General features: G+C 72.7%; 77 protein-coding genes, 2 tRNA genes and 3 pseudogenes. 35 read left to right on the forward strand and 47 right to left on the reverse strand.

Annotated features, from left to right (window positions below; translation table 11 throughout):
• From ACFVHI_RS14660 to ACFVHI_RS14675, 4 genes and pseudogenes are all read right to left on the reverse strand, one after another.
• On the reverse strand, positions 1-1,089 hold a 1,089-nt coding region (locus tag ACFVHI_RS14660; RefSeq protein WP_380339076.1), incomplete at its 3' end, for an imelysin family protein.
• A gap of 125 nt (positions 1,090-1,214) precedes the next feature.
• Positions 1,215-2,252, reverse strand: a complete 1,038-nt coding sequence (locus ACFVHI_RS14665; protein ID WP_380339079.1) for a Yip1 family protein — start codon at positions 2,250-2,252, stop codon at positions 1,215-1,217.
• A gap of 203 nt (positions 2,253-2,455) precedes the next feature.
• A pseudogene (locus ACFVHI_RS14670) lies at positions 2,456-3,529 on the reverse strand (sugar phosphate nucleotidyltransferase); the annotation flags it as partial.
• A 308-nt stretch (positions 3,530-3,837) separates the two neighbouring features.
• Entirely contained in the window at positions 3,838-6,060 is a 2,223-nt protein-coding gene (locus ACFVHI_RS14675; protein ID WP_380339082.1) for a (Fe-S)-binding protein, read from the reverse strand.
• A 339-nt stretch (positions 6,061-6,399) separates the two neighbouring features.
• On the opposite strand from ACFVHI_RS14675, the gene dnaK reads away from it, so the two are divergent.
• From dnaK to ACFVHI_RS14705, 6 genes are all read left to right on the forward strand, one after another.
• Positions 6,400-8,232: a molecular chaperone DnaK gene (gene dnaK / locus ACFVHI_RS14680; RefSeq protein WP_063348543.1), complete on the forward strand. Its 1,833-nt coding sequence runs from the start codon at positions 6,400-6,402 to the stop codon at positions 8,230-8,232.
• Positions 8,229-8,864: a nucleotide exchange factor GrpE gene (gene grpE / locus ACFVHI_RS14685; protein WP_063348542.1), complete on the forward strand. Its 636-nt coding sequence runs from the start codon at positions 8,229-8,231 to the stop codon at positions 8,862-8,864. Before dnaK ends, grpE begins: the two co-directional genes overlap by 4 nt.
• A gap of 223 nt (positions 8,865-9,087) precedes the next feature.
• On the forward strand, positions 9,088-10,245 hold the full coding sequence (gene dnaJ / locus ACFVHI_RS14690) for a molecular chaperone DnaJ (RefSeq protein WP_363368337.1): 1,158 nt from the start codon (positions 9,088-9,090) through the stop codon (positions 10,243-10,245).
• A gap of 7 nt (positions 10,246-10,252) precedes the next feature.
• A complete protein-coding gene (locus ACFVHI_RS14695) occupies positions 10,253-10,798 on the forward strand; it encodes a heat shock protein transcriptional repressor HspR (protein ID WP_380339086.1) in 546 nt (181 codons plus the stop codon).
• A 194-nt stretch (positions 10,799-10,992) separates the two neighbouring features.
• On the forward strand, positions 10,993-12,000 hold the full coding sequence (locus ACFVHI_RS14700; protein WP_380339089.1) for a hypothetical protein: 1,008 nt from the start codon (positions 10,993-10,995) through the stop codon (positions 11,998-12,000).
• A 547-nt stretch (positions 12,001-12,547) separates the two neighbouring features.
• Positions 12,548-13,174, forward strand: coding sequence for a hypothetical protein (locus tag ACFVHI_RS14705; protein ID WP_063348539.1), 627 nt, complete (start codon positions 12,548-12,550; stop codon positions 13,172-13,174).
• A gap of 7 nt (positions 13,175-13,181) precedes the next feature.
• On the opposite strand, the gene ACFVHI_RS14710 is transcribed toward ACFVHI_RS14705, so the two are convergent.
• The 5 genes from ACFVHI_RS14710 to ACFVHI_RS14730 all read right to left on the reverse strand — a co-directional run bounded on the left by ACFVHI_RS14710 (position 13,182) and on the right by ACFVHI_RS14730 (position 17,985).
• A complete protein-coding gene (locus ACFVHI_RS14710) occupies positions 13,182-14,159 on the reverse strand; it encodes a LuxR C-terminal-related transcriptional regulator (protein ID WP_063348538.1) in 978 nt (325 codons plus the stop codon).
• Positions 14,159-15,163: a LuxR C-terminal-related transcriptional regulator gene (locus ACFVHI_RS14715; protein WP_063348537.1), complete on the reverse strand. Its 1,005-nt coding sequence runs from the start codon at positions 15,161-15,163 to the stop codon at positions 14,159-14,161. The genes ACFVHI_RS14710 and ACFVHI_RS14715 overlap by 1 nt, the downstream gene beginning before the upstream one ends.
• On the reverse strand, positions 15,160-15,306 hold the full coding sequence (locus ACFVHI_RS14720; RefSeq protein WP_159398471.1) for a hypothetical protein: 147 nt from the start codon (positions 15,304-15,306) through the stop codon (positions 15,160-15,162). Before ACFVHI_RS14720 ends, ACFVHI_RS14715 begins: the two co-directional genes overlap by 4 nt.
• Complete coding sequence (locus ACFVHI_RS14725; RefSeq protein ID WP_063348536.1) at positions 15,296-16,285, reverse strand: LuxR C-terminal-related transcriptional regulator; 990 nt, start codon at positions 16,283-16,285, stop codon at positions 15,296-15,298. Before ACFVHI_RS14725 ends, ACFVHI_RS14720 begins: the two co-directional genes overlap by 11 nt.
• A gap of 578 nt (positions 16,286-16,863) precedes the next feature.
• Positions 16,864-17,985 (reverse strand): TDT family transporter, encoded by a 1,122-nt coding sequence (locus tag ACFVHI_RS14730; RefSeq protein ID WP_063348535.1) that lies wholly within the window; start codon positions 17,983-17,985, stop codon positions 16,864-16,866.
• Between the two features lie 70 nt (positions 17,986-18,055).
• Here ACFVHI_RS14730 and ACFVHI_RS14735 point away from each other — a divergent pair, with 70 nt between their 5' ends.
• The 4 genes from ACFVHI_RS14735 to ACFVHI_RS14750 all read left to right on the forward strand — a co-directional run bounded on the left by ACFVHI_RS14735 (position 18,056) and on the right by ACFVHI_RS14750 (position 23,843).
• Positions 18,056-19,006 (forward strand): LysR family transcriptional regulator, encoded by a 951-nt coding sequence (locus tag ACFVHI_RS14735; protein WP_063348534.1) that lies wholly within the window; start codon positions 18,056-18,058, stop codon positions 19,004-19,006.
• A gap of 80 nt (positions 19,007-19,086) precedes the next feature.
• Positions 19,087-21,693 carry an ATP-dependent chaperone ClpB gene (clpB, locus tag ACFVHI_RS14740; RefSeq protein ID WP_063348533.1) on the forward strand — a complete coding sequence of 869 codons (2,607 nt, stop codon included), beginning with the start codon at positions 19,087-19,089 and terminating at the stop codon, positions 21,691-21,693.
• 312 nt (positions 21,694-22,005) lie between these two features.
• Positions 22,006-22,563, forward strand: coding sequence for a YbjN domain-containing protein (locus ACFVHI_RS14745; RefSeq protein ID WP_063348532.1), 558 nt, complete (start codon positions 22,006-22,008; stop codon positions 22,561-22,563).
• Between the two features lie 119 nt (positions 22,564-22,682).
• Entirely contained in the window at positions 22,683-23,843 is a 1,161-nt protein-coding gene (locus ACFVHI_RS14750) for a pyridoxal phosphate-dependent aminotransferase (protein WP_063348531.1), read from the forward strand.
• Here ACFVHI_RS14750 and ACFVHI_RS14755 read toward each other — a convergent pair.
• The gene (locus tag ACFVHI_RS14755) at positions 23,823-24,437 is read right to left on the reverse strand and encodes a TetR/AcrR family transcriptional regulator (protein WP_063348530.1); all 615 of its coding nucleotides are present in this window, start codon (positions 24,435-24,437) and stop codon (positions 23,823-23,825) included. The two genes, ACFVHI_RS14750 and ACFVHI_RS14755, sit on opposite strands and share 21 nt — an antisense overlap.
• 91 nt (positions 24,438-24,528) lie before the next feature.
• Here ACFVHI_RS14755 and ACFVHI_RS14760 point away from each other — a divergent pair, with 91 nt between their 5' ends.
• From ACFVHI_RS14760 to pyrE, 5 genes are all read left to right on the forward strand, one after another.
• The gene (locus ACFVHI_RS14760) at positions 24,529-25,944 is read left to right on the forward strand and encodes an amidase (RefSeq protein WP_380339093.1); all 1,416 of its coding nucleotides are present in this window, start codon (positions 24,529-24,531) and stop codon (positions 25,942-25,944) included.
• 508 nt (positions 25,945-26,452) lie between these two features.
• Positions 26,453-26,983: a DUF2617 family protein gene (locus ACFVHI_RS14765; RefSeq protein WP_063348528.1), complete on the forward strand. Its 531-nt coding sequence runs from the start codon at positions 26,453-26,455 to the stop codon at positions 26,981-26,983.
• Between the two features lie 139 nt (positions 26,984-27,122).
• On the forward strand, positions 27,123-28,757 hold the full coding sequence (locus tag ACFVHI_RS14770) for a polyamine aminopropyltransferase (RefSeq protein WP_380339096.1): 1,635 nt from the start codon (positions 27,123-27,125) through the stop codon (positions 28,755-28,757).
• Positions 28,758-28,850: 93 nt separating this feature from the next.
• Positions 28,851-29,846, forward strand: a complete 996-nt coding sequence (locus ACFVHI_RS14775; protein ID WP_380339099.1) for an SRPBCC family protein — start codon at positions 28,851-28,853, stop codon at positions 29,844-29,846.
• Between the two features lie 30 nt (positions 29,847-29,876).
• Positions 29,877-30,413 carry an orotate phosphoribosyltransferase gene (gene pyrE / locus ACFVHI_RS14780; protein ID WP_063348526.1) on the forward strand — a complete coding sequence of 179 codons (537 nt, stop codon included), beginning with the start codon at positions 29,877-29,879 and terminating at the stop codon, positions 30,411-30,413.
• A 101-nt stretch (positions 30,414-30,514) separates the two neighbouring features.
• Here the strand turns inward: pyrE and ACFVHI_RS14785 are convergent, their stop codons facing one another.
• Entirely contained in the window at positions 30,515-31,234 is a 720-nt protein-coding gene (locus tag ACFVHI_RS14785) for a DedA family protein (protein WP_079135742.1), read from the reverse strand.
• A gap of 342 nt (positions 31,235-31,576) precedes the next feature.
• Between ACFVHI_RS14785 and fbaA the strand changes: the two genes are divergently transcribed.
• Positions 31,577-32,599 carry a class II fructose-bisphosphate aldolase gene (gene fbaA, locus ACFVHI_RS14790; protein ID WP_063348525.1) on the forward strand — a complete coding sequence of 341 codons (1,023 nt, stop codon included), beginning with the start codon at positions 31,577-31,579 and terminating at the stop codon, positions 32,597-32,599.
• A gap of 114 nt (positions 32,600-32,713) precedes the next feature.
• Here fbaA and ACFVHI_RS14795 read toward each other — a convergent pair whose 3' ends face one another.
• The gene (locus ACFVHI_RS14795; protein WP_063348524.1) at positions 32,714-33,133 is read right to left on the reverse strand and encodes a DUF3151 domain-containing protein; all 420 of its coding nucleotides are present in this window, start codon (positions 33,131-33,133) and stop codon (positions 32,714-32,716) included.
• Between the two features lie 122 nt (positions 33,134-33,255).
• On the opposite strand from ACFVHI_RS14795, the gene ACFVHI_RS14800 reads away from it, so the two are divergent.
• The gene (locus ACFVHI_RS14800; protein ID WP_063348523.1) at positions 33,256-34,134 is read left to right on the forward strand and encodes a DUF3152 domain-containing protein; all 879 of its coding nucleotides are present in this window, start codon (positions 33,256-33,258) and stop codon (positions 34,132-34,134) included.
• A gap of 19 nt (positions 34,135-34,153) precedes the next feature.
• Here ACFVHI_RS14800 and ACFVHI_RS14805 read toward each other — a convergent pair whose 3' ends face one another.
• The 4 genes from ACFVHI_RS14805 to purS all read right to left on the reverse strand — a co-directional run bounded on the left by ACFVHI_RS14805 (position 34,154) and on the right by purS (position 38,306).
• Positions 34,154-34,981, reverse strand: a complete 828-nt coding sequence (locus ACFVHI_RS14805; protein WP_380339104.1) for a sterol carrier family protein — start codon at positions 34,979-34,981, stop codon at positions 34,154-34,156.
• Positions 34,982-35,098: 117 nt separating this feature from the next.
• On the reverse strand, positions 35,099-37,354 hold the full coding sequence (purL, locus tag ACFVHI_RS14810; RefSeq protein ID WP_380339107.1) for a phosphoribosylformylglycinamidine synthase subunit PurL: 2,256 nt from the start codon (positions 37,352-37,354) through the stop codon (positions 35,099-35,101).
• Positions 37,354-38,055, reverse strand: coding sequence for a phosphoribosylformylglycinamidine synthase subunit PurQ (gene purQ / locus ACFVHI_RS14815; RefSeq protein WP_350876623.1), 702 nt, complete (start codon positions 38,053-38,055; stop codon positions 37,354-37,356). Before purQ ends, purL begins: the two co-directional genes overlap by 1 nt.
• Positions 38,052-38,306 carry a phosphoribosylformylglycinamidine synthase subunit PurS gene (gene purS / locus ACFVHI_RS14820; RefSeq protein ID WP_045692676.1) on the reverse strand — a complete coding sequence of 85 codons (255 nt, stop codon included), beginning with the start codon at positions 38,304-38,306 and terminating at the stop codon, positions 38,052-38,054. The genes purQ and purS overlap by 4 nt, the downstream gene beginning before the upstream one ends.
• A gap of 467 nt (positions 38,307-38,773) precedes the next feature.
• Between purS and ACFVHI_RS14825 the strand changes: the two genes are divergently transcribed.
• From ACFVHI_RS14825 to ACFVHI_RS14855, 7 genes are all read left to right on the forward strand, one after another.
• A complete protein-coding gene (locus ACFVHI_RS14825; protein WP_063348519.1) occupies positions 38,774-39,091 on the forward strand; it encodes an Lsr2 family protein in 318 nt (105 codons plus the stop codon).
• Positions 39,092-39,228: 137 nt separating this feature from the next.
• Positions 39,229-39,301: transfer RNA gene (locus ACFVHI_RS14830), tRNA-Gly, on the forward strand.
• A 39-nt stretch (positions 39,302-39,340) separates the two neighbouring features.
• Positions 39,341-39,416, forward strand: a tRNA-Gly gene (locus ACFVHI_RS14835).
• A gap of 158 nt (positions 39,417-39,574) precedes the next feature.
• Entirely contained in the window at positions 39,575-40,588 is a 1,014-nt protein-coding gene (locus tag ACFVHI_RS14840) for an ABC transporter ATP-binding protein (RefSeq protein ID WP_380339112.1), read from the forward strand.
• On the forward strand, positions 40,585-41,418 hold the full coding sequence (locus tag ACFVHI_RS14845; RefSeq protein ID WP_380339115.1) for an ABC transporter permease: 834 nt from the start codon (positions 40,585-40,587) through the stop codon (positions 41,416-41,418). The genes ACFVHI_RS14840 and ACFVHI_RS14845 overlap by 4 nt, the downstream gene beginning before the upstream one ends.
• A 103-nt stretch (positions 41,419-41,521) precedes the next feature.
• Positions 41,522-42,754, forward strand: coding sequence for a sensor histidine kinase (locus ACFVHI_RS14850; protein ID WP_380339118.1), 1,233 nt, complete (start codon positions 41,522-41,524; stop codon positions 42,752-42,754).
• Positions 42,755-42,782: 28 nt separating this feature from the next.
• Complete coding sequence (locus tag ACFVHI_RS14855; protein ID WP_350876631.1) at positions 42,783-43,403, forward strand: response regulator transcription factor; 621 nt, start codon at positions 42,783-42,785, stop codon at positions 43,401-43,403.
• A 51-nt stretch (positions 43,404-43,454) separates the two neighbouring features.
• On the opposite strand, the gene ACFVHI_RS14860 is transcribed toward ACFVHI_RS14855, so the two are convergent.
• From ACFVHI_RS14860 to purD, 4 genes are all read right to left on the reverse strand, one after another.
• Complete coding sequence (locus ACFVHI_RS14860) at positions 43,455-44,354, reverse strand: phosphoribosylaminoimidazolesuccinocarboxamide synthase (RefSeq protein ID WP_380339121.1); 900 nt, start codon at positions 44,352-44,354, stop codon at positions 43,455-43,457.
• 73 nt (positions 44,355-44,427) lie between these two features.
• The gene (locus tag ACFVHI_RS14865) at positions 44,428-46,047 is read right to left on the reverse strand and encodes a N,N-dimethylformamidase beta subunit family domain-containing protein (RefSeq protein ID WP_244293413.1); all 1,620 of its coding nucleotides are present in this window, start codon (positions 46,045-46,047) and stop codon (positions 44,428-44,430) included.
• Positions 46,048-46,266: 219 nt separating this feature from the next.
• Positions 46,267-47,847: a hypothetical protein gene (locus ACFVHI_RS14870; RefSeq protein ID WP_380339124.1), complete on the reverse strand. Its 1,581-nt coding sequence runs from the start codon at positions 47,845-47,847 to the stop codon at positions 46,267-46,269.
• A 532-nt stretch (positions 47,848-48,379) separates the two neighbouring features.
• Complete coding sequence (gene purD / locus ACFVHI_RS14875) at positions 48,380-49,627, reverse strand: phosphoribosylamine--glycine ligase (protein ID WP_380339127.1); 1,248 nt, start codon at positions 49,625-49,627, stop codon at positions 48,380-48,382.
• Positions 49,628-50,002: 375 nt separating this feature from the next.
• Between purD and ACFVHI_RS14880 the strand changes: the two genes are divergently transcribed.
• The gene (locus tag ACFVHI_RS14880; protein ID WP_079135741.1) at positions 50,003-50,788 is read left to right on the forward strand and encodes an SLATT domain-containing protein; all 786 of its coding nucleotides are present in this window, start codon (positions 50,003-50,005) and stop codon (positions 50,786-50,788) included.
• A 77-nt stretch (positions 50,789-50,865) separates the two neighbouring features.
• On the opposite strand, the gene ACFVHI_RS14885 is transcribed toward ACFVHI_RS14880, so the two are convergent.
• The 3 genes from ACFVHI_RS14885 to ACFVHI_RS14895 form a co-directional block, all read right to left on the reverse strand.
• Positions 50,866-51,513 carry a hypothetical protein gene (locus tag ACFVHI_RS14885; RefSeq protein WP_063348510.1) on the reverse strand — a complete coding sequence of 216 codons (648 nt, stop codon included), beginning with the start codon at positions 51,511-51,513 and terminating at the stop codon, positions 50,866-50,868.
• A 115-nt stretch (positions 51,514-51,628) separates the two neighbouring features.
• A complete protein-coding gene (locus ACFVHI_RS14890) occupies positions 51,629-52,723 on the reverse strand; it encodes a GntR family transcriptional regulator (protein WP_380339131.1) in 1,095 nt (364 codons plus the stop codon).
• Positions 52,724-52,920: 197 nt separating this feature from the next.
• Positions 52,921-53,718: a carbon-nitrogen family hydrolase gene (locus ACFVHI_RS14895; protein ID WP_063348508.1), complete on the reverse strand. Its 798-nt coding sequence runs from the start codon at positions 53,716-53,718 to the stop codon at positions 52,921-52,923.
• A gap of 173 nt (positions 53,719-53,891) precedes the next feature.
• Between ACFVHI_RS14895 and ACFVHI_RS14900 the strand changes: the two genes are divergently transcribed.
• From ACFVHI_RS14900 to ACFVHI_RS14910, 3 genes are all read left to right on the forward strand, one after another.
• On the forward strand, positions 53,892-54,713 hold the full coding sequence (locus ACFVHI_RS14900) for a maleylpyruvate isomerase family mycothiol-dependent enzyme (RefSeq protein ID WP_380339134.1): 822 nt from the start codon (positions 53,892-53,894) through the stop codon (positions 54,711-54,713).
• Positions 54,714-54,878: 165 nt separating this feature from the next.
• Entirely contained in the window at positions 54,879-55,712 is an 834-nt protein-coding gene (locus tag ACFVHI_RS14905) for a Bro-N domain-containing protein (RefSeq protein ID WP_380339137.1), read from the forward strand.
• Positions 55,713-56,076: 364 nt separating this feature from the next.
• Entirely contained in the window at positions 56,077-56,925 is an 849-nt protein-coding gene (locus tag ACFVHI_RS14910) for a Bro-N domain-containing protein (RefSeq protein ID WP_380339140.1), read from the forward strand.
• Between the two features lie 57 nt (positions 56,926-56,982).
• On the opposite strand, the gene ACFVHI_RS14915 is transcribed toward ACFVHI_RS14910, so the two are convergent.
• From ACFVHI_RS14915 to pdhA, 6 genes are all read right to left on the reverse strand, one after another.
• Positions 56,983-58,344: a nitrate/nitrite transporter gene (locus tag ACFVHI_RS14915; protein ID WP_079135739.1), complete on the reverse strand. Its 1,362-nt coding sequence runs from the start codon at positions 58,342-58,344 to the stop codon at positions 56,983-56,985.
• Positions 58,345-58,477: 133 nt separating this feature from the next.
• Positions 58,478-59,656 (reverse strand): M64 family metallopeptidase, encoded by a 1,179-nt coding sequence (locus tag ACFVHI_RS14920; RefSeq protein WP_380339143.1) that lies wholly within the window; start codon positions 59,654-59,656, stop codon positions 58,478-58,480.
• Positions 59,657-59,886: 230 nt separating this feature from the next.
• Positions 59,887-61,110, reverse strand: coding sequence for a benzoate/H(+) symporter BenE family transporter (locus ACFVHI_RS14925; RefSeq protein WP_380339146.1), 1,224 nt, complete (start codon positions 61,108-61,110; stop codon positions 59,887-59,889).
• Between the two features lie 256 nt (positions 61,111-61,366).
• Complete coding sequence (locus ACFVHI_RS14930; protein ID WP_063348503.1) at positions 61,367-62,830, reverse strand: dihydrolipoamide acetyltransferase family protein; 1,464 nt, start codon at positions 62,828-62,830, stop codon at positions 61,367-61,369.
• A gap of 15 nt (positions 62,831-62,845) precedes the next feature.
• Positions 62,846-63,820: an alpha-ketoacid dehydrogenase subunit beta gene (locus tag ACFVHI_RS14935; protein ID WP_063348502.1), complete on the reverse strand. Its 975-nt coding sequence runs from the start codon at positions 63,818-63,820 to the stop codon at positions 62,846-62,848.
• Positions 63,820-64,974, reverse strand: a complete 1,155-nt coding sequence (pdhA, locus tag ACFVHI_RS14940) for a pyruvate dehydrogenase (acetyl-transferring) E1 component subunit alpha (RefSeq protein ID WP_063348501.1) — start codon at positions 64,972-64,974, stop codon at positions 63,820-63,822. The genes ACFVHI_RS14935 and pdhA overlap by 1 nt, the downstream gene beginning before the upstream one ends.
• 426 nt (positions 64,975-65,400) lie before the next feature.
• Here pdhA and ACFVHI_RS14945 point away from each other — a divergent pair, with 426 nt between their 5' ends.
• Positions 65,401-66,060: a response regulator transcription factor gene (locus ACFVHI_RS14945; protein ID WP_063348500.1), complete on the forward strand. Its 660-nt coding sequence runs from the start codon at positions 65,401-65,403 to the stop codon at positions 66,058-66,060.
• Between the two features lie 67 nt (positions 66,061-66,127).
• Positions 66,128-67,228, forward strand: coding sequence for a phosphotransferase (locus ACFVHI_RS14950; RefSeq protein WP_079135737.1), 1,101 nt, complete (start codon positions 66,128-66,130; stop codon positions 67,226-67,228).
• A 20-nt stretch (positions 67,229-67,248) separates the two neighbouring features.
• On the opposite strand, the gene ACFVHI_RS14955 is transcribed toward ACFVHI_RS14950, so the two are convergent.
• The 11 genes and pseudogenes from ACFVHI_RS14955 to ACFVHI_RS15005 all read right to left on the reverse strand — a co-directional run bounded on the left by ACFVHI_RS14955 (position 67,249) and on the right by ACFVHI_RS15005 (position 78,853).
• A complete protein-coding gene (locus tag ACFVHI_RS14955) occupies positions 67,249-68,976 on the reverse strand; it encodes a protein kinase (RefSeq protein WP_063348499.1) in 1,728 nt (575 codons plus the stop codon).
• Between the two features lie 183 nt (positions 68,977-69,159).
• On the reverse strand, positions 69,160-70,623 hold the full coding sequence (locus tag ACFVHI_RS14960) for a protein kinase (RefSeq protein ID WP_063348498.1): 1,464 nt from the start codon (positions 70,621-70,623) through the stop codon (positions 69,160-69,162).
• A gap of 257 nt (positions 70,624-70,880) precedes the next feature.
• Complete coding sequence (locus tag ACFVHI_RS14965; protein ID WP_208869088.1) at positions 70,881-71,492, reverse strand: bacterial proteasome activator family protein; 612 nt, start codon at positions 71,490-71,492, stop codon at positions 70,881-70,883.
• A 198-nt stretch (positions 71,493-71,690) separates the two neighbouring features.
• Positions 71,691-72,359 carry a hypothetical protein gene (locus ACFVHI_RS14970; RefSeq protein WP_063348496.1) on the reverse strand — a complete coding sequence of 223 codons (669 nt, stop codon included), beginning with the start codon at positions 72,357-72,359 and terminating at the stop codon, positions 71,691-71,693.
• Positions 72,360-72,493: 134 nt separating this feature from the next.
• The gene (locus ACFVHI_RS14975) at positions 72,494-73,471 is read right to left on the reverse strand and encodes an NAD(P)H-quinone oxidoreductase (RefSeq protein WP_063348495.1); all 978 of its coding nucleotides are present in this window, start codon (positions 73,469-73,471) and stop codon (positions 72,494-72,496) included.
• Between the two features lie 47 nt (positions 73,472-73,518).
• Positions 73,519-74,565, reverse strand: coding sequence for a TrkA family potassium uptake protein (locus ACFVHI_RS14980; protein ID WP_079135735.1), 1,047 nt, complete (start codon positions 74,563-74,565; stop codon positions 73,519-73,521).
• Positions 74,566-74,614: 49 nt separating this feature from the next.
• Entirely contained in the window at positions 74,615-75,868 is a 1,254-nt protein-coding gene (locus tag ACFVHI_RS14985) for a molybdopterin molybdotransferase MoeA (protein ID WP_244293411.1), read from the reverse strand.
• A pseudogene (locus ACFVHI_RS14990) lies at positions 75,865-76,146 on the reverse strand (DUF6457 domain-containing protein); the annotation flags it as partial. The pseudogene ACFVHI_RS14990 and the gene ACFVHI_RS14985, both read right to left, overlap by 4 nt.
• Before the next feature lie 108 nt (positions 76,147-76,254).
• A pseudogene (locus ACFVHI_RS14995) lies at positions 76,255-76,824 on the reverse strand (molybdenum cofactor guanylyltransferase); the annotation flags it as partial.
• A gap of 16 nt (positions 76,825-76,840) precedes the next feature.
• Positions 76,841-77,842, reverse strand: coding sequence for an MBL fold metallo-hydrolase (locus tag ACFVHI_RS15000; RefSeq protein WP_063348492.1), 1,002 nt, complete (start codon positions 77,840-77,842; stop codon positions 76,841-76,843).
• A 246-nt stretch (positions 77,843-78,088) separates the two neighbouring features.
• Positions 78,089-78,853 carry a polyprenol monophosphomannose synthase gene (locus ACFVHI_RS15005; RefSeq protein WP_063351258.1) on the reverse strand — a complete coding sequence of 255 codons (765 nt, stop codon included), beginning with the start codon at positions 78,851-78,853 and terminating at the stop codon, positions 78,089-78,091.
• 329 nt (positions 78,854-79,182) lie between these two features.
• Here ACFVHI_RS15005 and manA point away from each other — a divergent pair, with 329 nt between their 5' ends.
• Entirely contained in the window at positions 79,183-80,373 is a 1,191-nt protein-coding gene (manA, locus tag ACFVHI_RS15010; protein WP_063348491.1) for a mannose-6-phosphate isomerase, class I, read from the forward strand.
• A gap of 74 nt (positions 80,374-80,447) precedes the next feature.
• Here the strand turns inward: manA and ACFVHI_RS15015 are convergent, their stop codons facing one another.
• Positions 80,448-81,914 carry an acyltransferase gene (locus ACFVHI_RS15015; RefSeq protein ID WP_079135734.1) on the reverse strand — a complete coding sequence of 489 codons (1,467 nt, stop codon included), beginning with the start codon at positions 81,912-81,914 and terminating at the stop codon, positions 80,448-80,450.
• An 80-nt stretch (positions 81,915-81,994) separates the two neighbouring features.
• Positions 81,995-83,629, reverse strand: coding sequence for a replicative DNA helicase (gene dnaB / locus ACFVHI_RS15020; protein ID WP_167745861.1), 1,635 nt, complete (start codon positions 83,627-83,629; stop codon positions 81,995-81,997).
• 452 nt (positions 83,630-84,081) lie between these two features.
• Here dnaB and ACFVHI_RS15025 point away from each other — a divergent pair, with 452 nt between their 5' ends.
• Positions 84,082-85,422, forward strand: a complete 1,341-nt coding sequence (locus ACFVHI_RS15025) for an MATE family efflux transporter (RefSeq protein ID WP_063348489.1) — start codon at positions 84,082-84,084, stop codon at positions 85,420-85,422.
• A gap of 128 nt (positions 85,423-85,550) precedes the next feature.
• Here the strand turns inward: ACFVHI_RS15025 and rplI are convergent, their stop codons facing one another.
• From rplI to rpsF, 4 genes are all read right to left on the reverse strand, one after another.
• On the reverse strand, positions 85,551-85,997 hold the full coding sequence (rplI, locus tag ACFVHI_RS15030) for a 50S ribosomal protein L9 (protein WP_063348488.1): 447 nt from the start codon (positions 85,995-85,997) through the stop codon (positions 85,551-85,553).
• A gap of 17 nt (positions 85,998-86,014) precedes the next feature.
• Complete coding sequence (rpsR, locus tag ACFVHI_RS15035; protein WP_030304537.1) at positions 86,015-86,251, reverse strand: 30S ribosomal protein S18; 237 nt, start codon at positions 86,249-86,251, stop codon at positions 86,015-86,017.
• An 80-nt stretch (positions 86,252-86,331) separates the two neighbouring features.
• Entirely contained in the window at positions 86,332-86,952 is a 621-nt protein-coding gene (locus ACFVHI_RS15040) for a single-stranded DNA-binding protein (RefSeq protein ID WP_063348487.1), read from the reverse strand.
• A gap of 96 nt (positions 86,953-87,048) precedes the next feature.
• Positions 87,049-87,339, reverse strand: a complete 291-nt coding sequence (gene rpsF, locus ACFVHI_RS15045) for a 30S ribosomal protein S6 (protein ID WP_063348486.1) — start codon at positions 87,337-87,339, stop codon at positions 87,049-87,051.
• 315 nt (positions 87,340-87,654) lie between these two features.
• Here rpsF and ACFVHI_RS15050 point away from each other — a divergent pair, with 315 nt between their 5' ends.
• From ACFVHI_RS15050 to ACFVHI_RS15060, 3 genes are all read left to right on the forward strand, one after another.
• Positions 87,655-87,954 (forward strand): hypothetical protein, encoded by a 300-nt coding sequence (locus ACFVHI_RS15050; RefSeq protein ID WP_063348485.1) that lies wholly within the window; start codon positions 87,655-87,657, stop codon positions 87,952-87,954.
• Between the two features lie 177 nt (positions 87,955-88,131).
• A complete protein-coding gene (locus tag ACFVHI_RS15055; protein ID WP_063348484.1) occupies positions 88,132-89,250 on the forward strand; it encodes a peptidoglycan bridge formation glycyltransferase FemA/FemB family protein in 1,119 nt (372 codons plus the stop codon).
• A gap of 13 nt (positions 89,251-89,263) precedes the next feature.
• Positions 89,264-90,298, forward strand: a complete 1,035-nt coding sequence (locus ACFVHI_RS15060; protein ID WP_063348483.1) for an alanine racemase — start codon at positions 89,264-89,266, stop codon at positions 90,296-90,298.
• A gap of 31 nt (positions 90,299-90,329) precedes the next feature.
• On the opposite strand, the gene ACFVHI_RS15065 is transcribed toward ACFVHI_RS15060, so the two are convergent.
• Positions 90,330-91,907 carry a glycosyltransferase family 87 protein gene (locus ACFVHI_RS15065; RefSeq protein WP_380339158.1) on the reverse strand — a complete coding sequence of 526 codons (1,578 nt, stop codon included), beginning with the start codon at positions 91,905-91,907 and terminating at the stop codon, positions 90,330-90,332.
• Positions 91,908-92,026: the final 119 nt, after the last annotated feature.

Genomic DNA, 92,026 nt, shown 5'->3' on the forward strand with positions numbered 1-92,026 from the left:
CCCAGTGGCCATCGAGGACGGGGAGAACTCCGCCCAGCCCACCCGCTGCTCCCAGTCGGCGAGGTCCTTGTCGAGGGCGTCCGCGAGCGCCTTGGCGTCCGGGCCGAGCTTCTTGTCCTGCCAGAGTTCCTTCTCCAGCCGGTGCCAGCCCGTCCACTTCTGGCCGGTCTCCAGACCGTCGGCGCGTACGTCGACCTTCGGGTCGATGTCACCGAAGGACTCGGCGACCAGTTCGGTGCCGTCCTCGGAGAGCCGCAGTTCGGTGCGGAGTTCGGCGAGTTCGCCGAGGTGGTGCAGGTGGGTGCCGCCGCAGAAGATCTGCGCGCCGCCCTCGGGCAGCTCGCAGTGCCACTGGCGGCGGGCGGTGAGCTCGGGGCCGGGGACCTCGATGCGGACCGGGGCGTCGGCGGCGACCCAGGCGGCGAGCCGGGCGTTGACGGCCTCGGTGAGGGCGGGCAGGGCGTCGGCGAGCGCGGGGAGCTCGTCGGTGGCGTCCGCCGTGAAGCCCTTCTTCTTCAGCGACTTGCCGAGCCGGTAGGTGTCGGTGCTGGCCTCGGTGTCCATCGCCGAGGTCGCCATCGCGAGGCTGTCGAAGTCGGGGTGGCCGAGGGCGTCGGAGCGGCCCGGGTCCTTGCGCCAGCGCGGCGCGAGGGCCTCGTTGAGGGCGAGGGCGAGCAGGTGGCAGCCGCTGTGCGAGGCGCTGAGGGCGGCCCGGCGGTCGGCGTCGACGGCGAGGACGGCGGTGCGCCCGACGAGGTCGCCGGGGTCGGTGTCGACGACGTGCAGGACCAGCCAGGACCACTCCTCGTCGCCGCGCCGGACCGGGATGTCGGCGCCGGCCAGCGGCGTTCCGCCGTCCGGGCCGACGGCGCCGGTGAGGCAGTCGACGACGGCCAGCTCGGTGCCGTCGACGGTGAGGGTGCCGAGGTCGGCGGGCTGGTCGGGCCAGGTGTGGTCGAGCGGGTGGAACGGGGTGGCCCCGGTCACGACGGCGTGCCGGCCGTCCCCCAGCGGGTGCACCGCGATCACCGTCGACTCGCCGGTCACCGCCCCGGCCGGGAAGCTGACGTGCGTGGTGGGGAGGGTCATTCCTGGCTCCGGTGACGTGGAACGGGTGAGGGAGTGAGGGGCGAGGGGGTGAAGGCTGAGGGGGTGAAGAGGGTGGACGGGCCCCGGCCTGACCGGGATCCGTCCACCATTGTGCCCTCCGGCCGTCAGCCCAGGGTCGGCAGCTTGATCAGCACCAGCAGCGCGAGCAGTTGCACCGCCGAGGCGGCGGCCGCCTTGCCCCAGGGCAGGTCGTGCACCCGCCGGACCATGCTGGTCAGCAGGTACGCGCAGAACGCCCAGGTGGCCCAGCCGGCGACCTGGACGACCGCGCTGCCCGAGGGCAGCACCAGGTCGAGCAGCAGCCGGGGCGCGTCCGTCAGCCAGCCGATCAGCGCGGCCAGGCCGACCGTCGACTTCCACGGGCCGTCCCCGCCGAGCTGGCGGGCCAGCGCGTAGGTGACGCCGCCGAACAGCGCTCCGGCCACGGCGAAGCCGATCGCGGCGGCGGCGATGCCGGTCAGCGCGACGGTGAAGGTCGAGTCGACGATGTCGTCGTGGGTCAGGCCGATGCCGAGCACCGCGAGCGCGCCGTACAGCATCGAGACGGTGAGGGCGGGCAGCCAGACCTGGTGGTCGCGGGCGCGGTCGAAGGTCGCGGTGGGGGCGCGGAAGATGCCGATGAGCAGTTCGCGCCAGTGCGGGCGGGGCCCGGCGACGTGCGGGGCGGACTGGCCGCCGGCCCGGTAGACGGTGACGTTGTCCTGGCCGTACGGCGGCTGCTGCTGCGGCCCGTAGCCGTCCTGGCCGTAGCCGTCGCCCTGCGGGTGTCCGCCCTGGTCGTAGCCCTGGTCGTAGCCCTCGGCGCCGTACCCCGCCTGCGGGTACCTGGGGTGCCCGCCGTACTGGCCCTGGTCGTAGTACCCGTGGTGGGGCGGCTCCTGCGCGTACGGGTCGCCGGTCGGGAAGGCCCGGGTGCCGCCGGGCCGGTCGGCGGCGTACGGGTCGTAGCCGCCCTGCGGGCCCGGGGCGCCGGGGCCTCCGGGCGTGCCGTCGGGGCCGTCGGCCACGCCCCGGTGCGGGGCCGTGAAGTACTCCGGCCCGTCCGTCTGCCCGTGCCCCCCGGGCCCCGCCGGCGGCGGAGGGGGCGCCCACCCGCCGTGGGGGTCGGCGCCCTGCCCGCTGTCGTATCGATTACCAGCCACGCTCTGACGGTACCCGTCCGGCCCAATCCGCGTGGGGCCTGGACGGAGCCGGGGCCGGTTTGCAGCGAGCCTGAGACGAACGCGGCCGAAATCCTGCCGCCGACGGCGCCAGCGGCCCGGCCCGGGTCCTACCGCTGCGCGCTGACCGAGGGCCCGTGCACCGCGGCGGCCGCGGCGGTGCCGGCCGGGCAGCCGCCAGGGCCGGCCGAGGTGCGGACCGCGCCGACCGGCAGCAGGGTGCCGCAGGCGATCCGGATGCCGTTCGGCAGCTCGTTGTCGGATTCGACGATCGCGCCGTCGCCGATCACCGCGCCGTCCAGCGCCGAGCGGGCGCCGACGGTGGCGAAGGCGCCCACGATGGAGTCCTTGACCAGGGTCTCCGGGCCGACCACCGCGCCCGGCAGGATCACGCTGCCCTCGACGATCGCGCCGGCCTCGACCACCGCGTTCGCGGAGACCACGGTGCCGCCGCTGAGCACCGCGCCGGGGTGGACGGTGGCGCCGGGCAGCAGCAGGGCGTCGCCGGTCGGGCCGGGGACGGCCGGGGAGTCGACCTTGCCGAGCACCAGGTCGGCCGAGCCGCGGACGAACGCGGCCGGGGTGCCGAGGTCGAGCCAGTACGAGGTGTCGACGACGCCGCGCAGCAGCGCGCCGGTGGCCAGCAGCTCGGGGAAGGTCTCGCGTTCGACGGACACCTCGCGGCCGGCCGGGATGCGGTCGATGACGGACCGGGTGAAGACGTAGCAGCCGGCGTTGATCTGGTCGGTGACGATCTGCTCGGGCGTCTCCGGCTTCTCCAGGAACTCCAGCACCCGCCCGTTCGCGTCGGTCGGGACGAGGCCGAAGGCGCGCGGGTCCTCGACCCGGGTGAGGTGCAGGGTGACGTCGGCCCCGGCGGCCACGTGGCCGTCGCGCAGGGCGGCGATGTCGACGCCGGAGAGGATGTCGCCGTTGAAGACCAGCACGGGCTCGTCGGGGCCGCAGGTCAGCCCGGACGCCGCGTTGCGGATCGCGCCGCCGGTGCCCAGCGGCTCGCGTTCGGTCAGGTAGACCAGCTCGATGCCGTACGGGGTGCCGTCCTGGAAGTGGTCCTCGAAGACCTCGGCCAGGTACGAGGTGGCCAGCACGACGCGGGTGACGCCGGCGGCGGCCGCGCGGGCCAGCTGGTGGGCGATGAAGGGGACGCCCGCCACCGGCAGCATGGGCTTGGGGGTGTGGGTGGTCAGCGGACGCAGTCGCGTGCCCTTACCACCGACCAGCATGATCGCCTCGGTCATGGTCTGCGCTGTTCCCCTTGTGCTCTGCGGCCCCGGCCCGGCGGGCCGATACCTCCGTCGGTGGTCTGGACCCGTCCGGCCGTCCGGAACGGGTCGACCGGCGCGAGGCCGGTCTGCCGCCTACTGTATTTCCTCCCAACGGGCGGACACTCAGGCGGCCGTGCGATTGGCACCACTCCCCTACGGGTCCCGCCCCGGATCCACCCCCGGTCCGGCCCGTCCCGGCCCCCCAAAAGCCCGGCCCGGCGGGCGCTCTCGCGGCGACCACCGGGCCGGGCAGTTGTAGCAGAACTGTCGAACAGAGGACGCTACGCGTCCACCGTCGCAGGCTCCTCGGCGCCGGCCGGCGGGGTCGCCTTCACCGAGTCGAGCAGCAGCTGGGCGACGTCGACCACCTTCAGGTGCTCCTTGGCGGCGCCCTCGTTCTTCTTGCCGTTGACCGAGTCGGAGAGCATCACCAGGCAGAACGGGCAGGCGGTGGAGACGATGTCCGGGTTGAGGGACAGCGCCTCGTCCACGCGCTCGGTGTTGATCCGCTTGCCGATGCGCTCCTCCATCCACATCCGGGCACCGCCGGCGCCGCAGCAGAAGCCGCGCTCCTTGTGCCGGTGCATCTCCTGCTGGCGCAGACCGGGGACCTTGTCCATGATCTCGCGCGGCGGGCTGTAGACCTTGTTGTGGCGGCCCAGGTAGCAGGGGTCGTGGTAGGTGATCAGGCCCTCGACCGGGTTGACCGGGACGAGCTTGCCCTCGTCGATCAGGTGCTGCAGCAGCTGGGTGTGGTGGATGACCTCGAAGTGGCCGCCCAGCTGCGGGTACTCGTTGGCGATGGTGTTGAAGCAGTGCGGGCAGGTGGCGACGATCCGCTTGACCGGCGCGTCCTCCAGGGCCGCGTTCAGCGTCTCGACGTTCTGCGCGCCGAGCATCTGGAAGAGGAACTCGTTGCCCAGCCGGCGGGCGGAGTCACCGGTGCAGGACTCCTCCTTGCCGAGGATGGCGAACTTCACGCCCGCGGTGTGCAGCAGTTCGGCGAAGGCCTTGGTGGTCTTCTTGGCGCGGTCCTCCAGGGCGCCGGCGCAGCCGACCCAGTAGAGGTACTCGACCTCGGCGGGGTCGATGTCCTCGCCGATCACCGGCACCTCGATGCCGGTCTCCTTCTTGAGCTCCTTGACCCAGTCCAGGCGGGCCTTGGTGGCCATGCCCCACGGGTTGCCCTTGTTCTCCAGGTTCTTGAGCATCGTCCCGGCCTCGGTCGGGAACGAGGACTCGATCATCACCTGGTAGCGGCGCATGTCGACGATGTGGTCGATGTGCTCGATGTCCACCGGGCACTGCTCGACGCAGGCGCCGCAGGTGGTGCAGGACCACAGGACGTCCGGGTCGATGACGCCGTTCTCCTCCGCGGTGCCGATCAGCGGGCGCTCGGCCTCGGCCAGGGCGGCCGCCGGGACGTCCTTGAGCTGCTCGGCGGTGGCCTTCTCCTCGCCCTCCATGTCCTTGCCGCCACCGGCCAGCAGGTAGGGCGCCTTGCCGAAGGCGTGCTCGCGCAGGCTCATGATCAGCAGCTTCGGCGAGAGCGGCTTGCCGGTGTTCCAGGCCGGGCACTGCGACTGGCAGCGGCCGCACTCGGTGCAGGTGGAGAAGTCGAGGATGCCCTTCCAGGAGAAGTGCTCGACCTGGGAGACGCCGAAGACGGCGTCGTCGGCCGGGTCCTCGAAGTCGATCGGCCGGCCGCCGCTGGTCATCGGGCGCAGGGCGCCGAGCGCGGTGCCGCCGTCCTCCTCGCGCTTGAAGTAGATGTTGAAGAAGCCGAGGAAGCGGTGCCAGGCCACGCCCATCGAGGGGTTGATGCCGATGGTGGTCGCCCACGCGAACGAGATGCAGATCTTCAGCATCGCGAAGAGGTAGATCAGGTTCTCCAGCGTGCCGTGCGACAGGCCGCTGAGGGCGGAGACCAGCGGGTACGACACCAGGTGCTCGGGCCCGTACGAGTCGACGCCGTTGAGGGCGCCCTCCAGGGCGCGCAGCATCAGGATGCACAGGCCGATGCCGAGGATCGTGTACTCGACGTAGAAGGCCTGCCAGGCGATCGAGCCGGCGAAGCGGGACTTGCGGCCGGACCGGGACGGCAGGCTGAGCAGCCGGATCACGATCAGCGTCGCGATGCCCAGCGTGGTGAGGGTGCCGACGAGCTCGACGAAGAGCTGCCAGAGCATCCAGTGGCCGATGATCGGCAGCGCGAACTCGGCGTCGAAGAGCTGGCCGAAGGCGTTGACGATGGTCAGCACCAGGCTGAAGAAGCCGACGGCGACGAACCAGTGGGCGATGCCCACGATCCCCCAGCGGTTCATCCGGGTGTGGCCGATGAACTCGACCGCGACGGTCTTCACCCGCTGGGCGGGCCGGCCGAAGCGGGTGGGGTCCGGCTGGCCGGTCCGCACCACTTTGTAGATGTACAGCGCCGCACGGGCGGCGAGCGCGGTGCCGATCACGAATGTGACCAGCGAGATGACGATCGCTGCTAGCTGCATCGGCTCTCCGTCTCCTGCGGCTTGCTGTTGAGCGGTCTTTGAACGGTCTTGCGTGGAACGAATTGTACTCGTCGGTAACTTGCCGGGCCGACGGCCCGGACATTACCGCCCGCCACCAGTCCTCCAGAAGGTTCCCAAGCTATGGCGGCAGTCACGTGGCACCACACGCGCCACGGCCAGGACCACGGCCACGACCGAGGCCACGGGAAGTCGCCGCGGCCACGGGAAGCGGACCGCTCAGCAAAGTTGAGCGGCATCGACTCATCCATGTTGACGGCACCCACCCGGTCGTGCATCCTTGAGCCTGTAAAGCTCAACTCTTCCGTGGAGGTATTTACGATGGCACGCGCGGTCGGCATCGACCTCGGTACGACGAACTCGGTCGTCAGCGTTCTGGAGGGTGGCGAGCCCACCGTCATCACGAACGCCGAGGGCGCGCGGACCACGCCGTCCGTCGTCGCTTTCGCGAAGAACGGCGAGGTCCTGGTCGGCGAGGTGGCCAAGCGTCAGGCGGTCACCAACGTCGACCGAACCATCCGCTCGGTCAAGCGCCACATGGGCACCGGGTGGAAGATCAACCTGGACGGCAAGGACTTCAACCCGCAGCAGATCAGCGCCTTCGTGCTGCAGAAGCTGAAGCGGGACGCCGAGGCCTACCTGGGTGAGACCGTCACCGACGCCGTCATCACCGTCCCGGCGTACTTCTCCGACTCCGAGCGCCAGGCCACCAAGGAGGCCGGTGAGATCGCGGGCCTCAACGTCCTGCGCATCGTCAACGAGCCGACCGCGGCCGCCCTGGCCTACGGCCTCGACAAGGACGACCAGACCATTCTGGTCTTCGACCTCGGCGGCGGCACCTTCGACGTCTCCCTGCTGGAGATCGGCGACGGGGTCGTCGAGGTGAAGGCCACCAACGGTGACAACCACCTCGGTGGTGACGACTGGGACCAGAAGGTCGTCGACCACCTGGTCAAGGTCTTCCAGGCCGGCCACGGCGTCGACCTGTCCAAGGACAAGATGGCCCTGCAGCGTCTGCGCGAGGCCGCCGAGAAGGCCAAGATCGAGCTGTCCTCGTCCTCCGAGACCTCGATCAACCTGCCCTACATCACGGCCTCCGCCGAGGGCCCGCTGCACCTGGACGAGAAGCTCACCCGCGCCCAGTTCCAGCAGCTCACCTCCGACCTGCTGGAGCGCTGCAAGGTCCCGTTCCACAACGTGATCAAGGACGCCGGCATCTCGCTCTCCGAGATCGACCACGTCGTCCTGGTCGGCGGCTCGACCCGTATGCCCGCCGTCGCCGAGCTCGTCCGCGAGCTGACCGGCGGCAAGGACGCCAACAAGGGCGTCAACCCGGACGAGGTCGTCGCCATCGGCGCCGCGCTCCAGGCCGGTGTCCTCAAGGGCGAGGTCAAGGACGTCCTGCTGCTCGACGTCACCCCGCTGTCCCTCGGCATCGAGACCAAGGGCGGCATCATGACCAAGCTGATCGAGCGCAACACCACGATCCCGACCAAGCGCTCCGAGATCTTCACCACGGCCGAGGACAACCAGCCGTCCGTGCAGATCCAGGTCTACCAGGGCGAGCGCGAGATCGCGGCGTACAACAAGAAGCTGGGCATGTTCGAGCTGACCGGCCTGCCGCCGGCGCCGCGCGGCCTGCCGCAGATCGAGGTCACCTTCGACATCGACGCCAACGGCATCATGCACGTCGGCGCGAAGGACCTCGGCACCGGCAAGGAGCAGAAGATGACCGTCACCGGTGGCTCCGCGCTGCCGAAGGACGACATCGAGCGCATGATGCGCGAGGCCGAGCAGTACGCGGAGGAGGACCACAAGCGCCGCGAGTCCGTCGAGACCCGCAACTCCGCCGAGCAGCTCGTCTACTCGACCGAGAAGTTCATCGCGGACAACACCGACAAGCTCCCCGCCGACGTCAAGGCCGAGGTCGAGACCGCCATCGGCGAGCTCAAGGAGGCCCTGAAGGGCGAGGACATCGCGAAGATCCGCGAAGCCTCGGAGAAGGTCTCCACCACCGCGCAGAAGCTCGGCCAGGCGCTGTACGCCAACGCCGACGCCGCCGCCCCGGCCGGCGAGTCCGCCCAGGCCAAGGACGACGACGTCGTCGACGCCGAGATCGTGGACGACGAGAAGCCCAAGGGCGGTGCGGCATGACGGACAAGCCGCAGGGCGGCAAGCCCGGCGACGACTCCGCCGCCGACGAGGCTGTGATCAAGGCCGCCGAGGAGGCCGCCGCAGCCGGCGCCGCCGACTCCGGCTCCGGTGCTGGCTCCGACGAACTCGCCACTGCCAAGCGGGAGTCGGCCGAGCGCACCGCCGACCTGCAGCGTCTGCAGGCCGAGTACCAGAACTACCGCAAGCGGGTCGAGCGCGACCGGCTGACGGTCCGCGAGATCGCGGTCTCCAACATCCTGGAGTCCCTGATCCCGGTGCTCGACGACATCGGCCGCGCCCGCGAGCACGGCGAGGTCACCGGCGGCTTCAAGTCCGTCGCCGAGTCCCTGGAGACGGTCGTCGCCAAGCTGGGCCTCCAGCAGTTCGGCAAGGAGGGCGAGCCCTTCGACCCGACCATGCACGAGGCGCTGATGCACAGCTACTCCTCGGACGTCACCGAGGACACCTGCGTGCAGATCCTCCAGCCCGGCTACCGCATCGGCGAGCGGATCATCCGCCCCGCCATGGTCGCCGTCGCGGAGCCCCAGCCGGGCACCCAGACCACGGCCGCGCCCGACGGCGAGGCGAAGTCCGGGGACGCGGACAAGTCCGACGGTGGTTCGGACAGCTGACAACCTGTGACAGCTGACAACCAGTGCGCTGCGGAGTCGTACGCCGGCCAGAACGGCGGCCGACTCCGCAGCGCGCTGTCAACAGCGCCCGGTGGAGCGGCTGTTGACAGCGCAGCGAGGATGGACATCGGGAGGTGGCGGCAGCTATGAGCAAGCGCAGCGAGCGAATCGTTGAAAGGCGCGTGTTGCGCGGAGCGGCTGCCGAGCGGAGCGAGGTGGACGCATGAGTGGCAAGGACTACGTGGAGAAGGACTACTACAAGGTCCTCGGCGTGCCCAAGGACGCCACCGCCGCCGAGATCAAGAAGACCTACCGCAAGCTCGCGCGCGAGTTCCACCCGGACGCCAACAAGGGCGACGCCAAGGCCGAGGACCGCTTCAAGGACATCTCCGAGGCCTACGACGTCCTGTCCGACGAGAAGCGCCGCAAGGAGTACGACGAGGCCCGCAGCCTCTTCGCCAACGGCGGCTTCCGGGCCGGCGGCCCCGGCCAGGGCAACGGCAGCTACAGCTTCGACTTCGGCGACCTCTTCAGCGGCAGCCAGAACACCGGCAGCGGCGGGCTCGGCGACGTCTTCGGCGGACTCTTCAACCGCAGCGGCGGCCGGCAGGCCCAGCCCCGGCGCGGCGCCGACGTCGAGACCGAGGTGACCCTCGCCTTCGACGAGGCCGTCGACGGTGCGACCGTCCCGCTGCGGATGACCAGCCAGGCCCCCTGCCGCACCTGCAACGGCACCGGCGCCAAGTCCGGCACCACCCCGCGGGTCTGCCCGACCTGCGTCGGCGCCGGCACCGTCAGCCGCGGCCAGGGCGCGTTCGCGCTCTCCGAGCCGTGCAAGGACTGCCGCGGGCGCGGCATGATCGTCGACGACCCGTGCGTCGACTGCCACGGCAGCGGCCGGGCCAGCTCCGCCCACACCATGCAGGTCCGCATCCCGGCCGGCGTCCAGGACGCCCAGCGCATCCGGCTCAAGGGCAAGGGCGCCCAGGGCGAACGCGGCGGACAGCCCGGCGACCTCTACGTCACCGTGCACGTCGACCCGCACCCCGTCTTCGGGCGCAAGGGGGACAACCTCACCGTCACCGTCCCCGTCACCTTCCCCGAAGCCACCCTCGGCGCCACCATCGAGGTGCCCACGCTGAACGGGCCGGCCGTGAAGCTGAAGCTGCCCCCCGGCAGTGCCAACGGCCTCACCATGCGCGCCCGCGGCAAGGGCGCCACCCGCAAGGACGGCACCCGCGGCGACCTCCTCGTCACCGTCGAGGTCGTGGTGCCGCGGCACATCACCGGGGACGCGCTGAACGCCCTGGAGCAGTACCGCGAGGCCACCGCCTCCGACGACCCGCGAGCCGCCCTGTTCCGGGCGGCGAAGGGAGCGTGACGACCAGATGATCCCCAACAGTCCCATCGGCCCCGGCATCGGTGAAGGCCTGCCCGGCATCGGTGAAGGCCTGCCCGGCGTCGGCGACGGCCTGCCGGGCGACGGCCGCCGCACCCGGCGGCCCACCGCCCCGCCGCAGTACGTCCTCACCGAGGACACCCCGGTGTACGTCATCTCCGTCGCCGCCGAGCTCTCCGGCCTGCACCCGCAGACCCTCCGCCAGTACGACCGCCTCGGTCTGGTCAGCCCCGACCGCACCGCCGGCCGGGGCCGCCGCTACTCCGCGCGCGACATCCAGCAGTTGCGCGAGGTCCAACGGCTCTCCCAGGACGAGGGCATCAACCTGGCCGGCATCAAGCGGATCATCGAGCTGGAGAACCAGGTCACCGCGCTCAAGTCCCGCATCGGCGAACTGGTCGACTCCCTCGACGGCGCCACCAGCGCCCTCCAGCAGCGCGAGGCCGCCGTCCACGCCTCCTACCGCCGCGACCTCGTCCCCTACCAGCCGCCCACCCAGTCCAGCGCCCTGGTCGTCTGGCGCCCCAAGCGCTGAGACTTGGCTGAACACCTCCGGCCGCCGGCTCCCCTCCGCCCGGGGGGTGCCGGCGGCTTGATCGTGGTGAGAGAGTGCTGTCGAACAAATCTGGCCGCCCTCACCGATGCCACCCGATCTGGCATGCTGCACTGCGATTCCGGTATTGGTGCCCGGCAGGTAGTGCAGACACGGCCACGGCAAGGAGCCCGCAGATGAGTGGACGAGAACAGCCCGGTACCGCCGCGATTGGGCCCTCCGTCCTCTCGAAAGAAGCGCGGGAGTTGTATCTGGCGGTCATCCGCGAGAACGGGCGGTTTCCGAAGGACTCCGACCTCGCCAAGGCGGGTGGGGCCCAGGAGGAGTTGGTGGCGATAGGCCTTCTGGTCGCCGACACCGACGAACCCGGTGTCCTCGTCGCGGTCGACCCTCAGCAGCTGTCCGAGAGCCTCTCCGTGACCTGGCAGCGCCAGGCACTCGACCTGCTCACCCGCGCGTCGGCCCTCGCCACCGATCTCCACGACCTGACGGCCGCCTACCACTCACCGGAGCAGGCCGGCGGCGCGATCGAGTACGTGCGGGGAAAGGTGCTGATCAACCAGCGGGTGCAGCAGATCGTCGCCAGCGCCTCGGAGGAGATCCTCGCCGCCCAACCCGGCGGGCCGCGCCCGTCCGAGGCGCTCACCAGCATCCTCGCCCGCGACCTCGAAGCCCTCCGCCTGGGCATCACGCTCAGGACGATCTACCACCCGAGCACCCGGTACCACGCTCCCACCAGGGAGTACGTGGCCACGATAACCAAGGCCGGCGGACGGTTCCGGACGCTGGAGGAGCCCTACACGCGATTGATCGTCATCGATCGCCGAATCGCGGTCATCCCCATCGCCGAGGACCTCAATCTGGCCGCCTTCGTGCACGATCGGGCCGTCATCAGCTACCTGATCAGCGAGATCTTCGAGCGGAACTGGAGCCGGGCGCTGGACTTCGACGGCGCGCGCGCCGTTCCGCAGCAGGTGGTCTCCGGGATGCGGCAGACGATCATCGACCTCATGCTCGAAGGCGTGAACCACCGGGTGATCGCCCGCAGACTCGGCATCAGCGAACGGACGCTCGCGCGGCACCTGGCCGAGATGCGCGACGAGCACAATGTCGAGTCGCTGTTCCAACTCGGGTACGCATTGGCCCGGAACAGCATTCCGACCGACTCCGACAGCTATCACTGACCAAGCGTCGCGGCGGTCTCAGTTCCAGATCGTGTCATTGGCCAGCGCCATGGTCTGAGGCGCTGCCGCATCGTGGGAAACCCCGATGTTCCAGATCGTGTCGTCAGCCGGGCTCGAACCGCTCCCGATGAAAAGCGCCAGACCCACAACGACTGGAACCAGGACAAATCGCACCACCCGGCGTATCCGAGACATGGTGCCCCCTCTCTTTGTTTAAGACTTGGCGCGGGTACCCAGCCATTGTTTCGAACAACCTGCCACATAATGCCGCAAGCCCATGCCGGAAGCCAGGGGGCCTGCTACCCCAGTGCGTCATCTCTCTGCCAGGCATCGAGATGACACCACGGCTCTGTGGACGGTGGCGACGGTCGACAGAGACGATCAGTGCACTCCCCAACCCCTCTCGCGGGAGGGGGAAGACGGGGACACCACAAACAACATGTCCATGACTAGTTCGTTTCGACCACAACGAATGCACAGCAGCATTCCGATAGTCACCACCCAACGGGGCGATCGGCCTGGTTGGCACCTATCCCCGGAGTCGACAATGAGTGAGCCCTACCTGCGAGAGCACGCCGGACAGACCCCCGAGGGCCGGCGTGCGCGTGTGTTCCTGGCCGCGCCGCTGATGCGGCTGACCGGGCCCGCGGACAGTGTGGTGACGCTCGCCAGCCGGACGCGGCTGACGACGCTCCGCACCACCCTGCTCCGCAGCGGTGCCGCCGTGTACAGCGCGCACCACAGTGATGCCTGGACCGTCGCCGGGCAGGCGCCGGAGCCCCGGGTGCCGTCCGACTTCCGGGCCCTGCAGTCCGCGGACCTCGTGTTCGCCTACGTCGGGGCGCCGCTGTCGGCCGGGGTGAGCCTGGAGCTGGGGTGGGCGTCGGCGCTGCGGAAGCCGATCGTCCTCCTCGTCGACGAGGCCATCACGCACAACCCGCTGATCGCCACCATCGAGCAGGTCGCCCCCGTTCTGCCGCTGGTCTTCGACGACACCTGGTCGCAGGAGGCCCTCAACCACACCGTGGAGACCGCGCTCGACTGGGCCGGCATGGCGCTGTCCCTGCGCGAGGGCTTCTGGACCGCCCCCGGTGAGCAGTTCAACGTCCCCCGGCAGCAGCCCCCCGTCGTCGGCCGGGCCGGCTACTGGCCGACCAGCGCCGCCACCGGCTGACCAGCGCTCACCCATCGGGCTCCCCCGTCCGGGCTCCCCGCAGCTGCCAGCCCAGCTGGAACAGCGTCTCCGCGTCGTGCAGTTCGCGCAGCCGGGCGATGTGGCCGGCCACCGTCCGCTCGCTGAGACCGAGGCGGCCGGCGATGGCGCGCTGGGTGAGGCCTTGGGCGAGGAGCCGGCCGACCTGCTCGTGGGCCGTCGACTCGGGAGCGGACGCCTGGTCGGGGTTCCAGAGGAGGCGGCCGGAGCGGGCCCAGTCCCGTTCGAACACGGCCAGGAAATGGTCGACGGTCGCCGGATCCTCGATGAAGGTCGCGCTCCGGAGGTCGTCGGCGGACTGGAGCACGGCGATCCGGCGGTCGAAGATGTGCAGGTGGCGGAACGGCTCGGCCAGGACCCGGAAGCGGGCGCCCAGTTCGGTGCCGCGGGCGGTGTGGTCGGCGGTCGCCTGGTCCCGGACGGCGCCGGGTGCGTAGATCACCCGGATCCGGCCGCCCCGGCCGCAGAACCGGCCGATCCGTTCCAGGGCGTCCTCCAACTGGTGGGCGTGGCGGGGCCGGCCGGGCTGGGCGACGAGGATCTCCTGGCGGCAGTCCGCCTCCACCTCGGCGAATCGCCGGATGACCGCGCCGAGGCCCTGGACGTGATGCACCGTACCGGCGCGGTCGGTCGGGCGCGGGGCCGTGTCGTAGGCCTTGGTCAGGTCGTCGAGGGCCTGCGGGAGTTGCGCGGCCTGGACCAGTAGCCGGGTGCCTTCGGCCCGGAGCTCGGCACTGATCCGGTCGCCGACCGTACGCGGGTTGACGGCGGTGCAGACGTCGGATTCGGGCCGGGCGAGCAGCAGCCCGAGCGCGAGCAGGTGTTCCAGGGCCGGCCGGTCGGCGTCGGCCACCTCGGCCCGGTCGATCCAGCCGCCGTGCCGGAGGATGCGCAGGTACAGGTCGTGTGCGGCCTGGTCGGGCCGCCCGGTGCCGCGCCCGTGCATCACGGCACCCGCCGACGGGCGGCGTCGGCCGCCGACCGGAGCTGCCAGCCGAGTTGGAAGAGCGTCTCGGCGTCGTACAGTTCGCGCAGCCGGGCGATGTGGCCGGCCACCGTGCGTTCGCTCAGGCCGAGGCGGGTGGCGATGGCACGCTGGGTGAGGCCCTGGGCGAGGAAACGGCCGACCTGGTCGGGCAGGGAGTCGGCCGGCTCGGGGGCTTCCGGGCCACGGGCCCAGCGGACCCGGGCGGCGCGCTGCCAGTCGCGTTCGAAGGCGTCGGCCATGAAGTCGACCACCACCGGGTCCTCGACGAAGGCCGCGCGGCTGTTGTCGGACGCGGCGGGGATGACGGCCACCTTCCGGTCGTAGATCAGGACCCGCCGGAACGGCTCGCCCAGCACCCGGTACCGGCAGCCGACCTCGGCGGCCGCGGCGGCGAAGGCGGCGGTCGCCGGGTCGGCGGCCGCCGCCGGCTCGTAGATGCCCCGGACGGTGCCGCCGCGCTCGGCGAGTCGCCGCATCCGGTCGAGGGCGTCCGGGAGCCCCTCGACGGGCCGGGCCCCGCCGGGCTGGGCGGCCAGCATCTCCTGCGAGCACTCGGCGTCGAGTTGGGCCAGGCGCAGGCGGATCTGTTCGAAGCCGTGCACGTACGTGACCTCGACGGAGCACTCGGGGTGGCGCGGCGTGACGTCGAAGGCCTGCGCCAACTCGGCGAACTGCTCGGGCGTTTCGTCCGCCCTGGCCAGCAATTCGCCACCCGTGGACCGCAGTTCGGACCCGATTCGGCCGATGACGACACGCGGGTTCACCGCGGCGTAGGCCGCGTCCTCGACCCTCGGGACGACCAGTCCGAGGTCGAGCAACCGCTCCAGGACCGGTTCGTCACCCGGAGGCAGGTCGGCCGCCCGGAGGATGCCGCCGTTGCCGACGACGGCGAGGTACAGCGCCCGAGCGGCGTCGTCGGGCAGCGGAGAGTCGGGCAGGGGGCAGGTCGACGGGTCGGTCATGGGGCTCCCCCCGGAGCTGCCGGCCGAGGTGGAAGAGGGTCGGGGCGGCCGCCGTTGCGGACGGCGGTGAGGTGGAGGGCGGTGAGGTGGACGGCGGTGAGGTGGACGGCGGGCCGCTCGGCGGGGCCGGGTTCATCGGTCATCGCGGGCGCCTCTCATCAGCCAGCCGAGTTGGAAGAGGGTCTGGGCTCCGTGGCGGTCGCGGAGGCGGGAGATGTGGGCGGCGACGGTGCGTTCGCTGAGGCCGAGGCGGGTGGCGACGGCGCGCTGGGTGAGGCCGCGGGCGAGGAGGCGGCCGATCCGGTCGGGGACGGTGCGGGTGGGGCCGAGGGTGGCGGCGGTGTCGGCGGTTTCGGCGCGGGCCCAGTCGCGTTCGAAGGCGCCGACCAGGAAGGTGATGGCGGCCGGATCGGTGATGAAGGCGGCGGTGCTGTTGTCGTCGTTGGCGGAGATCACGGCGACGGCGCGGTCGAAGACGAGCAGCCGCTGGAACGGCTCGTCGAGCACGCGGATGAGGGAGCCGTGCCGGGTGACCTCCTCGACGTAGGCGAGGGCGGGCGGGTCGGCGAGGGCGACGGGCTGGTAGATGGTGCGCAGGGAGCAGCCGCGCTGGAGCAGGTGGACGTCCTGGAGGAGGGCGACCTGCAGGGTGCCGGCGGGGCGGTGGCCGGGTTGGGCGGCGAGGACTTCGGAGCGGCAGTCGGAGGCGAGCTGGGAGATCCGCTGGCGGATGTGGACGTGGCCCTCGACGTGGACGGCGCCGCCGGCCCGGCCGGAGGGCCGGGGCATCGCGTCGTAGGCGCGGGTGAGGCCGTCGAGGGCGCCGGGGAGGTTCTCGGCGCGGACCAGCAGCCTGGTCGCCTCGCTGCGGAGTTCGGCGCCCAGGCGGTCGGTGACGGAGCGTGGGCTGATGGCGGTGTAGCAGTGGTCCATCGGGTTGGCGATGAGCAGGCCGAGGTCGACGAGCTGCTGGAGCGCGGCCTGGTCGGCGTCCGGGGTGTCGGCGAACGGGATGCGTCCGCCCCGGGCGAGGATCGCCAGGTAGAACTGCCGGGCGGCCTCGTCGGGCTCCTCGCCCGGGGGCTGTCCGTGCTGCGGCGCGACCGCCGGTTCCACCGTCACGTCGCACACTCCCTGCCGGACGCTTCTCCCTCGTTGCCGCCGTCGCGCCGTCCGGCGCGGGGCTCGGCGGTCACGGTACCGGGCTGACGGCGGCCTCCGGGGTCCGGGTGCCGTCGCACTCCGGGGGGCCCGGGGGCCACCGTCGCTACGCCCATGCCCAGGCGCTTCCGTCGAGGCGGAGCAGCAACGCCTCGACGGCTCCGGTTCCGGGGGCCATCACCACACATGGCGCCCCGACCGGCGCTCTTCCCCCCCGTTTCACGCGTGCGGGACGTTGCACCCGTGGTCAGTTTCGAAGAGCAAGTCGCCACCATCGGGCTGCGGTGCCCGGTCGGCCTGGCGTGACTCCACCCTCACAGTGTGACGGCCGGTGAACAAGTGTCGCCCGAGTGCAGGTTCGCGCAATTGCAGCTATCTGCACGGCGGGTGGGGCGGGCGGGGTCGAGCGGCGGGACGGGTTCCGGTAAAGGCCGAGGCCAGCGGGGCTCGCGGGGGGCACCCGCCCGTACGGTCGGTCGGCCGCGCGCGGTCGGGCAGCGGGTGCGGGTTCCTGCAACGGCGGCGTGCGGCGGGAATCGTCAGGCACGCGCCAGCAGCCGTCCGCGGGCGAGCCCGGCGGCGGTCCCGCCGGCGGCGAGCACCCAGGCGGTGGCCAGCAGCAGGTAGAGCCCGGTGGCGATCGCGGTGAAGCCGCCGAACCCGGTGTGCCGGGCGAGCGCGGAGGCGCCGGTGACGCAGGTGCCGATCGGGAAGGTGTACGCCCACCAGGTCATCGCGAACGGCATGCCGGCCCGGCGGGCGCGCAGGTTGGCGGTGAGCGCGACGGCCAGCCAGAGCATCGCGACGCCGAGCACCGCGACGCCGTACAGCTCGGCGAAGGGGAGCATGGCGGGGGCCAGCGCGGGCAGCACCGGGCGGGCGGCGTCGGCGAGTTGGTGGACGGCGGTGACGGACTGGCCGAGCGGGCCGAGCACCAGGAACAGCGAGGGGGTGAGCACCAGGGTGGGCAGCTTGCTGTGGAACAGCCCGGTGAAGACCACGGGCAGCAGCACCAGGGTGGCCAGCAGGCCGATCCCGAAGAGGGCCCAGCAGGCGTACAGCATGGTCTGCTGCGCCAGCCCGGCCGGCAGGTGCGGGATGAGGGCCGGGCCGGTGGCGGAGGCGACCAGCGGGGCGACCACCGGCAGCAGCCAGGTCGGGTTGGCCTCCAGGGCGGAGACCGGGTGCCGGGTGATCATCAGGTACGGGATGCCGCCGGCGACGGCCAGCGCGTACAGGGTGCCGACGCCCCACAGCACGGCGTCGACGGCGACCGCGGGGCCGGTGCCGATCACCCGGGAGCCGAGCAGCAGGGTGCCGAGGCCGACCGAGAGCAGGGCCATCGGCGGGCAGCCGTAGAAGACGGCGGTGGCCGGGTTGTCCAGCAGCTGGGTGCGGGCGGCCTCGCGGTGCCGGGTGAGGTGGACCAGCCGGGCCGCGCCCAGCACCAGCAGGGCGGCGAGTCCGAGCGCCCACATCACCTCGCCGAAGCCGATCAGCCCGGGCAGCCGCAGCGGCAGGACGGCCGCGCCGTTGCCCAGGATCGCGGTGCCCATGACGGCGGCGTACCAGTTGGGGCCGAGCTGGGCGAGGTCGAGGCGGGCACGCAGCGAGGAACGGGAGGGGCGGGTGAGCGGGCGGGCATCGGCCAAGGTGGACATGGTTCCACCGTGCCGCCCCGGGCCGGGCTCCGGTAGCGCCGCGGGCTCTATGAGGACATAGCCTGGACCTATGGCCCTCTCCCCCCGCGTCCCCGAGCTCGGCGCCCTGGAACTGCTGCTCGCGGTGGCCCGGCTGGGCAGCGTCGGGCGGGCCGCGGCCGAACTGGGCGTGAGCCAGCCGACCGCCAGCGCCCGGATCAAGGGCATGGAGCGGCAGATCGGCGTCCCGCTGCTGGAGCGCTCCCCCCGGGGCAGTCGGCCGACCGCGGCGGGGCGGCTGGTGGTCGAGTGGGCCGGGCACGTGGTGGAGGCGGCGCAGGCGCTGGACGCCGGGATCGACGCGCTGCGCGAGCGGCGGGACGCCAAGCTGCGGGTGGTGGCCAGCCTGACCGTCGCCGAGTACCTGATGCCGGGCTGGCTGCTGGCCCTGGCCGAGGCCAGTCCGGGCACGGCGGTGACGCTGCGGACGGCGAACTCGGCGGAGGTCGCCGGGCACGTGCTGGCCGGGGACGCCGACCTCGGCTTCGTCGAGGGCCCGTCCACCCCGCCCGGGCTGGCCGGCGCCGTGGTGGCGGCGGACCGGCTGGTGGTCGTGGTGGCGCCCGGCCACCCGTGGGCGTGCCGCCGGACGCCGCTGACCGGGCCGGAGCTGGCCGCCACCCCGCTGGTGCTGCGCGAATCGGGCTCGGGCACCCGGGAGGTGCTGGAGATGGCGCTGGCGCCGTACGGGGGCGCGGTGCGGCCCCGGCTGGAGCTGGCCTCGTCCACCGCGCTGAAGGCGGCGGCGATGACCGGGGCCGGGCCGGTCTGCCTGAGCGAGCTGGCGGTGATGGAGGAGTTGGCCGTCCGGCGGCTGGTGGCCGTCCCGCTGGCCGAGGGGCTGGACCTGCGGCGGCCGCTGCGCGCGGTGTGGCCGGCCGGGCAGCGGCCGAGCGGGCCGGCCCGGGAGCTGCTGGGGCTGACCCGCCAGGTGCCCCGCGCGCAGCGGGTGGAACGCACGGAACGCGCGGAACGGGCGTAAAAACTTGAGCGGAATAGACTCAACTTAGTGCATGCTGTAAGTAGCAGCATTGAAGGACGACGAGGGAGGACCCCCCAGCAGTGGACGCCAGCAAGTTCACCACCAAGACGCAGGACGCCCTGTCCGCCGCGATCCGGCAGGCGGGCGCGGCCGGGAACCCGGACGTCAAGCCGGTGCACATCCTGATCGCCCTGCTGGAGCAGCCCGAGGGCATCGCCCGGCCGCTGCTGGAGGCCGTCGGGGCGGACGTCACCCGGATCGACGCCGAGGCCCGCCGCCAGCTGACCGCCCTGCCCAGCGCGATGGGCTCGACGGTCGCCGCGCCGCAGCTCGCCCGGGACACCCTCGCGGTGCTCACCGAGGCCGGCAAGCGCGCCGACGACCTGGACGACCAGTACGTCTCCACCGAGCACCTGATGGTCGGCCTGGCCGCCGAGGGCGGGCCGGTCGCCGAACTGCTGGCGCAGCAGGGCGCGACGGCGAAGGGCCTGCTCGCCGCGTTCAAGGACGTGCGCGGCAGCGGCCGGGTCACCTCTCCGGACCCTGAGGGCACCTACAAGGCACTGGAGAAGTACGGCACCGACCTGACCCAGGCCGCCCGGGACGGCAAGCTCGACCCGGTGATCGGCCGGGACCAGGAGATCCGCCGGGTCGTCCAGGTGCTCTCCCGCCGGACCAAGAACAACCCGGTGCTGATCGGCGAGCCGGGCGTCGGCAAGACCGCGGTGGTCGAGGGCCTGGCCCAGCGCATCGTCGCCGGCGACGTGCCGGAGTCGCTGCGCGGCAAGCGGCTGGTCTCGCTGGACCTCAGCGCGATGGTCGCGGGCGCCAAGTACCGCGGCGAGTTCGAGGAGCGGCTGAAGGCCGTCCTGAACGACATCAAGCAGAGCGACGGCCAGGTCGTCACCTTCATCGACGAGCTGCACACCATGGTCGGCGCGGGCGCCGGCGGCGACTCCGCGATGGACGCCGGCAACATGCTCAAGCCGATGCTGGCCCGCGGCGAGCTGCGGATGGTCGGCGCCACCACGCTGGACGAGTACCGCGAGCGGATCGAGAAGGACCCGGCCCTGGAGCGCCGCTTCCAGCAGGTGCTGGTCGGCGAGCCCAGCGTGGAGGACTCGATCGCCATCCTGCGCGGTCTCAAGGGCCGCTACGAGGCACACCACAAGGTGCAGATCGCGGACGCCGCGCTGGTCGCCGCGGCCACCCTGTCCAACCGCTACATCACCTCCCGCTTCCTGCCCGACAAGGCGATCGACCTGGTCGACGAGGCGGCCTCCCGGCTGCGGATGGAGATCGACTCCTCCCCGGTCGAGATCGACGAACTCCAGCGCTCCGTCGACCGGTTGAGGATGGAGGAGCTGGCCCTGGAGAAGGAGTCGGACGCCGCCTCGATCGACCGGCTGGCCCGGCTGCGGCGCGATCTCGCCGACAAGAACGAGCAGTTGAGCGCCCTGACCGCGCGCTGGGAGCAGGAGAAGAAGAGCCTCAACCGGGTCGGCGAGCTCAAGGAGCGGCTGGACGACCTGCACGGCGCGCTCGAACGGGCCCAGCGCGACGGGGACTTCGAGCGGGCGTCGAAGCTGATGTACGCGGAGATCCCGGCCGCCGAGACGGAGCTCACCGAAGCCCAGGAGCGGGCGGCGGACCAGGACGCCTCCGCCTCGATGGTGAAGGAGGAGGTCGGCCCGGACGACGTGGCCGACGTGGTCGCCTCCTGGACGGGCATCCCGGCCGGCCGCCTGCTGGAGGGCGAGAGCGCCAAACTCCTGCGCATGGAGGAGGAGTTGGGCGAGCGCCTGATCGGCCAGGCGGAGGCCGTGCGAGCGGTCTCGGACGCGGTGCGCCGCACCCGTTCCGGCATCGCCGACCCGGACCGCCCGACCGGCTCGTTCCTCTTCCTCGGCCCGACCGGCGTCGGCAAGACCGAACTCGCCAAGGCCCTGGCCGACTTCCTCTTCGACGACGAGCGGGCCATGGTCCGGATCGACATGAGCGAGTACGGCGAGAAGCACTCCGTCTCCCGCCTGGTCGGCGCCCCGCCCGGGTACATCGGCTACGAGGAGGGCGGCCAGCTCACCGAGGCGGTGCGCCGCCGCCCGTACAGCGTGGTGCTGCTGGACGAGGTGGAGAAGGCCCACCCGGAGGTCTTCGACGTCCTGCTCCAGGTGCTGGACGACGGCCGGCTCACCGACGGCCAGGGCCGCACGGTGGACTTCCGCAACGCGATCCTGATCCTCACCTCCAACCTGGGCAGTCAGTACCTGGTCGACCCGGCCACCCCGGAGGACCGGAAGAAGGCCCTGGTGCTGGACTCCGTCCGGGCCGCGTTCAAGCCCGAGTTCCTCAACCGGCTGGACGACATCGTGGTCTTCGACCCGCTGGGCACCGCCGAGCTGAGCCGGATCGTCGACCTCCAGGTGGCCCGCCTCGGCGACCGGCTGCGCGAGCGGCGGCTCACCCTGGACGTCTCCGAGGCCGCCCGCGACTGGCTGGCCCTCACCGGCTACGACCCGGCGTACGGCGCCCGCCCGCTGCGCCGGCTGGTCCAGTCCGCGATCGGCGACCAGTTGGCCCGGGCCATCCTGTCCGGCCAGGTGCACGACGGGGACACCGTCCTGGTCGAGCGGGACGAGGAGGGCGACCGCCTCACCGTCCGCAGCCGCGGACTGCTGGAGAAGTAGCACCACCAGACCGGGCCGCCCGCACTGTCATGCGGGCGGCCCGGTCAACACCCTTGCGGCACAGCACAGTTGACGACCCACTCGGCCGCGGTCGCACCCCGCCGCGCCCCGCCGGCGCCCCGGCCACGGCACCCTTCCAGCCGGACACGCTCCGTCACCATCACCGCTTGCGGCGGGCGTCGGAGCGCCCCGGACGAAGATCGACGCGTGGCCGGGTGCCCCTGTGAGGCAGGCCCCGGATGAGGCAGGATGGGAAGTGGAAAGGGCGGCCTCTCATTGCCGGCCACCACGTGCACTGAGGAAGAGGACCCCATGAGCATCGACCCGTCGTCCATCCCGTCGTTCGGCGCGCCCCAGGGCGGCGGCCAGCCCGGCGACCAGGGGCGGCCGGCCGGCCCGCCGCCGATCATCGTCCCGGACCAGGGCCTGGTGACCCAGCTGCTGGACCAGATGCAGCTCAAGCACGTCGTGGACGAGGAGGGCGACCTCACCGCCCCCTGGGAGGGCTTCCGCGTCTACTACATGTTCCGCGGCGAGCAGAAGGAGCTCTTCGCGGTGCGCGCCTTCTACGACCGCGCGTACCCGCTGGAGAAGAAGGGCGAGATCCTCGACCTCATCGACGAGTGGAACCGCGAGACCCTCTGGCCCAAGGTCTACACCCACACCCACGAGGACGGCGTGGTCCGCCTGATCGGCGAGGCCCAGATGATCGTCGGCACCGGCGTCAACCTGGACTACTTCGTCACCACCACCGCCAACTGGACCCAGGCCGCCGTCGGCTTCGAGCAGTGGATCGTCGAGCGCCTCGGCCTGCAGAACGAGATCGAGGGCGAGGACGGCGAGACCCCCGAGGGCACCAACGAGGCGTGACCCTGCCCGCCCCGCGAGCGCACGGCCCGACCACTTGGCCCCAGGTGGTCGGGCCGTCCTTGTCCCCGGCCCCCGGCTGACCCAGGATGGGGCCGACGACGACGCGTGAGGAGCCACCGATGGGCAACAGGCCGCTGCTGAACCGCCGACTGGCCGGTATGGGGACGACCATCTTCGCCGAGATGTCGGCCCTGGCCACGGCCACCGGCTCGATCAACCTCGGCCAGGGCTTCCCCGACACCGACGGCCCGGCTTCGGTGGCCCGGGCCGCTGCCGACGCCGTGCTGAACGGCCGCGGCAACCAGTACCCGCCCGGCCCCGGCATCCCCGAGCTGCGCGCCGCGATCGCCGAGCACCAGCAGCGCTTCCACGGCCTCTCCTACGACCCGGACACCGAGGTGCTGGTCACCGCCGGCGCCACCGAGGCCATCGCCGCCACCCTGCTCGCCCTGCTGGAGCCCGGTGACGAGGTGATCGCCCTCGAACCCTTCTACGACTCCTACGCCGCCTGCATCGCCATGGCCGGCGCCACCCGCCGCCCGCTCACCCTGCGCGCCCCGGACTTCCGCCCCGACCTGGACGAACTGCGCACCCTGATCACCCCGCGCACCCGCCTGCTGCTGATCAACACCCCGCACAACCCGACCGGCACCGTGCTCACCGCCGACGAGCTGGCCGCCATCGCCGCCCTCGCCGTCGAACACGACCTGCTGGTCGTCACCGACGAGGTCTACGAGCACCTCGTCTTCGGCGCCACCCACCACCCGATCGCCGCCCTGCCCGGCATGCGCGAGCGCACCGTCTCCATCTCCTCCGCCGGCAAGACCTTCTCCTTCACCGGCTGGAAGGTCGGCTGGGTCACCGCGAACCCGGCCCTGGTCACGGCCGTCCGCACGGCCAAGCAGTACCTCACCTACGTCAGCGCCGGCCCCTTCCAGTACGCCGTCGCCGAGGCGCTGCGGCTGCCCGACAGCTACTTCGACGGCTTCCGCGCCGACCTGCTCCGCAAGCGCGACCTGCTGGTCGACGGGCTCACCGCGGCCGGCTTCCGGGTGTTCACCCCCGAGGGCACGTACTTCATCACCACCGACATCACCCCGCTCGGCGAGAAGGACGGCATCGAGTTCTGCCGCGCCCTGCCGGAGCGCTGCGGCGTCGTCGCCATCCCGAACGCCGTCTTCTACGACAACACCGAGGCCGGCCGAAGCCTGGTCCGCTTCACCTTCTGCAAGCAGGACTCCGTGCTGGAGGAAGCGGTGTCACGGCTCCAGCGCCTCTGAGCCGTCGCCCGGCCGCCGCCCGAGGCCGGACAGGTGGGCGTTCAGGATCGCCCGGGCCTCGGGTGCGGTGAGGCGGCCGACGAGGACGTGCGTGGTGAGCCCGTCGGCAAGGGCCAGCAACGTCTTCGCCTCCCGGGCGGCGTCCGGCCCGGCCGCCGGCGAGGCCTCGGCGATCAGCCGGGCGAACAGGCCCTCCAGGGCGGCGTAGTCGGCGTTCAGCGGGCCCGCCAGCCGCTCGTCGACGGCGGCCTGTGCGACGAAGGCCAGCCAGACCCGCGCCTGGGAGCGCTGTCCGTCGCCGAGCAGCGCCACCTCGGCGGCCGCGTGTGCCAGGGCGGCGGCGGGCGAGGGCGCCGGGTCGTCGGCGGGGTACGCCTGGACCCGGGCGGTGATCTGCTCGCCGACGTGGCCGAGGGCGAAGCGGAGCATCTCGTCCTTGGTGCGGAAGCAGCGCTGGACGGCGCCGGTCGACACCTGCGCGCGGTCGGCCACGTCGCGCAGGGTCACCCCTTCCAGGCCGCGTTCGTCGGCGAGCCGGCAGACGGCCTCGGCGATCCGTCGGCGTCGGCCGTCGTGGTCCACCTGTCTGGGCACGGGCGCCCCTCCGATTTATTCGATGCACTCGTATCGGTTCCCAGGCTACGGTACCGATACGAGCGCATCGGAACGAGGAGGGGAGTACGTCATGCAGGACGCCCTGTGGCGACTGACGGCCACCGCGCAGGCGGCGGCGGTACGCGGCAAGGAGGTCTCGGCCGTCGAACTGCTCGACAGCCACCTGGAGCGGATCAGCGCGGTGAACCCGCAGGTGAACGCCGTCACCCAGGTCCTGGCGGAGCGCGCCCGGGCACAGGCCCAGGAGCTCGACCGGCGCCTGGCCGCGGGCGAGGACCCCGGCCCGCTGGCGGGCGTGCCGTTCACCGTGAAGGAGACCACCGCCATCGAGGGCGTGGCCACCACCTTCGGGGTGCCGCGCTTCCGCGACCTGGTGGCGCGGGCCGACGCTCCCCCGGTCGCCCGGCTGCGCGCGGCCGGGGCCGTACCGATCGGGCACAGCAACATGCCCACCATGATCCTGGCCGGGATGCACACCCGCAGCGAGCTCTACGGCGACACCGCCAACCCGTGGGACCGCGGCCGCACCCCGGGCGGGAGCAGCGGCGGCGACGGCGCGGCCGTCGCGACCGGCCTGGCCGCGCTCGGGCTCGGCAACGACTCCGGCGCGTCCATCCGCGTCCCGGCCTCGTTCTGCGGGGTCGCCGGGCTGAACCCGTCCAGCGGCCGGTTCCCCGCCGACCACCGCGCGTTCGGGCCGCAGGACCCGGGGCCGGCCTCCCAGTGGCTGGTCTCCGACGGCCCGCTCGCCCGGAGCGTCGCCGACCTGCGGCTGGCCTACGAGGTGCTGGCCGGCCCCGATCCGCGCGACCCTCGCGCCCTGCCCGTGCCGCGCTACGGCGAGCCGCTGCCCGGGCCGGTGACGGTCGCGGTGGTGGCCGATCCGGGCGGCCACGGCGTCCACCCGACCGTCCGGGCCGCGGTCGACCGCGCGGCGGCGGCGCTGCGGGACGCCGGGTACGACGTGCGCGAGGTGGCGGACGTCCCGCGGCTCGACGAGGCCCTGGAGGTGTGCGACCGGATCACCATGACCGAGTTCGCGCCCAAGTGGCCCGCCGTACGCTCCCTGCTCGGCCCGGGCGGCGACCGCTACATCGAGCTGACGATGGCCCGCACCCCGCCCGCGACGGCCGCCGAACTCATGGAGCTGATGGGGAGCTGGCTGGGCATCCGCCGCTCCTGGGCCGAATTCCTGGACGAGTACCCGCTGCTGCTCGGACCGGTGTTCACCGAACCGCCGGTCGAGCCGGGCATCGAGTCCCGGGACGCGGCCGGGTGGGAGCTGGTCCGCACGGCGATGCGGCTGTGCAAGGTGACCAGCTTCGCGGGGCTGCCCGCGGTGGCGGTGCCCACCGGCCTGGCCGACGGACTGCCGACCGGGGTGCAGCTCGTCGGGCGGGCGTTCCGGGAGGACCTCTGCCTGGAGGCGGCGCAGGCGGTCGAGGACCGGCTCGGGGTCCTCGCGCCGATCGACCCCCGGCCGTGAATCGACCCCGGCCGCGAGGGGAGCAATGATGGCCCGGCGAGTGGGCCCAGTTCTTCTCAACTCGCCTGACAGTCATGGTTGGTTGACGTCTGGTTGACGATTGAATGATGCCTGTGAGGCAATTCCCTCAACCTCGGCGGAACGCTCCGACCGCCCTGCCCGCCCGGTGCGTGCAGGGCGGTGGCGCACGAGGCGCGTGCCCGGCGCACTACCAGCGTGCACGGCGCACGACCCGGCCATAGGGGCGCGCGCTGTGCAGAGTCGCACACCGGGTCGATCAGAGCCGGGAAGCAGGTGTGCTCGAAACGGTGAATGCTTGACAAAGTTGGGTAAATCACCGGCGGACCCGGCGTATTCATGCTTCTCTGCTGCTGAATCTCCAGCCGGAATCCCTCCTTCCACGGTCGGCCGCGCCCAGGGCCGCACAGCCACGAACAGCCTCGCCATCGCCTAGGCCTACTCGGTGCTGCTCGGCGGGCGCGCACGGAGCTGAAACGCGGAGCCGAGCATGCTCACCACACTGCAGACCTCCTACACGGACACCCGCGCCGGTGACCTGGCCTGGTGCCTGGGCGGCGACCCGCTGCCCGCTCTCGCGGTCCGCGACCTGAGACTCGACGGAGGCGGCCACCCCGCCACGGCCGGCACCCTCCAGCTGCGACTGCTGGGCGCTTCGCACCAGGTGGTGATCGCCGCCGGCCCCGGCGAGTGCCTGGAGACCGTCGCCTGCCTGCCCGGCCGCCGCACCCCGCTGCCGGCCCGGGTGGCCAAGCAGGTCGGCGGCTGGGAGTACGAGTTCGCGGCCCGGATCGAGGCGCTGCCCCCGCACGACTTCGCGGCCCGCGCCCAGGAACTGCTGGCCCTGGTCGAGGGCCACCCGCGCGGCCTGGCCGGGGTGTTCCCGGGCGACCCGAGCGCCTTCACCGCGCTGGTCACCCAGGGCGGCGCCGACCGGCTGCTCTGGCGGACCTGGCACGCCTACCCGCAGGAGGGCCGGCTGGTCTGCACCCGCTCCTCGCTGGTGGTGTCCGGGGCATGACCGCCGGCCGCCCGACCAGGGTCACGGATCCCTCCATGGCCCATGAATCGCACGCAGGAACGATTCGTCAATCCGGCGTCCCGCACTGTCCGTCGAATGGGCGCAGCTATCCGTCCCGAACGTCCCCTAGCGTTTGTTCGTGATCAACCATCCGGCCGGTCCACCCGCCCGCTCGCGAGTGGACCTCGACGACGGCGCCCCACCCCGGCCCGGGCGGAGCCTCGCCCCCCTGCCCGCCCGCCGTCGGTCCCGGCTGCGCTCCCACCCCCGACTGGCCCGCCTCACCGTCCTGCTCGCCGCGTTCGTCTGTGCGGCCTGCGGACTCGTCTACGAACTCGAACTCGTGGCGCTCGGCGACTACCTGATCGGGGACGCGGTCACCCAAACCTCTGTCGTGCTCTCCGTCATGGTGTTCGCGATGGGCCTCGGCTCGCTCCTCGCCAAACGCCTCACCCGGCAGCCCGCCACCGCCTTCGCCCTGGTCGAATGCGCCCTCGCGCTCACCGGCGGCCTCTCCGTCCTCGCGCTCTACTCCTGCTGGGCCTGGATCGGCCGCTACCAGGCCGCCATGGTCGGCCTCACCTGCCTCATCGGCATCCTCATCGGCGCCGAGATCCCGCTCCTGATGACCCTCATCCAGCGGATCCGGCGCGAGGACGCCGGCCGCGCCGCCGCCGACCTCTTCGCCGCCGACTACGTGGGCGCGCTGATCGGCGGCCTCGCCTTCCCCTTCCTCATCCTCCCCGGCCTCGGGCCCGGCGACGGCGCCCTCGTCACCGGCGCCGTCAACGCCGTCGCCGGAGCCGCCGTCGTGCTCTGGCTCTTCCGCGAGGAACCCGCCCCCCGGATACGGCTCCTGCTCTGGGGCGGCTGCGCGCTCGTCCTCGCCCTGCTCGCCGCGGCCGCCGCCGGCTCCGGCGCCATCGAACGCGCCGCCCGGCACGCCCTCTACGGCGCCCAGGTCCGCTTCGCCGCCCGCAGCCACTCCCAGGAGATCGTGCTCACCGGCCCCGCCGAAGGCCCGCTCCGGCTCTACCTGAACGGCCGTCTCACCGTCTGCGGACCCGACGAGTACCGCGGCAACGAAGCCCTGGTCCACCCGGCGATGGCCGCCGGCCCGGACGCCCGCGTCCTGCTCCTCGGCGGCGGCGACGGCCTCGCCCTGCGCGAGGTGCTCCGGCACCGCGGCGTCCGCTCCGTCCGGCTCGTCGACGCCGACCCCGCACTCCCCCGGCTCGCCCGCACCGACCCCGGGCTCGCCGCCCTCACCGACCACTCCCTCGACGACCCCCGCGTCCACGCCACCGCCGCCGACCCGATGGCCTGGCTGCGCGGCGCCACGACCGGCGGACCGTACGACGTGGTGCTCGCCGACCTGCCCGCGCCCGCCGACGGCGGACCGGTCACCTTCCACTCCCAGGAGTTCTACGGCCTCGCCACCCGGCTGCTCTCCCCCGGCGGCCGCGTCGCCGTCCGGGCCGGCGGCGACCCGGGCGGCCTCTGGCCGATCGAGTCCGGCCTGCGCACGGCAGGGCTGCAGACCGTCCCGTACGCCGTCCAGGGCAGCGCCACCGCGAGCTGCCGCCCCGACCCGCCGGGCGCCGCCCAGACCTTCCTCCTCGCGGCCGCCGCCCGGCCCCCGCTCACCCTCGCCCCCGACGCCCCACCGCCCCGCGCCCTCACCCCCGACGCCCTCCGCGGCTCCGCCACCCGCCTCGCCGCCCTCCGCCCCGCCCACCCCCCGGCCGCCCTCACCCTGCTCGGCCCCCGCTGAGCCGGGGGCGCGGGGCGGGACGCCGGTGGTCCCGGGGAAGTCGGGTGGCGGTGGGTAGGGACCGGGCGGGGTCGGGTCGGTAGGCTCCCTGACATGGAGCATGAGGTTGTCGTCCCGATGCCCGCCGAGTTGGTGCGGCAGGCCTTGCAGGATCCGGCTCTGCTGGCCCGTAGCGTGCCGGGGCTGAGCACCGAACCGGCCGCGGTCGGCGCAGGGCCGGCGGAGGAGATCGGCGGCCGGCTGAAGCTGCGCATCGGCGGCTCCACCATCACGTACAAGGGCGTGCTGTCCCTGATCGAGGGACGCGAGGGCGTGCTGACCGTGTTCGCCGAGGGCCAGGAGGCCCGCGGCAGCGGCGAGGCGACCGCCACCGTCCGGGTCAGCGTCGCGGACGGCGCCGAGGACGGCACCGCGGTGGTCCGCTTCACCGGCGACCTGAGCGCCACCGGCCGGCTCACCGAGTTCGACGAGGAGACCCTCGACGCCGCCGGGCGCCGCCTGCTGGACCGGTTCGCCACCGCGCTCGCCTCCCCGGACGCCGAGCCCGAGCCGGAGAGCGAGAACGACGGCGAGGGCGACCCGGAGACCGGCAGCGAAGCCGGCAGCGAAGCCGAGGCCGGGACCGACGCCAGCGTGGTGTTCATCGAGGAGCACCAGGACCAGCCCGGCGACGACCTCGACGACGACCTGTCCGACCTGATCGCCTTCTCCGACGCCGACGCCGAGCGCTTCGGCCTGCCCACCGGCGGCGGCGACGAGGACGGGCCCGAGGAGGGCGTCGCCGAGGAGCTCCCCGCCGAGCCGCTCTTCGAGTACGAGGAGGAGCCGGCGGGCGGCGGCCCGGTGCGCCGCAGCATCGTCGGCCGCTCGGCCGAGGAGGTGGACCACGCGCCGCCGCGCGGGCGGTACGCCCCGGCGCTGCCGGCCCGCAGTGCCCGGGCCCGGGCGGCGTCCCGGTGGGGCGGCGAGGCCGGCGGGATCGTGGTGCCGGGTTCGGGCGGCCGCAGCGCGGTGCCGTGGGTGATCGGCGGCGGAGTCGCGCTGCTGGGTGGCGCCGTGGTGCTGGTCAGGGCCTTGCGTCGGCGCTGACCGGCGGGAGAGGGCCTAGACTGGACGCTCATGAGCAACGACCGCGACGCCCTGCTGGCACAGATCAAGGACAAGGCCGTCGTACACGGCAAGGTCACCCTTTCCTCCGGCAAGGAGGCCGACTACTACGTCGACCTGCGCCGGATCACGCTGGACGGCCAGGCCGCCCCGCTGGTCGGTCGGGTGATGCTGGACGCGACCTCGCACCTGGAGTACGACGCCGTCGGCGGTCTGACCCTGGGCGCCGACCCGGTGGCCGCCGCGATGCTGCACGCCGCCGCCGCGCGCGGGCGTGAGCTGGACGCCTTCGTGGTCCGCAAGGCGGGCAAGGCGCACGGCCTGCAGCGCCGGATCGAGGGCCCGGAGGTCAAGGGCCGCCGGGTGCTGGCGGTCGAGGACACCTCCACCACCGGTGGCTCGGTGCTGACCGCCGTCGAGGCGCTGCGCGAGGCGGGTGCCGAGGTGGTCGGCGTCGCGGTGATCGTGGAGCGCGGCGGCGCGGCCGCGGTCGAGGCGCAGGGCCTGCCGTACGTGACCGCCTACGACCTGGACGACCTGGGCCTCTGAGCCCGGCCGGACCTGACAGTACGAAGGGGCCGGGTCCTGTTTCACGTGAAACGTGAGACGGGACCCGGCCCCTTCGCGTGCACTGCGCGAAGCCCCGGTGCTCAGCCGCGCCGGTGGCGGCCGCCGCTCTGCACGGCGTCGGCCTCGGTGCTCTCCACGGCGCCGCCGGCCTTCCGCTTCTTGCGCTCGCGCAGGACCTCGATCAGGATCGGCGAGATCGAGAGCAGGACGATCAGCAGCACCGCCGGGATCAGGTACTTGTCGATCACCGGGGCGAGCGCGTCGCCGAAGAAGTAGCCGATCAGCAGCATGGACTCGGTCCAGAGCACACCGCCGACGACGTTCCACAGGAAGAACGTCCGGGCGGGCATCTCCAGGGTGCCCGCGACCGGGTTGAGGAAGGTCCGGACGATCGGCATGAAGCGGGCCAGCACCACGGCCTTGCCGGGCCCGAACTTGTTGAAGTACTCCTCCGCCTTCATCACGTACTCGCGGCGGAAGATCTTCGACTCGGGCTTGTCGAACATCTTCGGCCCGACCTTGACCCCGATCAGGTGCCCGAGCTGGGCCCCCGCGACCGCGGCCACCGGGGCGCCGACGAGCAGGACGGCGATCGGCAGCTTGGCGCCGTCGCCGAGCACCGACGAGGCGGCGTTCGACGCCGCGACGCCGGCGATGATCAGCAGTGAGTCACCCGGGAAGAAGAAGCCGACCAGCAGGCCGGTCTCCGCGAAGATGATCGCGATCAGCCCGATGGCGCCGACGGACGAGATCAGTGATTTGGCGTCGAGAAGGTTGACGGCCAGCTGGTTGTAGTCCACGGCCGCAGGATAGCTGGCCGTTCTGTCCGGAGGCTTCGCCCGGCAGGTGTATCCGGTGTCCGCCGAACGTCGTAGGAGCGGGCCGTCCGCGTCGTCGCCGGCGACGGTCCGACTGGCGGGCTCCTGCTGACCTGCGGGCACGAGTCTGGGAGGATGGCACGGGCGTCCGGTCCGCAGCGGCACACCACCCTCATTGCCGTACCGCGGAGGTCGCTCGAACCTTGGTGCCGGAGAGCCACACCGCAGCGCCGCGCGTCGGCGGCCGGCACGGAGTCGTACCGAAGGCGTACACAGCGTCGGACAGCACCGTCCGTACGCCGCAACCCGACAGGAGCGGATCGCATGCCCATCGCAACTCCCGAGGTCTACAACGAGATGCTGGACCGGGCCAAGGCGGGCAAGTTCGCCTACCCGGCCATCAACGTCACCTCGTCGCAGACCCTGCACGCCGCACTGCGTGGTTTCGCCGAGGCCGAGAGCGACGGCATCATCCAGATCTCGACCGGTGGCGCGGAGTTCCTGGGCGGCCAGCACAACAAGGACATGGTGACCGGCGCCGTGGCGCTGGCCGAGTTCGCGCACATCGTCGCCGCCAAGTACGACATCACCGTCGCGCTGCACACCGACCACTGCCCGAAGGACAAGCTGGACGGCTACGTCCGCCCGCTGCTGGCGGTCTCCGCCGAGCGCGTGGCCAAGGGCCAGAACCCGCTGTTCCAGTCGCACATGTGGGACGGCTCGGCCGAGACCCTCGCCGACAACCTGGCGATCGCCCAGGAGCTGCTGGCCCAGGCCGCCGCCGCCAAGATCATCCTTGAGGTCGAGATCACCCCGACCGGCGGCGAGGAGGACGGCGTCACGCACGAGATCAACGACGAGCTGTACACCACCGTCAACGACGCCGTGCGCACCGCCGAGGCGCTGGGCCTGGGCGAGAAGGGCCGCTACCTGCTGGCCGCCTCGTTCGGCAACGTGCACGGCGTCTACAAGCCGGGCAACGTCGTGCTGAAGCCGGAGCTGCTGCGCGAGCTGCAGGACGCGATCGGCAAGCAGTACGGCAAGACCGACCCGTTCGACTTCGTCTTCCACGGCGGTTCGGGCTCGACCGCGGCGGAGATCGCCACCGCGCTGGAGAACGGCGTCGTGAAGATGAACCTGGACACCGACACCCAGTACGCCTTCACCCGCCCGGTCGTGGACCACATGTTCCGCAACTACGACGGCGTGCTGAAGGTCGACGGCGAGGTCGGCAAGAAGAACACCTACGACCCGCGCACCTGGGGCAAGCTCGCCGAGGCGGGCATGGCCGCCCGCGTGCTGGAGGCCGCGCAGCAGCTGCGCTCGGCCGGCAACCGCCTGAAGTGAGCCCGGTGGCCGGGCTGAGCCCGGCCACCGTGTGAACGCGGATGCGCCCCCCGGTGGACTTCACCGGGGGGCGCACCTGTGTTGTGGGTCTGCTGCCTCAGCAGCCGTGCGGGTCTACTGCTTCAGCTCCGCGTACGCCTCCGCGCTGCTGTCCTTCAGGAACTGCCAGCAGCGGGCCTCCTCCTCGGTGTCCTTGATCGCGCCGGCCGCCCGTGCGAGCCCGGCCAGGCAGCGCAGGAAGCCGCGGTTGCCGCGGTGCTCCCACGGCACGGGGCCGTGGCCCTTCCAGCCGTTGCGGCGCAGTGCGTCCAGGCCGCGGTGGTAGCCGGTGCGGGCGTAGGCGTAGGACTCGACGTAGCGGCCGGCCGCGTAGGCGTCGTCGGCGAGCATCGCCCAGGCGAGGCAGAAGGTCGGGAAGTCGGCGGCCACCTGGGTGGGTGAGGCCGATTCCTCCGCCAGCATGCGGTAGGGCTGCTCGTCCTCCGGGAGAAGGGTCGGGTCGGGGCCGTCGAGAAGATTCCGGTGAATCGCCATGCAGGCAGTCTGCCACCCGAGACGCCAGGGTCAACCGCCGTCCCGGGATCGGCGGCGGCCGCCGGGCGTCTGCATACCCGGTATGTGGACATTCACCCGTTCGCCATGTCAGGGTGTCGATCATGCCCGCAGCCAGATCCGCCGCCAGGAGCAGCAGTGCCCGCGGCCGCCGACGCCGCCGGCCGCCGCGCCGGCTCGGGCCCGGCATGCTCGCGGCGCTGGTCACGGCGGTGGCGGTGCTGGGCGGTACAGCGGCCGTGCTGACCCGCTCCTTGGACGCGCCCGACGGCGGGCCGACCGCCCAGGCGCGGATCGCCCCGCCGACCGAACAGGCCCCCTCACCCGCCGGCCCGACACCGACCCCGACGCCGACCGACACCCCGAGCGAGCCCCCCGCCCCGCCCTCGCCACCCGCCCCCACCACGCCCGACCCCGGCCCGGCCAAGGGCGCGGGCACCTTCAGCATCGCCGCCGCCACCGCCCAGCCGGTCGGACGCGGCACCGTGCGCCGCTACCGGGTGGAGGTCGAGGACGGCATAGGCATCGACGCCGCCTCCGCCGCCGCCCAGATCCACGGCTTCCTCGGCGACAAGCGCGGCTGGACCAACGACCGCAAGAACGGCTTCCAGCTGGTCGCCGGCGGCGGGTACGACTTCACCGTGAAGATCGCCTCGCCGGCCACCGTGGACCGGATCTGCGGCGCCTCCGGCCTGGACACCCACGGCGAGGTGAACTGCAACGTCGGCAACCAGGTGCTCGTCAACTCCAAGCGCTGGAACACTGGTTCACCGCAGTTCAGCGGCCCGCTCGACGAGTACCGGGCGCTGATCATCAACCACGAGGTCGGCCACCGGATAGGCCACGGGCACGAGACCTGCCCCGGCCCGGGCAAGCCGGCGCCCGCGATGATGCAGCAGATCTACGGGCTCAAGGGCTGCGAGCCGAACGCCTGGCCGTACTCGGAGAACGGCACCTACCTCAGCGGGCCGTCGGTGCCGTAGGACGCCCCCTGAAGCGCGGCTACCCGAGCACCGGCAGGTACTCCCGCAGGTCGCTGCGCTCGCCGGAGGCGGAGACCGCCGCCGCGTCCACCGCGGCCGCCCAGTCGGCCCGGCCGGTGGCCAGCCGGATCCAGGTCAGCGGGTCGGTCTCGACCACGTTCGGCGGGGTGCCCCGGGTGTGCCGGGGGCCCTCGACGGCCTGCACGACGGCGTACGGCGGGATCCGCAGCTCGACCGCGCCGCCCGGCGTGCGGTCGGCGAAGGCGTCGGCCAGCAGCCGGGTGACGGCGGCGACGGCCTGGCGGTCGTGCGGGAAGCCGTCGAGGCCGAGCGCGGCGGCCAGGTCGTCGGCGTGCACGACGGCCTCCACCAGCCTGGTCACCAGCATGTCGGCGAGTGTCATCGAGCCGAGCCGGATCTCGAACCGCCGTACCGGGTCGGCGGCTTCGGGCCGGTCCAGCAGGCCGGTCAGCGCGTCCGCCGCCCGGGTGAAGGCCTGCGCCACCGAGGCCGCGTCCCCGCCGAAGTCGCCGGCGGCCCTCGCCCGGGCCTGCTCGTCGAGCAGCGGCGCGACCGTGCCGACCGCGGCCACCCACCCCGGCAGGTCCAACGGCGCCCGCCCCTCCAGCGGATCGTCGAGGTGCTCGGGGACGAAGTCGAGCTGGACGGCGAGGTGCGCGATCAGCTCGCGGACCGTCCACTCCCCCAGCCTGGTCGGCCGGGCCAACCACTGCTCGGCGTCCGGGCGTTCACAGAGCTGCCGGACGGCGTCGCGCAGCGCGCCGGTCTGCGCCGCGAGCGCGGTGCGCACCTTCTGCGGCTGGTAGGTACGGGGCTTGGGGGGCATGGCCCCCAACATACGCCGGGGTGCGGACAGCCCCGCATGCACCGGGGTGCGGACGGCCCCGCACACGCCGAAGGGCGGACGGCCCCATCGGACCGTCCGCCCCTCGAACCACGCGGGTCAGGCGAGCAGAGCCTCGATGACGCCGGTGTGGGCGTCCTTCAGCTCGGCCAGCGAGACGGTGAACTGGCCCTGGACGTCCAGGGATTCGCCGTCCACGACACCGATGCGGGTGGCCGGCAGGCCGCGCGCGGTGCACATGTCGTTGAACCGGAGCTCCTCGCTGCGCGGCACCGCCACGACGGCGCGGCCGGCCGACTCGGAGAACAGGAACACGAACGGGTCCGCGCCCTCGGGCACGATGATCCGCGCGCCGTGGCCGCCCTTGAGGCAGCTCTCCACGAGCGCCTGGCCGAGGCCGCCGTCGGAGAGGTCGTGCGCGGCGTCGATCATGCCGTCGCGCGAGGCGGCGATCAGGATGTCGCCGAGCAGCCGCTCGCGCTCCAGGTCGACCTTGGGCGGCAGACCGCCCAGGTGGTCGTGGACCACCTGCGACCAGGCCGAGCCGCCGAGCTCGTCCGCGGTGTCGCCGAGCAGGTAGAGCAGCTGCCCCTCCTCGGCGAAGGCGGCCGGGGTGCGCCGGGTGACGTCGTCGATGACGCCGAGCACCGCGACCACCGGGGTCGGGTGGATGGCGACCTCGCCGGTCTGGTTGTACAGCGAGACGTTGCCGCCGGTGACCGGGGTGCCGAGCACCAGGCAGGCGTCGGCCAGGCCGCGGGTGGCCTCGGCGAACTGCCACATCACGTCCGGGTCCTCGGGGGAGCCGAAGTTGAGGCAGTCGGAGATCGCGAGCGGCTTGGCGCCGCCGGCCGCGACGTTGCGGTAGGCCTCGGCGAGGGCCAGCTGGGCGCCGGTGTACGGGTCCAGCTTGGTGTGGCGGCCGTTGCCGTCGGTGGCGACCGAGACGCCGAGGTTGGTCTCCTCGTCGATCCGGATCATGCCCGAGTCCTCGCCGACCGAGAGCACGGTGTTGCCGAGCACGTAGCGGTCGTACTGGTCGGTGATCCAGGACTTGGAGGCCTGGTTCGGGGAGCCGGCGACCTTCAGCAGGTCGGCCTTGAGGCCCTCGCCGGTGGTCGGGCGGGCCAGCCGCTCGCCGGTGGGGGCGTCGGCCTGCAGCGCGTCCTGCCAGCTCGGGCGGGCGTACGGGCGCTGGTAGGTCGGGCCCTCGTGGGCGACGGTGCGCGGCGGCACGTCGACGACGAGTTCGCCGTGCCAGAAGATCTCCAGGCGCTCGCCGTCGGTCACCTCACCGATGACGGTGGCGATGACGTCCCACTTCTCGCAGATCTCCAGGAAGCGGTCGACCTTGCTGGGCTCGACGATGGCGCACATGCGCTCCTGCGACTCGCTCATGAGGATCTCCTCGGGCGAGAGCGTGTTGTCGCGCAGCGGCACGGTGTCCAGCTCGACCCGCATGCCGCCGGAGCCGGCGCTCGCCAGCTCCGAGGTCGCACAGGACAGGCCGGCGCCGCCCAGGTCCTGGATGCCCTTGACGAGCTTCTCCCGGAAGATCTCCAGGGTGCACTCGATCAGGAGCTTCTCCTGGAACGGGTCGCCGACCTGGACGGCCGGGCGCTTGGTCGGCTTGCTGTCGTCGAAGGTCTCGGAGGCGAGCACGGAGACGCCGCCGATGCCGTCGCCGCCGGTGCGGGCTCCGTACAGGATGACCTTGTTGCCGGCGCCGGAGGCCTGCGCGAGGTGGATGTCCTCGTGCTTCATGACGCCCACGCACAGCGCGTTGACCAGCGGGTTGCCCTGGTAGCAGGAGTCGAAGACGACCTCGCCGCCGATGTTCGGCAGGCCCAGGCAGTTGCCGTAGCCGCCGATGCCCGCGACGATCCCGGGCAGCACGCGCCGGGTGTCCGGGTGGTCGGCCGCACCGAACCGCAGCGGGTCCATCACGGCGACCGGGCGGGCGCCCATCGCCAGGATGTCGCGCACGATGCCGCCGATGCCGGTGGCCGCGCCCTGGTAGGGCTCGATGTACGACGGGTGGTTGTGCGACTCGACCTTGAAGGTCACGGCGTAGCCCTGGCCGACGTCGACCACACCGGCGTTCTCGCCGATGCCGACGAGCATCGCGTCCGAGTCGGGCTTCTTGTCGCCGAACTGCTTCAGGTGGACCTTGCTGCTCTTGTACGAACAGTGCTCCGACCACATGACCGAGTACATCGCGAGTTCGGCGCCGGTCGGGCGGCGGCCGAGAATCTCGCGGATGCGCGTGTACTCGTCCTCCTTGAGGCCGAGTTCGGCCCAGGGCTGGGCGACGTCCGGGGTCTGCTCGGCGTTCTTGACGGTGTCGAGGCTCATCAGGCGTTCACCAGCTGCTTCAGGACGGAAGTGAAGAAGCCCAGGCCCTCGACGGTCGGACCGGTGAGCGGCTCCACGGCGTGCTCCGGGTGCGGCATCAGGCCGACGACATTGCCGGCGGCGTTGGTGATGCCGGCGATGTCGCGGTACGAACCGTTCGGGTTACCGTATCCGTCAGCGGCATCGCCGCGGGCCACGTAACGGGCCACCACCCGGCCCTCCGCCTCCAGTTGGTCCAGGACGCGCTCCTCGGCGACGAACCGGCCCTCGCCGTTCTTCAGCGGAACGACGATTTCCTGGCCCGCCGAGTAATCCCGGGTCCAGGCGGTACCGGTGTTCTCGATGCGCAGCTTCTGGTCGCGGCAGACGAAGTGCAGCGAGTCGTTGCGGGTGAGCGCGCCGGGCAGCAGGTGCGATTCGCAGAGCACCTGGAAGCCGTTGCAGATACCGAGGACCGGCATTCCCAGCTTCGCCTGCTCGATGACGGTGTCCATCACGGGCGAGAAGCGGGAGATCGCGCCGCAGCGCAGATAGTCGCCGTAACTGAATCCGCCCGGCAGGACGACGGCGTCGACCTGGTGGAGATCCTTGTCACGGTGCCAGAGCGCGACCGGCTCGGCGCCGGCCAGGCGGACCGCGCGCTGGGCGTCACGGTCGTCGAGGGAGCCGGGGAAAGTGACGACGCCAACGCGGGTGGTCACTTCGCCGCCTCCTCGACGCGGACGGTGAAGTCCTCGATCACGGTGTTGGCGAGAAAGGTCTCGGCGGCTTCGCGGATACGGGCGAGCGCGGCGTCGTCGACCGGGCCCTCCACTTCCAGCTCGAAACGCTTGCCCTGGCGGACGTCGGCGATCCCGGTGAATCCGAGACGGGGCAGTGCACGCTGCACCGCCTGGCCCTGGGGGTCGAGGATCTCCGGCTTGAGCATGACGTCGACTACGACGCGTGCCACTGGCACTCCCGGTGGTGTCTTCGGTGAGGCGGGGGAACTCCAGACTACCGGGGGTTTCGGGCGGGATTGCTGGCCGGGGCAGGCGACGCGCGTAGACCCGAGACCCTTACGCGGCAAGGGATCCACGCCCGTGAACCCCCGGCCGGGCCGCGCGGTTTCCACGGATTCGGCCCCCGGAACGAGAACACCCGAAGAACACCCGAATACGGCACTCCGGGACAGATCGACCCGTCCCGCACTCCGGTATCCGGCACTCCGGCGAAGACACGTGAATATCCGGAAAAGAATGCCGGACTCTTCGATTTCGACCCCCTTCGGGTGCAGAATAGGGCCACCTGTCGCGGCAAGTGCTGCGTATCCGGCGGGCCACCAGGCCTGCCCGTATGCGCTTGCGCGAGTGGTGCACATCAGGCCCCCGGACGCACCCCGCGGACCGGCGGCCGAATTGCCCGAGAGGATTGACACCCATGGCTCAGCGTGTAGTTGTCACGCTCTCCGACGACCTGGACGGCGGCGCCGCGGCGGAAACCGTCCACTTCGGCGTCGACGGGAAGTCGTACGAGATCGACCTGTCCGTGGACAACGCGGAAAAGCTGCGGGAGGCCCTCGCTCCGTTCGTCGCGGCCGGCCGCCGCCAGAGCCGCACCGGAAAGTCCTTCCGCCGCACCGCGCTCACCCCGGACCCGGCCGCGGTGCGCGCCTGGGCCCTGTCGCGCGGCATGGAGCTGCCGGCCCGCGGACGCATCCCCAAGCACGTGTACGAGCAGTTCGCCGAGGCGAACTGACCGCCCCGGGCACCCCGGTCGCCCCGCCCGCCTGGACCGAAAGGGTGGGGCGACCACCCCGAACGATGCTGTAGAGTAATCCTCGTCGCCGCAACGGAGAGATCCGAAGAGGCGGCGGGTGCCCCACCAGGCACCGTGCGGACGTGGCTCAGTTGGTAGAGCATCACCTTGCCAAGGTGAGGGTCGCGAGTTCGAATCTCGTCGTCCGCTCGCAGTGTGCGAGCACAGCACAACTCCATAGTTAGACCTGCGGACGTGGCTCAGTTGGTAGAGCATCACCTTGCCAAGGTGAGGGTCGCGAGTTCGAATCTCGTCGTCCGCTCCAGAACGAAAGGCCCCCTCGATCGAGGGGGCCTTTCGGCATTCCCGCGCCACCTTGATCCCGGGCCCATGACATTTGTCATCGCCGACCCGTGGATCTCCACCGCCGGTTCATGACGGCGCGCACTGCCCGCCCGACCGGGGAGGCGGAAGGCTTGAGCCATGGAAACGAGCCAGCCCCTGCGCCCCGGCGACAGCGTGATCGAGGTCACCGACCTGCACCGCCACTACGGCACCGGCACCACCGGCTACCACGCCGTCCGAGGCATCGACCTGACCGTCGGCCGCGGTGAGCTGTTCGCCCTGCTCGGCACCAACGGGGCGGGCAAGACCTCCGCCATGGAGCTCATCGAGGGCCTGGCCGCCCCGTCCGGCGGCACCGTCCGGGTGCTCGGCCACGACCCCCACCGGGAGCGCGCCGCCGTCCGCCCGCGGATCGGCATCATGCTCCAGGAGGGCGGCTTCCCCGGCGACCTCACCATCGCCGAGACCGGCCGCAGCTGGGCCGGCATGACCAGCGGCGCCCGCCCGGTCGACGAGGCCCTGGAGCTGGTCGGCCTCGGCCACCGCCGTGACGTCCGCGTCAAGCAGCTGTCCGGCGGCGAGCGGCGCCGGCTCGACCTCGCGATGGCCCTGCTCGGCCGCCCCGAGGTGCTCTTCCTGGACGAGCCCAGCACCGGCCTCGACCCCGAGGCGCGCGCCGCCGTCTGGCGGCTGGTCCGCGAACTGCGCGCCCAGGGCACCACCGTGCTGCTCACCACGCACTACCTGGAGGAGGCCGAGGAGCTCGCCGACCGGCTGGCCATCATGCACGGCGGCCGGGTCGTCACCACCGGCACCGTCGCCGAGGTGATCGCCGGCCGGCCCTCCCGGATCAGCTTCGACCTCCCCGAGTTCACCGGGACCGCGCTGCCGGTCCTCGCCGGGGCCGAGATCGCCGTCGACGGCCGCAAGGTCACCGTGCAGACCGGCGGCCTCCAGCGCACCCTCTTCGAACTGCTCGGCTGGGCCCAGCAGCACGGGATCGCGCTCGGCTCCCTGGACGCCCGCAGCGCCTCGCTGGAGGAGGCCTTCCTCGCCATCGCCTCCGAGGCCGCCCACCAGGCCCCGCCCCAGTCGCCCGCCGCCCCCACCGCCCGCACCGCCCGCCGCCGCCTGATCGGATCCGCCCGATGACCACCGCCACCGCCGCCAAGACCGCCGCCGGCCCGCAGAGCACCACCGCCCGCCGACTGCTCTCCCTCGGCCGCGCCGAGGCCACCCTGCTGCTGCGCAACCGGGCCGCCCTGTTCACCGCGCTGCTGCTGCCGCTGCTGCTGATCGCCGGCCGGCGCAACATGCTCAAGCAGCAGGCCGAGTCCCACCCCGGACTGGACGTCGACACGCTGCTGATCACCGGCACCATCGGCGGCATCCTCGCCTTCGTCGTCTACTACAACCTGACCGCCGCGTACGTCGCCCGCCGCAACGAGCTGGTGCTCAAGCGGCTGCGCACCGGCGAGGCCCGGGACATCGAGATCCTGGCCGGCACGGCGGTGCCCTCGGTGAGCCTCGCCCTGATGATGTGCGCCGTGGTCGGCGTCGGCGCAGCCGCCCTCCTCAAGCTCAACACGCCGGTGAACCCGCTGCTGCTGGCCGTCGGGCTGGTCCTGAGCATCGCCGTCTTCATCGCACTGGCCGCCATCTCCAGCGCCTTCACCAAGACCGTCGAGACCGCCGGCATCACCACCCTCCCGGTGCTGCTGGTCTCCCAGTTCGGCTCCGGCCTGCTCATCCCGCTGGAGATCATGCCCCCCGGGCTGGCCGACTTCTGCCGCCTGCTGCCCACCACCCCGGCCTTCCAGCTGATCCGGATCGGCTGGACCGGCAGCGACGGCTCGGCCGCCGCCACCGGCTTCGCCGGCACCTGGTCCACCGCCGCCCCGCACCTGGTGACCGGCGCCGTCTGGCTCGGCCTGGCGGTCTGGGGCGCGGTGCGCTACTTCCGCTGGGAGTCGCGCCGCTGACGCCCCGGCGGGCGCCCTCTCTGGAAGTGCGAAGGTCAGACCCCCGTTCCGCCTCTGATATGAAGGTAGCGACACGATCTTGATCGATACGGGGAGCGATTCGATGGCCGTCCAGGGGCCGGTTCGCAGATGGAAGGGCTTCGGCAAGCCCCAACGCGCCGAGCTGTACTTCCGCTGGTCGCTCTACATGGTGGCCTGGTGCATCGTTCCGGTGAACCTGGTGCTCAGCGCCTCCTCCGTCGCGAACCTCGACCGGTCGGTCGGCGCCGTCCGGGTCACCCTGGTCGTCTCGCTCGCGTCCACCCTGCTCTGCCTCCGGGCGTTCCGCACCTCGCTCGACCACTACCTGCACCGCCCCACCGAGCACCTGCGCTGGCTGATCGTCAACAGCGCGCTCTCGGTCGCCGGTTCCTGGGCCGTCCTGCTGCTGGGCCCGTCCGCCGCCGAATCCGGGCAGCCCGGAGGAACGCCGTTCACCGCGGCGATCGCCATCGCCATGCTGTGCGCCGCCATCGGTCCGATCAGCGTGGGCCTGCCCCTGCGCCAGGTCTTCCCCGCCGGACTCGGCCTGATCCTGCTGACCGCCCCGGCGATGCTGCTGACCGGGGTGAGCCCCGCCACCACGGCCGGACTGGCGGTCGGGGCGGCGATCAGCCTGACCGCCCTCGTCGGCACCTGCCGCAGCTTCGCCTGGGTGACCGCGATCATCTGGGAACTGGAGACCGCCCGCGAGGCCCAGTCCCGGCTGGCCGTCGCCGAGGAGCGGCTGCGGTTCTCCCGCGACCTGCACGACGTGATGGGCCGCAACCTCACCACCATCGCGCTCAAGAGCGAACTCGCCGTCCAGTTCGCCCGCCGCGGGCGCCCGGAGGCCGCCGACCAGATGGCCGAGGTGCAGCGGATCGCCCAGGAGTCGCAGCGCGAGGTCCGGGACGTCATCCGCGGCTACCGCACCGCCGACCTGCACGCCGAGGCGATCGGCGCCCGCGCGGTGCTCCGCAGCGCCGACGTCGCCTGCGAGATCGACCTCGGCGAGAACGCCGACCAACTGCCGCCGCCGATCCAGTCGGTGCTCGGCTGGGTGATCCGCGAGGCCACCACCAACGTGCTGCGGCACAGCGAGGCCGCCCACTGCCTGATCCGGCTGGACCTCCAGGACGGCCGCGCCGTCCTGGAGCTGGAGAATGACGGGGTGCCCGCCGTCCCGCTCCCCTCGCTGGGCGGCGGCACCGGACTGCGCGGCCTGCGCGAACGGCTGGCCGCCCACGACGGCGAACTGACCATCCCCGAGACCGCCCAGGGCACCTTCCGGATGCTCGCCGCCGTACCGCTCTGACCCGCACCCACCGACGGAGGACCGCCCGATGACCGACCCCGCACCCGTGCGCGTCCTGCTCGCCGACGACGAGCACCTGATCCGGGGCGCGCTGGCCGCGCTGCTCTCCCTGGAGGAGGACATCACCGTGGTCGCCGAGGCCGGCTCCGGGCCGGAGGCGCTGGCGATGGCGCAGGCCCACCGCCCGGACGTCGCGGTGCTGGACCTCCAGATGCCCGGCAAGGACGGCATCGAGGTGGCCACCGAACTGCGCCGGCTGCTGCCGGACTGCCGCTGCATGATCGTCACCGGCCACGGCCGCCCCGGCTACCTCAAGCGGGCGCTGGAGGTCGGGGTGCGCGGCTTCCTGCCGAAGACCGTCTCGGCGGCCGACCTGGCCGGCATCATCCGGACCGTCCGGGCCGGCGGCCGGTACGTGGACCCGGAGCTGGCCGCGGACGCGATCAGCGCGGGCGAGACCCCGCTCACCCCGCGCGAGACGGACGTCCTGGAGCTGGCCGCCGACGGCACCTCGATCACCGAGATCGCCGAACGGGCGGCGCTGTCCCCCGGCACCGTCCGCAACTACCTGTCCTCGGCGGCCGGGAAGCTGGGCGCCGAGAACCGGCACGCGGCGGTGCGGATCGCCCGCGAGCACGGCTGGATCTAGGCCGATCCAGATCGGTCCAGGACCGGGCACCGGCTCGCGGGCGGCCGGGCGTCAGGCCCAGGCGGTGCCGGTCAGCCGCTCGTACACCTCGATGTACTTGGCGCGGGTCTGCTCGACCAGCTCGGCCGGCAGCTCCGGCGGCGGCTGCTCGCTGTAGCGCTCCCAGCCGGAGGCCGGGGAGACCAGCCAGTCTCGGATCAGCTGCTTGTCGAAGGACGGCTGCGAGCGGCCGGGCTGCCACTCGTCGGCCGGCCAGTACCGGGAGGAGTCCGGGGTGAGCACCTCGTCGCCGATCAGCAGCTCGCCGTCCAGCAGGCCGAACTCGAACTTGGTGTCGGCCAGGATGATGCCGCGGTCGCGGGCGATGTCCCGGGCCCGGCCGTAGACGTCCAGGGTGGTGCGGCGCAGCTGGGCGGCCAGGTCGGCGCCGATCCGGCGGGCGGTCTCCTCGTAGGAGACGTTCTCGTCGTGCTCGCCGACCTCGGCCTTGAGCGCCGGGGTGTAGATCGGGGCGGGCAGCTCGGAGCTGTTCTCCAGGCCCTCCGGCAGGGCGATGCCGCAGACCGTGCGGTTCTCCTGGTACTCGGCCAGGCCGGAGCCCGCCAGGTAGCCGCGGGCGACCGCCTCGACCGGGACCATGTCCAGGCTGCGGCAGATCAGCGTGCGGCCCTTCCAGTCGGCGGGGGCGCCGGACGGGACCTCGGTGGAGATCACGTGGTTGGGGACGATGTCGGCGATCCGCTCGAACCACCACAGGGACAGCTGGGTGAGGACGCGACCCTTGTCGGGGATCTCGTTCGGCAGCACCCAGTCGTGGGCGGACATCCGGTCGCTGGCGACCATGACCAGCTCGCCCGACTCGGTCCGGTAGAGGTCGCGCACCTTGCCGGTGTGCAGGTGGACCAGGCCGGGCACCTGGACCGGCTCGGGCTTGGTGACAAATCCGCTCAAGGTGTCTCAGTCCTCAGGGGTCGTTCGCGGGCGTGGGGCGCGCGAAAGGGGAGGTCACTGCCCCCGCAGTCTTTCACGAACCCCCGAGGCCCCGTTTCTGGCCGAGGGCGGCACCGCTCCGGCCGAGGGCGGCACCGTTCTTGCCGGGGGCGGGCTCGTTCTTGCCGAGGCGGTCGAGCAGGTTCGCGGTGGCCCGCTGGATCCGCTCGTCGGTGAGGCCGGGGCGGCCCAGCGCGGGCGACCAGGCGAAGGTGCCGGCCGCGAACACGTACGCGCCGCTGGGCGCCCGGTACAGCGAGGTCTCCTGGTAGCGGGTGCGGCCGCCGAGGTCCTGGTACGGCGAGTGCGCGAGCAGCACCCGCTCGGTGTGCTCGGGCAGCGCCACCTTGGGGTAGTAGCGGTCGGCCTCGCCGGCGACCAGGCCGGGCAGTTCGTCGCCCTCCTGCAGGCCCGTACCGTCCCAGAGCCAGTGCGCGGTGTGCCGGGCGATCAGCGGGACGGGCGCGGCGACCCGGCCCGAGTACTGCAGGCCGAGCACCTGCTGCTCGGGCTCGCCGGCGTCCCGCCACAGCGCGCTGGCCGAACCGGGCACCCCGACGGCCGGGCTGCCCGGCTGGACCTTCTGCCGCTTGCGGCAGTTGAGCAGCCGGTTGGGTTCGCCGGAGGCGGCGGCGGTCAGCTCGACCCGCCAGTACATGGTGTTGGCGGACAGGAACACCAGCGAGGTGCCGTCGTCCCTGGCCTGCTCGACGGCCCGGCGCATCGGCTCGGACCAGTACTCGTCGTGGCCCGGGAAGATCAGCGCCCGGTGCCGCCCCGGGTCGACCAGGCCCGCGTGCAGGTCGGTGGCGGTGGCGTAGGAGAGGTCGTAGCCGTAGCGCTCGGCCCAGCGGATGAAGTCGTAGGCGTGGCCGACGTGCAGCGGCAGCCCGGCGGTGGCGTGCGGGCGGTCGAAGGAGACCGTGACGGCCGCCTCCGGCTCGCCGACCAGGCCGCCCAGACCATCCCAGGCGTGGTAGAGGCTGGCGCCGCTGCGGCCGTCCTCGGGGAACAGGTTGTAGGCCTGCCAGGTCACGTCCGGGACCACCAGGAGCAGTTCGGCGGCGTGCTCCCGGTCCTCGAAGTCCCGGACGGTGAACGGGATGTGGCTGCGGTGCAGCATGTCCGCGGTGGTCAGCACGGCGACGTACGCGCCGGGCTTCCAGTGCACCGGGATCTGCAACCGCCAGGAGTGCCACCAGTGGTGGCAGGAGACCGTCCGCTCGACCACCAGCGGGGCGGGCTGGGCCAGCCCGGCGATCAGCGGGCTGGACGTCATGTGGCGGGCGCCGTCGCCGCCGTAGTGGCCGATCCGCCAGACGTCCACGGTGAACTCGCGGGGCGGGTTGACGGTGACCCGGAAGTCCACCGAACCGCCGGGGCGGATCACCCCGGCCGAGGCGAAGCCCTTGATCTGCTGGTCCACGTCGTTGGCGCTCTGCGGGGTGCCGACCGGCGGCTTGGGCCGGGCGCCGACCGCCAGCGGCCGCTGGCCGGGCGCGTTCACCGAGACGTACCAGGGGACGGCGCCCTCGGCGCCGGCCAGGTACTGGTCCGGGCTGCGCAGCCAGGGCAGCGGGCCCTGGCCGAAGGGGTCGGAGACGCTGTAAGCGTGCGTTCCGGACTCCCAGCGGCGGTTGAGTTCCGTGCCCACGCGCCCCTCCCAGGTGCACTTCCGCCCGGTTGGCACGTGCCCCCCGGATGTGCGTGCGGTCTAATACACCACAGAGTGCTGGCGCTCCGTCACCCTGTGGTCGCAATTGGTGCCGGGAATCTCACGCCCTCCCCCGGCCGGGCCTCCGGCCTGCGAAGACGGCCGCCCGCCGGTCGGTTTGGGGGCGCGCGCCGGAGCGCCGAGCGCCGCCTGTCCGGCTCACAACCGGACGGGTTTCTCCAGACGGACGTCGGCGGCGTCCAGCCAGGCCCGCAGCGGGCCGTCCTGGCCCTGCTCGACGGCCTGGGCGACCGGCCCGGCCAGGTCGGTACGGCGGATCCCGCCCAGCAGCAGCACCGGACCGTCCAGCCAGTCCAGGCCGGGCGCGCCGCCCGCAGTGTCCACGGCGGCGCAGCAGACCATCGCGGTGACGTGGTCGACCAGCAGGTCACGGCCGCTGCGGGCGGTTTCGAGCAGCGGGGCCGGGGCGGTGGTGCGGGCCAGCTGGGCGGCCAGCGCGGCGGCCAGCTGCTCCCCCTCGCCCTCGGCGAGCCGGACCAGCAGCCGGGTGAGCGTCGGGGAGCCGGGGCGGGCCTGCGGGGCGAGCCGGTCCAGGGCGGTCTGGAGGGCTGCAGCACGGGCCCGCCAGCCGGCGTCCACCACGTCGGCCGGGTAGTCGGTCCACTCCAGCTCGTGCCAGGCGCCGGCGGCCGGGCTGCCGAAGAACAGCTCGGCGGCGAGCCGGGAGACCGCCCGGTCGACGGTGCCGGGCTCCTCCAGCAGGTCGCAGGCGGGGCGGTCGCCGAGCCGGGTGCCGTAGCCGTCGGCCAGGCGGTCGCGCCGGGACAGCTCGGTGAGGGCGGAGACGACGCCGGCGTTGAGGTGGGCGGGGTGGCGGCCGAGCCGCCAGGCGGGCAGCGCGACCCGGGTGAGCAGCCGGTCCCAGCCCGCGTAGGCCAGGCCGACCTGCTCCTGGGCAGCGATCCGCAGGCCGTAGTCGACCGTCCTGGCCTGCTCGGAGGCCCAGCTCGCGACGGAGCGCTCCAGCTCGGCGGCGTGGCCGCGGCAGGCACCGAGCAGCCGACAGGTGATCCCGCGGGTGATCCGCTCGGCGAGCGCGGCCGGACCGCGGCGCTCCGGCCGGGGCGGGCCCGCCAGGGTGCCGCCGCCGAGGCCGGGGGCGGCATGGCCGGAGTCCAAGCTGGCGTCCAGGCTGCGCAGGAAGCGGCGGGCGGCGGCGATCTCCGGGTCGGCGGAGGCGGCGGTGCCAGCCACCACGGGGGCGAGCAGGGCGCGCAGTTCGCCGGCCCGCATCCACCACAGGAAGGGCGAGCCGATCACCAGGACCGGGCCGGGCGGCTCAGGGTGCGGCCGCAGCGGGCGGGCCCGCCGCGCCTGCGGCACGTCCTCCAGCCAGCTGTCGCAGTCCGGGGTGAGGGCCACCGCGGAGGGCGCGGGCACGTCCAGCCGGTCGGCGAGTTCGTCGATCAGCCGGTACAGCTCGGGCGCCTCGACGCGTTTCAGCGGGACGGCCGGGGTCCGGGGCGGGACGGCCCGGTGGTAGGCGCGGGCGGTCAGCCCGGCCACCAGGAGGGTCAGCGCGGCCACTGCGCAGACCGCCCAGCGGGCGGCGTCCCACCCGGTGGCGTCGGAGGAGCCGGGTGCGCCGATCCGCCCGGTGAACCGGCCCGCGAGCAGGACCACCGCGACGGCGGCGGGCATGACGGCGGCGGCCAGGGCGAGACCTCGGACCCGCAGGACCGCCTGGGCGTGAGCGCGCGCGGTGTCGACTGCGGCCATACGGTGCGGCACCCCCTTCGGAGCCCTCGGGCGCCCGGCGACGGGCCCTGAGCCGACTCGAAACGATCAGTTCCGACCGGGAAGCGGAGGCGTCCGATCCCCGGTAGTGCATGCTGTGTGGCGCTTCTGCCATGTTCGACGCACCGGCCCGGGTGGGTGTTCCGGATCGCCCCGGTTTCCACTCGTCCCGGTGACACCGCCCGGATTCCGGACGGTCACGACCGGTCCGGTGCGAAGCACCCGGGCACCCGCCCGGCCGGACGCCGTCCAGCATCCCCCCGTGGGAACACCGCTACCCGGCGGCGACCCCGGCGCACGGCCACGTCGCACTGCGATCCAGCGCACCATAAGGCCGGGCGCCCGGCTACGTCAGCCGGATGCGGGTGCTGTCACCCGATGGGCTGGAATCCGACCGCCGAACGGTGCGCCGGCCCCCGGAGTCACTCCCGCCCCGGAAACGCCGCAGGGCGCTGCGTCCATGGGGGGAAATCCCACGGTGCGCGGCGCCCTGCGGGCGGAGGCGGGGCAGGGCCTACTCGGTGGCTGCCTTCAGGGCGATGTCGGTGCGGTGCTGGCCGCCCTTGAGGGTGATCCGGTCCACGGCGGCGTACGCGCGGTCGCGCGCCTCCACCAGGTCGGCGCCGGTCGCGGTGACCGACAGGACGCGGCCGCCGGCGCTCAGCACCCGGCCGTCCTCGTCGGCCCTGGTACCGGCGTGCAGGACGAACGCGGTGCCGTCGGCCTCGGCCTCGGCCAGGCCCTCGATCGGGTCACCGGTGCGCGGCGCGGCCGGGTAACCCTCGGAGGCGACGACCACGGTGACGGCCGCGCCCTCGTCCCAGCGCAGCGGCTCCAGCTGGTCCAGGGTGCCGGTGGCGGCGGCCAGCAGCACGGCGGCCAGCGGGGTGCGCAGCCGGGCCAGCACGACCTGGGTCTCCGGGTCGCCGAAGCGGGCGTTGAACTCGATCACCCGGGTGCCGCGCGAGGTGAGCGCGAGGCCCGCGTACAGCAGGCCGGAGAACTCGGTGCCCCGGCGGCGCAGCTCGTCGACGGTCGGCTGCAGGACGCTCTGCTGGACCTCCTCGACCAGCCCGGCGGGCGCCCACGGCAGCGGCGAGTAGGCACCCATGCCGCCGGTGTTGGGGCCCTCGTCGCCGTCCAGCGCGCGCTTGAAGTCCTGCGCGGGCTGGAGCGGGACGACGGTGGTGCCGTCGGTGATCGCGAACAGCGACACCTCGGGGCCGTCCAGGTACTCCTCGATGACCACGCGCTCGCAGGAGGCGGCGTGCTCCAGCGCGGCCGCGCGGTCGGAGGTGACCACCACGCCCTTGCCGGCGGCCAGGCCGTCGTCCTTGACCACGTACGGCGCGCCGAAGGCGTCCAGCGCCTCGGCGGCCTCGGCAGGGGTGGTGCAGACGTAGGAGCGGGCGGTGGGCACGCCGGCCCCGGCCATCACGTCCTTCGCGAAGGCCTTGGAGCCTTCCAGTTGGGCGGCTTCGGCGGACGGGCCGAACACCGGGATGCCGACCGCGCGCACGGCGTCGGAGACGCCCGCGACCAGCGGGGCCTCCGGGCCGACGACGACCAGGGCGGCGCCGAGGCGCACGGCCAGGTCGGCGACCTGCGCGCCGTTCAGCTGGTCGACCGGGTGGACCGTCGCCACCTGCGCGATCCCGGCGTTGCCCGGGGCACAGTGCAGCTCGGAGACAGTGGGATCTTGGGACAGAGAGCGGCACAGGGCATGTTCGCGGGCGCCGCCGCCGATGACGAGGACCTTCACGCTTGGCAAGGGTAGTCGGTGGCCAGTTCCGGCCGCTCTCCGGTCCCGTCCGATCCTCCAGTCGGGGAGGTCCGTACGCCGAGGATGTCGGAGAAACCTCCAACTCGGACCGGCTCGGTGCGCACCGGGTGCCCGAGTCAGGACGGCGGGTCACCGGACCCTCCCTCGGACGGGTGAAATCTCGCCGCCCCCCGCATCCCTTCCACCTCGGGCTCCGGTGGCCGAATCCGGTAACGATCACCGGGGAAGCGACCCCATGGTCAGCCATTTGGCGGTAAGAAGTGCTGTTGGACAACCAACGGCAGACGCCGCGTCAGCCGATGGACCGCCAGACCGCCAGACCCAGCAGTCCGCCCGCCACAGGGAGCCCCACAGGTGAGCCAGCCGGAAATGCAGCCCGAGGAGAGTGCCTGGGGCAAGGAGATCGGCGAGGAGGACCCGCCCGCCGCGACCATCGCCCGCCAGGCGTCCACCCGCCGACGGACCGATCTGAGCACTCGACAGTTCCCCCTCGGGGACTGGGGCGAGCCGGCCGAGCGCCTGGAGGAGCTGTACCGCTGGTCCGAGGAGCGGGCGGTCGAGGCGATCGAGTGGTACCGCAAGGACCGGATCTGGAAGCGCCGCTGGGCGCGCCTGCTGCGGTTCGGCACGGCCGGCTTCGCGGTGGGCGGGGTGACCGCGCCGCTGGTCGACCTGACCGGCGCGGTCTCGCACGGCACCAGCTGGGGCTACGTCGGCCTGGCCCTCGCCGCCGCCTGCTACGGCACCGACCGGGTGTTCGGCCTCACCTCCGGCTGGATGCGTGACGTCAGCACCGCGCAGGCGCTGCAACGCCGGCTGGAGGCCTTCCAGTTCGACTGGGCGTCGGAGTGCGTGCGCGAGGTGCTCGGCCCGACCGAGGGCACCGCGGGCGAAGCCGCCGAGCGCTGCCTCGGCGTGCTGCGCCGGTTCTGCGAGGACGTCTCGGACATGGTCCGCACCGAGACCTCGGAGTGGATGCTGGAGTTCCGCGCGTCCATGACCCAGCTGCCCACCCAGGCCCCGGGCACCTGGGGCGGGCGCAGCGAGAACGGGGTGGGCGCCCAGGTGCGGGTGCTGCCGCCGCCGGGCACCCGGCCCACCATGCCGCGCCAGCGGCCGCCGGAGGGGCCGCTGCGGTAGCGGGCGGGAGGGCCGCCTGCCGTGGTGGGCGGGAGGATGCAGCGGGCGGCGCCTCGGGCGGAAGGCGGCCGGGCGCCTCAGGCGAAGACCACCATCGAGCCCTGGGCGAGGCTGCGGGTCGCCGCCGCGTACAGGCCCGCCCACGCGTGCCGCTCGCGAGCGAAGGGGTGCAGGTCGTCCAGCGGCGGCCCGAACGGCTGCTCCAGGCCGGTCGGGCCGAGCGGCCGGGTCGGGCCCGGCGGGTTGAGCGGGTCGAGGCCCAGCGCCGGGGCGACGGCCTGCAGTTCGCGCAGCAGCCCGTGGCTGGAGCCGAGCGGACCACCGGAGGCGAGCAGTGCGTCATCCACCAGCGGCGCCGGGAACTCTATCGGCACGTAGGCACCCGCGTGGTCGAAGTGCCAGACCAGGTGCGACTGTTCGGCGCTGCTCTCGAACATCTCCAGCAGCTGCTCGTAGTCGCCGCCAAGCGAGTCCACCGGCGTGATGTCCAGCCCGGTGAGGCCCAGCAGGTAGGCGCGGCGCAGGAAGTGCAGCGAGTCGTAGTCGAAGGCGGCTATCGGCTCGACCGCCCCGCTCAGCCCCGGCACGTACTGGTAGACCGGCACCTCGGGCAGCCCGCGGGAGGCCAACACCGAGTTGTAGAGGGCGAGATCGTCCCTGAAGGGATTGTCGGGGCTGTGGCTCAGCACGTCCACGAGCGGGACGAGCCAGAGGTCGCAGGCCATGGCCGGCAGTTCCTCTCCGGGCGGCGGGGTCGCCCGCAGGACGGGACGACGACGGGGGCGGGGTCGGTACCCGGACGGCCGTTGTGCGGGACGCCCGGTTCGACGACCGCCCACCCTACCGGCCCGGGGCGGGGCGCGGGTCGGGCCGTCCCTGCGGTGCGTCCGGGGGCGGTTCGGGCAGCCGCCGGCCGAACCGGCCGTACGGCACCGAGCGCGGCTGCGGCACCAGGCCGAGGCCCAGCCCGAGTTCGCGGCCGAGCTCCCGGCCGACCTCCTCGCCCGGCCGGCGTCGGCCCCTCCCGACCTGGTCGAACGCCTGGCCGGGAACCGGTTCGGCCGCCACCGACGGGACTTCGGCGGACGGGGCCGGCGGCACGGGCTCGCCGTCCAGGGGCTCGCTATTCAGGAGTTCACTATCCAGAGGCTCGCCGTCCAGGGGTTCGCCGTCGAGGGGTTCGCCGTCCAGGGGTTCGCCGTCGAGGGGTTCGGTGAGCAGCCCCAGCACCGTCACCGACTCCAGCGGCCGCCCGGCCAGCCCGGCCAGCAGCCGGGCGGTGTACAGGTTGTACTCGCAGATGATCCGGTGCGCGCCGACCAGGTCCCGCGCGCCGATGGCGTCGACCAGGTCGAGGTGGCGGTCCCAGCAGATCTCGGCCAGGACGGGCAGCTCCCGCAGGTAGGGCGCGGCGAACATCCACGACTGCACCCGCAGCCAGTCCAGGTAGTCGCCGATCCGGCGGTTGCCGATCAGCGCGGCGACCTCCTGCCAGAACCTGCGGTCGCAGCCCACCATCACGTCCAGGTTCCCGGCCCGGGCGGCCCGGACCGCCGCGTCGGCGCGGCGGCGCAGCGAGGGCAGCCTGGCGAGGTCCGGCAGCGCCCGGCGGGCGGAGAACTGGCGGTAGTAGCTGTCGGTGACCAGCACCCGGGACTCGAAGATCTCCAGGAAGTCGTCCCAGCCCAGCTCGGGCACGGTGAACCCGCGGTGGTGCTCGGCCCGCAGCAGGCCCTGCGCACCGAGGTCGACCAGCGCCTCGCGGGCCGGGGTCGCCGAGACTCCGTACAGCTCGGCGATCTCCTTGACGGTGAAGTTGCGGCCGGCCGCCAGCCGGCCGGCCATCATCTCCTCGCGCAGCGCACCGGCGATCTGCTCGCGCAGGCTGTTGCGCTGGATGACGGGACGGGTGTCGCCTGCGCCGTTGCCGGGCATGCGCGCAACCTCCTGGGGCGGGCTGATCAGGCCGCCCCTCGGCGGACCGGCCAACGAGCGGCGGGGAACACGACGAGTGCTCATCTTCTCAAACCCGCCCCGAGAAGGTACAAACCAACCCCCCGGAGGCCTCCGACACCCCCGGACTCCCCCCGCCCGGGCCGTGCCGGGCGGGGCCGGGCGGGGCCGGGCCCGGGTCAGCGCTGGACCGGCGCCGGGATCCCCAGCAGGCGGTCCCGCAGCACCGGGAACTCCTCGCGAGCCTTGCCCACCTCGGCCGGATCGAACTCGACGGTCAGCACCTGCTCCTCCGTACCGGCCTCGGCCAGCACCCGGCCCCACGGGTCCACCACGATGCTGTGCCCGGCCTGCTCGACCCCGGCGTGCGTCCCGGCGGTGTTGCAGGCCAGCACGAACGCCTGCTCCTCCACCGCGCGCGCCCGCGCCAGCAGCGTCCAGTGCTCGCGCCGCCGGGCCGGCCAGGCCGCCGGAACCACCAGCAGCTGCGCGCCGGCGTCCAACAGCGCCCGGAACAGCTCCGGGAAGCGCAGGTCGTAGCAGGTGGCCAGGCCCAGGGTGGCGAAGTCGGTGGCCGCGGTGACGATCTCCTGCCCGGCGCCCATCACCACCGCCTCGCCGCTGTCGAAACCGAAGCGGTGGATCTTGCGGTAGGTGTGCACCAGCTCGCCGTCCGGGGCGAACAGCAGCGAGGTGTTGTAGATCGGCCCGTCCGGATCGCGCTCGACGATCGAACCGGCGTGCAGCCAGACCCCGGCCGCCCGCGCGGCCGCCGCCATCGCGTCCGAAGTGGGCCCGTCCAGCGTCTCGGCGCCGTCCGACCACAGGTCGTAGGCGAAGCCGCCGAGCGGCCACAGCTCCGGCAGGACCACCAGGTCCGCACCCTGCTGCGCCCGGACCAGCGCGGCGGCCCGGGCCCGCCGTTCGGCGGGCGGCTCGGCGTCGGAGACCCCGAGTTGGATCAATGAAGCGCGCACAGTACCACCGTCCACGGCAAGAGACCTACGATCGTCACCCGAAAGCGCTGCCCAGCTGTCTCCCGGCAGCGTAACGTGCGGTTAGCTTGTGCGCCCGGAAGCCGGACCATCCCGGCCGACCGGGGAGGCCGGGCGCAGAGGGCAAGGAAGCTGACGGAGGGCCGGAGATTCCCGTGACGGACAACCAGACCGTGCAGGCTTACACGGAAGCGTGGGCCCAGAGCATCGAGTCCATATCGGAGCTGGTCGCCCCCCTCCCCGAGGGCTCCTGGAACCGGGCCACCGAATGCCCCGGCTGGTCGGTCCGGGACGTCGTCTCGCACATCATCGCGGTCGAGTCCGAACTCCTCGGCGACCCCCGCCCGATCCACTCCCTGCCACGTGACCTTCGCCACGTCACCACCGACTTCGCCCGCTACATCGAACTGCCGGTCGACAAGCGCCGCTGCCACACCGCGCTGGAGATGACCAGCGAGCTGGAGTACACGATCATCCGCCGCTCCCGGGCGCTGCGGAACGCCAAACAGATGCCCCTGGAGCCGGTGCGCTGGCCGGGCGGCCCGAACAGCCGCGACGTGCCGTACCACGAGCTGCTGCGCCTGCGGGCCTTCGACGTCTGGGTGCACGAGCAGGACCTGCGCCGCGCCCTGGGCACCCCCGGCAACCTCGACTCCCCGGCCGCCCTGATCGCCCGGGACGTCCTGCTGGGACTGCTGCCCAAGGCCGTCGCCCACCAGGCCGGCGCCCCAGCCGGAACGGCCATGGTCCTGGACGTCACCGGCCGCGTGGAGTTCCTGCGCACCATCCGGGTCGACTCGACCGGCCGCGGCACCGTCGACGAGTCGATCAGCCTGGCCCCCGACGTCCAGCTCACCATGGACTGGGAGACCTACCTCCGGCTCGCCTGCGGCCGCGGCCGCCCCGGCCCGGTCACCATCGACGGCGACAAGGAACTCGCCGACCGCGTCCTGTCCGCCTTCGCGGTCACCATCTGACCCCAACCACCCCACAGCGCACGCCACCCGGCGTACACGCACGAGTGCGCGCCGGGTCGGCACCACTCGTGCATCCATCCGTCAATCCAGCACCAACACCTCACCCGTTCGACCTCGTTGTTCCGGGCGCCCCCACCACCACCCGGAAGAAGGAGGGGCGTCCCCATGGACGACGAACAGCAGCAGATGGTCCTGGTCCGGTCGAGCTTCCCGGTCACGGGGCAACCGATCAGAGTCGTGATGATCGACGGACAACCGTGGTTCGTCACGGCGGACGTGTGCCGAATCCTGGGCCGAGGCAATCCGAGCGAGGCCCTCAAGATCGTGAATCCGGCGGACGCACGTACCGTCAACCTGCGCTCGATTACTCTCAGAAATTCTGAGAGTAATCACGTTTTCGCAGGTCAAAAACCCTACACGCGCGGGAATCCGGTCCTCGGAGTGGTCAATGAGAGCGGCCTGTACGCGCTGATCATGCGCTCCACGAAGCCCAACGCCCGACCGTTCCAGGAATGGGTCACCCGCGACCTCCTTCCCTCCGTCCGTCGTGGGGACACCGACATCCCCACCCAGCAACGACGGATGGCGGAGACCCTGACCGAGGCGATCGGACAACAGGTACAGATCGTCGCCGAGATCGACCACGAGGACTGGCCCGGCCTGACCGTCCACTCGGACGGGACGGTCCACTGCCGCCACGGCGAGATGGTCCTCCACCTACCGAACCGCGAAGAGGACAGCGGACCACCGTTCGGCGCCTACTTCGCCTGCACCGGCGAAGAACGAGTCGGAATCCGGGCCAGCCGGATCGTCCCCGGCTGCCCCAAACTGAAGCTGGTGGACCTGATCCGCATGCGGCGCGAAGCACTACCCAGGCCGGACCGTGAACCCGAGCCCGATCGCGGGCTCATGTACGCAGAAGTGAACGACGGCCACATTGGCCGCATCTACGGGACACCGCCACAGCTCGCCGAACTACTGCGCGAGTACCGGCGCTGAACTACCGATGCCGTATGCCCCCGGTATGCCTGAGTTGAACTCAGGCATACCGGGGGCAAGTTCTCAAGACCATCGCCAAAAGCGATGGTTACGACGTTTTCGCAGGTCAGAAACCCTGCATCCCCGCCGCCGCAACCTTCCGGCGCAAACGGAGGAACTCGCCGACCGGGTCCTGTCCGCCTTCGCGGTCACCATCTGACCCCAACCGCCCCACAGCGCACGCCACCCGGCGTACACGCACGAGTGCGCGCCGGGTCGGCACCACTCGTGCATCCATCCGTCAATCCAGCACCAACACCTCACCCGTTCGACCTCGTTGTTCCGGGCACTCCCACCACCACCCGGAAGAAGGAGGGGCGTCCCCATGGACGACGAACAGCAGCAGATGACTCTGGTTCGATCGAGCTTCCCGGTCACGGGACAACCGATCAGAGTCGTGATGATCGACGGACAACCGTGGTTCGTCACGGCGGACGTGTGCCGAATCCTGGGCCGAGGAAACCCGGCCTTCGCCGTCAAAGGGCTGGAAACCCACCAGCACCGCACCGTCGACTTGCGTTCGGTAACCATCAGCCGAGCTGATGGTTTGGCCATTTCCCCAGCTCAGAAAGCCTATCAACGAGGAAATCCATTGCTCGGCGTGGTGAGTGAGGCAGGGCTGTACACCCTTCTCATGAGGTCGGACAAGAAGTCCGCCCGGCCGTTCCGCGCGTGGGTCACTGAGGAACTTCTCCCCTCCGTCCGCCGCGGGGACACCGACATCCCCACCCAGCAACGACGGATGGCGGAGACCCTGACCGAGGCGATCGGGCAGCAGGTACAGATCGTCGCCGAGATCGACCACGAGAACTGGCCCGGCCTGACCGTCCACTCGGACGGGACGGTCCACTGCCAGCACGGCGAGATGGTCCTCCACCTGCCAAACCGGGAAGAGGACAGCGGGCCGCCGTTCGGCGCCTACTTCGCCTGCCCGGGCGAGGAACGGGTCGGAATCCGGGCCAGCCGGATCGTCCCCGGCTGCCCGAAACTGAAGCTGGTGGACCTGATCCGCATGCGGCGCGAAGCCGCCGAACAGCCGACGCGACCGGGGGCGCATCCGGCTCGCACACCGATGATGCCGCCGGAGGGCACGGTGCTCTGTGTGATCGACCGGGTCCAGCTCTACGGACGGCCGCCGGAGATCACCGAGGTGCTCCGGGGCATCGGGCTGTAGCGGCGGGAAACCATCACCCAAAGTGATAGTTTCAACGCCCTCCGCAGGTCAGAGACCCTACGCCCCCGCCGCGACCTTGCGGCGCAGGCGCAGGATCATCGCCGTGCCGACCGCCAGCGGGACGTACTGCCAGCAGAACGCCCAGCGGAAGGCGTCGGCCGAGTAGGAGTCGGTGCCGGCCGGGGAGAGGCCGTCGAGGAGGACGCCGATGCCGAAGAGGGTGATCATCGTGCCGATGAAGCCGCCCATGTTGACGATCCCGGAGGCGGTGCCGAGGCGCTCCACCGGGTTGCGGGCGCGGGCGTAGTCGAGGCCGACCAGTGAGGCGGGGCCGTTGCTGCCCATCACCACGATGATGGCGGACAGCAGCCAGATCGGGGGGTGTCCGCCGGGCCAGGCCAGGACGAGCGCCCAGCCGAGGGCGGTGGCCGTGATGACGGTGAGGACGATCGGCATCCGGGCCCGCGCCGAGACGGAGAGCACCCGGCCGAACAGGAAGCCGAAGGCCATGTTGCTGAGCACCAGCAGGGTCAGCATTCCGCCGGCCGCGGCCCGGGAGAGGCCTTGCGCCTCCACCAGGTAGGGCAGGCCCCAGAGCAGGCCGAAGGCGTTGCCGGGGAACTGGGTGGTGAAGTGCACCCAGAGCCCGAGCCGGGTGCCCGGTTCGCGCCAGCACGCGCGGACCTGTCGGCCGACGTTCGGCCGCGGCGCGGGCGGGTGTTCGACCGGCCGTACGGCGGCGGCCGGGGCCTCCTTGAGGAAGAGCGCGACCAGCGCGAAGACCGCGACGCCGAGCAGGGCGATCGCGGTGAAGGTGGGTGTCCAGCCCTCGCGGTGCAGGGCCTGTGCGAGCACCACGGTGGTGATCAGGTTGCCGCCCATTCCGGCGAGGCCGGTGAGCTGGGCCACGAACGGGTTCCGGGCGGCGGGGAACCATCGGGCGGCGAGCCGCAGCACGCTGATGAAGGTCATCGCGTCGCCGCAGCCGAGCACCGCCCGGGAGGCCAGCGCGGGGGCGAAGGAGGAGCTGAACGCGAAGGCCAGTTGGCCGAAGCTCAGCAGGACGACGCCGATCAGCAGCACCCGGCGCGGCCCGATCCGGTCGACGAGCAGGCCGACCGGTATCTGCATGGCCGCGTAGACCAGCACCTGGAGGATCGAGAAGGTGGAGAGCGCGGAGGCGCCGATGCCGAAGCGGTCGGCGGCGTCCAGTCCGGCCACGCCGAGGCTGGTGCGGTGGATCACCGCGAGGATGTAGACGCTGACGCCGATGGACCAGGCGAGCCAGGCCGCGCGCCCGCCGGGCGGGGACGGCGCGGGGGCTGCCGACGGCGCGGGGGCGGCCGACGGCGGCGAGTCGGCGGTTCGGGGAGCGGGGACGGACAGGGGTGCGGCTGAACGGGCGGGCTCCACGGTCATAGTGCGACCAGACTAGTCATCCCATGATGGGACGCCCAGTGCGGGGTGCGGTCGATCGTCCACGGACCACGGATTCCGCGGGCCGGGCGCGGGCCGGGCGCGGGCCGGGCGCGGGCCGGGCGCCAGCCGGGCGTCAGCCGGTCACCGTCCAGGACACCGACCGGGTCATGTAGCGGTCCCGGAAGGCCTCGTCCCGCACCCAGTCGGTGGTGTCCCGGACGGTCGCCGTGACGGTGGCCGTCCGGCCCGGGGCCAGGTTCAGCTGGTCGGTGTCGAGCCAGGTGCCGTCGGCGGCCTGCGGCGTCACCGCGACGCCGTCCACCTTCCACTCGACCTTCAGCTGTCGCGGGCCGGTCAGCGGCACCGGCCGGACGTTCAGCCGGGGGCGCCCGCTCACCTCGCCGGGCGGCGGCGACGGGGCGTCGGTGGGCCGGATCCTGCGGTACAGCTCCTCCATGATCGCTTCGCGCGACGGCAGGTTGTAGGCGCTGCCCAGGGTGCGCATCACCGAGTCGGGGGTGGGCCGGTAGAGGCCGTTGGCGCTGCGGTAGGCGCCGACCGTCCCGGCGCCGTCCGGGGACTGCGCGCCCAGCCAGCGCCACCACTTGGTCTGCTTCTTGCGCATGTCGTCGGCGTCGAGGGTGGCGAGGTTCGGGTACTCGGCGTCGTCCGGGGCGCTGTCGTACTCGTCGCCGAGGTCCCCCACGGTGTGTCCGATCTCGTGCTGGATGATCCGCCCGGCGTCCGGGCTGCCGCCGGCCAGGGTGGTCACCCCGGTGCCGCCGGCGCCGCCGTACTCGGTGGAGTTGGCCAGGGCTATCAGGTACTGCGGCCCGGAGCTGTCGCCCGCGTACCGGGCGGTGGCGGATTCGTCGGCGCAGAGCAGCCGGGCGGTTCCGTCGCACCAGAAGTGCATGCCGAGCGGGGTGGCGGGGTTGCGGCCGCGGCTCTCGGTCTCGGCTATCCCGGAGACCGGGGAGACCACTTCGACCCGCCGTATGTTGAAGAACCCCTGGTAGGTGCGGAACGGCTCGATGGCCATCAGTGCGTGCCAGGCCCGGTCGACCTGCTGTCGGAACAGGTCCTGTTCGGTGGCCGTGTAGCCGTCGCCGAGCAGGACCAGGGTGATCCGGTTGGCCGGGTCCCCGGTGCGGCGTATGTCGACGGTGGGGGCGGCCGTGACGGTCCGGCGGTCGGAGCGCTGTGCGCTGTGCGGCGGGACCGCCCGGTCGGCGGGGGCGCCCGGCCCGATCACGCCGAACGGCGAGGGGCCGACCAGTTCCAGGGCGGCGGGGAGTACGGCGGTGGACACCAGCACGAGCGCGGCCAGACTCCGAACGAGACGGCCAGGGTTGCCAGGTGGCATACGGGTGCGTCCTCGGGGTTCCGGTCACCCGGCGTAGCCCGGGTGGTGGAGCGAAGACGTACCCGGACGGGTGTGTCACCCCTACCGCGCGCCGAAAATGTCACCGACCTGGCCGAATGACCCTCACCTCACCAGTCATCCCAATGACTGGAATATGGCCGATGACAGGCCCCTCGTCAGCGCCTGCGGAGGTTCAGCACCAGGTGGGTGCCGAGCCCGAACAGCAGGCCCCAGAAGGCCGAGCCGATCCCGAACAGGCTCATCCCCGAGGCGCTGGCCAGGAAGGTCACCACCGCCGCGTCCCGCCCCCGCTCGTCCGCCACCGCCGCCGCCAGGCTGCCCTGCAGCGAGGCCAGCAGGGCGACCCCGGCGATCACCGCGATCAGTTCCTTCGGCAGGCCGGTGAACAGGCTCACCAGCACCCCGCCGAAGCTGCCCACCAGCACGTACAGCACGCCCGAGGACATCCCCGCGACGTAGCGGCGGCGCGGGTCGGGGTGGCTCTCCGGGCCGGAGCAGATCGCCGCCGTGATCGCCGCCAGGTTCACCCCCGGCGAGCCGAACGGCGCCAGCAGCAGCGACACCACACCGGTCGACCCGATCAGCAGCCGGTCGTCCGGCCGGTAGCCGAAGGCCCGCATCACCCCGAGGCCCGGTGCGTTCTGCGAGGCCAGCACCACGATCGTGAGCGGCAGCGCCAGCCCCACCGTGGCCGCCCAGGAGAACCCCGGCACGGTGAACACCGGCCGGGTCGGCCCGCCCGCGCCCAGGTGCAGCGGGAGTCCGACGGTCAGCGCCGCCAGCACCCCGCCCACCAGCAGCGCCACCGGGACGGCGTACCGCGGGGCCAGCCGCTTGGCCAGCAGGAAGGCCGCGAGGCTGCCGACCACCAGCACCGGCGCGCCGTGCACGGCGCCGAAGATCCCGGCACCGAAGGAGAACAGGATGCCCGCCAGCATCGCGTTGACGATCCCGGCCGGCACCGCCGCGATCAGCCGGCCGAACCAGCCGGTCACCCCGAAGAGCGTCACCACCACCGCGCTCACCAGGAACGCCCCCACCGCCTCCCGGTACGGGTACGCGCCCAGGCTGGTCACCAGCAGCGCGGCGCCCGGGGTGGACCAGGCGGTGATCACCGGGGTCCTGGTCCACCAGCTCAGCGCGAAGCCGCTCAGCCCGCTGCCGATGGCCATCGCCCAGATCCAGGACGCCGTGTGCGCCGCGTCCAGCCGTCCGGCGGCCGCCGCCGCGAGCACCACCACCAGCGGCCCCGAGAACGACACCGCGATGCAGACCAGCCCCGCCAGCAGCGCCGGCCCCGACACGTCCCGTCGCAGTGACCGGCGCTCCCCGCCCCTGTCCGGTACCGTCTCCGGTCGGACCGTCAGCTCTTCAGTCATTCCGGAAGTATCCCGAACGCCGCGCCGGGGCCCCGGAAAAGTCTTTGAAACCACCTGCAACCCCCGGCGAGGATGCACGTCTGTAGGGATGAAGTCACGTCATGTGCGCGTCCGTCATCGGTTGGTCCTGATCGCCGTCCGCCGGCCTCGCTCCCAGCGCCGACCGACGGGCGGGCGGAAGCGGAGGGGCCTTCCCCCACACGGCGGTGTGGGGGAAGGCCCCTTCGTGGCTTCCCGTTCGTGACGTCCCGGGCCGTCAGCCCCAGGTGATCAGGCGCTTCGGGCGCTCCAGCAGCGCGGCCACGTCGGCCAGCACCTTGGAGCCCAGCTCCCCGTCCACCAGGCGGTGGTCGAAGGAGAGCGCCAGCGTGGTCACCTGACGCGGGACGACCTTGCCCTTGTGCACCCACGGCATGTCCCGGATCGTGCCGACGGCGAGGATCGCGGCCTCGCCGGGGTTGAGGATCGGGGTGCCGGTGTCGACGCCGAAGACGCCGACGTTGGTGATGGTGATGGTCCCGCCCTGCATGTCGCCCGGCGAGGTCTTGCCCTGGCGGGCGGTGTCGATCAGCTCGCCCAGCGAGACGGCGAGGCCCGTGAGGGTCTTGCCGCCGGCGTCCTTGATGTTGGGGACGATCAGGCCGCGCGGGGTGGCCGCGGCGATGCCGAGGTTCACCTGGCCCTTGATGACGATCTCCTGGGCCGCCTCGTCCCACTGCGCGTTGATCTCGGGGTGCCGCTTGACCGCGGTGAGCAGCGCCTTGGCGACCAGCAGCAGCGGGCTGATCCGGACGTCCCGGCCCAACTCGCCGCTCTCCTTGAGCCGGCGGACGAACTTCATCGTGCGGGTCACGTCGACCTGGACGAACTCGGTGACGTGCGGGGCGGTGAAGGCCGAGGCCACCATCGCCTGCGCGGTCGCCTTGCGGACGCCCTTGATCGGCACCCGGACGTCGCCCGTCACGGTGACCGGCACCGGCACCGCGGCACCGACCGGCCCGGCCTCGACCGGCGCCGCCGCCGGGGCGGCCTGCGCGGTGGCCAGGGCCGACGCGTGGGCGTGCACGTCCTCGCGGGTGATCACACCGTCCCGGCCGGTCGGGACGACCGCGCGCAGGTCGATGCCGAGGTCCTTGGCCAGCTTGCGCACCGGCGGCTTGGCCAACGGCCGCTCCCCGGCGGGCTGTTCGGCCAGGACGGGCGAGGCGGGCGCGACCGGTGCGACCGGTGCCGGAGCGGCCGGCACGACGGAAGCGGCTGGCACGACGGGCGCGGCCGGAGCCGGCGTCGCGGTGACGGTCGTCGTGGTCGTGCGCCGGGCCCGGCGCTGGGCGGTGCCGGTGCGCGGGCCGTAGCCCACCAGCACCTCGCGCCGCTCGGGTTCGGCCGGTTCGGCCGGCGCGGCGGCGGCGACGGACGCGACAGCAGCAGCAGGAGCGGCAGGAGCCGCGGCCCCGGCCTCCCCGGCGACCGCGACCGAGATGATCACGGTGCCGACGTCGACCGTCGCGCCCGCGGGGAAGAAGAGCTGCTCGACGACCCCGTTGAACGGGATCGGCAGCTCCACCGCCGCCTTGGCGGTCTCCACCTCGCACACGACCTGCCCGTCGGTGACGGTGTCACCGGGCTTGACGTACCAGCTGAGGATTTCGGCCTCGGTCAGGCCCTCGCCCACATCGGGCATCTTGAACTCGCGGAGCGAGCGAACTTCGGTGGTCATCTTCGCTCCCCCGGATCAGTACGCGAGTGCGCGGTCGACGGCGTCGAGCACGCGGTCCAGGTCGGGGAGGAAGGCCTCCTCGACGCGGGACGGCGGATACGGCGCGTGGTAGCCGCCGACCCGCAGAACGGGCGCCTCCAGGTGGTAGAAGCACCGTTCGGTGAGCCGGGCGGCCAGTTCGGCGCCCATGCCCAGGAAGACCGGCGCCTCGTGCACCACGACGGCCCGACCGGTGCGCTTGACCGACTCCTCCAGGGTGGTGAAGTCCACCGGGGAGAGCGAGCGCAGGTCGACGACCTCCAGGCGGCGGCCGTCCTCCTCGGCGGCCGCGGCGGCCTCCAGGCAGACCTTGACCATCGGGCCGTAGGCGAGCAGCGTGGCGTCGGTGCCGGAGCGCACGATCCGGGCGTCGTGCAGTCCGAGGTCGGCCGCGTCGCCGACCTCGCCCTTGTCCCAGTACCGGCGCTTGGGCTCCAGGAAGACCACCGGGTCGTCCGAGGCGATGGCCTGCCGCAGCATCCAGTGCGCGTCGTGCGCGTTGGACGGGCTGACCACGCGCAGGCCCGCGGTGTGCGCGAAGTACGCCTCGTGCGACTCGCTGTGGTGCTCGACCGCGCCGATGCCGCCCGCGAAGGGGATGCGGATGGTGACCGGGAGCTTGATGTTCCCGAGCGCGCGGGCGTGCATCTTGGCCAGCTGGGAGACGATCTGGTCGAAGGCCGGGTAGACGAAGCCGTCGAACTGGATCTCCACCACCGGGCGGTAGCCGCGCAGCGCCAGGCCGATCGCGGTGCCGACGATGCCGGACTCGGCGAGCGGGGTGTCGATCACCCGTCCCTCGCCGAAGTCCTTCTGCAGGCCGTCGGTGATCCGGAAGACACCGCCGAGCTTGCCGATGTCCTCGCCCATCAGGACGGTCTTCGGGTCGCTCTCCAGCGACTTGCGCAGCGCGCCGTTGAGCGCCTTGGCAATGCTGAGCTGACCGGCCATCAGTGGTTCTCCCCCGCCTCGAAGGAGGCCGCGTACTGGACGTACTCGGCCCGTTCCTCATCGACCAGCGCGTGCGGCTCGCTGTACACGTGGTCGAAGATCAGGGTCGGGTCCGGGTCGGGCATGCCGCGCACGCCCTCGCGCACCCGCAGCCCCAGCCGCTCGCTCTCGGCGTCGATCGCGGTGAAGAACTCCTCGTCGGCCAGGCCCTCCTTCTCCAGGAGGGCGCGGAGCCGGGCGATCGGGTCCTTGGCCTTCCAGGCCTCGGTCTCCTCGGTGGGCCGGTAGCGGGTGGGGTCGTCGGAGGTGGTGTGCGCGCCCATCCGGTAGGTGAACGCCTCGATCAGCACCGGGCCGTTGCCGCTGCGGGCGTGGTCGAGCGCCCAGCGGGTGACGGCCAGGCAGGCCAGCACGTCGTTGCCGTCGACCCGGACGCCGGGGAAGCCGAAGCCGGAGGCGCGGCGGTACAGCGGGATCTTGGTCTGGGTGGTGGTGGGCTCGGAGATCGCCCACTGGTTGTTCTGGCAGAAGAACACGACGGGCGCGTTGTAGACCGAGGCGAAGGTGAAGGCCTCGTTGACGTCGCCCTGGCTGGAGGCGCCGTCGCCGAAGTAGGCGATGACCGCGTCGTCGGCGCCGTCCTTGCTGATGCCCATCGCGTAGCCGGTGGCGTGCAGGGCCTGCGCGCCGATCACGATGGTGTACAGGTGGAAGTTCTTCTCGTTCGGGTCCCAGCCGCCGTGGTTCACGCCGCGGAACATGCCGAGCAGGTTGAGCGGGTCGACGTCGCGGCACCAGGCGACACCGTGCTCGCGGTAGGTGGGGAAGGCGTAGTCGCCGGTGCGCATGGCGCGGCCGGAGCCGACCTGGGCGGCCTCCTGGCCGAGCAGCGAGGCCCACAGGCCCAGCTCGCCCTGGCGCTGGAGTGCGGTGGCCTCGCCGTCGAACCGGCGGACCAGCACCAGGTCGCGGTAGAGGGCGCGCAGCTCCTCCGGGGTGGTGGTGAGCGGGTAGTCCGGGTGCTCGACCCGCTCGCCTTCCGGGGTGAGCAGCTGTACGAGCTCCGGCTGGGCGTCCTTCCCCGTGGCGCGGAGGGTGTCAGGGACGCCGGGGGCCGCCTTCTTGCGGGCCCTCGCCGTGCTTTTGACGGTCACGTTCACTCCTCGGTCTGTCCGGCCGCCCGGGGTCGCCGGTGACCGGTCCGGTCACCGCCTCGCGGGGCGCGCGTGGGTGTGCGCTCCTACTGCGGGGCAGGTGGTGATCCTGTTCCGACGGCGTCCCTCACGAGAACGTTACCCAGCGTCCGCCCTTGGCGCGCTTGCGCTAGGACGTCCTACTTGTTCAGGGCTTACAACCCCGAGGGTGCCGCGGGCAGCGCGCCGTCGGAAGGGTGGGGGTGACGGACCGCGTGACGCAGCTCTCAATTCGGGCGCCTTCAGGACACCAGCGCACGTTATCCGGGCGCGGGCCCGTACGTAAGGGGGTTCTCGGTATCGGTTTTGGACCGCCCCGGCCGGACCACCTGGCTGCGGCACCAGGGACGATAGGTCTTCCGTACGGTGATATGGGAGGCTTTGGACGTGACTGATAACGGACAAATCAGGGTGTTCCTGCTCGACGATCACGAGGTTGTCCGGCGGGGCGTGCACGATCTGCTCTCGGTCGAGGACGACATCGAGGTGGTCGGCGAGGCCGGCACCGCCGCCGAGGCGCTCACCCGGATCCCGGCGGTCCACCCCGATGTCGCGGTGCTCGACGTCCGGCTGCCGGACGGCAACGGGGTCGAGGTCTGCCGGGAGATCCGGTCCCGGATGCCGGAGATCAAGTGCCTGATGCTGACCTCGTTCTCGGACGACGAGGCGCTGTTCGACTCGATCATGGCGGGCGCGTCCGGCTACGTCCTGAAGGCGATCCGCGGCACCGATCTGATCACCGCCGTCCGGGACGTCGCGGCCGGCAAGTCGCTGCTCGACCAGGTCGCCACCAGCCGGGTGCTGGCCCGGCTGCGCGACGGCGGCGAGAAGGAGGACGAGCGGCTGGCGCAACTCACCAAGCAGGAGCGCCGGATCCTCGATCTGATCGGCGAGGGGATGACCAACCGTCAGATCGGCAACGAGTTGCACCTGGCCGAGAAGACGGTGAAGAACTACGTCTCCAGTCTGCTCGCCAAGATGGGCATGGAGCGACGCACCCAGGCAGCGGCCTTCGTGGCACGGCACCAGGCGGACCAGCAGCACTGATCAGAACAGCGATCACAGAACTGACGACTTGTCAAGGGCCCCCGCACGGGGGCCCTAACCTCTGGCTGTGACTTTCAGCCAGACCCTCTCCTGTTCCCCGGCCCGCCCCGACCTCTCCGCGCCGCCGATAGGGACCCTCAGTCCGCCCGTCCCGCGCGCCGCACTCGCCGAGGTCCTGGGCCGCTACCGGGTGGGGGGGCTGCTGACCGCCGAACCGGTCGCCGAAGGCCTGCTGAACCGCGGTTACCGGGTCACCACCGAGACCGGCGCGTACTTCCTGAAGTGCTACGTCGACGCCGCCACCGCCAGCCGCCCGAAGATCGTCGCCCACCACCGGGCGATGGCCGGGCTCCAGGCCCTCGGACTGCCCGTCGCACCCCCGCTGACCTGCGCCGAACGAGCCGGCACGGTGGCCGGCTACGGCGGCCGGCTGTTCGCGCTGTTCCCCTGGGTGGATGGCCGACACCGGCACGGTACCGACCTCTCCCCGCCGCAGTGCGACGCGCTCGGCGCGCTGCTCGGCCGACTGCACGGCGCGCTCGACGACGTGTGCGCCCCCTTCGAACAGCCCCCCGGCTACCGCACCGCCGACCCCCTCGACAGCGCCGACCTCGCCCGCGACCTGCGGCGCCACGCCCGCGACCACCGCCCGTACGGCGACCTGGACGCGCTGGTCGAACGGCGGCTCACCGAACGGCTGGAACTGCTCGCCGAACACGCCCACCGCCGCCCCGCCCCGCAGACCGCCCCGCCCACCGGCTGGACCCACGGCGACTTCCACGGACTCAACCTGCTGTACGGCGACGGCCCCGACGGCGGCCCGGTCGCGGCCGTCCTGGACTGGGACAAGCTCGGCCCGCAGCCGCGCGCCGAGGAGGCCGTCCGCGCCGCCACGCTGCTCTTCAACGACCGGGCGTCCGGCACCCTCGACCTGGTGCGGGTCCGCCACTACTCGCAGTCCTACCGGGCCACCGGGGCCGCCACCGCCGAACACCTGGCCGCCGCCGTCCACCGGGTCTGGTGGGAGCGGCTGAACGACTTCTGGATGCTCCAGTGGCGCTACCAGCGGGCCGACCACCGGGCCGACCCGCTCTACCCCGCCTCGGCCGGCCAGTTGACGTGGTGGTGCCAGGAGTACGAACAGGTCCTGGACGCCTTCGCCAACTGACCGGTGTCAGCCCGGCCCGATCAGGGCGTCGCCGGCGGCTGGGTCGCCGGCGGCTGGGTGGCCGGCGGGTTCGACTTGGTCACCGGCGGCTGCGTGGCCGCCCCCGTGCTGCCGCCGCTTCCCGTGCTCGGGGTGGTCGGCGCCGTGCTGGGCGTGCCGGGCGCCGTGGTGGGGGGCGGGGTGTGGCTGGGGGTCTGGCTGGGCGACGGGGTCGTCGAGTGCTTGCCCGAACCCGGCGACGGCGACATGTTGTTGTTGCCGTTGTTGTTGCCGCCGTTGTTGTTGCCGTTGTTGTTGCCGCCGTTGTTGTAGCTGCCGCCGTTGCTGCCGTTCTCGGTCGGCTGCGTCGGGCGCCGGCTGCCGGTGTTGGACGCGGGCGGGCTCTGCGAGCCGCTCTGGGGCGGCGTGCTGGGCTCGGTCGTGCTGACCGCCGGGAGCGGCGTCGGCGGCACGATGTGCGAGTTCCCGGGTTCGTTGCCGCTGAACGCGAACGCCATGCCGACCCCGGCCGCGAGCAGCACGGCCACGGCGCCGGCCACCCAGGCCCACGGCCCGCGCCGACGGCCGGAGTCGCCGTCGTCGTCGCCACCGTAGGGGCCGCCGGCCCCCGGGTAGGGCGTCGACGGGGTGTGCGGGCCGCCCGGGCCCCCCATCCCCTGGTAGGGCAGCACCGAGGTCTGGTCGCCGGGGCCGATCGCGCCGAAGGCCGCGGTGGCCGCGGTCTGGTCGGGCCGGATCACCTGGGTGGCGTCGGTGTTCCCCTGCCCCGCGGCGGCCAGCCCGGCCGTCGCGCCGGCCCAGCCCGCGCCGCCCGCGCCGTGCATCTCGCGCAGCGCGTGCTGGAGGTGCGCGCGGAACTCGTCGGCGTCCTGGAAGCGGTCGTCCGGGTTCTTGGCCAGCGAGCGCAGCACCAGCTGGTCCAGCCCGACCGGCACCCGGCCGTTGGCCTGCGAGGGCGGCACCGGCATGTCCTGGACGTGCTGGTAGACCACCGAGAGCGGGGTGTCGCCGGTGAACGGCGGGCGCAGCGCCAGCAGTTCGTACAGCATGCAGCCGGCCGCGTACAGGTCGGAGCGGTGGTCGACGGGCTTGCCGAGCGCCTGCTCGGGCGAGAGGTACTGCGGGGTGCCCATGACCATGCCGGTCTGGGTCATGGTGCTGGCCGTGCCGGTCAGCGCCCGGGCGATGCCGAAGTCCATCACCTTGACGGCGCCCGCGGTCGTGATGATCACGTTGGCGGGCTTGATGTCCCGGTGGACGATGCCGTTGCGGTGGCTGTAGGCCAGCGCCTCCAGCACCCCGGCGATGATGATCAGCGCCTGGTCGACCGGCGGCGCGTCCTCGTCCACCAGCAGCTCGCGGACGGTCCGGCCCTCGACCAGCTCCATCACGATGTACGGCGTGGACTCGTCCCCGGCGTACTCCTCGCCGGTGTCGTAGACCGCGACGATCGAGTGGTGGTTGAGCCCCGCGACGGCGTGTGCCTCGCGGGTGAACCGCAGCCGGGCGATGTCGTCCTGGGCCAGCTCGCCGCGGAGCAGCTTGACCGCGACCGTCCGGCCCAGCCGTACGTCCTCGGCCGCGAACACCTCGGCCATGCCGCCGCGGCCGAGCCGGTAGGTCAGCCGGTAGCGGCCGTCGCCGACCGTGCCCAGCGGCGCGGCCATGCCGCGGCCGGGGGTCTGCGGGCCGCCGGGCCCGACCGGGGGAAACGCGCTGGTCGCGGCGTCGTTGCCGGGTCCGGGCATCCTCGGCGTCCCGCCGGTCCGGCCGTCAGCTCCGGCACCCGTTCCGTCATCCGGCTGCTGCGTCTGTGCCATCGCTCCTCGCCCCGGGCGTTCGCTCGGATCGCGGTGCCCTGTCGCTTCGTATCCCCGAACGCTACCGCCTCCGGCGCGGGCCCGTGGCACGCCCGAACCGGCCGGAAAGCGTCAGAGCAGGCCATTCCGGTCGACCGGGAGGTCAACCACCAGCACCACTGCGGGCCGCTCACCGGTGGTGTGCCCGGTCTTGGTCTTCGTCTTGTTGTCCTGCGCCTTGTTGACCACGATCGCGATGATGATGCCGGCCAGCACGAGCACGCCGACGATGATCGCGATGACGACCACGGCCGTCGAGCAGCCGCCGCCGCTGGGCGCCTTCGGCTGCTGGTACGGCGGCATCGGCTGCGGCGGCGGGGTGTGCGCCCGCTGCGGCGGGGCCTGCTGGAGGTACTGGGGGTGCGGCGTGTGCGGTCCCTGCGGACGCGGCGGCTGGAAGGCCGGCGGCGGCGTCCGGTACTGCGGCTGCTGCGGCGGCGGAGGCTGCTGGAGGTACTGGGGATGCGGGGTCTGCGGTCCCTGCGGACGCGGCGGCTGGAAGGCCGGCGGCGGCGTCCGGTACTGCGGCTGCTGCGGCGGAGCCTGCTGCGGGTACTGGGGGTGCGGGGTCTGCGGCGCCGCGTGCACCGAGCGCGGCCCCTCGTTGATCACCAGCGGCGTGCTGGCCTGCAACGGGTGCCCGCTGCCGCCGCCCTTCGCGGCCGCGATCAGCCGCTCCGCCTCGTCCCGCATCGCCACCGCGCTCTGGAACCGGTGCGCCGGGTCCTTGCGCAGCGCCTGGGCGACGAAGGCGTCCACCGCCGGGGTGACCGACCGGTTGAGGGTGGACGGCGCCGGCGGCTCCTCCTGGACGTGCTTGTAGGCGATCGAGAACGCCGAGTCGCCGTCGAAGACCAGCTGCCCGGTGAGCATCTCGAAGAGCATCACGCCGACCGAGTAGAGGTCGGAGCGGGCGTCCACCGGCTTGCCGAGCGCCTGCTCGGGCGACAGGTACTGCGGGGTGCCGACCACCATGCCGGTCTGCGTCATCGACGTGGCGCCCGGTTCCAGCGCCCGGGCGATGCCGAAGTCCATGACCTTGACGTTGCCCTTGCGGTCGAACATGACGTTGCCGGGCTTGATGTCGCGGTGCACCAGGGACATGTCGTGCGAGGCCTCCAGCGCGTTCAGCACGCCGACGATGACCCGCAGGGCCTCCTCGGTCGGCATCGCGCCGTACTGGGCGACCGCCTCGTTGATCGCCTCGCGCAGGCCCTTGCCGTCCACCAGCTGCATGACGATGTACGGGGTGCTGGAGCCGTCCGGCGCGACGTCCTCGCCGCTGTCGTACACCGTGACGATGTTCGGGTGCTCCAGCCGGGCCACCGCCTGCGCCTCGCGGCGGAACCGCTCCTTGAACGAGGCGTCCCGGCCCAGCTCGTTGTGCATGCTCTTCAGCGCGACCTGCCGGTCCAGCACGCTGTCGTACGCGAGGTGCACCGAGGCCATGCCGCCCTCGCCCAGCAGCCGCTGCAGCACATAGCGGCCGTTGCCCAGGGAGGAGCCTCCGACCGCCGCGTTGCCGTGCTCGCTCATGGTCCTCTGCTCCCCCTCGGCGCGGCCGTGGCGCCGCGACCGTGACGTTCGGTCTCGTCCGTGCGTGGTGGGCCGGGCCCGCGGGCCTGGCGGACCCCTGCCGCGGCGGTACGACCGGCCTGCGACAGGGGTCAGGGTATCGGCTGACGCCGACGGTGATCGGTCCAGGGCCGGTCCTGCCCCCGGACCGCCGGCGCCGTCCGGCGGCGCCCCGGCCCGGGGCGGACCGTCGTGGTACGTCCGGTGTCGGCGGCCCGTTACAGGTACGGGCCGGAACGGATGCCGCGGCCCTGGCCCGGCTCGTCCTCGTCCAGTTCACCGCCGTGCAGACCGGGCGGCAGCGCCCGCCGCATCTGCTCCAGCTGGGCCCGCGCCGCCATCTGCTGGGCGAACAGCGCGGTCTGGATCCCGTGGAACAGGCCCTCCAGCCAGCCGACCAGCTGGGCCTGGGCGATCCGCAGCTCCGCCTCGGTCGGAATGATGTCCTCGTTGAAGGGCAGCGACAGCCGCTCCAGCTCGGCGACCAGCTCGGGGGCCAGGCCGAGCTCCAGCTCCTTGATCGAGCTGGCGTGGATGTCCTTCAGCCGGGCCCGGCTGGCCTCGTCGAGGGGCGCCGCCCGGACCTCCTCCAGCAGTTGCTTGATCATGCTGCCGATGCGCATGACCTTCGCGGGCTGCTCGACCATCTCGGTCACCGGGAGCTCACGCGGCAGGTCGCCCTCGTCCTCGTCCCCCGCCGAGCCGGCGAACCCCTGGCCCACGGGCAGCCCGTCCGGTCCGACGATCAGCACCTTCTGGCCGTCCTGCGACTGCCCGCCCGCGGCCTGGAATGGCTGCTGAAACGAGCGCTCGTTCATCGGATTCGTCATGAACAACATTCTCTCTCACTGGGGTTGGTCGGGCGGAAGCCCCCGTACAACCGCCGTCCTGAGCCACCGCTGACGACGGTACGCCCCCGGGCGCCGCCCCGGAATCCGTACGGATACTCAGCTCCCGGCCCGCCCCGGCCCCCCTGGGGCGTGCACACACCCCTCACGGAACCTCCCCCGCCGCACCCGCCCCGCGACTCAGCCCCGGCGCAGCCGCAACCCGATCAACCCCAGGCCGCAACCGATCAACCCCAGCCCCGCGCCCAGCGGGAACTGGACTGTCGAGGCGTCCCGCCAGCGGGCGGGCAGGACGGCGGGGACGGCGGCGGCGATGGCCTGGGCGGTCGCGGCGGCGGCGTCCGATGCGGCGGCGGCGTTCGGTGCGGCGGCGTCCGCCGTGTCCGGGGCGCCCTGGTCGGCCTCGGGCTGGTCCCCCGCACCGACCTGCCCGGTGCTCCGGTCAGGAACCTGGTCGGGGTTCTGCTCGGGAACCTGCGCAGGGGCCTGCCCGGGAGCCTGCCCGGGAGCCCGGTCCGGGGCGGTGTCGGCGTGCTCGGGCGCCCACACCGCCCAGCGCCGGTACACCCGGGCGTCACCCCGGCCGGGGCGCGGGTGCTGCGGCGGCCCGACCGCCGGAACGGCCTCGGGCTCCGGCCCGCCCACGACGGCGGGCTCGGCGGTGAACGGGGGCGGCGACGACGACGCCGGCCCGACGGCGGCGGCGGCCGAAGCGGCGGCCAGCGGGAGCGTGAGCCCGAGCACGGCCGCCGCGATCAGTCGCTGGGGCCGGCCCGGGCCGGTACGGCGGGTACGACGGTGGTGCGGCGCGGCGGGCAGCGGCCCGAGGAGGTGCGTTGGTGCGGCCACGGTCGGAGGTCCTTCCGACGGCCGACCGCGCGCGGCGGGGTCGGCGGCGGGACAGCTCCGAACCAGCCTCACACAATCCGACGATCAGGGCATTTCGGATGTTCCGCCTCGGGCCGCCGCCCCGCGGACCCGGATCAGGCCCGCAGCACGACCTTGCCGACCTGCTCCCCCGCCTCCAGCGCCCGGTGCCCGTCGCCGGCGTCGGTCAGCGGCAGCACCCGGTCGATCACCGGCTTCACCACCCCGGACTCCACCAGCGGCCACACGTGCTCGCGCACCGCCGCCACGATCGCCGCCTTCTCCGCCAGCGGGCGCCCGCGCAGATTGGTGGCGATCACCGCGGCGCGCTTGCGCAGCAGCGCGTTGAGGTCGAGCTCGCCCTTCACGCCGCCCTGCAGTCCGATGATCACCAGCCGCCCGTTGACGGCCAGCGTGTCCACGTTCCGCTGCAGGTACTTGGCGCCCATGATGTCCAGGATCACGTCCACCCCGGCCCCGCCGGTGGCCTCCTTGACCGCCTCGACGAAGTCCTGCTCGCGGTAGTCGATCGCGATGTCGGCACCGAGTTCGACGCACCGGGCCAGCTTCCCGGCGCTGCCCGCGGTCACCGCGACCCGCGCGCCGACCGCCTTGGCCAGCTGGATCGCCATGGTCCCGATGCCGCTCGCGCCGCCGTGCAGCAGCACCGTCTCGCCGGGCCGCAGGTGGGCGGTGAGGAACACGTTGGACCACACCGTGCAGGCGACCTCGGGCAGCGCGGCGGCCTCCTCGAAGCCCAGGCCTTTGGGCAGCGGCAGCAGCTGTCCGGTCGGCACCGCGACGAGCTGCGCGTACCCGCCGCCGGACAGCAGCGCGCACACCTCGTCGCCGACCGCCCAGCCGGACACACCCGGGCCGAGGGCGGCGATCCGCCCGGCGCACTCCAGCCCGGGGTAGGGCGAGGCGCCGGGCGGCGGGTTGTAGTGGCCCTGCCGCTGGAGCAGGTCGGCGCGGTTGACGGCGGTGGCCGCCACCTCGACCAGGACCTCGCCCTCGCCGGGCACCGGGTCGGGCACCTCCGCCCACACGAGTGCCTCGGGACCGCCGGGTACGGGAATCGTCATCGCATACATGCCCCGAACCTACTGCGCGTCACGGCGAGGAGGGGGCAAGGCCCGCGTCAGCCGGTCGACTTGATCACGATCACCCGGTCGGTGAGCTGGAGCACGGCGGCCTCGGGCTCGCTGTAGTTGAGCACCCGCCGGCCGCGGACCACCGCGACCACCAGGTCCTCGCACGCGCGCGGGCTGTGCCCGGCCTCGGCCCGGGTGACGGGGCGCTCGACCACGTCCAGGCCGTTGCCGTAGGTGAGCAGGTCCTCCATCACCGCGCCGGCGTGCGGGCTGAGCATCGACAGGCCGAGCAGCCGCCCGGCCGAACTGGAGCTGGTGACGACGACGTCGGCGCCGCTCTGCCGCAGCAGCGGGGCGTTCTCGTCCTCCCGGACGGCCGCGACCACGGTGGCGCCCTTGTTCAGCTGGCGCGCCGTCAGCGTGACCAGGACGGCGGTGTCGTCCCGTTCCGGCGCGATCACCACCCGGGCGGCGGTGGGCACCTCGGCCCGCAGCAGCGTGTCGGTGCGGGTGGCGTCGCCGACCACGCCGACCAGCCCGTGCCGGGCGGCCTGGTCGATCACCTTGCGCTGCGGGTCGACGACGACGATCTCGTCCTTCTTCACGCCCTGCCCGAGCAGGGTGTCGACGGCGCTGCGGCCCTTGGTGCCGTACCCGATGACGACGGTGTGCTCGCGCACGGTGGACCTCCAGCGGTTCAACCGCCACTGCTGGCGGGTTCGTTCGGTGAGCACCTCCAGCGTGGTCCCGACCAGGATGATCAGGAACACCACGCGCAACGGGGTGATCACGAAGATGTTGGTGAGCCGGGCGCCGTCGCTGTACGGGGTGATGTCGCCGTACCCGGTGGTGGACAGCGTCACGGTCGCGTAGTACGCCGCGTCCAGGAAACTGACCCCGCCGCCCGCGTTGTCGTTGTAGCCGTCCCGGTCGACGTAGACGATCAGCGTCGTGGCGACCAGGACGGCGAGCGCCACCAGCAGCCGGGAGCCGACCTGCCGGACGGCCGGCGCGCTCCGCCGGGCGGGCAGCACGATCCCGGCGTCCGACCACGGCTCGGTCCCCGGGGCGGGCGCGCCCCGCAGCCTGCTCATGCGGTCGCCTCCCGGCTGTCGTGGGACGCGCACGCCCCGGTGGGCCCGTTCACGGTGCCTCCAGCAGTTCGACGGGTGTGCCGGCCGCCGCGCCGCCGGGCGGGACCACGGCCAGCGCCTCGGCCCGGGCGAGGCCGCGCAGCATCGCGGGCCCGTCGAAGGCGAGTGGGACGACGCCGTCGGCGGTGTGCCGGACGGGCAGCAGCCGGGTGTCCACCGGGTGCCCGGGCAGGCCGACGGCGGCGGGTGCGAGGGCCGGGGTGACGGCGGACCGCCCGCTGCGGGCGTGCAGCAGCGGCAGGGCGAGGGTGACCGTCCCGGCGACGGCGGCCAGCGGGTTGCCGGGCAGCCCCACCAGGTGCCGCCCGCCCGGAAGTCCGCCCCCTGCGGGGCCGGCCGACGGGGATGCGGCCGACGGGAGTTCGGCCAGCAGCATCGGGTGTCCGGGGCGGACGGCCACGCCGTCCACCAGCAGCCGGGCGCCGGCCTCGGCGAGGGCCCGGTGCAGGAAGTCGACCGGGCCGGCCGCCGTTCCGCCGGTGGTGACCACGATGTCGGCGGTGGAGTGCCGCAGCGCGTCCCGGAGCAGCCCGAAGTCGTCCCGGACGGCCCGCACTTCGGCCACCTCGGCACCAGCTGCCCGCAGCCAGGGCGGCAGCAGCGGCCCGAGCGCGTCCCGGACCAGGCCCGGACCGGGGACGCCCGAGGCGAGCAACTCATCGCCGAGGACGAGCAGTTCGACCACCGGGCGACGACGCACGGCGAGCCGGTCGTGACCGCAGGCGGCGGCCAGGCCGAGCACGGCCGGGCCGACCGGGACGCCACCGGGCAGCAACGCCTCGCCGCGGCGGCACTCCTGGCCGCGCGGGCGGACGTCCTGACCGGTGGTCAGCGGGTGGCGGCCGCAGTCGTGCAGCAACGTTCCGTCCGTGCGGCCGTGCTCACGGCGCAGGACGGCGGTGGCGCCCGGCGGCAGTTGGGCGCCGGTGGCGATCTCGACGGCGGCGCCGTCGGCCAGCGGCGCGGACGCCGCCCGGCCGGCCAGCACCCGCCCGGCGACCCGCCAGGGGCCCGGCCCGGCGACCGCCCAGCCGTCCATCGCGGAGGTGTCGAAGGCGGGCAGGTCGGTCAGCGCGGTGAGCGGCTCGGCGAGGGTGCGACCGAGCGCCTCGGCGAGCGGCAGCCCGACCGCCGGCAGCGGGCTCAGCCCGGCCCGGCGGGCGGCCTCGCGGGCCTGCGCCCAGCTCAGCACGCCGGGACCGGTCGACGGGGCGGCCACGGTGGTCTGCCCGACGGCGCTCACGCCTCGCCCGGCCCGGCGGCGGCGCTCCAGCGCTCGGCGAGCGCGGCGGTCCGCCGGGCGGCCTCGGCCACGGCCTCCGGCCCGCCGCCCTGCTGGGCGGCCGCGTAGCCGATCAGAAAGGCGGTCAGCGGCGCGGCCGGGCGGGCCACCCCGTGCGCGACCACCCGGGTGAGGTCGAGCAGTCCCCGGACGTCGACGTCCAGGTCGATGCCCAGGTCGGCCCTGACCTCGGCGATCCAGTCTTCCAGCGTGCGCTCCATGCGCCCATGCTGCCTGATCGGCGGTTTCCCCGGAGTGTTCGCCCCGTGTGCGGCGCGCGTCGTTTCCCGCACGGACGCCCGCGCGGGCCGTGCACACGGACCCCGAGGGAGCCCCTACGACCGGTCGCGTTCCCGGGCCTGTTCGAGGTCCTCCCAGGTGTCGCAGTCGTAGGCGACGTTGTCGGTGTCGGCCACCAACTGCCGGGCGAGAGCACCGGTGAGGCGGCGCAGCGGGAGGCCGGCCGGATCGCCGAGGGCGGCCAGCGCGGTGCGCAGCGGGGCGGTGCGGTAGGCGGCGGCGAGCGGCTGGTCGCGCCCGCCGGCGTCGACCAGGACGGCGGCGTCGACGGCCGGGCCGGCCTCGGCGAGGGCGGTGACCAGCCGGTCGACGGTCCGCCGGTCCAGGAACGGCAGGTCGGCGGCGAGCAGCAGCACGGTCGGCGCGGTGACCAGGTCGAGTCCGGCGGCGACGGCGGCGACCGGCCCGCCGCCCGGCGGCTGCTCCCTGGTCCAGCGGACGCCGGTGCGCGCGGTCGGCCGGCCGGGGCCGACCACGACGGTGGTGCGGGCGCCCGCGCAGGCGGCGAGCACCCGGTCGAGCAGGGTGGTCTCGCCCACGGTCAGCCCGGGTTTGTCGGCCCCGCCGAGGCGACGGGCGGCCCCGCCGGCCGGGACGATCACGTCGTAGGGCGTCATGCGGCCAGTATCCGCCCTACTCGGCTTCGCCCTTCCCGGGCTCCGTGCGCTCCTCGGTGATCTCGTCCTCGACGATCTCCGCCTCGATGATGTCGTCCTCGACGATCTCCGCCTCGACGATCTCGCCCCCTCGCGCCGCCCGGGCGGTGTTGACGGCGGCGCCCAGTTCCAGGATGGCCGGCAGCGTCAGCTCCCCGTACCGCTCGTTCATCGCGGTGACCAGTGCCTCCGGGTCGTCCGGGTGCACGGCCAGCAGCCGGTCGAAGTCCTGGAGGTACTCGCCGGTGAAGGCGAGCACCCGGGCGACGTCGTCGCCCTGGTCGGGGGCGCGGTGGCCGGCGATGACCCGGTCCACGCCGAGGTCGGCGATCCGGCCGAGGTTGTGGCCCCAGGTGGTGCGCTGGGCCGGGGTGGTGTCGGCGGTCCAGACGTGGGTGCCGTTGTAGGCGAAGTCCCCGGCGATCACCGTCCGGATACTTGGCACGTGGACGACCGTCGAGTCGCCGCAGTCGCCCTGGCCGAGCAGCAGCACGGGGATGACCTGGCGGTCGAGCATGAGGGGCTGCGGCAGCAGCGGGGCGGGGATCAGCGGGTGGTCCGGGATGTCGTCGCCGTAGACCGGCTTCCACTGGGCGACCTTGGCGGCGGCGGTGCGCCGGATGCCGTCGACCACGGCGGGCGCGGCCAGCAGCCGGGCGTCGGGGAAGAGCTTCAGCACCTCCTCGGCGCCGAAGTAGTGGTCGGGGTGGTGGTGGGTGACGACGATGGCGAGCAGTCGGCGGCCCTTGCCGGCGACCCATTCGGCGAGTTCGCGGCCGGCGCTGCGGGTGAGCTGGGCGTCGACCAGGATCGCGGTCCGCTCGCCGAGGATCAGGGTGGAGGTGGCGAAGAAGGCCGATTCGGGGCCGGTGAAGACGGCGACCTCCAGCGGGCGGGCGGGCCGCTCGTGGTCCGGGGCGGCGGCCTCGGCGGCCGTGCGCTCCGCGCCGGCGCCCTCCTCGGGCGGGGACGACGTCACTGGCTGCTCCCTCTGGTCGGCGGTCGGACTTCCTGCGCCCTACAGCATGGGAGTACCGGTGTCGGATTGCGCGGAAGGCGCGCCCGGCGGGGCGCGCCTTCCGGCTCAGGTCACATCGCGGTTCGGACGGCCGGCGCCTTGGCGTTGTGGGCGGCCTACCCCAGGGCACGAAAACGCCCGGGGCCCGTCCGTTGTGACAGCGGACGGGCCCCGGGCGGTTACGTCGTGGAGGTTACGTCGTGGAGCTCAGCGCTTGATCGCGCCGCGCAGGCGGGCCAGCCGGTCGGAGACGCCCCAGGCGGTCACCCGCCACAGCGCCTCGACGACGATGCTGCGGCTCATCTTGGACGCGCCCAGCTCGCGCTCGACGAAGGTGATCGGCACCTCGGCCACCTTGAACCCGGCCTTCACCGTGCGCCAGGCCAGGTCGACCTGGAAGCAGTACCCGGCCGAGGCCACCTCGTCCATGCCCAGGCCCAGCAGGGTCTCCTTGCGGAACGCCCGGTAGCCGCCGGTGACGTCCCGGATCGGCACGCCGAGCGCCAGCCGCGAGTAGGTCGAGCCGCCGCGGGAGAGCAGCAGGCGCGACTTCGGCCAGTTCACCACCCGGCCGCCCGGCACCCAGCGCGAGCCCAGCACCAGGTCGGCGCCGCGCAGCGCGCCCAGCAGCCGGTCCAGTTCCTCGGGCTGGTGCGAGCCGTCCGCGTCCATCTCGACCAGGACGTCGTAGCCGTGGTCGATGCCCCAGCGGAAGCCCGCGAGGTAGGCGGCGCCCAGGCCCTCCTTGCCCTTGCGGTGCATGACGTGCACGTTCGGGTCCTCGGCGGACAGCTTGTCGGCCAGTTCGCCGGTGCCGTCGGGGCTGTTGTCGTCGGCGACCAGCACGTGGGCCTCGGGGACCGCCGCCCGCACCCGGCCGACGATCCGCTCGACGTTCTCCGCCTCGTTGTAGGTCGGAATGATCACCAGGACCCTGCCGAGATCAGCAAAACTCTGCTGGTTCACGGTCACGTACAAACCTCTCGGCCGATGGCGGGGAGTGTCAGAACACCATCGCCCGCACTCTGGAACGCGGCTCCGCCGGCAGCCCGCCGACGGAGTGACCACGGTGGAAACTGCTGTGCAGGGCGGAGACTACTGCGTCCTGGCATCCTACTACCGCGCCCGGGAACCACCGGTCCGGCCAGGGCACTCCCCTCCGGTACCCGCCGTTTCCTCGCGGGCGACACCGGTCGGCTAGGGTCGATGACCTTGCCCGTGCCCGGACCCCCGCACCGCCGGGCCCGTTGCCCCGACGATCCGGCACACCCGCCACCCAGCGAAGGAGTAGGACCGCGCGCATGGACAGGCTCATCAACACCGTCCGCCCGTACGCCTGGGGGTCGCTGACCGCCCTGCCCGAACTGCTCGGGCAGGAGCCGACCGGCGAACCGCAGGCCGAGCTGTGGATGGGCGCCCACCCCGGCGACCCGTCGCGGGCCGACCGGGGCGAGGGGCCCCGCCGGTTGGACGAGCTGATCGCGGCCGACCCCGAGGGCGAACTCGGCGCCGCGACCGTCGCCCGGTTCGGTCCGGCCCTGCCGTTCCTGTTCAAGATCCTGACCGCGGGCATCCCGCTGTCCATCCAGGCCCACCCCACGATCGCCCAGGCCCGCGCCGGGTTCGCCGCCGAGAACGCCCTCGGCATCCCGCTGGACGCCCCCGAGCGGAGCTACCGCGACGCCAACCACAAGCCCGAAATGGTCTGCGCGCTGGGCGCCTTCGAGGGGCTCTGCGGCTTCCGGCGGCCCGCCGAGGCGGCCGGGCTGATGGCCGGGCTCGCGGTGCCCGGGCTCGGCCCGCTGATCGACCTGCTGGCCGTCGAGGACGAGGCCGAGGCGCTGCGCGGCACGCTGGCCGCCATCCTCACCATGGACGGGAAGGCCGCCGAGGAGACCGTCCGGGAGACGGCCGCGGCCCTGGCCCGCACCGACCCGGCCGGCGACTACGGGCCGTACGCCCGGATCGCCGAGGACTTCCCGGAGGACCGCGGTCTGATCGCCGCCCTGCTGCTCAACCACTTCCGGCTCCGGGCCGGCGAGGCGCTCTACCTGGACGCCGGCGTGCCGCACGCCTACCTGGCGGGTGCCTGCGTCGAGCTCCAGGCCAACTCCGACAACGTGCTGCGGGCCGGCCTCACCCCCAAGCACATCGACCTGCCCGAGCTGCTGAAGGTCCTGGTCTTCGAGGCGGGCGCCCCCGAGCTGCTGCACCCCCGCCCGGTCGACGGCACCGCCGGCGAGGAGCTCTACCCCGTCCCGATCGACGAGTTCCGGCTCTCCCGCTTCGTCCTGGACGGCCGGGACCGCGAGATCGACGGCCGCGCCCCGCAGATCCTGCTCTGCACCGAGGGCACCGCCCGGCTCACCGCCGCCGACGGCACCACCCTGGACCTCGCCCGCGGCCGGTCGGCCTTCCTCCCCGCCACCGGCGCCCCCACCCGGCTGTCCGGCACCGCCACGACCCTCTTCCGCGCCACCGTCACCGTCTGACGGCACCCAGGAACCACGCGCCGAGGGCTCGCCTCCCGGGTAGGAGGCGAGCCCTCGGTGTGTCCGTGCGGCGGTCAGCCGACCCGTTGCCCCGGGCCGCCGGCGCCGACTTCGACCGGCACCTGATCCTTCTCCTGATCCTGGCCCCCGCCCTGGCCCTTCTCCCCGGACTGGGCCGGAACAGCCCCGGCGGCCTCGCCGGTCGCGGGCGCCCCGATCGACACGGCGGCCGCCGGCTGCAGGGCGCTGCCCGGCCAGCGGCGCTCGACCGCCTTGGCCACCTTGCGGCCCAGCTTCTGCACGGGCAGCTCCACCAGCCGGTACATCACCCAGCTCGCCAGCATGATCACGACGAGGTACTCGGCCGTCCAGATCAGCTTGCCGCCGGTCGTCGGCGGCACCTTGGGCACGTGCAGCAGCGGCTGGATGGTGTGGACCAGCGGGACGTGCAGCAGGTAGAGCGAGAAGCTGATCCCGCCGAGCCAGGTGAGCGGCTTCGGGAAGCGGCGCTTGCGCAGCGCCATGCCGATGCCGAACGTGATCCAGGCCCCGAGGTAGGAGCCGGCCCAGGCCATCCAGCCGGCCGTCCAGGTGTTCTGCTCCATGCCGTCACGGTTGTACATCCAGGCGACGGCCACCCCCGCGACGACCACGAAGCCGCAGCACAGGATCGCCTGGAGGCGGTCGATCTGGCGGTTCTCGGCCCGGTAGATCGCGGTGCCCGCGAACATCGTCGCGAAGATCATCAGGGTCTCGAACATCGGGGCCCGGCTGTTGTTGTACATCAGCACGAAGCCCAGCAGACCGAGCGTGATCGCCCCGACCCGGGTCAGGTTCGGCCGGCCGCTCAGCACGCAGGCGAAGCCGAACAGCACGATCAGGACGGAGCCCCAGACCAGGTTGCGGGTCGAGGTGATGTCGCTGGTCAGCGTGTGGGAGGCGATGGAGGTGCCGAAGAGCAGCGCCACGCCGGCGAAGCCGACCGCGATCGGGCCGCTGCGGCGGTGCTGGCCGACCGTGAAGAGCGCGGTGACCATGTAGTAGAAGACCATCTCGTAGCTGAGGGTCCACATGACGCCCAGGCCGTTCCAGACGCCCATGAAGTCCTGCAGCATGGTCGAGTTGGCGGCCACGTAGATCAGGTCGTGATCGGTGGCGAAGAGCGCGACCGAGCCGTCGCCCTTCGGGATGATGGCCAGCGCCACCGTGATACCGATGATCACCGGCGGCCAGAGCCGGAAGATCCGTCCGATCCAGAACGCCCGCACGTCCCCGCGACGCTCCAGCGAGGCCGGGATGATGTAGCCGCTGACCAGGAAGAACAGCATGACGCCGTAGAGGCCCAGGTCGGCGTGCCACCAGATGAAGGACGCCACCCCGTCCGGCAGCATCTTCAGGACGTCGAAGTGGTGGAGCGCCACCACCAGGGCGGCCACGCCGCGAAGCGCGTCGAGCCAGCCCAGCCGACTGGCCGACCCGCTCGCCCGAGCCTTCGTGCTTCCCCCGGCCCGGCGGGCGGACAGCTGTCGTATCGTTTTCACCGCACGGACAGTAGCTCATCACACTGCTGCGTTGGCCTCGGTGACGGTCGGACGAGGCCCCCCGGTGCCCCTCGTCAGTGCTAGTCCCGGGTCATGTCGACGAAGCGCGAGTAGTGGCCCTGGAAGGCCACCGTGATGGTGGCGGTGGGGCCGTTACGGTGCTTGGCGACGATCAGGTCGGCCTCGCCGGCGCGCGGGGACTCCTTCTCGTAGGCGTCCTCGCGGTGGAGCAGGATGACCATGTCGGCGTCCTGCTCGATCGAGCCGGACTCGCGCAGGTCGGAGACCATCGGCCGCTTGTCGGTGCGCTGTTCGGGGCCACGGTTCAGCTGGGAGAGCGCGATGACCGGGACTTCCAGCTCCTTGGCCAGCAGCTTCAGGTTTCGCGACATGTCGGAGACCTCCTGCTGGCGGTTCTCGGCCCGGCGGGAGCCGCCGGACTGCATCAGCTGGAGGTAGTCGATGACGACCAGCTTGATGTCGTTGCGCTGCTTGAGCCGGCGGCACTTGGCCCGGATCTCCATCATCGACAGGTTCGGGGAGTCGTCGATGAACAGCGGCGCCTCGCTGACGTCGGGCATCCGGCGGGCGACGCGGGTCCAGTCGTCGTCCGTCATGTTCCCGGAACGCATGTGGTGCAGCGCGACCCGGGCCTCGGCGGACAGCAGGCGCATGGCGATCTCGTTGCGTCCCATTTCGAGCGAGAAGATCACGCTCGGCAGCTTGTTCTGGATCGAGCAGGCGCGGGCGAAGTCCAGCGCCAGGGTCGACTTGCCCATCGCGGGGCGGGCCGCGATGACGATCATCTGGCCGGGGTGGAGGCCGTTGGTGAGCGCGTCGAAGTCGGCGAAGCCGGTCGGGACGCCGGACATCTGGCCGTTGCGGGAGCCGATCGCCTCGATCTCGTCGAGGGCGCCCTCCATGATGTCGGCGAGCGGCGCGTAGTCCTCGTTGGTGCGCTGCTCGGTGACGGCGTAGATCTCCGCCTGGGCGGCGTTGACGATCTCGTCGACGTCGCCCTCGGCCGCGTAGCCCATGCCGGCGATCCGGGTGCCGGCCTCGACCAGGCGGCGCAGGACGGCGCGCTCGTGGACGATCTGGGCGTAGTACTCGGCGTTGGCGGCGGTCGGGACGGAGTTGACCAGGGTGTGCAGGTAGGAGGCGCCGCCGACGCGCTGGAGCTCGCCGCGCTTGGTGAGCTCGCCGGCCACGGTGATCGGGTCGGCCGGCTCGCCGCGGGCGTACAGGTCGAGGATCGCGCCGTGGACCATCTCGTGCGCGGGCCGGTAGTAGTCGGCCGGCTTGAGCACCTCGACCACGTCGGCGATGGCGTCCTTGGACAGCAGCATGCCGCCGAGGACGGACTGCTCGGCGGCGAGGTCCTGCGGGGGGACGCGCTCGAAGCCGTCCGCGCCGCCCTGGCCCTCGTCGTCGCCACGGCGCTGCCAGCCGCCGCCACCGCCACCGCTCTGCGAACCGTCGCGCTGGGAGCCGCTCCGGCCGCCCTTGCCGCCCTTCTGGAAGCCGCCCTCGCGGCCGCCGCCGTCGCGGTTGCCGCCCTGGCCGGAGCGGCCGCGGGAGACCGGGAGCCGGTCGCCGGGCCCGTCGGGGAAGGACGCGTCGTCGAAGGCGCCGGCGGGGAAGGGGTCCTCGGCGGGCTGCCAGTCCTCCTCCGGCGGCGGGGCGTCGTGGTCGTCGTACTGGGGGCCGGTCACGCGTGTTCCCCGATCAGCGAGTGGTGCGAGTTGGAGCGGGTCTTGCCGGTGGCTGGGTGGAGCGGAGCCGCTCCTCTTTGTACGCCACGGCACCGACAAATCGGACGCCGGGGCGGGCGGGAGTGTCGGGCGGAGGGCCCACGCTAAGGCGCCGGGAGCCGTTCAGCCAAGGCGGTTATCCACAGGGGGTGTGGACGAGCGGCCCTGGGCTGTGGAGAAGTGCCGCAAAGCTGTGGACGCCCCTGTGGAAGGCCCTGTGGATAACCGGACCATCTGTCCACCGTCAACCTGTTGACCAGGTATTACCTCTTTCCGGGCCTGTGCATGAGAAATTCTTCACACACAGCCGGACCCCCGCGGGCGCGAAGCGGGTCGAACACCTCGCTCAAGAATTCGAGTAATAGACAACTGCCACTAGCAGTCATTACCTGTGGATGAGTAGCCTGGAGCCCATGACCGCCCCTCCCGCAGCCCCGACCCCCTCCAGACGCCAGCACGACCGGGAGATCCTCGCACTGGCCGTCCCGGCCTTCGGCGCGCTGGTCGCCGAACCGCTCTTCCTGATGGCCGACTCGGCGATCGTCGGCCACCTCGGCACCCCACAGCTGGCCGGGGTCGGCATCGCCGCCGCCGCGCTGTCCACCGCGACCGGCGTGTTCGTCTTCCTCGCCTACGCCACCACCGCGGCGGTGGCCCGCCGGATCGGTGCCGGGGACCGCCGCGGCGCCGTCCAGCAGGGCGTCGACGGCATCTGGCTCGCCCTCGGTCTGGCCGTCCCGGTGGTGCTGCTCACCGTGCTGCTGGCCCCCTGGGCGGCCGACGTCCTGGGGGCTTCGGAGACCGCCGCCCCCTACGCCGTGACGTACCTGCGGATCAGCGCCCTGGGCATCCCCGCGATGCTCATGGTGATGGCCGCCACCGGCGTGCTGCGCGGCCTCCAGGACACCCGCACGCCGCTGCTGGTGGCGATCGCGGGCTTCGCCGCCAACATCGGCCTGAACGCCGGCCTGGTGTACGGCGCCGGGCTCGGGGTGGCCGGCTCGGCCTGGGGCACCGTGCTCGCGCAGACCGGGATGGCCGCCGTCTACCTGGTCGTGGTGGTGCGCGGGGCGCGGCGCGAGCACGCCTCGCTGCGGCCGGACGCGGCCGGCATCCGGGCCAGTGCGAGGGCGGGCGGTCCGCTGCTGGTCCGGACGGTCAGCCTGCGCGCGGTGCTGATGATCGCCACCGCGGTGGCCGCCCGGCTGGGCGACGACCAGGTGGCCGCGCACCAGATCACCATGACGCTGTTCAGCTTCCTGGCCTTCGCCCTGGACGCCATCGCGATCGCCGGCCAGGCGATCATCGGCCGCTACCTGGGCGCCGAGGACATCCCGGGCGCCAGGGCCGCCACCCGTCGGATGGTCGAGTGGGGCATCGGCTCGGGCGTGCTGCTGGGTCTGCTGCTGGTGGCCGCCCGCCCGCTGTACGTCCCGCTGTTCACGCCCGATCCGGCGGTGCAGGGGCAGTTGGACACCGCCCTGCTGCTGCTCGCGCTCAGCCAGCCGGTCGCCGGTCTGGTCTTCGTGCTGGACGGGGTGCTGATGGGCGCCGGGGACGGCCCCTACCTGGCCTGGGCGGCGATCGCGACCCTGGCGGTGTTCACCCCGGCGGCGATCGCGGTGCCGGCCACCGGCACCGGGCTGGCCGGGCTGTGGTGGGCGATGAACCTGTTCATGCTGGTCCGCGCGGCCTTCCTGGTCGGGCGGGCGCGCGGCGGCCGCTGGCTGGTCACCGGGGCCGTCCGGAGCTGACGGCGCCGGGGCCGAGGGCTCCGGCACGGAATGCGCCGACACCGAATGCGCAGGGGCCGAACGCTCCGGAACACGACCGAGGGCCGGACTCCCGGAGGAGTCCGGCCCTCAGGCCACTGCTACGGAACTCAGGCAGCGACGACGGCGACGTCGAGGTTGGCCTGGACGTCGGCGTGCAGCTTGACCGAGACCTTGTGGGTGCCCACGGTCTTGATCGGCGAGGCGATCGCGACGGCGCGCTTGTCCACGGCCGGGCCGCCGGCGGCCTTGATGGCCTCCACGACGTCGGCCTGGGTCACCGAACCGAACAGACGGCCGGCGTCACCCGAGCGAACGGCCAGCTTGACCTGGACGCCCTCGAGCTTGCCCTTGACCTCGTTGGCGGCCTCAAGGGTCTGGATCTCGTGGATCTTGCGGGCGCGACGGATCGCGTCGACGTCCTTCTGGCCGCCCTTGGTCCAGCGGATGGCGTAGCCACGCGGAACCAGGTAGTTGCGGGCGTAGCCGTCCTTGACCTCGACGACCTCGCCGGCGGAGCCGAGACCCGGCACCTCGTGCGTGAGGATGATCTTCATTACTTGGTCACCCTCTCTTAGCGCGCGGTGCTGGTGTAGGGCAGCAGCGCCATCTCACGGCTGTTCTTCACGGCCGTGGCGACGTCACGCTGGTGCTGGGTGCAGTTGCCGGTGACCCGGCGGGCACGGATCTTGCCACGGTCGGAGATGAACTTCCGCAGCAGGTTCGTGTCCTTGTAGTCAACGTAGTTGACCTTGTCCTTGCAGAAGACGCAAACCTTCTTCTTCGGCTTGCGAGCAGGCGGCTTCGCCATTGTGTGCTCCATTTGGGGTTCACGGCCCGGCCGGCGTCCTCAGGACGCCGGCGGCCGGGCCGCACGAAATCTGTCAGCTCTTAGAACGGAGGCTCTTCCGAGAAGCCGCCACCGGACGGGGCACCCCAGCTGCCGCCGCCCTGCTGGCCGCCGGACGGAGTGCTGGACGCCCACGGGTCGTCGGAGGGGCCGGACTGGCCGCCGCCGCCGGAGTTTCCACCCCAGCTGCCGCCGCCGCCCTGCTGGCCGCCACCGCCGCCCCAACCGCCCTGCTGGCCACCGCCGCCGCCCTGCTGGCCGCCGAAGCCGCCACCAGAGCCGCCGGGGCCACCGGACCGGTTGGCCCGGGTGACCTTCGCGGTCGCCGAGCGCAGGCTCGGGCCGACCTCGTCGACCTCGACCTCGAAGACCGTCCGCTTCTCGCCTTCCTTGGTCTCGTAAGACCGCTGGCGCAGTCGGCCCTGCACGATGACGCGCATGCCGCGCTGCAGCGACTCGGCCACGTTCTCCGCCGGCTGCCGCCAGACGTTGCACGTGAGGAAGAGGCTCTCGCCGTCCTTCCACTCGTTCGTCTGACGGTCGAAGGTGCGGGGGGTGGACGCGATACGGAACTTCGCGACCGCCGCACCCGACGGGGTGAAGCGCAGCTCGGGGTCGTCGACGAGATTGCCGACGAGGGTGATGACGGTCTCGCCTGCCATGGTGGTGATGACCTCTCGGGAAGATGTCCGTTCACCGCTGTTTCACGTGAAACAGCGGACGCGAGCTACCCGAGACCCGAAGGCCTCAGAGGTGGCTCAGTGGGTGTCCGGGCGCAGGACCTTGGTCCGCAGAACCGACTCGCTCAGGCCCATCTGGCGGTCGAGCTCCTTGACGACCTCAGGCGTGGCCTTCAGGTCGATGACCGAGTAGATGCCCTCGGACTGCTTGTTGATCTCGTAAGCCAGACGGCGACGACCCCAGGTGTCGACCTTCTCCACCTTGCCGCCGGCGTTCCGGACGACGGTGAGGAAGTTCTCGATCAGGGGGGAGACAGCGCGCTCCTCGACCGAGGGGTCGAGGATGACCATCACCTCGTAGTGACGCATGGGTAACCCACCTCCTTTGGACTCAACGGCCACGGTCTCTCCGTGGCAGGAGGGTTGTGCAGCGTCGGCACCGGAGCAGTGACGACACCGGCCACCGTAGCGGCCGGGTCCGACAATCGGGCCCCGCTCACCCGACAGGGTGGTCGCCCGGAAGAGAGCGCAAGGGGGCACAACTACACCAGTGCAGACGGCACAGCCTACCCGCACCCGGACGGCCGAACAAAACGCATAGGGGTTGTGAGACCGGCCCAACCGCCGCAATCTGGACGGAACGGGATTCCTGCCCGTTCGTCTCCACGCCAGGAGGTGGGACTCATGGCCCAGTCCGTCCACCGCATGCCCGCGCTCACACTGAACACCGACGGCCACCCGCACCCCCGCGAGAACGCCCTGGTGGGCCTCACCGCCGTGCTGGGCGTGATCGCCTTCACCACCTCGTTCTTCCACAACCTGCACCTGCTGACCTCGTGGACCGGCCTGTTCGGGATCATCACGGGGCTGCTCGGCATGTTCGTCTCGGTCACCACGGCCGAGCGCTTCGTGCTGATGATCACGCTCGGCGCCTCCGCCATCGGCTTCTACCTCGGCATCGCCCGCGGCGGCCTCTGGGGCTGAGCCGCCCCGGTCGCACCGTTCCGGAACCCTCGGCGCCCCCGTGGCGTATCTGCAAGGAGACAGGTACGCGACGGGGGCGCCGTCGCGCCCGCAGCGGCGGGCGCCCGGGCCCCGGACGATAGGGTCAGCCCGAGAACCTGGGCCCACCGCAGCCCGACCGACGAGGAGCACCGAGCAATGAGCCTGCGCCTGAGGACGATCACCCGCGAGGAGCACCTCGCCTTCATCAGGAGCCGCGCCTCGGCCAGCCACATGCAGGTGCCGTCGTGGGGCGACGTGAAGGCCGAGTGGCGCTCGGAGTCGATCGGCTGGTTCGACGAGGCCAACCAGCTCGTCGGCGCCGGCCTGGTGCTCTACCGGCAGCTGCCCAAGCTCAAGCGCTACCTTGCCTACCTGCCCGAGGGCCCGGTCATCGACTGGTTCGACCGGGACCTCGACCGCTGGCTCTCCCCGATGCTCGCCCACCTCAAGTCGCAGGGCGCGTTCTCGGTCAAGATGGGCCCGCCGATCGTCATCCGCCGCTGGAACGCCCCCACCATCAAGGAGGCCATCGCCGGCAAGCAGGCCAAGCGCCTGCGCGACGTCGAGGCCGACTGGTACGAGGCGCGCGCCTTCGAGGTGGCCGACCGGCTGCGCAAGGCCGGCTGGCTGCAGGGCGAGGACGGCGGCGCCGGCTTCGGCGACGTCCAGCCGCGCTACGTGTTCCAGGTGCCGCTGGCCAACCGCTCGCTGGACGACATCCACAAGAACTTCAACCAGCTCTGGCGCCGCAACATCAAGAAGGCCGAGAAGAGCGGCGTCGAGGTGTACCAGGGCGGCTACGACGAGCTGCCGATCTTCCACCAGCTCTACCTGGTGACCGCCGAGCGCGACAAGTTCACCCCGCGCCCGCTGTCCTACTTCCAGCGGATGTGGAAGGCCCTCACCGCCGAGGACCAGAACCGGATGCGGCTCTACATCGCCTACCACGACGGCGAGCCGCTGGCCGCGACCACGATGCTGGTGGTCGGCGAGCACGTCTGGTACTCCTACGGCGCCTCGGCCAACCACAAGCGCGAGGTCAAGCCGTCCAACGCGATCCAGTGGCGGATGATGCGCGACTCCTACGCGCTCGGCGGCGGCGTGTACGACCTGCGCGGCATCAGCGACACCCTGGACGAGAACGACCACCTGTTCGGCCTGATCCAGTTCAAGGTCGGCACCGGCGGCCAGGCCGCCGAGTACCTCGGCGAGTGGGACTTCCCGCTCAACAAGCTGCTGCACAAGGCCCTCGACCTCTACATGTCCCGCCGCTGAGGAGGCTGACCCGATGACGCTGTCGCTCTACCTCGACACCGAACGCTGGCGCACCCACCAGCGCTCCGTCCTCGCCGAGTTCCCCGGCCTGGTGCCGGTCGCCAAGGGGAACGGCTACGGCCTGGGCAACCACCGGCTGGCCGAGGAGGCGACGCTGCTGGGCACCGGTGTGCTGGCCGTCGGCACCGCGTACGAGGCGGCCGACGCCGCCGAGTGGTACGGCGGCGAGCTGCTGGTGCTCACCCCGTACCGGGTCGGCGAGGAGGCGCTGCCGCTGCCGCACGCCCGGGTGATCCGGACGGTGGCGAACCTGGACGCGCTGCGGGCGCTGCGCGGCGCCCGGGTGGTGGTGGAGTGCATGACCTCCATGCGCCGCCACGGGGTGAGCGCCGCCGACCTCACGGCCGTCGCCGCCGAGCTGGACGGCGTCGCCTTCGAGGGCCTGGCGCTGCACCTGCCGATGGACCGGCCGGACGGCTCCAGCCCGACCGAGGAGGTCGTCCACTGGGTGGACACCGCCCGGGCGGCCGGGGTGCCGGTGCACACCGTGTACGTCAGCCACCTCGGCGCGGCCGGCATGGAGCAGTTGGCCCAGCGCTACCCGGACATCGTCTTCCGGGCCCGGATCGGCACCCGGCTCTGGCTGGGCGACCACGGCGCGCTGGAGGTCCGGGCCACGGTGCTGGACGTCACCCCGGTGAAGAAGGGCGACCGCTACGGCTACCGCCAGCACCCGGCGCCGGCCGACGGCCACATCGTGGTGGTGGCCGGCGGCACCGCGCACGGCATCGGCCTGGAGGCGCCCAAGTACGTGCAGACCATGGCCTCCCGGGCCAAGGGCATCGCCCGGGCCGGCCTGGCGACCGTCAACAAGACCAAGTCGCCGTTCCACTGGGCCGGCAAGCAGCTCTGGTTCGCCGAGCCGCCGCACATGCAGGTCTCACTGCTGTTCCTGGACGGCGAGACCAAGCCCCCCGCGATCGGCGAGGAGCTCGGCCTCCAGGTCCGGCACACCACCACGCACTTCGACCGCGTGGTGGACCGCTAGGCCCTGTCCGGCCCTAGAACGACTGAAGCGCCTACGCCTTCTCGGCCGGCTCCGGCAGTTCCGGCTCGTCCAGCCACTGCTCGGAGCCGGCCGGCGCGTATCCGGCGTAGCTCTCCTCCTCGCGCAGCGTCCGGGCGGTGCCGAGCACGAACACGTCCGGGGCCCGGTCGAGCACCCCGCCGGACGGGTCGTCGCTGCCGTCCCAGCGCACCGGGTCGCGGTCCGGCTGCAGGGCGTCGCGGACCACCATGACCACCAGGTAGAGCGTGCCCAGCAGGTGCAGCACGACCGCGAAGTGGTACCAGGCCTCGCCGATCCCGTGCTGCTTGGGCCCGGTGACGAAGCCCAGGTGGGACCAGATGCCCAGGGTGTACAGCACCTCGCAGGCCTGCCAGATCAGGAAGTCCCGCCAGCGCGGCCGGGCCAGCACCGCGAGCGGCAGCAGCCAGAGCGCGTACTGCGGCGAGTACACCTTGTTGACCAGCACGAACAGGGCGACCACCAGGAAGGCCAGCTGCGCGAAGCGCGGGCGGCGGGGCGCCGTGAAGCCGAGCCACGCTATGGCCAGGCAGCCGAGGACCATCAGCACGCCGATGTAGAGGTCGAGGTCGGCCAGCCCCGTGCCCCGGCTCTGCATCAGGATCAGCCAGAACGAGCCGTAGTCCTCGGCGCGGTGCTTGCTGAACACGTAGAAGGTCGACCAGCCCTGCCAGTTGGCCGCCATGATCGGCAGGTTGACCAGCAGCCAGGAGCCGGCCGCGCCGGCCAGCATCACCCGGAACTCGCGCCACTTCCCGGCCCGCCAGCAGAGCACCAGCAGGGGGCCGAGCAGCAGCACCGGGTAGAGCTTGGCCGCGGTGGCCAGGCCGATGAAGACACCCGCCCAGCCGGGCCGGGAGCCGGACCACCAGGCCATCGCCACGGCGGCCAGCGCGACCGCGAGGAGGTCCCAGTTGACCGTGCCGTTCAGCAGCAGGACGGGCGCGAGCGCGAACAGCAGGGCGTCCCAGGGGCGGCGGCGGTGGGTGCGCGAGAGCGCCACCACGGCGACCACCGCGCAGGCCATCAGCAGCCCCGCGTTGATCGCCCAGAACCACCGCTCCTGGTCCTGCGAGGTGCCGGCGCCGGGCGTCAGCCAGGCCGCGACCTGCATGAACAGGCCGGTCAGCACCGGGTATTCGAGGTACTGCAGATCCCCCGAGGTGCCCGGGATGCGGTCCACGTACGGGTGCAGCCCGGCCGAGAAGCCGCGGCCGGAGAACAGGTGCGGGATGTCGCTGTAGCAGGCGTGGATGTACTGCGGCGAACCCGGCTGGAACCAGGCCTGGTTGTAGCAGGGCGCCTTCTGCACCATGCCGAGCACCGAGATCACGATCACCGCCAGCGCCAGGAAGCGCGCCGGGATCCACCAGGAGACGCCCAGCAGCGCCCGGCGGCCCGGCGGGCCGCCGATCACCTCGCTGCCGGCCGCCGCCACCGGGTCCTCGTCGGCCGGGACGACCACGGTGTTGACCGGCGGCGCGGCCGTGGCGACGGCCGGCCCGACCGGCCCTGCGGCGTCGCCGGGCCCGGCCGGCCCTGCGGATTCGTCACGATCGCTCGACGTCATGCCGGACATCCTGCCGCACCGGCCCCACCGGGACGAGGAGGACCCCGCAACGGGCCCGGCCTCCGTCGCCCGGCGGCACGGCGAATCATGACGAAACGGCGGTGGCGGCCCTCCGGAGA

The organism is Kitasatospora sp. NPDC127121 (genome assembly GCF_042677305.1).
In the GTDB taxonomy this organism is placed as follows: domain Bacteria; phylum Actinomycetota; class Actinomycetes; order Streptomycetales; family Streptomycetaceae; genus Kitasatospora.

Coding starts and splice junctions, on each gene's coding strand:
- ACFVHI_RS14675 (WP_380339082.1), bottom strand. CDS start 6,060: ATGCAGCTAGCAGCGATCGTCATCTCGCTGGTCACATTCGTGATCGGC.
- dnaK (WP_063348543.1), top strand. CDS start 6,400: ATGGCACGCGCGGTCGGCATCGACCTCGGTACGACGAACTCGGTCGTC.
- grpE (WP_063348542.1), top strand. CDS start 8,229: ATGACGGACAAGCCGCAGGGCGGCAAGCCCGGCGACGACTCCGCCGCC.
- dnaJ (WP_363368337.1), top strand. CDS start 9,088: ATGAGTGGCAAGGACTACGTGGAGAAGGACTACTACAAGGTCCTCGGC.
- ACFVHI_RS14695 (WP_380339086.1), top strand. CDS start 10,253: ATGATCCCCAACAGTCCCATCGGCCCCGGCATCGGTGAAGGCCTGCCC.
- ACFVHI_RS14700 (WP_380339089.1), top strand. CDS start 10,993: ATGAGTGGACGAGAACAGCCCGGTACCGCCGCGATTGGGCCCTCCGTC.
- ACFVHI_RS14705 (WP_063348539.1), top strand. CDS start 12,548: ATGAGTGAGCCCTACCTGCGAGAGCACGCCGGACAGACCCCCGAGGGC.
- ACFVHI_RS14710 (WP_063348538.1), bottom strand. CDS start 14,159: ATGCACGGGCGCGGCACCGGGCGGCCCGACCAGGCCGCACACGACCTG.
- ACFVHI_RS14715 (WP_063348537.1), bottom strand. CDS start 15,163: ATGACCGACCCGTCGACCTGCCCCCTGCCCGACTCTCCGCTGCCCGAC.
- ACFVHI_RS14720 (WP_159398471.1), bottom strand. CDS start 15,306: ATGACCGATGAACCCGGCCCCGCCGAGCGGCCCGCCGTCCACCTCACC.
- ACFVHI_RS14730 (WP_063348535.1), bottom strand. CDS start 17,985: ATGTCCACCTTGGCCGATGCCCGCCCGCTCACCCGCCCCTCCCGTTCC.
- ACFVHI_RS14735 (WP_063348534.1), top strand. CDS start 18,056: ATGGCCCTCTCCCCCCGCGTCCCCGAGCTCGGCGCCCTGGAACTGCTG.
- ACFVHI_RS14745 (WP_063348532.1), top strand. CDS start 22,006: ATGAGCATCGACCCGTCGTCCATCCCGTCGTTCGGCGCGCCCCAGGGC.
- ACFVHI_RS14750 (WP_063348531.1), top strand. CDS start 22,683: ATGGGCAACAGGCCGCTGCTGAACCGCCGACTGGCCGGTATGGGGACG.
- ACFVHI_RS14760 (WP_380339093.1), top strand. CDS start 24,529: ATGCAGGACGCCCTGTGGCGACTGACGGCCACCGCGCAGGCGGCGGCG.
- ACFVHI_RS14765 (WP_063348528.1), top strand. CDS start 26,453: ATGCTCACCACACTGCAGACCTCCTACACGGACACCCGCGCCGGTGAC.
- ACFVHI_RS14775 (WP_380339099.1), top strand. CDS start 28,851: ATGGAGCATGAGGTTGTCGTCCCGATGCCCGCCGAGTTGGTGCGGCAG.
- pyrE (WP_063348526.1), top strand. CDS start 29,877: ATGAGCAACGACCGCGACGCCCTGCTGGCACAGATCAAGGACAAGGCC.
- fbaA (WP_063348525.1), top strand. CDS start 31,577: ATGCCCATCGCAACTCCCGAGGTCTACAACGAGATGCTGGACCGGGCC.
- ACFVHI_RS14795 (WP_063348524.1), bottom strand. CDS start 33,133: ATGGCGATTCACCGGAATCTTCTCGACGGCCCCGACCCGACCCTTCTC.
- ACFVHI_RS14800 (WP_063348523.1), top strand. CDS start 33,256: ATGCCCGCAGCCAGATCCGCCGCCAGGAGCAGCAGTGCCCGCGGCCGC.
- ACFVHI_RS14805 (WP_380339104.1), bottom strand. CDS start 34,981: ATGCCCCCCAAGCCCCGTACCTACCAGCCGCAGAAGGTGCGCACCGCG.
- purL (WP_380339107.1), bottom strand. CDS start 37,354: ATGAGCCTCGACACCGTCAAGAACGCCGAGCAGACCCCGGACGTCGCC.
- ACFVHI_RS14825 (WP_063348519.1), top strand. CDS start 38,774: ATGGCTCAGCGTGTAGTTGTCACGCTCTCCGACGACCTGGACGGCGGC.
- ACFVHI_RS14840 (WP_380339112.1), top strand. CDS start 39,575: ATGGAAACGAGCCAGCCCCTGCGCCCCGGCGACAGCGTGATCGAGGTC.
- ACFVHI_RS14845 (WP_380339115.1), top strand. CDS start 40,585: ATGACCACCGCCACCGCCGCCAAGACCGCCGCCGGCCCGCAGAGCACC.
- ACFVHI_RS14850 (WP_380339118.1), top strand. CDS start 41,522: ATGGCCGTCCAGGGGCCGGTTCGCAGATGGAAGGGCTTCGGCAAGCCC.
- ACFVHI_RS14855 (WP_350876631.1), top strand. CDS start 42,783: ATGACCGACCCCGCACCCGTGCGCGTCCTGCTCGCCGACGACGAGCAC.
- ACFVHI_RS14870 (WP_380339124.1), bottom strand. CDS start 47,847: ATGGCCGCAGTCGACACCGCGCGCGCTCACGCCCAGGCGGTCCTGCGG.
- ACFVHI_RS14885 (WP_063348510.1), bottom strand. CDS start 51,513: ATGGCCTGCGACCTCTGGCTCGTCCCGCTCGTGGACGTGCTGAGCCAC.
- ACFVHI_RS14890 (WP_380339131.1), bottom strand. CDS start 52,723: ATGCCCGGCAACGGCGCAGGCGACACCCGTCCCGTCATCCAGCGCAAC.
- ACFVHI_RS14905 (WP_380339137.1), top strand. CDS start 54,879: ATGGACGACGAACAGCAGCAGATGGTCCTGGTCCGGTCGAGCTTCCCG.
- ACFVHI_RS14910 (WP_380339140.1), top strand. CDS start 56,077: ATGGACGACGAACAGCAGCAGATGACTCTGGTTCGATCGAGCTTCCCG.
- ACFVHI_RS14915 (WP_079135739.1), bottom strand. CDS start 58,344: ATGACCGTGGAGCCCGCCCGTTCAGCCGCACCCCTGTCCGTCCCCGCT.
- ACFVHI_RS14925 (WP_380339146.1), bottom strand. CDS start 61,110: ATGACTGAAGAGCTGACGGTCCGACCGGAGACGGTACCGGACAGGGGC.
- ACFVHI_RS14930 (WP_063348503.1), bottom strand. CDS start 62,830: ATGACCACCGAAGTTCGCTCGCTCCGCGAGTTCAAGATGCCCGATGTG.
- ACFVHI_RS14935 (WP_063348502.1), bottom strand. CDS start 63,820: ATGGCCGGTCAGCTCAGCATTGCCAAGGCGCTCAACGGCGCGCTGCGC.
- ACFVHI_RS14955 (WP_063348499.1), bottom strand. CDS start 68,976: ATGCCCGGACCCGGCAACGACGCCGCGACCAGCGCGTTTCCCCCGGTC.
- ACFVHI_RS14960 (WP_063348498.1), bottom strand. CDS start 70,623: ATGAGCGAGCACGGCAACGCGGCGGTCGGAGGCTCCTCCCTGGGCAAC.
- ACFVHI_RS14965 (WP_208869088.1), bottom strand. CDS start 71,492: ATGACGAATCCGATGAACGAGCGCTCGTTTCAGCAGCCATTCCAGGCC.
- ACFVHI_RS14975 (WP_063348495.1), bottom strand. CDS start 73,471: ATGTATGCGATGACGATTCCCGTACCCGGCGGTCCCGAGGCACTCGTG.
- ACFVHI_RS14980 (WP_079135735.1), bottom strand. CDS start 74,565: ATGAGCAGGCTGCGGGGCGCGCCCGCCCCGGGGACCGAGCCGTGGTCG.
- manA (WP_063348491.1), top strand. CDS start 79,183: ATGGACAGGCTCATCAACACCGTCCGCCCGTACGCCTGGGGGTCGCTG.
- ACFVHI_RS15025 (WP_063348489.1), top strand. CDS start 84,082: ATGACCGCCCCTCCCGCAGCCCCGACCCCCTCCAGACGCCAGCACGAC.
- rplI (WP_063348488.1), bottom strand. CDS start 85,997: ATGAAGATCATCCTCACGCACGAGGTGCCGGGTCTCGGCTCCGCCGGC.
- rpsR (WP_030304537.1), bottom strand. CDS start 86,251: ATGGCGAAGCCGCCTGCTCGCAAGCCGAAGAAGAAGGTTTGCGTCTTC.
- ACFVHI_RS15040 (WP_063348487.1), bottom strand. CDS start 86,952: ATGGCAGGCGAGACCGTCATCACCCTCGTCGGCAATCTCGTCGACGAC.
- rpsF (WP_063348486.1), bottom strand. CDS start 87,339: ATGCGTCACTACGAGGTGATGGTCATCCTCGACCCCTCGGTCGAGGAG.
- ACFVHI_RS15050 (WP_063348485.1), top strand. CDS start 87,655: ATGGCCCAGTCCGTCCACCGCATGCCCGCGCTCACACTGAACACCGAC.
- ACFVHI_RS15055 (WP_063348484.1), top strand. CDS start 88,132: ATGAGCCTGCGCCTGAGGACGATCACCCGCGAGGAGCACCTCGCCTTC.
- ACFVHI_RS15060 (WP_063348483.1), top strand. CDS start 89,264: ATGACGCTGTCGCTCTACCTCGACACCGAACGCTGGCGCACCCACCAG.
- ACFVHI_RS15065 (WP_380339158.1), bottom strand. CDS start 91,907: ATGACGTCGAGCGATCGTGACGAATCCGCAGGGCCGGCCGGGCCCGGC.